This is a genomic window from Paraburkholderia unamae, assembly GCF_003268775.1.
GTDB lineage: Bacteria > Pseudomonadota > Gammaproteobacteria > Burkholderiales > Burkholderiaceae > Paraburkholderia > Paraburkholderia unamae.
In genome coordinates this window covers 56262-171604 of record NZ_QLSU01000017.1, presented here as the reverse complement: position 1 = coordinate 171604, position 115343 = coordinate 56262, and the positions used below count along the sequence as shown (strand labels likewise).

General features: G+C 66.8%; 101 protein-coding genes, 1 tRNA gene and 1 pseudogene (2 of these 103 cut by a window edge). 50 read left to right on the top strand and 53 right to left on the bottom strand.

All coding sequences use genetic code 11. The annotated features are described in order from the left end of the window. Together C7401_RS26405 and otsA are read left to right on the top strand one after the other, a co-directional pair. Positions 1-5, top strand: the 3' end of a protein-coding gene (locus C7401_RS26405; protein ID WP_112174363.1) for a hypothetical protein. It extends 217 nt beyond the left edge of the window; 5 of the gene's 222 nt are visible here — the last part of the coding sequence; its start codon lies off the left edge, out of view; it ends in the stop codon at positions 3-5. Positions 6-228: 223 nt separating this feature from the next. Continuing rightward, positions 229-1641 (top strand): annotated as a pseudogene (gene otsA / locus C7401_RS26400) (alpha,alpha-trehalose-phosphate synthase (UDP-forming)); the annotation flags it as partial. A gap of 231 nt (positions 1642-1872) precedes the next feature. On the opposite strand, the gene C7401_RS26395 reads toward otsA, so the two are convergent. The 9 genes from C7401_RS26395 to C7401_RS26355 form a co-directional block, all read right to left on the bottom strand. Next, positions 1873-2448, bottom strand: coding sequence for a hypothetical protein (locus C7401_RS26395; protein WP_112174361.1), 576 nt, complete (start codon positions 2446-2448; stop codon positions 1873-1875). 151 nt (positions 2449-2599) lie between these two features. Then, positions 2600-4012: an MFS transporter gene (locus C7401_RS26390; RefSeq protein WP_112174360.1), complete on the bottom strand. Its 1413-nt coding sequence runs from the start codon at positions 4010-4012 to the stop codon at positions 2600-2602. Between the two features lie 87 nt (positions 4013-4099). Continuing rightward, positions 4100-4603, bottom strand: a complete 504-nt coding sequence (locus C7401_RS26385; protein WP_112174359.1) for a YbhB/YbcL family Raf kinase inhibitor-like protein — start codon at positions 4601-4603, stop codon at positions 4100-4102. A 209-nt stretch (positions 4604-4812) separates the two neighbouring features. Beyond that, on the bottom strand, positions 4813-5262 hold the full coding sequence (locus tag C7401_RS26380) for a very short patch repair endonuclease (protein ID WP_112174358.1): 450 nt from the start codon (positions 5260-5262) through the stop codon (positions 4813-4815). 45 nt (positions 5263-5307) lie between these two features. Next, positions 5308-6633, bottom strand: coding sequence for a DNA (cytosine-5-)-methyltransferase (gene dcm, locus C7401_RS26375; RefSeq protein WP_112174357.1), 1326 nt, complete (start codon positions 6631-6633; stop codon positions 5308-5310). A 138-nt stretch (positions 6634-6771) separates the two neighbouring features. Then, a complete protein-coding gene (locus C7401_RS26370) occupies positions 6772-7080 on the bottom strand; it encodes a hypothetical protein (RefSeq protein ID WP_224042603.1) in 309 nt (102 codons plus the stop codon). A 70-nt stretch (positions 7081-7150) separates the two neighbouring features. Further along, positions 7151-7423 carry a hypothetical protein gene (locus C7401_RS26365; protein WP_112174356.1) on the bottom strand — a complete coding sequence of 91 codons (273 nt, stop codon included), beginning with the start codon at positions 7421-7423 and terminating at the stop codon, positions 7151-7153. A gap of 130 nt (positions 7424-7553) precedes the next feature. After that, positions 7554-7628 (bottom strand) — tRNA-Arg (locus tag C7401_RS26360). Positions 7629-7844: 216 nt separating this feature from the next. Next, a complete protein-coding gene (locus C7401_RS26355) occupies positions 7845-8027 on the bottom strand; it encodes a rubredoxin (protein ID WP_112174355.1) in 183 nt (60 codons plus the stop codon). 252 nt (positions 8028-8279) lie between these two features. Here C7401_RS26355 and C7401_RS45660 point away from each other — a divergent pair, with 252 nt between their 5' ends. Further along, positions 8280-8684 (top strand): DUF4399 domain-containing protein, encoded by a 405-nt coding sequence (locus C7401_RS45660; RefSeq protein ID WP_112174354.1) that lies wholly within the window; start codon positions 8280-8282, stop codon positions 8682-8684. A 117-nt stretch (positions 8685-8801) separates the two neighbouring features. Continuing rightward, entirely contained in the window at positions 8802-10730 is a 1929-nt protein-coding gene (locus C7401_RS26345; protein ID WP_112174353.1) for an ATP-binding cassette domain-containing protein, read from the top strand. A 51-nt stretch (positions 10731-10781) separates the two neighbouring features. On the opposite strand, the gene C7401_RS26340 is transcribed toward C7401_RS26345, so the two are convergent. Both C7401_RS26340 and C7401_RS26335 read right to left on the bottom strand, forming a co-directional pair. Beyond that, positions 10782-11135 carry a HepT-like ribonuclease domain-containing protein gene (locus C7401_RS26340; RefSeq protein ID WP_220092858.1) on the bottom strand — a complete coding sequence of 118 codons (354 nt, stop codon included), beginning with the start codon at positions 11133-11135 and terminating at the stop codon, positions 10782-10784. Further along, positions 11132-11422 carry a nucleotidyltransferase family protein gene (locus tag C7401_RS26335; protein ID WP_112174351.1) on the bottom strand — a complete coding sequence of 97 codons (291 nt, stop codon included), beginning with the start codon at positions 11420-11422 and terminating at the stop codon, positions 11132-11134. Before C7401_RS26335 ends, C7401_RS26340 begins: the two co-directional genes overlap by 4 nt. 342 nt (positions 11423-11764) lie before the next feature. Between C7401_RS26335 and C7401_RS26330 the strand changes: the two genes are divergently transcribed. The 3 genes from C7401_RS26330 to C7401_RS26320 all read left to right on the top strand — a co-directional run bounded on the left by C7401_RS26330 (position 11765) and on the right by C7401_RS26320 (position 16709). Beyond that, positions 11765-13756, top strand: coding sequence for a DNA topoisomerase IV subunit B (locus tag C7401_RS26330; RefSeq protein ID WP_112174382.1), 1992 nt, complete (start codon positions 11765-11767; stop codon positions 13754-13756). A gap of 42 nt (positions 13757-13798) precedes the next feature. Then, positions 13799-16126, top strand: a complete 2328-nt coding sequence (gene parC / locus C7401_RS26325; protein WP_112174350.1) for a DNA topoisomerase IV subunit A — start codon at positions 13799-13801, stop codon at positions 16124-16126. Between the two features lie 124 nt (positions 16127-16250). Further along, positions 16251-16709, top strand: coding sequence for a CopD family protein (locus C7401_RS26320; protein WP_112174349.1), 459 nt, complete (start codon positions 16251-16253; stop codon positions 16707-16709). A gap of 48 nt (positions 16710-16757) precedes the next feature. Here C7401_RS26320 and C7401_RS26315 read toward each other — a convergent pair whose 3' ends face one another. Then, positions 16758-17708 (bottom strand): LysR family transcriptional regulator, encoded by a 951-nt coding sequence (locus C7401_RS26315; protein ID WP_112174348.1) that lies wholly within the window; start codon positions 17706-17708, stop codon positions 16758-16760. Positions 17709-17870: 162 nt separating this feature from the next. On the opposite strand from C7401_RS26315, the gene C7401_RS26310 reads away from it, so the two are divergent. The 3 genes from C7401_RS26310 to C7401_RS26300 are packed head-to-tail and all read left to right on the top strand — an operon-like array spanning position 17871 to position 21554. Next, complete coding sequence (locus C7401_RS26310) at positions 17871-19199, top strand: MFS transporter (protein WP_112174347.1); 1329 nt, start codon at positions 17871-17873, stop codon at positions 19197-19199. Between the two features lie 43 nt (positions 19200-19242). Then, a complete protein-coding gene (locus C7401_RS26305) occupies positions 19243-20508 on the top strand; it encodes a Zn-dependent hydrolase (protein ID WP_112174381.1) in 1266 nt (421 codons plus the stop codon). A 23-nt stretch (positions 20509-20531) separates the two neighbouring features. Further along, the gene (locus tag C7401_RS26300) at positions 20532-21554 is read left to right on the top strand and encodes a histone deacetylase family protein (protein ID WP_112174346.1); all 1023 of its coding nucleotides are present in this window, start codon (positions 20532-20534) and stop codon (positions 21552-21554) included. Positions 21555-21574: 20 nt separating this feature from the next. Here C7401_RS26300 and C7401_RS26295 read toward each other — a convergent pair whose 3' ends face one another. From C7401_RS26295 to C7401_RS26265, 7 genes are all read right to left on the bottom strand, one after another. Continuing rightward, entirely contained in the window at positions 21575-22777 is a 1203-nt protein-coding gene (locus C7401_RS26295; RefSeq protein WP_112174345.1) for a chromate transporter, read from the bottom strand. Positions 22778-22876: 99 nt separating this feature from the next. After that, positions 22877-25249, bottom strand: a complete 2373-nt coding sequence (locus tag C7401_RS26290) for a bifunctional diguanylate cyclase/phosphodiesterase (RefSeq protein WP_112174380.1) — start codon at positions 25247-25249, stop codon at positions 22877-22879. A 396-nt stretch (positions 25250-25645) separates the two neighbouring features. Then, positions 25646-26524 (bottom strand): PhzF family phenazine biosynthesis protein, encoded by an 879-nt coding sequence (locus C7401_RS26285; protein WP_112174344.1) that lies wholly within the window; start codon positions 26522-26524, stop codon positions 25646-25648. Between the two features lie 126 nt (positions 26525-26650). Beyond that, positions 26651-27115: a RidA family protein gene (locus C7401_RS26280; RefSeq protein WP_112174343.1), complete on the bottom strand. Its 465-nt coding sequence runs from the start codon at positions 27113-27115 to the stop codon at positions 26651-26653. Between the two features lie 52 nt (positions 27116-27167). Then, on the bottom strand, positions 27168-28367 hold the full coding sequence (locus C7401_RS26275) for an aminotransferase-like domain-containing protein (protein WP_112174342.1): 1200 nt from the start codon (positions 28365-28367) through the stop codon (positions 27168-27170). Between the two features lie 112 nt (positions 28368-28479). Further along, a complete protein-coding gene (locus tag C7401_RS26270; protein WP_112174341.1) occupies positions 28480-29385 on the bottom strand; it encodes a DMT family transporter in 906 nt (301 codons plus the stop codon). A gap of 21 nt (positions 29386-29406) precedes the next feature. Next, positions 29407-30099, bottom strand: a complete 693-nt coding sequence (locus C7401_RS26265; RefSeq protein ID WP_112174340.1) for a VOC family protein — start codon at positions 30097-30099, stop codon at positions 29407-29409. Positions 30100-30286: 187 nt separating this feature from the next. Between C7401_RS26265 and C7401_RS26260 the strand changes: the two genes are divergently transcribed. The 8 genes from C7401_RS26260 (at position 30287) to C7401_RS26225 (ending at position 39754) form a co-directional block, all read left to right on the top strand. Then, positions 30287-31792 carry an aminotransferase-like domain-containing protein gene (locus C7401_RS26260; RefSeq protein ID WP_112174339.1) on the top strand — a complete coding sequence of 502 codons (1506 nt, stop codon included), beginning with the start codon at positions 30287-30289 and terminating at the stop codon, positions 31790-31792. Positions 31793-31946: 154 nt separating this feature from the next. Beyond that, a complete protein-coding gene (gene htpG, locus C7401_RS26255) occupies positions 31947-33860 on the top strand; it encodes a molecular chaperone HtpG (RefSeq protein ID WP_112174338.1) in 1914 nt (637 codons plus the stop codon). Positions 33861-33978: 118 nt separating this feature from the next. Next, positions 33979-34671: a chorismate--pyruvate lyase family protein gene (locus C7401_RS26250; RefSeq protein WP_112174379.1), complete on the top strand. Its 693-nt coding sequence runs from the start codon at positions 33979-33981 to the stop codon at positions 34669-34671. A gap of 28 nt (positions 34672-34699) precedes the next feature. Further along, positions 34700-35245, top strand: a complete 546-nt coding sequence (locus C7401_RS26245) for a DNA-deoxyinosine glycosylase (RefSeq protein ID WP_112174337.1) — start codon at positions 34700-34702, stop codon at positions 35243-35245. Between the two features lie 131 nt (positions 35246-35376). After that, on the top strand, positions 35377-36303 hold the full coding sequence (locus C7401_RS26240; RefSeq protein WP_112174336.1) for a class I SAM-dependent methyltransferase: 927 nt from the start codon (positions 35377-35379) through the stop codon (positions 36301-36303). 347 nt (positions 36304-36650) lie between these two features. Continuing rightward, complete coding sequence (locus C7401_RS26235; RefSeq protein WP_112174335.1) at positions 36651-36887, top strand: DUF3311 domain-containing protein; 237 nt, start codon at positions 36651-36653, stop codon at positions 36885-36887. After that, positions 36884-38434, top strand: a complete 1551-nt coding sequence (gene mctP, locus C7401_RS26230; RefSeq protein WP_112174334.1) for a monocarboxylate uptake permease MctP — start codon at positions 36884-36886, stop codon at positions 38432-38434. Before C7401_RS26235 ends, mctP begins: the two co-directional genes overlap by 4 nt. A gap of 219 nt (positions 38435-38653) precedes the next feature. Further along, entirely contained in the window at positions 38654-39754 is a 1101-nt protein-coding gene (locus C7401_RS26225; RefSeq protein WP_258397239.1) for an FUSC family protein, read from the top strand. Positions 39755-39796: 42 nt separating this feature from the next. On the opposite strand, the gene C7401_RS26220 is transcribed toward C7401_RS26225, so the two are convergent. The 5 genes from C7401_RS26220 to C7401_RS26200 all read right to left on the bottom strand — a co-directional run bounded on the left by C7401_RS26220 (position 39797) and on the right by C7401_RS26200 (position 45179). After that, the gene (locus tag C7401_RS26220) at positions 39797-40225 is read right to left on the bottom strand and encodes a VOC family protein (RefSeq protein ID WP_112174332.1); all 429 of its coding nucleotides are present in this window, start codon (positions 40223-40225) and stop codon (positions 39797-39799) included. Between the two features lie 278 nt (positions 40226-40503). Then, entirely contained in the window at positions 40504-41463 is a 960-nt protein-coding gene (tal, locus tag C7401_RS26215) for a transaldolase (protein ID WP_112174331.1), read from the bottom strand. Positions 41464-41783: 320 nt separating this feature from the next. Next, the gene (locus tag C7401_RS26210; protein WP_112174330.1) at positions 41784-43010 is read right to left on the bottom strand and encodes a benzoate/H(+) symporter BenE family transporter; all 1227 of its coding nucleotides are present in this window, start codon (positions 43008-43010) and stop codon (positions 41784-41786) included. A 110-nt stretch (positions 43011-43120) separates the two neighbouring features. Then, positions 43121-44293: a vWA domain-containing protein gene (locus C7401_RS26205; protein WP_112174329.1), complete on the bottom strand. Its 1173-nt coding sequence runs from the start codon at positions 44291-44293 to the stop codon at positions 43121-43123. Positions 44294-44327: 34 nt separating this feature from the next. Next, on the bottom strand, positions 44328-45179 hold the full coding sequence (locus tag C7401_RS26200; RefSeq protein ID WP_112174328.1) for an AAA family ATPase: 852 nt from the start codon (positions 45177-45179) through the stop codon (positions 44328-44330). Between the two features lie 450 nt (positions 45180-45629). Here C7401_RS26200 and C7401_RS26195 point away from each other — a divergent pair, with 450 nt between their 5' ends. Together C7401_RS26195 and C7401_RS26190 are read left to right on the top strand one after the other, a co-directional pair. Next, positions 45630-45995, top strand: coding sequence for a c-type cytochrome (locus tag C7401_RS26195; RefSeq protein ID WP_112174327.1), 366 nt, complete (start codon positions 45630-45632; stop codon positions 45993-45995). A 14-nt stretch (positions 45996-46009) separates the two neighbouring features. After that, entirely contained in the window at positions 46010-46417 is a 408-nt protein-coding gene (locus C7401_RS26190) for a c-type cytochrome (protein WP_112174326.1), read from the top strand. A 135-nt stretch (positions 46418-46552) separates the two neighbouring features. On the opposite strand, the gene C7401_RS26185 is transcribed toward C7401_RS26190, so the two are convergent. The 3 genes from C7401_RS26185 to rsxB all read right to left on the bottom strand — a co-directional run bounded on the left by C7401_RS26185 (position 46553) and on the right by rsxB (position 48574). Beyond that, positions 46553-46987, bottom strand: a complete 435-nt coding sequence (locus tag C7401_RS26185; protein WP_112174325.1) for a DUF1841 family protein — start codon at positions 46985-46987, stop codon at positions 46553-46555. A 93-nt stretch (positions 46988-47080) separates the two neighbouring features. Beyond that, a complete protein-coding gene (gene nth, locus C7401_RS26180; RefSeq protein ID WP_112174324.1) occupies positions 47081-47725 on the bottom strand; it encodes an endonuclease III in 645 nt (214 codons plus the stop codon). A gap of 12 nt (positions 47726-47737) precedes the next feature. Further along, the gene (gene rsxB / locus C7401_RS26175; protein ID WP_112174378.1) at positions 47738-48574 is read right to left on the bottom strand and encodes an electron transport complex subunit RsxB; all 837 of its coding nucleotides are present in this window, start codon (positions 48572-48574) and stop codon (positions 47738-47740) included. A 428-nt stretch (positions 48575-49002) separates the two neighbouring features. Between rsxB and C7401_RS26170 the strand changes: the two genes are divergently transcribed. Continuing rightward, complete coding sequence (locus C7401_RS26170) at positions 49003-49635, top strand: TetR/AcrR family transcriptional regulator (RefSeq protein WP_112174323.1); 633 nt, start codon at positions 49003-49005, stop codon at positions 49633-49635. Between the two features lie 99 nt (positions 49636-49734). Here C7401_RS26170 and C7401_RS26165 read toward each other — a convergent pair whose 3' ends face one another. From C7401_RS26165 to C7401_RS26155, 3 genes are all read right to left on the bottom strand, one after another. Next, complete coding sequence (locus C7401_RS26165; RefSeq protein WP_181565693.1) at positions 49735-51042, bottom strand: polyhydroxyalkanoate depolymerase; 1308 nt, start codon at positions 51040-51042, stop codon at positions 49735-49737. A gap of 307 nt (positions 51043-51349) precedes the next feature. Next, complete coding sequence (locus C7401_RS26160; RefSeq protein ID WP_112174322.1) at positions 51350-53212, bottom strand: glycoside hydrolase family 15 protein; 1863 nt, start codon at positions 53210-53212, stop codon at positions 51350-51352. Positions 53213-53365: 153 nt separating this feature from the next. Beyond that, on the bottom strand, positions 53366-53515 hold the full coding sequence (locus C7401_RS26155; protein ID WP_091998393.1) for a DUF3096 domain-containing protein: 150 nt from the start codon (positions 53513-53515) through the stop codon (positions 53366-53368). 217 nt (positions 53516-53732) lie between these two features. On the opposite strand from C7401_RS26155, the gene C7401_RS26150 reads away from it, so the two are divergent. Next, a complete protein-coding gene (locus C7401_RS26150) occupies positions 53733-55055 on the top strand; it encodes a lactonase family protein (RefSeq protein WP_181565692.1) in 1323 nt (440 codons plus the stop codon). Positions 55056-55119: 64 nt separating this feature from the next. Here C7401_RS26150 and C7401_RS26145 read toward each other — a convergent pair whose 3' ends face one another. Then, entirely contained in the window at positions 55120-59775 is a 4656-nt protein-coding gene (locus C7401_RS26145; protein ID WP_112174321.1) for an FtsK/SpoIIIE family DNA translocase, read from the bottom strand. Positions 59776-59986: 211 nt separating this feature from the next. Continuing rightward, the gene (locus C7401_RS26140) at positions 59987-60604 is read right to left on the bottom strand and encodes an META domain-containing protein (protein ID WP_112174376.1); all 618 of its coding nucleotides are present in this window, start codon (positions 60602-60604) and stop codon (positions 59987-59989) included. Positions 60605-60816: 212 nt separating this feature from the next. Between C7401_RS26140 and purT the strand changes: the two genes are divergently transcribed. The 6 genes from purT (at position 60817) to C7401_RS26110 (ending at position 68154) form a co-directional block, all read left to right on the top strand. Further along, positions 60817-62040 carry a formate-dependent phosphoribosylglycinamide formyltransferase gene (gene purT / locus C7401_RS26135; RefSeq protein ID WP_112174320.1) on the top strand — a complete coding sequence of 408 codons (1224 nt, stop codon included), beginning with the start codon at positions 60817-60819 and terminating at the stop codon, positions 62038-62040. A gap of 122 nt (positions 62041-62162) precedes the next feature. After that, on the top strand, positions 62163-62360 hold the full coding sequence (locus tag C7401_RS26130) for a DUF6726 family protein (protein WP_224038491.1): 198 nt from the start codon (positions 62163-62165) through the stop codon (positions 62358-62360). Positions 62361-62418: 58 nt separating this feature from the next. After that, the gene (locus tag C7401_RS26125) at positions 62419-62856 is read left to right on the top strand and encodes an MliC family protein (protein WP_112174319.1); all 438 of its coding nucleotides are present in this window, start codon (positions 62419-62421) and stop codon (positions 62854-62856) included. Between the two features lie 113 nt (positions 62857-62969). Continuing rightward, a complete protein-coding gene (locus tag C7401_RS26120; RefSeq protein WP_112174318.1) occupies positions 62970-64616 on the top strand; it encodes an acetolactate synthase large subunit in 1647 nt (548 codons plus the stop codon). Positions 64617-64640: 24 nt separating this feature from the next. Further along, complete coding sequence (locus tag C7401_RS26115; protein ID WP_112174317.1) at positions 64641-66077, top strand: aldehyde dehydrogenase family protein; 1437 nt, start codon at positions 64641-64643, stop codon at positions 66075-66077. Positions 66078-66657: 580 nt separating this feature from the next. Further along, positions 66658-68154 carry a DEAD/DEAH box helicase gene (locus C7401_RS26110; protein WP_112174374.1) on the top strand — a complete coding sequence of 499 codons (1497 nt, stop codon included), beginning with the start codon at positions 66658-66660 and terminating at the stop codon, positions 68152-68154. Between the two features lie 404 nt (positions 68155-68558). Here C7401_RS26110 and gluQRS read toward each other — a convergent pair whose 3' ends face one another. Next, the gene (gene gluQRS, locus C7401_RS26105; protein ID WP_112174316.1) at positions 68559-69485 is read right to left on the bottom strand and encodes a tRNA glutamyl-Q(34) synthetase GluQRS; all 927 of its coding nucleotides are present in this window, start codon (positions 69483-69485) and stop codon (positions 68559-68561) included. Positions 69486-69503: 18 nt separating this feature from the next. Beyond that, positions 69504-70388, bottom strand: coding sequence for a sulfurtransferase (locus C7401_RS26100; protein WP_112174315.1), 885 nt, complete (start codon positions 70386-70388; stop codon positions 69504-69506). 273 nt (positions 70389-70661) lie between these two features. Between C7401_RS26100 and dnaE the strand changes: the two genes are divergently transcribed. Continuing rightward, positions 70662-74219, top strand: coding sequence for a DNA polymerase III subunit alpha (gene dnaE, locus C7401_RS26095; RefSeq protein ID WP_112174314.1), 3558 nt, complete (start codon positions 70662-70664; stop codon positions 74217-74219). Here dnaE and C7401_RS26090 read toward each other — a convergent pair. Continuing rightward, positions 74213-75001: a glycosyltransferase family 2 protein gene (locus tag C7401_RS26090; RefSeq protein ID WP_112174313.1), complete on the bottom strand. Its 789-nt coding sequence runs from the start codon at positions 74999-75001 to the stop codon at positions 74213-74215. The two genes, dnaE and C7401_RS26090, sit on opposite strands and share 7 nt — an antisense overlap. A 204-nt stretch (positions 75002-75205) precedes the next feature. On the opposite strand from C7401_RS26090, the gene msbA reads away from it, so the two are divergent. Then, a complete protein-coding gene (gene msbA / locus C7401_RS26085) occupies positions 75206-76999 on the top strand; it encodes a lipid A export permease/ATP-binding protein MsbA (RefSeq protein WP_112174312.1) in 1794 nt (597 codons plus the stop codon). 76 nt (positions 77000-77075) lie between these two features. On the opposite strand, the gene C7401_RS26080 is transcribed toward msbA, so the two are convergent. Together C7401_RS26080 and C7401_RS26075 are read right to left on the bottom strand one after the other, a co-directional pair. After that, positions 77076-78368 carry an O-antigen ligase family protein gene (locus C7401_RS26080; protein ID WP_112174311.1) on the bottom strand — a complete coding sequence of 431 codons (1293 nt, stop codon included), beginning with the start codon at positions 78366-78368 and terminating at the stop codon, positions 77076-77078. Between the two features lie 177 nt (positions 78369-78545). Beyond that, positions 78546-79694, bottom strand: a complete 1149-nt coding sequence (locus C7401_RS26075) for a glycosyltransferase family 4 protein (protein WP_112174310.1) — start codon at positions 79692-79694, stop codon at positions 78546-78548. 277 nt (positions 79695-79971) lie between these two features. Between C7401_RS26075 and waaC the strand changes: the two genes are divergently transcribed. After that, a complete protein-coding gene (gene waaC, locus C7401_RS26070) occupies positions 79972-80973 on the top strand; it encodes a lipopolysaccharide heptosyltransferase I (RefSeq protein WP_112174309.1) in 1002 nt (333 codons plus the stop codon). A 303-nt stretch (positions 80974-81276) separates the two neighbouring features. Next, positions 81277-81594, top strand: coding sequence for a DUF4148 domain-containing protein (locus C7401_RS26065; RefSeq protein ID WP_112174308.1), 318 nt, complete (start codon positions 81277-81279; stop codon positions 81592-81594). Positions 81595-81694: 100 nt separating this feature from the next. Here the strand turns inward: C7401_RS26065 and mnmH are convergent, their stop codons facing one another. Together mnmH and C7401_RS46275 are read right to left on the bottom strand one after the other, a co-directional pair. Beyond that, positions 81695-82795: a tRNA 2-selenouridine(34) synthase MnmH gene (gene mnmH / locus C7401_RS26060; protein ID WP_112174307.1), complete on the bottom strand. Its 1101-nt coding sequence runs from the start codon at positions 82793-82795 to the stop codon at positions 81695-81697. Positions 82796-82918: 123 nt separating this feature from the next. Further along, positions 82919-83344: an HVO_A0114 family putative DNA-binding protein gene (locus C7401_RS46275; RefSeq protein ID WP_444980876.1), complete on the bottom strand. Its 426-nt coding sequence runs from the start codon at positions 83342-83344 to the stop codon at positions 82919-82921. A 434-nt stretch (positions 83345-83778) separates the two neighbouring features. Between C7401_RS46275 and C7401_RS45655 the strand changes: the two genes are divergently transcribed. Both C7401_RS45655 and C7401_RS26040 read left to right on the top strand, forming a co-directional pair. Continuing rightward, on the top strand, positions 83779-84756 hold the full coding sequence (locus tag C7401_RS45655) for a hypothetical protein (protein ID WP_258397233.1): 978 nt from the start codon (positions 83779-83781) through the stop codon (positions 84754-84756). Between the two features lie 17 nt (positions 84757-84773). Further along, positions 84774-85205 carry a hypothetical protein gene (locus tag C7401_RS26040; RefSeq protein WP_112174306.1) on the top strand — a complete coding sequence of 144 codons (432 nt, stop codon included), beginning with the start codon at positions 84774-84776 and terminating at the stop codon, positions 85203-85205. A gap of 277 nt (positions 85206-85482) precedes the next feature. Here C7401_RS26040 and rng read toward each other — a convergent pair whose 3' ends face one another. From rng to upp, 9 genes are all read right to left on the bottom strand, one after another. Next, on the bottom strand, positions 85483-86952 hold the full coding sequence (gene rng / locus C7401_RS26035; protein ID WP_112174305.1) for a ribonuclease G: 1470 nt from the start codon (positions 86950-86952) through the stop codon (positions 85483-85485). A gap of 8 nt (positions 86953-86960) precedes the next feature. Beyond that, positions 86961-87584 carry a Maf family protein gene (locus C7401_RS26030; RefSeq protein WP_112174304.1) on the bottom strand — a complete coding sequence of 208 codons (624 nt, stop codon included), beginning with the start codon at positions 87582-87584 and terminating at the stop codon, positions 86961-86963. Between the two features lie 148 nt (positions 87585-87732). Beyond that, positions 87733-88203 carry a 23S rRNA (pseudouridine(1915)-N(3))-methyltransferase RlmH gene (rlmH, locus tag C7401_RS26025; protein ID WP_112174303.1) on the bottom strand — a complete coding sequence of 157 codons (471 nt, stop codon included), beginning with the start codon at positions 88201-88203 and terminating at the stop codon, positions 87733-87735. A 36-nt stretch (positions 88204-88239) separates the two neighbouring features. After that, a complete protein-coding gene (rsfS, locus tag C7401_RS26020; protein ID WP_112174302.1) occupies positions 88240-88707 on the bottom strand; it encodes a ribosome silencing factor in 468 nt (155 codons plus the stop codon). A gap of 2 nt (positions 88708-88709) precedes the next feature. Continuing rightward, entirely contained in the window at positions 88710-89432 is a 723-nt protein-coding gene (locus C7401_RS26015; protein WP_258397232.1) for a nicotinate-nucleotide adenylyltransferase, read from the bottom strand. Continuing rightward, on the bottom strand, positions 89429-90364 hold the full coding sequence (gene hemF, locus C7401_RS26010) for an oxygen-dependent coproporphyrinogen oxidase (protein WP_112174301.1): 936 nt from the start codon (positions 90362-90364) through the stop codon (positions 89429-89431). The genes C7401_RS26015 and hemF overlap by 4 nt, the downstream gene beginning before the upstream one ends. 301 nt (positions 90365-90665) lie before the next feature. Continuing rightward, a complete protein-coding gene (purD, locus tag C7401_RS26005; protein WP_112174300.1) occupies positions 90666-91940 on the bottom strand; it encodes a phosphoribosylamine--glycine ligase in 1275 nt (424 codons plus the stop codon). Between the two features lie 114 nt (positions 91941-92054). Next, a complete protein-coding gene (locus C7401_RS26000; RefSeq protein WP_112174299.1) occupies positions 92055-92783 on the bottom strand; it encodes a YebC/PmpR family DNA-binding transcriptional regulator in 729 nt (242 codons plus the stop codon). 501 nt (positions 92784-93284) lie between these two features. After that, a complete protein-coding gene (gene upp, locus C7401_RS25995) occupies positions 93285-93935 on the bottom strand; it encodes a uracil phosphoribosyltransferase (RefSeq protein WP_112174298.1) in 651 nt (216 codons plus the stop codon). 382 nt (positions 93936-94317) lie between these two features. Between upp and C7401_RS25990 the strand changes: the two genes are divergently transcribed. The 16 genes from C7401_RS25990 (at position 94318) to C7401_RS25915 (ending at position 111512) form a co-directional block, all read left to right on the top strand. Further along, the gene (locus C7401_RS25990) at positions 94318-95097 is read left to right on the top strand and encodes an SDR family oxidoreductase (RefSeq protein WP_112174297.1); all 780 of its coding nucleotides are present in this window, start codon (positions 94318-94320) and stop codon (positions 95095-95097) included. Positions 95098-95246: 149 nt separating this feature from the next. Beyond that, the gene (locus tag C7401_RS25985) at positions 95247-95636 is read left to right on the top strand and encodes a methylglyoxal synthase (RefSeq protein ID WP_112174296.1); all 390 of its coding nucleotides are present in this window, start codon (positions 95247-95249) and stop codon (positions 95634-95636) included. Between the two features lie 48 nt (positions 95637-95684). Then, positions 95685-96659 carry a quinone oxidoreductase family protein gene (locus C7401_RS25980; protein WP_112174295.1) on the top strand — a complete coding sequence of 325 codons (975 nt, stop codon included), beginning with the start codon at positions 95685-95687 and terminating at the stop codon, positions 96657-96659. Between the two features lie 277 nt (positions 96660-96936). Further along, on the top strand, positions 96937-97062 hold the full coding sequence (locus C7401_RS25975) for a potassium ABC transporter ATPase (RefSeq protein ID WP_112174372.1): 126 nt from the start codon (positions 96937-96939) through the stop codon (positions 97060-97062). Then, positions 97059-97151, top strand: coding sequence for a K(+)-transporting ATPase subunit F (gene kdpF, locus C7401_RS25970; protein ID WP_027819619.1), 93 nt, complete (start codon positions 97059-97061; stop codon positions 97149-97151). Before C7401_RS25975 ends, kdpF begins: the two co-directional genes overlap by 4 nt. Continuing rightward, the gene (kdpA, locus tag C7401_RS25965) at positions 97148-98953 is read left to right on the top strand and encodes a potassium-transporting ATPase subunit KdpA (protein WP_112174294.1); all 1806 of its coding nucleotides are present in this window, start codon (positions 97148-97150) and stop codon (positions 98951-98953) included. The genes kdpF and kdpA overlap by 4 nt, the downstream gene beginning before the upstream one ends. A gap of 32 nt (positions 98954-98985) precedes the next feature. Then, on the top strand, positions 98986-101070 hold the full coding sequence (gene kdpB / locus C7401_RS25960; RefSeq protein WP_112174371.1) for a potassium-transporting ATPase subunit KdpB: 2085 nt from the start codon (positions 98986-98988) through the stop codon (positions 101068-101070). A 46-nt stretch (positions 101071-101116) separates the two neighbouring features. Further along, the gene (gene kdpC / locus C7401_RS25955) at positions 101117-101695 is read left to right on the top strand and encodes a potassium-transporting ATPase subunit KdpC (protein ID WP_112174293.1); all 579 of its coding nucleotides are present in this window, start codon (positions 101117-101119) and stop codon (positions 101693-101695) included. Between the two features lie 168 nt (positions 101696-101863). After that, a complete protein-coding gene (locus C7401_RS25950; RefSeq protein ID WP_112174292.1) occupies positions 101864-104824 on the top strand; it encodes a DUF4118 domain-containing protein in 2961 nt (986 codons plus the stop codon). Continuing rightward, on the top strand, positions 104817-105515 hold the full coding sequence (kdpE, locus tag C7401_RS25945; RefSeq protein WP_112174291.1) for a two-component system response regulator KdpE: 699 nt from the start codon (positions 104817-104819) through the stop codon (positions 105513-105515). Before C7401_RS25950 ends, kdpE begins: the two co-directional genes overlap by 8 nt. A gap of 113 nt (positions 105516-105628) precedes the next feature. Continuing rightward, positions 105629-105949, top strand: coding sequence for a quaternary ammonium compound efflux SMR transporter SugE (gene sugE / locus C7401_RS25940; protein WP_112174290.1), 321 nt, complete (start codon positions 105629-105631; stop codon positions 105947-105949). A 190-nt stretch (positions 105950-106139) separates the two neighbouring features. Then, positions 106140-106754 (top strand): DUF4126 domain-containing protein, encoded by a 615-nt coding sequence (locus tag C7401_RS25935; protein WP_112174289.1) that lies wholly within the window; start codon positions 106140-106142, stop codon positions 106752-106754. Between the two features lie 164 nt (positions 106755-106918). Then, positions 106919-109495 (top strand): ABC transporter permease, encoded by a 2577-nt coding sequence (locus C7401_RS25930; RefSeq protein ID WP_181565691.1) that lies wholly within the window; start codon positions 106919-106921, stop codon positions 109493-109495. A 117-nt stretch (positions 109496-109612) separates the two neighbouring features. Beyond that, positions 109613-110023 (top strand): group II truncated hemoglobin, encoded by a 411-nt coding sequence (locus C7401_RS25925; protein ID WP_112174288.1) that lies wholly within the window; start codon positions 109613-109615, stop codon positions 110021-110023. A 167-nt stretch (positions 110024-110190) separates the two neighbouring features. Then, positions 110191-110928 carry an alanyl-tRNA editing protein gene (locus tag C7401_RS25920; protein ID WP_112174287.1) on the top strand — a complete coding sequence of 246 codons (738 nt, stop codon included), beginning with the start codon at positions 110191-110193 and terminating at the stop codon, positions 110926-110928. After that, positions 110925-111512 (top strand): DUF924 family protein, encoded by a 588-nt coding sequence (locus C7401_RS25915; protein ID WP_112174286.1) that lies wholly within the window; start codon positions 110925-110927, stop codon positions 111510-111512. Before C7401_RS25920 ends, C7401_RS25915 begins: the two co-directional genes overlap by 4 nt. On the opposite strand, the gene C7401_RS25910 is transcribed toward C7401_RS25915, so the two are convergent. The 5 genes from C7401_RS25910 to C7401_RS25890 all read right to left on the bottom strand — a co-directional run. Beyond that, complete coding sequence (locus tag C7401_RS25910) at positions 111509-112255, bottom strand: SDR family oxidoreductase (protein WP_112174285.1); 747 nt, start codon at positions 112253-112255, stop codon at positions 111509-111511. The genes C7401_RS25915 and C7401_RS25910 overlap by 4 nt on opposite strands. A gap of 81 nt (positions 112256-112336) precedes the next feature. Beyond that, a complete protein-coding gene (locus tag C7401_RS25905; RefSeq protein ID WP_112174284.1) occupies positions 112337-112921 on the bottom strand; it encodes an LOG family protein in 585 nt (194 codons plus the stop codon). Between the two features lie 20 nt (positions 112922-112941). Continuing rightward, positions 112942-113658 (bottom strand): TetR/AcrR family transcriptional regulator, encoded by a 717-nt coding sequence (locus C7401_RS25900; RefSeq protein WP_112174283.1) that lies wholly within the window; start codon positions 113656-113658, stop codon positions 112942-112944. Positions 113659-113863: 205 nt separating this feature from the next. Next, positions 113864-114454 carry a diacylglycerol kinase gene (locus tag C7401_RS25895; protein WP_224038500.1) on the bottom strand — a complete coding sequence of 197 codons (591 nt, stop codon included), beginning with the start codon at positions 114452-114454 and terminating at the stop codon, positions 113864-113866. A 230-nt stretch (positions 114455-114684) separates the two neighbouring features. Next, on the bottom strand, positions 114685-115343 hold the 3' portion of the coding sequence (locus tag C7401_RS25890) for a glycosyltransferase family 4 protein (protein WP_112174281.1). The gene runs 373 nt beyond the window's last position; 659 of the gene's 1032 nt are visible here — the last part of the coding sequence; the start codon falls outside the window, past its right edge; its stop codon occupies positions 114685-114687.

Here is a 115343-nt window from a genome sequence, read left to right as displayed (position 1 = left end):
CCTGAGCGCGCCTGATCCCGCCATTGCCGCACGCTGCGCGCAGGCGGCTTGCATCGCCTGTCTGATCACCGGGCATTTCCGTTCATGCGTGCTTGCCGCGCGGAATTTGCTCGTCCTGACGGTTGCCGGAAAATTTTCTTGCTCCGGACCTTGCTGATCCGGCACGCATCTTGCGTTCGTCGTTTATGCATCGTCTTCGGACCCAACGAAACAGGAGGTATAGCCGCAATGGGCAGACTGATCGTGGTATCGAATCGCGTTGCGCCGACCCAGGAGGGACGGCCCGCAGCTGGCGGGCTGGCAGTCGGCGTACTCGACGCGCTCAAGGAAACCGGCGGTGTATGGTTCGGGTGGAGCGGCGAAACCGTCGCGGAACCGTCCGCACCGGTCATCGAGCAGCAGGGCAGCGTCACCTACGCGACGGTAGGTCTCACCCGGCGTGACTATGACCAGTATTACAAGGGCTTCTCCAATACGACGCTCTGGCCGACGTTCCACTACCGCAACGACCTCGCGCGCTACGAGCGCCAGGAATACGGCGGCTACCTGCGCGTGAACGTTTCGCTCGCGCGCCAGCTACAGCCGCTCATCGAGCCCGACGACATCATCTGGGTGCACGACTATCACCTGATTCCGTTCGCGCGCTGCCTGCGCGACCTCGGGGTGAAGAACCCGATCGGCTTCTTTCTGCATATCCCGCTGCCGGTGCCCGAAGTCATGCGCTCGGTGCCGCCGCACGAAGAGCTCATGAAGTTCATGTGCCACTACGACGTCGTGGGCTTCCAGACCGGCGCCGACCGCCAGGCCTTCCTCGATTACATCGAGCGTGGCGGCCACGGCACGGCGAGCGAGGACGGCATGGTCCACGCGTGGGACCGCATCCTGAAGGTGGGCGCTTACCCCATCGGCATCTATCCGGACGCGATCGCGAAGTCGGCCGGGCAGTTTGCCGACCGCAAGCCCGTGCGCAGCCTGCGCGACGCCATGCGCGGGCGCAAGCTCATCATGAGCGTCGACCGGCTCGACTACTCGAAGGGACTCGCCGAGCGCTTCCAGGCGTTCGAGCGCCTGCTGCAAAACGGGCCGGGCTGGCATGGCCGCGTGTCGCTCCTGCAAATCGCGCCGCCTACGCGCTCGGACGTGCAGACGTACCAGACGATCCGTCGCAACCTGGAAGGCGAGGCGGGCCGCATCAACGGCCGTTTCGCGCAGCTCGACTGGACGCCGATCCAGTACCTGAACCGCAAGTACGAGCGCAACCTGCTGATGGCGCTGTTCCGCGAAGCGCAGGTGGGCTATGTCGCGCCGCTGCGCGACGGCATGAACCTCGTGGCGAAGGAATACGTGGCTTCGCAGGATCCCGACGATCCCGGCGTGCTGGTGCTGTCGCAGTTCGCCGGCGCGGCGGAGCAATTGCCGGGCGCGCTGGTCGTGAATCCGTACGACCTGAACCAGACCGCCGAGGCGCTGGAGCGCGCGCTTTCGATGCCGCACGCGGAGCGCGTTTCGCGCTATCAGGACATGATGGCGTCGCTGCGCGAGAACAACCTCTCGGTGTGGCGCGACACGTTCCTCACGGACCTGCGCAGCGTCGCGACGGCGGCGTCGGTCACGGCGCGAGCGCGCCAGGCCGCGCCTGTGGACAAGGCGTCCGCACCGGCTGCACCGGCACCGGCATCTCCACCCGCGTCTACGGCGACGACTGTGCCGCGCGCGGCAACGCGCGCGCAATGAGGTTGGCGGCGGCGATGATGCCGCCGCACGGTTGATCGAACGCGAACTCGAACGCGCGGCGCACGTTCGACGCGCATCCACCCACGCGGCGGCCTAAGGGCCGCCGCGTTTTTTTACGCTCGCCGCCGTGCTTCTCGCTCAGGCCTGCTGGCGACTCGGTTCGGCGAACGGCATCGGCGCGCGAGTCGGATCGAAATCGGCCCAGTGACCGTCGTGCCACTGGCCCGAGGCGCGCTCGATATCGGTGGCGCCCGCGTCGCGCAGCAACTGTGCGGCGCAGTCCTGGTTCTCGTAGCAGACATGCACCGAGAGCAGCACGCCGGAGTTGCGCGTTTCGTGATGGACGATCTCGCGGTGCGCGAGCGTTGGCTGCGCGGCGGACTTCGCACCGACGCTCGCGCCGATGCGCGCCCCGATCCACGCGCCCACGCCCGCGGCGATCACGACCGAGGGCAGCGCCGCCGAGAAAGCGCTGAAAATCACCACGCCCACCACCGCGCCTGCCACGGCACCCGCGGTGATATTGCGTGTGTGATGCGGCGAAGCGGCGGGCGGCGCGCCAACGCTATGGACGCCGTGGCGCGCATGCTGGCCGCGCGGATTGACGAAGAACAGGTTGACGTCTTCTTCGACGAAGCCTTCCGCGTACAGCTTTTCCGCGGCGGCTTCGGCGATGGGGAAGGTCGTGAACCGACCAGCGACGATCAGTGACATGGGAATCCCCCCTTGCCGGCTTCGGCAGGTTGACTCGCCGGGAACGGAAACACCGGGCGTCGCCGCAAAAAGCGGCGCGCCTTAAACCCATGTTAGTGCTTGCGCGTGCGCAGGGTTAGGCCGCGCATGCGCGTGGCGCGAAGCCCTGCATTCAGCCCGGCGTTTGCGCCGCGTTGCCCGGTATCAGCCGCAACACGCTCACCACGGCCGCCACGGCGGCGAAACCCGTCGCTACATAAAGCGCGACGGTCGGCCCGTGTTGCGGCGCAATGCCGAAGATGAGCGCGACGAGCGCCGCGCCGAGCGTTTGCCCGGTGAGGCGCGCGGTGCCGAGCATGCCGCTCGCGCCGCCGCTGCGTTCGCGCGGCGCGGAGGAGAGGATCTGCCGGTTGTTGGGCGACTGGAAAACACCGAATCCCGCGCCGCACAAGGCCATACGCCAGCAGATATCGAACACCGTCGGGTGGGCGCCGAGCGTGGCGAGCGAGAGCAGGCCGAGCGCGAAAAGCGCGAGGCCGATGCCGCCGAGCATGCCCGCCGGATAGCGGTCGGACAGGGCGCCCGAGAGCGGCGCCGCGCCGATGATGATGAGCGGCCAGGGCGTCATGAGCAGGCCCGTGTCCACCTGCGAGAAGCCGAAGGTCTCCTGGAGCATGAAGGGCAGCGCGACGAACGCGAGCATCTGCGCGCAGAAGGAGCAGACGGACGTGCTGATCGACAGCGCGAACACGGGGTTGGCGAGCAGGTCGACGGGCAACAGCGGCGCGGGCTGCGTGAGCTGCCTTCGCACGAAGAACCAGCCGATCACGATCGCCAGCACGAATTCGAGCGCGACGAGCCGGTTGCTCTCGCCGTGGCCGAGACCGTCGACCGCGAAAATCAGCAGCCCGAACACGACGGCGTTGAGCAGGGCGCTCAGGTAATCGTAGGGCGCCGGGTGCCGCTCGTTCACGGGCAGCACGCGCATGCCCAGCACGAACGCGGCGATGCCGATCGGCACGTTGATCGCGAACAGCCAGGGCCACGACGCGATGGCCAGCACGCCCGAGGCGAGCGTGGGCCCGACCGCCGAGGCGATGGCGACCACCATCGCGTTGATGGCGACGCCGCGGCCGAGTTGCGTGCGCGGGTAGATCATGCGCACGAGCGCCGTGTTCACGCTCATGATGCCCGCGCCGCCTAAGCCCTGGACCATGCGCGCGAGCGCGAGCTGGGGGAGCGTGGTGGCGAGCGCGCAGCCGAGCGAGGCGACGGTGAACAGCATCATGCCGCACAGGTACACGCGCCGGTAGCCGATGCGGTCGCCGAGCGAGGCGAGCGGCAGGAGAGAGATGGTCACCGAAAGCTGGTAGGCGTTGACGATCCAGATCGAGCTTGCCGCGCTCGCATGGAGGTGCCGCGCGATGGTCGGCAGGGCGACGTTGGCGATCGCGCCGTCGAGCACGGCGAGCGTGATGCCGAGCGCGACCACGAGGATCGCGTAGTAACGCTGTGGAAAGGGCAAGCCGGTTTCGGCTTCGGCGGAAGAGTTGGCGGAGAGTTCGGAAAGCGTGGGCGTGGGCATCGACGGGAGAGGCGGCGCGCGCCCGATGTGATCGTCACGGAGCGCGCCGCCGGCAGCATGTTATGGGCTGTGGGCCTGGCTGTGGGCCTATTTCAGTTCGTAGAGCCCGACGTAGGTCGTCGAGTCCACTTCGTTCAGATGCGTCATGAAGCGCGCCACCGCGTTGGTCGTCTCAGGCGTCACGGGCAGTTGCGCGGCCTTGAGCGCATGCACGCGGAAGATGTAGCGGTGGGGCTTGTCGCCGCGCGGCGGCGCAGCGCCGCCGAAGCCCACCGTGCCGTAGTCGTTGCGCATCTGCACCGCGCCTTGCGGCAAGAGGCTCCCGTCGGCCTTGCCGGCGTTGCGCGCGAGCGAGCGTACGTCGGGGGGGATGTTCACCACGACCCAATGCCAGAAGCCGCTGCCCGTGGGCGCGTCCGGGTCGTAGACGGTGAGCGCGAAGCTCTGCGTGTCGGCGGGCGGCTCGTCCCATTGCAGCGCGGGCGAGACGTTGTCGCCGTCCACCCCGAAGGCCCGCTCGTCGAACTCCTGCGCCTTCGGCATGAAACCGTTGCTGGGAAAGTCATCGGACCATAGACGGAAATCAGCCATCGGTTGCCTCCTTCGCTTGGAATCCGTATTTGGGATCATTGGACGGGCGCGCTCACGCGCATGGCCGAATCTTCGCGGGCCGTGGCGCAAGCGTAGCCAGTCGATCGAGTTTATCACCGGGAGCCGGGCAGGCAGGGGGCGCTTGACAGTGTTGCATGCGGGTGCCGCATGCGTTGCGCACGGCGCGAGGTTGGCGCGAGGTTGGCTCGTCAGGCGCGCGCCTCGAACCACCCCGAGGTTTCGTCCTCGAGCCACGCGGCGAGGCGCTCGACCACCGCCTGCGGATCGTGCTGCGCGCCACGCAACGCGCATTCCCAGATCACCGCCACGCGCCAGCCCTGGGCCGCGAGCGCGGCGAGCGCCTTCGCGTCGTTCAGGCGGTTGCGCGCGATCTTCTCGCGCCAGAACTCGGGGCGCGTTTGCGGCCACTTGAAGAGCGCGCATTGATGGCCGTGCCAGAAGCAGCCGTGCACGAACACCACGGCGCGCCAGCGCGGCAGCACGATGTCGGGCCGCCCCGGCAGCTCGCGCACGTTCAGGCGAAAGCGAAAGCCGCGCCGGTGCAGCAGGCTGCGGACCAGCTTCTCGGGCTTCGTGTTGCGCCCGCGGATGCCGGACATCATCCGGCTGCGGGTTGCGGTATCGACGACGTCGACCATCGTCTGTCGCCTCGCTTTGGTTTGCCCTGGCGCGCGGCGCGGCGTTTAGCGGCCTGCGGCGGTGGCCATCGGCGCCGTGGTGGCCTGGGTTGCGGCCCGGGTTGCGCGCACAGCGCTCGCGCGGGCGGCGGCCGGCGCGGCCTCTCGCTGCGCGGCCAGCAGCGCGTCGAGATGCGGCATCATCGTGCGCGCGACCTCGCGCATCACCGGCATCACGACGCTGTTGCCGAACTGACGGTACGCCTGGGTATCGCTCACGGGAATGCGGAAGGTGTCGGGCAGGCCCATCAGCCGCGCGCACTCGCGCGGCGTGAGGCGGCGCGGGCGCAGTCCTTCGCCCTGGTGCACGAGGATCTCGCTGCCGTCCTTGTGATAGCGCGCCGAGAGCGTGCGCGTGACGCTCTCCGGAAAAGCGAGACCGTAGCCGAAGCCGTTGCCGGCCGCGCGGTGCTTCTCGGCGTATTGCTGCAAGTAGGCCCAAAGGCCCGGCGTGAGCGTGTACTTCGGTTGCACGCGGCGCGCACTGTGATCGAAGAAACGTTCGCCGTCCCACGGCAGGATCGGCTCGCGGCCGTCGGTGCGGTGCAGGATCGAGGCGAGGCGCGGTCCCTCCTCGGGCAGCGCGAGCGCGTCCCAGGAAAACGCGCTCGGCTCGCGAAAGCCGACGATGATGATGCGCTCGCGATGCTGCGGCGTGAAATGACGCCCGTCGATCACGCGGTAGTGCACGTCGTAGCCCAGCTCGTCGCGCAGCACCTGGAGGATCACGTCGAAGGTGCGGCCGCGGTCGTGCGAGACCAGGTTCTTGACGTTCTCGAGCAGGAAGGCGGCAGGCCGCTTCTCGGCGATGATGCGCGCGACGTCGAAGAACAGCGTGCCCTGCGTCGTGCACGCGAAGCCGTGCGGACGGCCGAGCGCGTTCTTCTTGCTCACGCCCGCGATGGAGAACGGCTGGCACGGAAAGCCCGCGAGCAGCACGTCGTGGTCGGGCACCTCGGGGGCGTCCACGGCCGTGATGTCGCCGATGAACGGATGATCCTCGCCGTAGTTTTCCAGGTAGGTCTTGCGCGAGAACGGATTCCACTCGCTCGTGAACACGCACTCGCCGCCGTGCGCCTCGAAGCCTTTGCGGATACCGCCGATGCCCGCGAACAGGTCGATGAAGCGAAAGCGCGCGTGCTGGCCGCTCGCCCGCTCGCCGCCGTGCAGCAGCTCGCGCAGCGCGGCTTCGAGCATCGCGGGGCAGGGGGTCTCGCCTTTTTCCCAGCGCCGCACGGTCTTCACGTCCCTGCCGACGTGCGTGGCGATTTGCTGCTGCGTGAAACGCTTGCGTGCCTGCTGGAGCAGGTCTCTCGGTTCGGCCGTGAGCACGGAGTCCTCGTTAGGGTATTTTTGCGGACATTATGACCGATGCTCGACCCGCGGCACCAGGAATTCCCGACGCGCGCGTGCGGAAAAGCGCTGCCCACGAGGGCGTGCGACGTCGAATCGATAGGTGGAGACGGCGAATCAGGAGCGTTGCGGCGTGGCGTTGGCCTGCTTGCCCGCTGCGGCGGCCGCGCTGGCGACGTTCAGGTCGTGCAGGTCGAGGATGAGCAGGAGGCTGTCGATTTCGCTCAACTGGCCTTTGTTCACGAGACCGGTGTCGAGCAGGCGGTGCAGGCGCTGGCGCCAGTAGCTCGCCGCGAGGATCGGGCCGCCAAAGTCGCCGGCCAGCGACAGGGGCATCACGCGCCGAATGTGCGCGATATCCTGGTCGATGAGATTCGACATCATGTAACCGGCGGGGAGGGGACGCGTGGTGTCCATAAGAGCCATTACGGCACTTTTTTCCCCGCCTTTAGCGCATTTTGGCTCGGTACTTACCCTAAATCAGCGAATGCGTGACTTACTCCGCGTCCGGCGCCGGGGCGCCCGGCGCCTGGGCCGCGCTTTCGAAGAAACGCCGCGTCGCTTCGAACGCGTTGAGCATCTGCTCGGGCCAGGGGGTTTGCAGCATCACGGCCTGATGGTTCTCGAACGCGGCGCTCAACTGGCGGGCGAGTTCGGGCGAATTGAGGTGACGCAGCAGCACGCTCACGGCGATGGCGGTGGCCTGGCTCGCGCCGGCGGTTTGCAGCTCGGAAGCGGTGAGGGCGGCGACTTGCTTGTTGATGTCCATGGAAAACCTGCTCGGGGAAGAGGGGGCAAGGTGCGCGCATGCACGGAGGGGAACGGGAGAGACAGGACCGGCGGCGCACGAACCGGTCATGCCAGTCACACCGGCTGACGGTCTGTCGTGTTCTCGCGGCTGGTCCCCCTGGCAGGAATCGAACCTGCATCTAGCGCTTAGGAGGCACTTGTTCTATCCATTGAACTACAGGGAGCGCGCTGGCAAACACGATTTACGCACGACGTGCTGGCTCCGCCTGACCGCCATGTTTCCCAAGTCACCCGTCATGGCGCGGAGCCGTCGCGACGCATATCGCGACGTAGGGCCAAGAGTATAGCAAAGGCGTTCGGGCGCGAAAATGACGCAGAAGCGTGACGCAGAAGCGTGACGCAAAAGCGTGACGCGGAACTATGACGCCGCAATAGCCGGATCAGAACTCGACGACGGTGAAATCGGCCTTGCCCACGTCGCACAGCGGGCAACGCCAGTCGTCGGGAATGTCGGCGAAGCGCGTGCCTGCGGCGATGCCATCGCCGGGCAGACCTTCTTCCTCGTTGTAGATCCAGCCGCAAATGAGGCAGACCCAGCTCTTGTATTCGATTACTTCGCTCACAGCGCGTCCTTCGTCAAGTCGATTCGATGCATGCCCGTTATCTGTCCCTTTGTATTGTTCAGGTTGGAGGCGGGCGACCCGCGATGTTACCGGAAAACGAGGGGAGCGCCGCCGCGCCCACGGGTGACGCCGGGCTCGTGCCGGGCCACACGCGGTTGCGTCAAGCACACCGCGAGCGTTCACGCGCCCGGTGTATGCTGGCCGCGAGCGCACACGGTGCGGATCGAATCGGCAACTTTCGAGGAGCGGACGATGAACGGAAAGAGAAGCGGCCTGGCGGCGGCGGTATTCGTGGCACTCGTTGCGGTAAGCGGCGCGGCGCGCGCCGATGGCGTGTATTTCGTCGAGCCGAAGGACGGCGCGACCGTGAGCAACCCGGTGCACGTGAAATTCGGCGTGGACGGCATGACGGTTGCGCCCGCGGGCTCGACCGCGCCGAAGACCGGCCACCACCATCTGCTGATCGATGGCCAGCCGCTGCCGCAAGGCGAAGTGGTGCCCGTGAGCGACAAGTCGCTGCACTACGGCAAAGGCCAGACTGAAACCGATGTGACACTGCCGCCGGGCGATCACACGCTCACCGCGCAGTTCGCGGACGGCGCGCACCGCTCGTATGGGCCCGAGTGGAGCAAGACGATCACGGTTCACGTGAAGTAGCGGGCAAGCCGGGGCCGCGTGCGGCACGGACCTGCGCGGCACGGACCTCCGCGGCCCGACCTCCGCGGCCCGGTACAATGCCCCCTTCAGGTCCACCGCACGCATCGCTTTCCATCCATGTCGCTTTACACCATCACAGGCGCGCAACTGGCGTTTGGCCACGTCGCGCTGCTCGATCACGCGGACTTTTCGCTCGAAGCCGGCGAGCGCGTCGGGCTGATCGGCCGCAACGGCGCGGGCAAGTCGTCGCTGCTCACCATCGTTGCCGATCTCGCGAAGCCCGACGACGGCCTCGTCACGCGCCAGCAGGAACTTTCGACCGTCTACGTGCCGCAGGAGCCCGACTTTGACGCCGACGCCTCGGTGTTCGACACCGTCGCCTCGGGCCTCGGCGAAGTGCGCGCATTGCTCGACGAATACGACGCTGTCGCGCACAAGCTCGCGGACACGCCCGAAGGCGCGGAGCACGACGCGCTGCTCGCGCGCATGAACACGCTGCAATCGTCGCTCGATCACGCCGACGCCTGGAACTGGCGCACGCGCGTGGCCACGACGCTCGCGCAAATCGGCCTGGAAGGCGACGCGCGCGTGGGCGCGCTCTCGGGCGGCATGCAAAAACGCGTGGCGCTTGCGCGTGCGCTCGTCGTGCAGCCCGATATCCTGCTGCTCGACGAGCCGACCAACCACCTCGACTTCGACGGCATCCGCTGGCTCGAAGAACTGCTCGTGACCCAGCGCTCGAGCCTGCTCTTCATCACCCACGACCGCGCGTTTCTCGACCGCGTGGCCACGCGCATCGTCGAACTCGATCGCGGCAAGCTGCTCTCGTATCCGGGCAACTTCTCGCAATATCAGGAGCGCAAGGCGCAGCAACTCGAAGTCGAGCGCGTGGAGAACGATAAGTTCGACAAGCTGCTCGCGCAGGAAGAAGTGTGGATCCGCAAGGGCGTGGAAGCGCGCCGCACGCGCAGCGTCGGACGCATCGCGCGGCTCGTGCAGATGCGCCATGACCGCGAGGAACGCCGCAACGTGCAGGGCAACGTGAAGCTCGACGTGGCGCAGGGTGAGAAGTCGGGCAAGATCGTCGCCGAACTCACGGATGTCGTGAAGCGCTACGGCGGCCGCACGATCGTCGACAACTTCTCGACGACGGTCATGCGTGGCGACAAGATCGGCTTCGTCGGTCCGAACGGCGCGGGCAAGACCACGCTGCTCAAACTGATTCTCGGCGAGCTGAAGCCCGACGCCGGTACGGTGCGCGTGGGCACGAATCTGCAAGTGGCGTACTTCGACCAGATGCGCGCGCAGCTCGACATGGAAAAGAGTCTCGCCGATACGATCAGCCCCGGCAGCGACTGGGTCGAGATCAACGGCGCGAAGAAGCACGTGATGAGCTATCTCGGCGACTTCCTGTTCGCGCCCGAGCGCGCGCGTTCGCCCGTGAAGTCGCTTTCGGGCGGCGAGCGCAATCGTCTGCTGCTCGCGCGCTTGTTCGCGCGGCCCGCGAACGTGCTGGTGCTCGACGAACCGACCAACGACCTCGACATTCCGACGCTCGAACTGCTCGAAGAATTGCTCACCGACTACGACGGCACCGTGTTGCTCGTGAGCCACGACCGCGCGTTTCTCGACAACGTGGTGACTTCGGTGATTGCCTCAGAGGGTGAAGGGCGCTGGCGCGAGTACGTGGGCGGCTTTACCGACTGGCAGACGCAGAGCACCCGCGCGCAGGAGATTGCCGAGGCGCGTGCGCCGAAGGAAGCGGCGCCCGTGGCGGCAGCGCCCAAGGACAGCGCAGCGGGGCGCAACGCCCAGCGCACGGTGAAGCTCTCGTTCAAGGAGCAGCGCGAGCTGGAGGAGCTGCCCAAGCGCATCGAGGCGCTGGAGACGGAGCAGAAGACCATCGGCGCGAAGATCGAGGACGGTTCGGTCTTCGCGAAGGATGCGCAGGAAGGCGCGCGCCTGACCGAGCGCTACGCGGCGATCGACGAGGAGTTGCTCCTTGCGCTGGAGCGGTGGGAGGAGTTGGAGAGCAAGCGCAAGTGATGACGTAGAGCGTTCGCGAAAGTGAAGGATGGCGGTCCAGGGGGCCGCCTTCTATGCAAGGTTCAGGCGCCGCAAGGCGTGTTCCAGTTCCGGGAGATCGTGCTGTACGGTTTTCCAGACCGTCTGCGCGTTGATTGCAAAATAGCCGTGCGAGATGCGGTTGCGCATATCGTAAGCGTCCTGCCACGGAATCTCGGGATGGTCGGCGGCGAAAGCGTGGTTGGCGAGCATTACGTTGTGTGCTGCTTCGCCGAGGATTTGCAGGTTCAGTACAACGGCGTCAATGACCACTTGTGTGGATTCAAACGTTTCCGATGTCAGTGGAGCGGTGTATTCGCGAATGCGCCCGATCGCCACAAGCATGTGCTCGACGTAATCGGGGATCCGTAGCTCCTTTTTCCTCACACCGGAACCGCCTCGATGATCACCTGTGCGCGCATGCGTTCCGGCAGATCCGTTGGGGTGCGCACATCGACAGGCACACCGAGCAGGGTTTCGAGCTGCCTTTGAATACGCGCGAGGTCGAACAGGGAAGTTTCCGGTGTCGGATCGACGAGCAGATCGAGGTCGCTATCCTCGTCGTCCTCGTTGCGCGCGGACGACCCGAACACGCGCGCATTGGTTGCGTGATGGCTCGCGACAATCGCGCGGATTTCGGCGCGGTGCGCGCGCAAGGCTTCCGATGGTCTCATGACGGGGCAACGCTCCCAAACGGTGCAACAGTCCGGTTGAAATGGTGGAGGCAAGCACCCTGCCACACGCGCCCATTCTACGCGACTCACCCCACGCTCCACCCCTCGGCCGAACGGCCAATCCTCGCGCAAATTGCCGTACGAGCCCAAATCAGTACAATACCTCGCGAATTCGAACAACTGCGTGACCGACCGCACCGCCGCGAGCGCATCTGCCACCGCGGCGTGCAGTCGGTTCACCGCATTGTTTCGTATCGGTTTTTTTGAACGCTCAACGCGTTTTCCCCGCAGATGTCCACAGGACCTGTGGACAAGCGCGCGGACAACCCCCTGTGGATCACCATGTCAACGAAGAAGTCCAACGCTGCGAACACTGGCTATAGCGAAGCGTCGATCAAGGTGCTCAAGGGCCTCGAGCCCGTCCGGCAGCGGCCGGGCATGTATACGCGCACCGAGAATCCGCTGCACATCATCCAGGAAGTCATCGACAACGCCTCGGACGAAGCGCTCGGCGGCTACGGTCGCCGCATCACCGTGACGCTGCACGCCGACCATTCCGTCTCCGTCGAGGACGACGGCCGCGGCATTCCGTTCGGTCTGCATCCTGAAGAAAAAGTGCCGGTCGTCGAGATCGTTTTCACGCGCCTGCACGCGGGCGGCAAGTTCGACAAGGCCGCCGGCGGCGCCTATACGTTCTCGGGCGGCCTGCACGGCGTGGGCGTCTCGGTCACCAATGCGCTGTCAACACGCCTCGATGTCACCGTGTGGCGCGACGGCAAGGTCGCCGAAATCGGTTTCTCGGACGGCAACGTCACGAGGCCGCTCGCCACGCGCAATGCCACGCGCGACGAAAAGAAAACCGGCACGCGCGTGACCGCGTGGGCCGATCCGAAGTATTTCGACTCGCCCAATCTGCCGCTCGGCGAGCTTCAGCGTCTGCTGCGCTCGAAGGCCGTGCTGCTGCCGGGCGTCGAAGTTACGCTCGTGATCGAGAAAACTGGTGAGCGCCAAAGCTGGAAGTACGAAGACGGCCTGCGCGGCTACCTGCTCGAAGGCATGGGCGGCGCCGACCTGCTGATCCCGCTCTTCGAAGGCGAGCGCTACGCCGACGCCCGCACCACCGACGACACCTTCGCCGAAGGCGAGGGCGCCACGTGGGTCGTGGCGTGGAGCGAGGAAGGCTCGCTCACGCGCGAGTCGTACGTGAACCTGATCCCGACGCCCGCGGGCGGCACGCACGAAAGCGGCCTGCGCGACGGTCTGTTCCAGGCTGTGAAAAGCTTTGTCGAGCTGCACAATCTTCAGCCGAAAGGCGTGAAGCTGCTGCCCGAAGACGTGTTTGCGCGCGTCTCGTTCGTGCTCTCGGCCAAGGTGCTCGATCCGCAGTTTCAGGGGCAGATCAAGGAGCGCCTGAACAGCCGCGACGCCGTGAAGCTCGTTTCGTCGTTCTCGCGTCCGGCTTTGGAGTTGTGGCTCAACCAGCACGTCGAGCACGGCAAGAAGCTCGCGGATCTCGTCATCAAGCAGGCCCAGGCGCGCACGCGCGCGGGCCAGAAGGTCGAGAAGCGCAAGAGCTCGGGCGTGGCCGTGCTGCCCGGCAAGCTCACCGACTGCGAATCGACCGACATCGCGCGCAACGAACTCTTCCTCGTTGAGGGCGATTCGGCCGGCGGCTCCGCGAAAATGGGCCGCGACAAGGAGTACCAGGCCATCCTGCCACTGCGCGGCAAGGTGCTCAACACGTGGGAGACCGAGCGCGACCGCTTGTTCGCGAACAATGAAGTGCACGACATTTCGGTGGCGATCGGCGTCGATCCGCACAGCCCCGACGAAACCGTCGATCTCTCGAACCTGCGTTACGGCAAGATCTGCATTCTCTCGGACGCGGACGTGGACGGCTCGCACATCCAGGTGCTGTTGCTCACGCTGTTCTTCAAGCATTTCCCGCAACTGATCGAGCGCGGCCACGTATGCGTGGCGCGCCCGCCGCTGTTCCGTGTGGACGCGCCCGCGCGCGGCAAGAAGCCCGCGCAGAAGCTCTACGCGCTCGACGAAGGCGAACTCGAAGCGATTCTCGACAAGCTGCGCAAGGACGGCGTGCGCGAAACGCAGTGGACCATCAGCCGCTTCAAGGGCCTTGGCGAAATGAGCGCCGAGCAGCTCTGGGACACGACGATGAACCCCGACACGCGGCGCCTTTCGCCCATCGCGCTCGGCGACCTCGACTACGAGGCGACGGTTGCGCGCATGACGATGCTCATGGGCAAGGGCGAAGCGGCTTCGCGCCGTTCGTGGCTCGAAGAGAAGGGCAACGAAGTCGAAGCGGACATCTAAGCAGACGTCTGAACGCGCACACGATTACGGATTGATTGAAACATGGACGATCTTTTTGCTGAAGTGACGGACGCCCCGAACGGCGACACGCTCACGCTCGGCCACTACGCGGAACGCGCGTACCTCGACTACGCCGTGAGCGTGGTGAAGGGCCGCGCGCTGCCCGATGTCTGCGACGGCCAGAAGCCGGTGCAGCGCCGCATTCTCTTCGCGATGAACGAAATGGGTCTCGGCGACAACGCCAAGCCCGTGAAGTCGGCGCGCGTGGTGGGCGACGTGCTCGGTAAATACCACCCGCACGGCGACCAGTCGGCATACGACGCGCTCGTGCGTCTTGCCCAGGACTTCTCGATGCGCTATCCGCTCATCGACGGCCAGGGCAATTTCGGCTCGCGCGACGGCGACGGCGCAGCGGCCATGCGCTACACCGAAGCGCGCTTGACGCCTATCGCCAAGCTGCTGCTCGACGAAATCGACATGGGTACCGTCGATTTCATGCCGAACTACGACGGCTCGTTCCAGGAGCCGAAGACGCTGCCCGCGCGCCTGCCCATGCTGCTGCTCAATGGCGCGTCGGGTATCGCGGTGGGTCTCGCGACCGAAATCCCTTCGCATAACCTGCGCGAAGTCGCGTCGGCAGCGGTGGCGATGATTCGGAACCCTAAGCTTTCGCACGCGGAGATCATGGAAAAGGTGCCGGGGCCCGATTTCCCCGGCGGCGGCCAGATCATTTCGAGCGACGCGGAAATCGCGGCGGCCTACGAGTCGGGCCGCGGCAGCCTCAAGGTGCGCGCGCGCTGGAAGATCGAGGAGCTCGCGCGCGGCCAGTGGCAACTGGTCGTGACCGAACTGCCGCCGAACACCTCGGGCCAGAAGGTGCTCGAAGAAATCGAGGAGCTCACGAATCCGAAGCTCAAGCTCGGCAAGAAGACGCTCACGCCCGAGCAGTTGCAGAGCAAGCAGACCATGCTCGCGCTCCTCGACGCCGTGCGCGACGAGTCGGGCAAGGACGCACCCGTGCGCCTCGTGTTCGAGCCGAAAACGAGCAAGATCGATCAGGCCGAGTTCGTCAACTCGCTGCTCGCCAACACGAGCCTCGAATCGAACGCGTCGCTGAACCTCGTGATGATCGGCGCCGACGGCCGTCCGCGCCAGAAGGGCATCAGCGAGATTCTGGGCGAGTGGATCGGCTTCCGCTTCGCGACGGTCACGCGCCGCACGCAGCATCGCCTGACCAAGGTCGACGACCGCATCCATATCCTCGAAGGACGGATGATCGTCTTCCTCAATATCGACGAGGTCATCCGCATCATCCGCGAGTCGGACGAGCCCAAGAGCGCGCTGATGAGCGCGTTCGGCCTCTCCGAGCGCCAGGCCGAGGACATTCTTGAAATCCGGCTGCGTCAGTTGGCGCGGCTGGAGAAGATCAAGATCGAGAAGGAACTCGCGGAACTGCGCGAGGAAAAGGCCAAGCTCGAAGAACTGCTCGCCAACGAGTCGTCGATGAAGCGGCTCATCGTGAAGGAAATCGAAGCCGACGCGAAGCAGTACGGCGACGATCGCCGCACGCTGATCCAGCAGGAAAAGCGCGCAAGCTTCGAAGCGCGCGTGGTGGACGAGCCGGTCACGGTGGTCGTCTCGCAGAAGGGCTGGGTGCGTGCGCTCAAGGGCCACGGGCTCGACACGCAAGGCTTCACGTTCAAGGCCGGAGACGGTCTCTATGCGGCGTTCCAGTGCCGCACGCCCGACACGCTCATCGCGTGGGGCAGCAACGGCCGCGTGTATTCGGTGTCGATCGCGAACCTGCCGGGCGGCCGCGGTGACGGCGTGCCGGTCACCTCGCTCATCGAACTCGAAGCGGGCACGCATCTGCTGCATTACTTCGCGGCGAACGCGGAACAGCCCTTGCTGCTGGCGTCGAGCAACGGCTTTGGCTTCATCGCGAAGATCGGCGACATGGTGAGCCGCGTGAAGGCGGGCAAGGCGTTCATGACGATCGACGAGGGCTGCGTGCCGCTCGCGCCGATGCCGATGCTGCCGGGCGCGCTCCACGTGGCGTGTCTTTCGTCGGGCGGACGTCTGCTGGTGTTCGGCCTCGACGAGATGAAGACGCTTTCGGGCGGCGGCCGCGGCGTGACGCTCATGCAACTCGATGATGACGGCAAGACGCGCGAAACGCTCGTGCAGGCGCTGGCGATCGGCGCGTCGGGTGTCGTGCTCGAAGGCACGGGCCGTGGCGGCAAGGCGGGCGAGGACCTGATGGCGGGCGCGGTGCTGGCGCCGCAAATCGGCAAGCGCGCGCGCAAGGGCCGCGCGCCGGACTCGAAGCTCAAGGTCATCACGGGCATGCGCCCGGTGCTGCCGCAGTAAAGAGGGCCGCAATAAAAGGGTGCAGATCCGGCGCGAATCGCGGCGCGGCATGGAATAATGCCGCGCAAAGCCGGTTTGCAGAGCGACACGCGCCGGATCACACACGTTACAAGGGAATTCAAGCATGGGCCACGCGATCGAAATCGCGCTCTTTCTGCATTTGCTGGGCGTCGCCGTCTGGGTGGGCGGCATGATCTTCGCGCATTTCTGCCTGCGCCCCGCGCTCGAGGACCTCTCGCCGCAACTGCGTTTGCCGCTCATCGAGTCGGTGTTCGGCCGCTTTTTCAACTGGGTGGGCGTCGCGATCATCGTGATCCTGCTCAGCGGCGGTTTCCTGCTCATGCAGTTCGGCGGCGGCCACGCCACCTGGCAACTCCACGCAATGGCGGGCCTGGGCGTGTTGATGATGCTGATCTTCGGCCACATCCGCTTTGCCGTGTTTCCGCGCATCCGCCGCGCCGTGCAGGCGCAGAAGTGGCCCGACGGCGCGCGCGCCGTGGGCACGGTGCGCCGGCTCGTCGTCATCAATCTCGTGCTCGGCATCGTGACGATCGGCGTCGCGGTGCTCGCGCGCGGGTTCTGATTTTTTCTTCCAGACCTTTCGCGCCGTTCGCGGCCCGCGCCTGACGTTCTACAGGCGCTCCGCGAGCGCATAGCGCTGCATGCAGCGCTCCATCGCGTCGAAGAACGCTTCTTCGGCCGCATTGCGCTTGCGTTCGCGATGCCACAGCAAGTGGATGTCGACGTCCACGAGCCCTTCCTCCGGCGGCAGCCGCCACAGGCGCTGCCGCGCCAGATCGTCCCGCACCGTATGCTCGGGCAGGCAGCCAATGCCGTAGCCCGCGTAGATCAGCCTGCGCACCTCGTCCAGACTCGGCGACGACGCCACGATGCGCCCCGTAAAGCCGCGTTGATCGCGAAACACCGTGAGCGGCGAGAGGCTGTCGCCGATCTGGTCGCTCGTGAACGAGACGAAATTCTCCGCGAGCAGGTCGTCCATCGTCAGTTGCGAAAGCCCGAAAAGCCGGTGATGCCGGCCGCAGAACATCGCGTAGCGTTGGCGCAGGAAGCAGCGCATGTCGAGCTTGTCGACGGGCGTGCGGCACAGACTCAAGCCTGCCGTCGCGGTCTTTTGCAGGAGTGACGAGATGATGTCCGACGAGCGCATCACTTCGATCTGCAAGTCGATGCGCGGGTAGGCCGTGTGGAACTCCGCGAGAAATTCGTCATACACGCGCGACTCGATGCGGCTCACCGTGAGCAGCCGGATCGAGCCCGTGATGTCGGCGGTGCGCTCGTCGAGCCCGGTTTCGAGCTGCGAGATCGTGCCGTAGATGTCGCTTGCGATCCGGTAGACCTCTTCGCCCGCTTCGGTCGGCACGAACTGCGCGCCACGCCGCTCGATGAGCTTGCGCCCGAGCGCATCCTCCAGGCGCTTGAGCGCCTGGCTCACGGCCGGCTGCGTGACGTACAGGCGCGCGGCGGCGCGGCTCAGGCTGCGCTCCTGCATGATCGCGAGATAGGTGCGCAGCAGGTTCCAGTCGAGACGGTCGTTGAGAAAGCGGGTGGTGTCGGCACGCATGATCGGTGTCCCGGCGTGTGGGTGCGCCTAGGGTATTAGTGAAATTTATGCGAAGAATAATAACGCGAAATTTGACTAATGTTTTGTGGCCAGCGATAAAGCCTGCATGCAACTTGCGCCACCCGGCGCACGACACGAACGCGCCTGAAGGAGACCCGACGCATGGCCACCCCGCAACCCACCGCCCCTGCTGCACGACAGCCGGTGCGCGCCGCCGCCGCGGCGTTCATCGGCACCATGATCGAGTGGTACGACTTTTACATCTACGCCACGGCCGCCGCGCTGGTGTTCGGCGAACTGTATTTCCCCTCCGAAGATCGCTTCGTGAGCACGATGGCGTCGTTCGCGACCTTCGCCGTGGGCTTCTTCGCGCGCCCGCTCGGCGGCCTGATCTTCGGCCACCTGGGCGACCGTATCGGCCGCAAGAAGGCGCTCATGACCACGCTGATGATGATGGGCGTCGCGACCGTCTGCGTCGGCCTGCTGCCGTCATATGCGAGCGTGGGCATGCTCGCGCCGGTGCTGCTCGTGCTGCTGCGCGTGGTGCAGGGCATCGCCGTGGGTGGCGAGTGGGGCGGCGCGGTGCTGATGGCGGGCGAGCACGCGCCCGAAGGCCGCCGCACGTTCTTCGCCTCGTTCGCGCAACTGGGTTCGCCGGCCGGGCTGATTCTTTCGCTGATCGCGTTCCGCGCGGTCACGTCGCTGGAGAAGGCCGACTTTCTTGCGTGGGGCTGGCGTTTGCCGTTCCTCGTTTCGGCCGTGCTGCTCGTGGTCGGCATCATGATTCGCCTGGGCGTGAACGAGTCGCCCGAGTTCGAGAAGCTCAAGGACGAGCGCCGCACGCTCAAGCTGCCCGTGGCCGAGGTGTTCCGATCGGCGTGGGGTCTCGTGCTGCTGTGCATCGGCGCGAACACCATCGGCATTGCGGGCGTGTACTTCACCAACACGTTCATGATCGCGTACACCACGCAGTACGTCGGCGTCACGCGCTCGCTCATTCTCGACTGCCTGTTCGCGGTCGCGATCATCCAGTTCCTCGTACAGCCCGTCGCCGCGTGGCTCGCCGAACGCATGGGCGGCGCGCGCTTCCTCAAGTGCGCGGCGCTCGCCGCCATGCTCTCGCCGTACCCGATGTTCGTGCTCGTGCAAAGCGGCAAGGTCGTGCCAATGGTGATCGGCATCGCGCTGGCCGTGGTCTGCATGGCGAGCTTCTACTCGGTGATCGCGGGCTTCGTTTCCGGCGTGTTCCCCACGCGCGTGCGCTACTCCGCCATTTCGCTCTCCTACCAGGTGTGCGGCGCGATCGCGGGCGGTCTCACGCCGCTCGTGGGCACCTGGCTCGCGCATCGCTATGTGGGGCAGTGGTGGCCGCTTGCCGTGTTCTATACGTGCCTTGCAGGCGTTTCGCTCCTGAGCATCGTCGCGCTCGACGCGCGCCGCCACGAGCATGCGCATGACGACGCCGCCGCCGAGGCGCTGGGCGCGCGTTGATGGCGTGCGTGCAATGAATTGTTCGACCGAAATGGAAGTCGCGATGAAAGACCTTTTGCAGATAGACGGCCCGCGCCTGTGGGCGAGCCTCATGGAAATGGCGCGCGTGGGCGCGACGGCGGGCGGCGGCGTGCGCCGTCTCGCGCTCACCGAAGAGGACCGGCGCGGGCGCGAACTGTTCGCGCGCTGGTGCCGCGAGGCGGGCATGACGGTGTGGACCGACGCAGTCGGCAACCTGTTCGCGCGCCGCGAGGGCGACGACGCGCAGGCCGCGCCCGTGCTGATGGGCAGCCACCTCGACACGCAGCCCGAAGGCGGGCGCTTTGACGGCGTGTACGGCGTGCTGGCCGCGCTCGAAGTCGTGCGTGCGCTCAACGACGCCGGCGCGCGTACGGTGAAACCCATCGAGATCTGCTCGTGGACCAACGAGGAGGGCGCGCGCTTCACGCCGGCGATGCTGGGCTCGGCGGTGTTCGCGGGCGCGATGACACTGGACGATGCGCTGTCGCGCACGGACGCCGACGGCGTGACGCTGGGCGCCGCGCTCGACGCTTGCGGCGCGCGCGGTACGCGGGCGGTGCAAGGCGTGGCCGTCGATGCCTATTTCGAAGCTCATATCGAGCAAGGCCCGATTCTGGAGGCGAACGGCACGACCATCGGCGTCGTGACGGGCGGCCAGGCGATTCGCTGGTTCGACGTGAACGTGACGGGCGTGGCCGCGCATGCGGGCACGACGCCCATGCGCTATCGCAAGGACGCGTGGTTCGGCGCCGCGCAGATGTCGCTCGACATCGAGCGCGTGATGGCGCGCTACGCGCCGCTCGGTCTCGTCACGATCGGCCAGGCGCAGATCGCGAATTCGTCGCGCAACACGATCGCGGCCAATCTCACGTTCACGGTCGATCTGCGGCATCCCGACGACGCCCGGATCGACGCGATGGAGCGCGACTTGCGCGAGGTCTGCGCGGCGGTGGGCGCGCAGCGTGGCCTGGGCGTGCAGATCGCGCATTGCTGGACGAGCCCGGCCACGCCGTTCGACGCGCAGTGCGTCGCGCTGGTCGCGCAGGCGACGCAGCGCTTCGGTTATCCGCACGAGCGTATCGTGAGCGGCGCGGGCCACGACGCGATCCACCTCGCGCGTTACTGCCCGACCGCGATGGTGTTCATCCCCTGCGTGGACGGGCTTTCGCACAACGAAGCCGAGGACGCCCTGCCGTCGGACGTCGCCGCCGGTGCGAACGTGCTGCTCAACGCCGTGGCCGCGCGCGCGGGCGTGCGCGTAGCCACTGCCGTGGACGCGGACGCGTGAGAAAAATAGAAGGAGAACTGAACATGAAAACCTGGTTTCACCCCGACCAACTGCTGCACCATCCGCGCGCCTATTTCTCTCGCGGCCAGTTGCGCGAGCCACAGGAAGTGCCGCAACGCGCCGAGCATCTCGTCGCCGCGGCGCATTCGCTCGGCTTCGACGTGCAGGCGCCCGCCGACTTCGGCACCGCGCCCATCGCCGCCGTGCACGACATGAACTATCTGCGTTTTCTCGAAGAGGCGCACGCCGAATGGAAGCGCGTGCCCGAGGACTGGGGCGAAGAGGTGATGTCGAACATCTACGTGCGCGAGCCGAATCCGCTGCGCGGCGTGCTCGCCCAGGCGGCGCGCTATCTCGCGGACGGCAGTTGCCCCGTGGGCGCCAACACCTGGCGCGCGGCGTACTGGTCGGCGCAGAGCGCGCTGGCGGCAGCCGCATGCGTGAACGACGGCGCGCGCGAGTCGTACGCGCTCTCGCGCCCGCCCGGCCACCACGCGCGCGCCGACGCGGCGGGCGGCTTCTGTTATCTCAACAACGCGGCCATCGCGGCGCAGTCGCTGCGCAGCCGCTTCAAGCGCGTGGCGATTCTCGACACCGACATGCACCACGGCCAGGGCGTGCAGGAAATCTTCTACGGCCGCGACGACGTGCTCTATATCTCGATCCACGGCGACCCGACCAACTTCTATCCCGTGGTCGCGGGTTACGAGGATGAGCGCGGCAATGGCGCGGGCGAGGGCTACAACGTCAATCTGCCGATGCCGCATGGCGCCTCCGAAGCGGTGTTCTTCGAGCGCGTGGAAGCGGCGCTGCGCGTGCTCAGGCGCTTCCAGCCAGATGCGCTCGTGCTTGCGCTCGGCTTCGACATCTACAAGGACGATCCGCAGTCGAAAGTCGCCGTGACGACCGAAGGCTTTGGCCGGCTCGGCTCGGCGATCGGCGCGCTCGGGCTGCCTTCGGTGATCGTGCAGGAGGGCGGCTATCACCTCGAAAGCCTCGAAGACAACGCGCGCGCGTTCTTCGGCGGCTTCGCGCGCTCGCGCTAGTCACCCAGGCGTTGGGCCGCTCAGGCCCATAGCAGCCACGCCCCGCACGCGAGTCCTACGGTCGCGTAGACCGCGTACGCGGGCAGCTTGAGCTTGCCGAAGCACATCGCCGCGAAAACAGCCGTCAGCAGATAGGGCGGATGCAGCGGCACGCGCCGCGCGATGTGCCACACGGCAATCGCGAGAAATGCGGTCGTGGCGGCCCGCAGCACGCGCATGGCGTGCTCGAAGCGCGGGTTCGCCTTCATGCCGTGCAAGTGGCGCTGCGCGAGCACGACGAGGCAACCCGAAGGCACGAACAGCGCAAGCGTGGCGACGAGCGCGCCCATCCAGCCATCCACGAGATAGCCGAAGAAGGGCACCACGTTCAGGAGCGGCCCAGGCGAGAGCGGGGAGAGCGTGAACGCCAGCGTGAAGTCGTCGTTGGTGATGCCCACCGTGGGCGTGACGAACAAGGTCTTGAGCACCGGCAGCGCCGAAAATCCGCCGCCGAACAGTGTCATGCCCGCGCCGGCGAGCCGTGGCCATAACAACGCGGCGTCGAGCCGATGCGGCAGCGGCAGCGCGAACACGACGATCAGCGCGGCAAGCGCGGCGAGCAACTGCAAGTCGCGCCGCGTCACGCGCAAGTCGGGACGCTTTGAAGGCACGGGGCTCGCGAGCCAGCCCGCGGCGAACGCGGCGACGAGAATCGCCACGTAAGCGCCCCCGCTAGCGGCAAGCGCGAGCGCCACGCAAGCCGCGATCGCCACACCCCATTCGAGCGGACCGCGCACGAGCGCGCGGGTCTGCCGGTACCACGTCACGCCGATCAGCATCGCCAGCACCACGCTGAAGTGATCGAGCAGCGTGCGCGAGGCGACCGCGTGCACGAGCGGCGTGCGGTAGAAGATGGCGAACAGCGTCATCAGCGCGAAGAAGGGCAGCACGCTCGCCACGCCCGCGATCCACGCACCCGCGCGTCCGCGCAGCGCGTGGCCGAGCTGCACGGCCACGTTGCAGCCCACCGGGCCCGGCACCATCCAGGCGAGCGCGACGAGATCGGAGAACGCGGTTTGCGTGAGCCGCTTCTCGCGCACGACGTAGTGCTGTTCGAGTTGCGCCATGAGTGCGAGGCCGCCCCACGAGAGCGCGGAGACGCCCAGCACGACGCGAAAGAGCGTCAGAAGCGGTTCGTCGTCGCGGGCGGGCGCGGCGCGCGCGTCGTCGGGGCGGGTTGGCATGGCAGGCTCATGCGGCAGAAGGCGCGTGCTCGGAGGGGAATCGGGGGAGGGCGCGTCGCGCTGCACTCGTTCGGAGCGTCACGCGAGGCGGCCGGCGCGTCAGCGCGATTGCGGCGCGTCGCTCAGGCGCTCGTTGTGGCGGTCGTCGCGCGTGGCATTCGTGCCCGGTTGCGCCGCGCTGCACACGCCGAAACGCTCGATCAGCGCGGCCACGCCTTCCACGGGCACGGGGCGCGAGAACAGGAAGCCCTGCGCCTCGATCGGCCCGAGCGCGGAGAGCCACGCGATCTGCTCTTCCGTTTCGGTGCCTTCCACGACCACCGTGAGCCCGAGCGAGCGCGCGAGGTTGACGATCGCCGAGACCATCACGCACACGCTGCGGTCGGCGGGAATGGCCTGCACGAACGAGCGGTCCACCTTGAGCGTGTCCACGGCGAAGCGGTTCAGGTAGGACAGCGAAGAATAGCCGGTGCCGAAGTCGTCGAGCGCGACGCGCACGCCCAGCCGCTTCAACGCGAAGATCTTCTCCGAAACCAGTTCCGGGTACTCCATCATCGCGGTTTCGGTGATCTCGAGTTCGAGCCGGTGCGCGGCAATGCCCGTTTCCTCGATGGCGTGCGCCACGGTCTCGTAGAGGTCGCCGCGCCAGAACTGCACCGCCGAGATATTGATGGCGAGCGTGAGCGATTCGTAGCCCTGCTGCTGCCAGACCGCGAGCTGCGCGCAAGCCGTGCGGATCACGAAGTCGCCCACGGGCACGATGAGGCCCGTGGACTCGGCCACCGGAATGAATTCGCCCGCCGGAATGAGACCGTACTGGGGATGGTTCCAGCGCACCAGCGCTTCGAATCCCGTGATGCAGCGGCGGCGCAAATCGATCTTCGGCTGGTACGCCAGAAAGAGCTGGTCTTCGGCGAGCGCGACGCGCAGTTGCTGCTCCCACTTCATCAGATGGTCGGCGCGGTGGGCGAGCTGCGGCGAGTAGAAGCGAAAGCAGTTGCGCCCGGCCTCCTTCGCGGCGTACATGGCGAGGTCGGCCTTCTTGAGCAGGTCGATCTCGCTTTCGTGCGCCACGGCGAAGAGCGCAATGCCCGTGCTCGCGTGCAGCACGAAGGCGCTGCCGCGCACGTCGAACGGATGCGTGAACGCGGCGTTGGTGGCCTCGGCCAGCGCGATGGCGCGCTTTTCGATGTCGTCGCCTTTCACGATCACCACGAACTCGTCGCCGCCGATGCGCGCGAGCGTGCCCGCGCCGCCCACGGCGTCGGCGAGGCGCGCGGCGCTCATCTGGAGCACGATGTCGCCCGCGTTGTGGCCGAGCGTGTCGTTGACGGTCTTGAAGTTGTCGAGGTCGATGAAAAGGATCGCGAGGTGCCCGAGGTTGCCCGGCTGCGAGACTTCGTGGCGCAGGCGTTGCAGCGTGGCGTAGCGGTTGGGCAGGCCCGTGAGCAGGTCGTACTGCACGAGTTGCGACATCTCGCGTTCGCGCCCGAGCAGCTTGCCGATCAACCCCGTGGCCACGGCGAAGAACGAGAGCATGGCGAGCGAGATGAACGTCGCCATCATCAGGTACACATCGCGCGTGTGGTTGTAGTCGGCGAACTCCTCGGTCTGCGAGAGGCCGACCAGCACGGCGAGCGGATAGCCGTCGATATGGCGGTACGAGACGATGCGCGTGACGTGATCGATCGGGTCGACATAGGTGCCCGACACATGCTCCGAGATCGGGTACACGCCGCTTGCCGAGAACGTGCCGCTCGCGCGTTCGGCGCTGCCCGTGCGGCGCGCGAGCACGGCGCCCGTGTCGGAAATCACGGCGATCACGCCGTCACGGCCGATCGCGGCGTTGTTGTAGAAGTCGCTGGTGAAGTAGCTCGGGTCTTCCGACACGACCACCACGCCCGCGAACGAGCCGTCGGGGTGATTGAGGCGGCGCGTCATCTGCAAGGTCCAGTGGCCGGACACGCGCCCGAGCACCGGCTTGCTGATGTAGAGCTGGTCGTCGTTCTCGTGCTCGTGCACCTTGAAGTGCTCGCGGTCCGAGAGGTCGATGGGCTTGGGATTGGGGTCGGCGGTATTGGCGATGAGCTTGCCGTGCTCGTCGATGAGCGACACCTGCACGAGCGAGTCGCTCTGCACCACGCCCTTTTCCACGGTGCTCGCGAGGTTGAAGTGCTCCGGCGACTTCTCGAACTCGTACTTCACGAAGCGCGTGATCTGGTCGACCTGATGGATCGCCTTGACGGTGTGCTGTTCGAGCGCCGCCGAAAGGATGGCCGCCGAGGCCGTGGCCTCGCGCAGAGTCGCTTCTTTTTCGACCGAGAGTCGCGTGAAGATGACCGCCCACAGCAGCACCAGCACGAGCACGCCCAGCAGCGGAATGGCGAGCAGCGTGCGCGGGCGCGTATAGGCGGGACCCGGCCCGCCGCGCAGGCTGGACTCGCGCGGGAACGGTCCCCGGGTCGTGCTCATCGCGGCCGCCGTACGCGCGTAACGCCACGCCGCGGATGCGGTAGCCAGGACGGCAACGGAGCGCTCGGATGGATCGGCGGCATGAATGTCGGGAAGACCGGGGAATACGCGCATTGCGCGCAAACGATGAACGCCGGACGCGCATTGCGTCCGATGTTTCGATATTAATGGTTGGGGAATGATTAAGGAAGCCATGCTCCCTCGGGTATACGCCAGTCTCGCACTCGCGGCGTGATCGCACCGATGTGCGGCGCATAGACGCGTGATGGCGCATACCCGCCGATTTGCGGCGCATTGTGGCGCATCGCGGCGCGGCGGGGCGCCGGCGATGCCGCATGCATCACGAAGGCAAGGGCGGCGCGCCCGGACGTCCGCGCGCCCACATGCCTCGTGCGCCTAGCGCAGCCGGAAGGTGCCGTCGACGACCGTCACCGCGTGGCCGCCCACCCAGATTTTGCCGGCGGCATCGTCGTATTCCACATGCACGCGCCCGTCACGGCCGAGCGCCGTGCCCTGGCGCACCGTATAGCGTGCGCCCGGGCGACGATTTTGCTGTTCGAGCAGCATGGCGATGGCCGCGTTCGCGCTGCCGGTCACGGGGTCTTCACCCTTGCCGAGGCCGGTCATCAGGCAGCGCACTTCGAAGGTTGCGGGGCCGTCGGCTTCGTGCGGGCCGTAGGCGGCCACGCCATGCGCGCCCACGCTCGCGGCGATGTCATCGATCGCCGCGTAATCGACGTCGAGCGCGAGCACCGCCTGCGCCGAAGCGAGCCGCACGACGAGCCACGGCGCGCCGTTGTTCACGCCGCAGGGCGCGGCCGTGAAGTCGATGGCGTCCGAGCGCAGCGCGGCGCGCAAGGCGTCGAACTGCGCGGCGGCGAGCGGCGTGACCGGCGCGGGCGGCGCGGCGAACGCCCACGCGCCGCCTTCCACCGCGGCCAGATCGATCAGTCCCGCGCCGCATTCCTGCACGAGGCGGCCGGGCGTCTTCGGCGTGCCGCCGCTTTCGCGGAATGCATGCGCCGTGCCAAGCGTCGGGTGGCCCGCGAAGGGCAATTCGCCCTTGGTCGTGAAGATGCGCACGCGGTAATCGGCGCGCGCGTCGGTGGGGGCGAGCAGGAAGCTGGTTTCCGAGAGGTTCGTCCAGCGCGCGATGGCCTGCATTTCGTCACTGCTCAGGTCTTCGGCGTCGAACACCACGGCGAGCGGGTTGCCCTTGAAGGGATGCGACGTGAAGACGTCGACCTGTTTGAAGCGGACGCTGTGCTGGCTCATGGCGGAGTGACAGAAGAAGGGGGAGGGGACGCGGGAGGGTGCGCCGGGTTGCACGAACGCGCAACCGGAAAGCACGCGGGCCCTGATCAGGGCCCGCGTCAATCGCTGAGTGTGGCCTGTGGCCGCTTACTCGACTTCGGCGATCAGTTCGATTTCGACGCACGCGCCAAGCGGAATCTGCGCGACGCCGAAGGCCGAGCGCGCATGCTTGCCCTTCTCGCCGAACACGTCGGCGATCAGCTCCGACGCGCCGTTCGTGACGATGTGCTGCTCGGTGAACGTAAGCGTCGAGTTCACGAGGCTCATGAGCTTGACCACGCGCTTGACCTTGTTGAGGTCGCCCGTGTGGGCGTGCAGCGTGGCGAGCAGGTCGATCGCGATCGAGCGCGCGGCGGCCTTGCCTTCTTCGGTCGTGAGCGTGTCGCCCAGCTTGCCGGCCCACACCTTGCCGTCCTTCTTCGCGATGTGACCGGACAGGTACACCGTGTTGCCGCTCTGGGCGCTCATCACGTAGGCCGCGGCGGGTGCGCCGGCCTGCGGCAGTTCGATGCCGAGCTGTTCGAGACGGTCGTAGATGTTGATGTCAGCCATAGTCAGGATTCCTCGTTCGGGTGTGATGAATCGAAAAGAGCCCGGGTTGCGCTCAGGCGTGCGCGCGGATCAGGGCCGCGAGCTTCGCGACGCCCTCTTCGATCTTCGCGGGCGGCACCGTGACGAACGACAGGCGCAGCTTGTTGTGTTGCGGCTCGTCGGCGAAGAACGGCGCGCCGGGCACGAAGGCCACGTTCTGCGCGACAGCTTCGGCCAGCAGCTTCATGGTGTCGATGTTCGCGGGCAGCGTCACCCAGATGAACATGCCGCCTTCGGGGCGGTTCCAGCTCACGCCTTCGGGCATGTTGCGCTTGAGCGAGTCGAGCATCGCCTCGCACTGGTCGCGATAGAGCGCGCGCACCTTAGGGATGTGCGTGTCGAGGAAGCCGTCCTTCACCACTTCGTAGACGATGCGCTGCGTGAAGGTCGGCGTGTGCAGGTCGGTGGCCTGCTTGGCCTGCACGAGCTTGAAGTGCAGGTCTTCGGGGGCAATGATGTAGCCGAGGCGCAGGCCCGGCGCGAGGATCTTCGAGAACGAGCCGAGATGCACGACATGCTCGGGAGCGAGCGAGTGCACCGTGGGCAGCGGCTCGCCGGCGTAGAGCAGCGCGCCGTAGGGGTCGTCTTCGATCACCGGGAAGGGCGAGTGCTTCGCGAATTCCGCGAGCGCCTGGCGGCGCGCGAGCGGCAGGCGGCGGCCCGTGGGGTTCTGGAAGTTAGGGATCGCGTAGAGCAGGCGTGCGCCGGCCGTGAGCTCCGGCGTCAAGCCCTCGGGCATCAGGCCCTTCTCGTCGGTCGGGACCTGCACGTATTTCGGCTCGTACATCGAGAACGATTGCAGCGCGCCGAGGTAGGTGGGCGTTTCCACGAGCACAGGGCTGTCGGGCGAGATCAGCACCTTGCCGAGCAGGTCGAGCGCCTGCTGCGAGCCGGTGGTGATGAGCACCTGCGAGGCGCGCACCTTCACGCCGCCCACCGAGTGGCGCGCGGCCAGCCATTCGCGCAGCGGCATGTAGCCTTCGGTCGCGCTGTACTGGAGCGCGCCCGCGGGATCGTCGCGCAGGATGCGGTCGGCGGCGGCGCGCATTTCCTCGGCCGGGAAGCTGGCCGGCGCGGGCAGGCCGCCCGCGAACGAAATGACTTCGGGACGCTCGGTGACCTTCAGGATTTCGCGAATTGCCGAGCTGGTCAGCTTGATTGCGCGCTCGGACAGTTGCCACGCGGGCGCGGCTTTGAGATCGCTCTGGTCCATGGGGTCTCCTTGTTGGGGTCGGGCGAGTGGATACACATTCAGGGGCGGCATGGGGCGCGATCACGCGCCGCCGAACGCCGCCGAAAACCTTCGATTATGACGCGAAACCCGCTCACGCGCGCGCCGGAGCCGGGGCCGTGCGAATCGTGGCGCGCCGGCCCAGCACCACCGTGGCGATCACGGCGGCCGCGTAGAGCCATGCGGAGGTCGCGACCTGCTCGCCGAACAGCAGCGCCGAGAAGGCCATCGTGAAGAAAATCTGGAGCAGCTGGACCTGGCCCACGCGCGCCGTGCCGCCCATGGCGAGTCCCGCGTACCACGCGAAAAAGCCGATGAACTGCGAAAACAGCGTGACGTAGCCAAAGGCAAGCCAGGTCTTGAGCGCGACGGGGCCGGGATGCGCCACGTGATGCGCCCACGCGAGCCAGCCCACCGGCAGCAGGAGGAACGGCGCGGAGAGCACGAGCGCCCAGCAGATCACCTGCCAGCCGCCGAGCTGGCGGGCGAGGCGCGCGCCTTCGGCGTAGCCGAGCGCGCCGATGCCCACGGCGATGAGCATCCACGCGTCGCCCGCGTGCAGCGCGCCGCCGCCCGCCTGGAGCGCGAACGCGACCACGAGCGCGCTGCCGATCAGCGCGCTGGCCCAGAACGCCTTCGAGGGCCGCTCATGCGAGAGCCACGCCGCGTAGATCGCCACGGCCAGCGGTTGCAGACCGTTGACGATGGCGCCGTGCGAGGCCGGCACGGTTTTCATCGCGAAGGCGGAAAACACCGGGAACGCGACGATCACGCCGAGCGACACCACGGCGAGGCTCTTGACCTGCGGCCAGGTGGGCCGCTTTTCGCGGCGGATGGCGAGCAGCAGCGCGGCGGGCACGGCGGCCACGAGCGCGCGGCCGAGGCCGTTCAGGAGCGGATGGAATTCGGCGACGACGATGCGCGTCATCGGCAGGGTCAGGCTGAAGATCATGACGCCGACGAGGCCGAGCAGCATGCCTTGGGTTTCGCGTGCTTTCATGCGGGGCTTGCGCTCGACGGATCAGCGTGCCGGCGCGCCGAGCGTGCGCGGTCCGGACGGGGTTTCGAACTGCGCGACGAGCGCGGGCGAGAGGGCTTCCTCCACGGCGATGAGCGCCGACGCGCCGAGCCATTGAAGCTGCTCGCGCACGGTCTCAGCCTGCGGATGGAAGCCGGTGAGCGACGTGAGCGCGATGCCGGTGTCTGCCAGCACCTGCGACGGGTGGTGCGCCGTGTCCCACTGGATCAGCGAGGGCAGAATGCCGTCGCCCGCGCCTTGCCACGACGGGAAAGCGCCGTCCTCGGGCACCGTGAGTTGCCACGAGAAGTCGCCGCGCGTCATCGGCACGAGTGCGGGAATGCGCTGCGGGTACTGCTCGCGCCAGCGCGCGAGATTTTTCGGCGGATCGACGCGTGCGACCCAGTGCGACAGGTACGGGCCTTGTTCCATGCGCGCCTGCACGGCGGCATCGTCGAGCGCGAACAGGCGCGCGCGCGCGTTGGCTGTGCCGCTTTTTGCCGCAGGATCGACGGCGATCACTTCCAGATACACGCCGCCCCACAACCCGAGCAGGCGGTTGTGCGTGCGCATGAGCGGGTGCGCGCCGCCGCCCGCGGGGGCGACGCCGAGCGCATCGCTCACGTACTGCACGCCTTCTTCCAGCGTGCGCGCGGCTACGACGAGGTGATCGAGGCTAAGCGGCGAAGCGTTCATGTGGGGACGCGGCGAGGAATAGTCTTGGGGCCGGAAGGCGGTGGACGAGGCCCGTCTGACAGTGCGTCGACGCCTCGACCGAATCCTTACCGGTACGCATGCAATGAAATGTACCGGTATGGCTGCGGACAGTAACGGTACAATCGGCCCGATAGTGCTCTGTACAGTTCGAGATCAGGGAGAAGTCATGTCGTCCGTTCCGCTCGACCAGATTCCCGCGCCCCACGACGCGGCCACGCTCACGCTCGTCGACCAGCTCGTGCAGTGGGGCCGCCGCCGCATCGAGGAGCGCGTGTTTCGCCCCGGCATGCGCATGCCGTCCATCCGCAAGCTCGCGCTCGACAAGGGCGTGTCGCGTTTCACCGTGGTCGAAGCCTACGAACGGCTGGTGGCGCAGGGCTACCTGGACTCGCGCCGCGGTTCCGGTTTCTACGTGCGCGAGCGCCTAGCGCTCGTGGCGGGCGGCGAGCGCGCGCCGGCGGGCGCGGGTTCGCCCGCGCGCACCGACGCCGCCGCCAAGGTTATCGCGCCCGCGCCGCCCACCCTCGACGTGGTCTGGCTGCTGCGCAACATGCTTCACACGTCCACGCGGCCCGAAAAAGGGCCGGGTCTGGGCTACCTGCCCGCGCGCTGGCTGGACGGCGAACTGCTGGCGGGCGCGATGCGCTCGCTCGGACGCCAGAGCGGCTCGCAACTGCTCGGTTTCGGCTCGCCGCAAGGCTTCCTGCCGCTGCGCCAGCAACTCCAGACGCGCATGGCCGAACTGGAGATCGGCGTGACGCCCGAGCAGATCGTGCTCGTCTCCGGGATCACCCAGGCGATCGACCTGCTTGCGCGCATCTACGTGCAGCCCGGCGACACGGTCGTGGTGGGCGACCCCGCCTGGTTCCAGATGTTCGGCCGCTTCGCCTCGCAGGGCGCGCGGCTCGTGGCCATGCCTTACACGCCCGAGGGGCCCGATCTCGATGCGCTCGAAGCGCTGGTCGAGACCTGGCGCCCGAAAATGCTCGTCATCAACTCGGTGCTGCAAAATCCCACGGGCACGTCGCTCACGGCCGCGCAGGCGTTTCGCATCCTGCGCCTCGCCGAGCAGTACGACTTCATCGTCGTCGAGGACGATATCTACGGCGACCTGTGCCCGGCGGGCTACCCGGCCACGCGTCTCGCGAGCCTCGACCAGTTGCGCCGCGTGATCTACCTCGGCAGTTTTTCGAAGACGCTCGCGCCGAACCTGCGCGTGGGCTATATCGCGAGCGCGCTCGACGTGGCGCAGGCGGTGGCCGACCAGAAAATGCTGGTCGGCATGACGAGTCCCGAACTGAACGAGCGCGTGCTCTATCGCGTGCTGACCGAAGGCCATTACCGCCGCCACGTGGAGCGCCTGCGCGCGCGTCTGGATGGCGTGCGCGACAAGGCCGCGCGCATGCTGGAGCGCGCCGGCTGCCGCCTTTTCACGGCGCCGGGGGCGGGCATGTTCCTGTGGACCGACACGGGCGTCGACGCGGACGCGCTCACGGCGGCGGGCCACGAAGCGGGTTTCCTGCTCACGCCGGGGAGCCTCTTTTCGCCGCACCAGTCGCCCACCACGTGGATGCGCTTCAACATCGCCAATTGCGGCGACCCGGCGCTGCCCGCGTTCCTGGCCGACTATCTCGAAGGCGTGGCCCGGCGCGGCGGCGGCACGCCAGCGTGAATTCGCGGGCGGCGACTCTTGAAAACGGCGGCGTCTGTCCCCAAGTGGGCGGGCGGCGCGCCGCGATGCGAGATTTCGCTTTGTCTTGTTTCGCCGAGAACTCGCGGCCACACATTTGTCAGACCAGAACTGCAACGAAAGAGGACTCTCGACCATGGCCCAAGAAACCATGAGCTTCCAGGCAGAAGTGAAACAGCTTCTGCACCTGATGATCCATTCGCTGTACAGCAACAAGGAAATCTTCCTGCGCGAGCTGATCTCGAACGCGTCGGACGCGGCGGACAAGCTGCGCTTCGAGGCGATCGAAAACAGCGCGCTGTATGAGAGCGATCCGAACCTGCGCATTCGCGTGGGCTTCGACAAGGACGCGCGCACCATCACGATCGACGACAACGGCATCGGCATGAGCCATGACGAAGCCGTGGCGAATCTCGGCACGATCGCGCGCTCGGGCACCAAGGAATTCTTCGGCAAGCTCTCGGGCGACCAGCAAAAGGATGCGGCGCTGATCGGCCAGTTCGGCGTGGGCTTCTATTCGGGCTTCATCGTCGCGGACAAGATCACGGTGGAAAGCCGCCGCGCGGGCCTGCCCGCAGCCGAAGGCGTGCGCTGGACGAGCGCGGGCGAAGGCGAGTTCGCCGTCGAGACGATCGAGCGCGCGCAGCGCGGCACGACCATCACGCTGCATCTGCGCGAAGGCGAAGAAGAACTGCTTTCCGCGTGGAAGCTCAAGTCGATCATCCAGAAGTACTCGGACCACGTCGGCCTGCCCATCGAGATGAAGAAGGAAGAATGGGACGCCGAAAAGAACGAGATGGTCACGAAGGACGACTACGAGACCATCAACCAGGCGAGCGCGCTGTGGACGCGTTCGAAGAGCGAGATCAGCGACGAGCAGTATCAGCAGTTCTATCAGCACCTCGCGCACGATCACCAGAACCCGCTCGCGTGGACGCATAACCGCGTGGAAGGCCGCAGCGAATACACGCAACTGCTGTACGTGCCGTCGCACGCGCCGTTCGACATGTGGAACCGCGACCACAAGAGCGGCCTGAAGCTGTACGTGAAGCGCGTGTTCATCATGGACGACGCCGAGCAACTGCTGCCGAACTACTTGCGCTTCGTGAAGGGCGTGGTCGATTCGAGCGATCTGCCGCTCAACGTCTCGCGCGAAATCCTCCAGGAAAGCCGCGACGTGAAGGCAATTCGCGACGGCGTGACCAAGCGCGTGCTCTCGATGCTCGAAGAGATGGCGAACGCCGTTACGGATACCGAAGCGAAGGAAGAAGACAAGGCGAAGTACGCCACGTTCTGGACCGAGTTCGGCCAGGTGCTCAAGGAAGGCATTGGCGAGGATCACGCCAATCGCGAACGCGTGGCGAAGCTCGCGCGCTTCGCGTCGACGCACAACGAGGCGAACGAGCAGAGCGTTTCGCTCGCCGACTATGTCTCGCGCATGAAGCCCGAGCAGACGAAGATCTACTACGTCACCGCCGATACGTGGCAAGCCGCGAAAAACAGCCCGCACCTCGAAGTGTTCCGCAAGAAGGGCGTGGAAGTGCTGCTGCTCACGGATCGTGTGGACGAATGGATGCTGTCGTTCCTGAACGAGTTCGATGGCAAGCCGCTCGCGAGCGTGGCGCGCGGCGACCTCGACCTCGGCGCGCTCAACGACGAGGAAAAGCAGCAGCAGGAGAAGGTGAGCGAAGAACTCAAGCCGCTCGTCGAGCACATGAAGGAAGCGCTCAAGGACAAGGCCAAGGACGTGCGCCTCACGTTCCGTCTCACGGACTCGCCCTCGTGCCTCGTGGCCGACGAAGGCGACATGAGCGGCTACCTGCAACGCATGCTGAAGGCGGCGGGCCAGCAGGCGCCGCAGATGCAGCCGATTCTCGAAGTGAACCCGGAGCACCCGCTCGTCAAGGCGCTGCATGCGGATAGCGCGGACTTTGGCGACTGGTGCCATCTGCTGTTCGATCAGGCGTTGCTGGCCGAAGGCGGCGCGCTGGAGGATCCGGCGAGCTTCGTGAAGCGCACGAATGCGTTGTTGATCGGGCGCGCCGGCTAAGGTCAAGCCTCACGCAGCCTTGTGTGATCGAAGCCCCTTGCGGTTGTCTGCCGTAAGGGGCTTTTTCTTTGGGCGGGCTCGCGGCGAACTGAAATCCTCGCGGCCTATAATGCGCGCCATGCCTCTCCGATTCGATGCCGCTGACGCGCACTGGCGCGTCACGCCCTTGCCCGCCCTGAGCGCCGACCAGAAAGACTGGCTCACGCGCGGTGGTTCGCTCACGGCGCACCTGCGCACGCTCGGAAGCGTCGAAGTGCGCGTGACGCGTGAAGCCGTGGCGATGCCCTGGTCCGACGAATGTGCGGCGCTCGGCCTCGCGCCCCGCGAGCGCGCCTGGGTGCGCGAGATCGCGCTTGTGGTCGACGGCGTGCCGTTCGTGGCCGCGCATAGCGTGACGCCGCTCGCGGCGAGTGACGGTGTATGGCAGGCCATGCGGCGCTTGCGCACGCGTCCGCTCGCGGAACTGCTCTACAGCGACAGCGGCGTGGCGCGCTCGGCGCTCGTGAGCCGTCGCGTGAGCGCGCGGCATCCGCTTTATGCGCTCGCCGTGCGCGAGATCGTGGCCGGGAGAACGCACGCGCCGCACGCGGCGCACGCACCGCACGCGCCGCATGCGTTCGTCGCGCGCCGCTCGGTGTTCGAGCGTGCGGGTGCGCCGCTGCTCGTGACCGAGTGCATGCTGCCCGCGCTGTGGTCGCGGCTTGAGAGCGGCCCCTTCGCGCACGCCATGCTTGAAACGGTGGTGCATCTCGGGCGCGAACGCGGCCCGCTCGATCACACCGCCTCGCGCGCGCATCACGCGCCGCGCTGAACGCTCTGCTCATGTTGATCACGTTGCCATGACGTTCAAGCGCTGCTTCGATCCCGTCGCCGATGCGCGCACGCGCGTGCTCATTCTCGGCAGCCTGCCGGGCGAGGCGTCGCTCGCGCATCAGCAGTATTACGCGCACAAGCAGAACAAGTTCTGGCATCTGGTGGGCGAGGTGATCGGCGAGGACCTCGTTGCGATGGAGTACGAAACACGGCTGCACACGCTGCGCGAGCATCGCGTTGGCCTGTGGGACGTCGTCGCGCAGGCGCGCCGCGAAGGCAGCCTCGACGGTGACATCCGCGATCACGAGGGCAACGATCTCGTGGCGCTCATCGAGCGTCTGCCCGCGCTCGAAGCGATCGCGTTCAACGGCGGCACGGCGGCGCGCATCGGCGAGCGCATTCTCGGCGCGCACGCACGGCACATGACGATCCTGCGGCTGCCCTCCAGCAGTCCTGCCTATGCGTCGATGAACTTCGCCGCGAAGCTCGTGCAATGGCGCGCATTGGACGAATTCGCAGGCGAACCCGATGATCGCAACGGTGCGCGCCTCGGCAAACGCGCGACGCGTTAGCCGAGGCGCCAGGCCCTCGCATCACGACGTATTGCCGTATAAACCCTGCTTGATGCGCGACGAATGCTATGCTCTCGGTCGCCCGAGCAGATGCACCTGCATTTGCGACCCCACAGCAAGCGATTTTTCACATGACGACTCTCATCAAGCGCGCCTCCGCCGAGGCCCGCGCATTCAAGAAAACCGGCGCCGCAGCCCAGGGCGACGAGACCACGAGCAAGACCGCAAAGGTCACGAAGCGTCCGCGCCGCGCGGCCGCCGACGATCTCGACAACGCCCCGGTCATCGAAGCGCCGCGCAAGCCGCGTTTCGCACCGGTCACGTTCTCGGAAGAGAGCGGCGTGCGCTATCTACACTTCGGCACCGAATGGGTGCAGGGCGCGATGCGTCTGTCGAAGCCGCAACACATCGAACTCGAATACGCACAGCAGATGATGGCCTGGCTGCTGTTCCTCGCCACGCCCGAGCGCATCGTGCAACTGGGTCTGGGCGCCGCCGCGCTCACCAAGTTCGCGCACCGCTATCTGCGTCCCGCGAAGGTCGAGGCGATCGAACTGAATCCGGCGGTCGTGGTGGCCGCGCGCACGATGTTCGAACTGCCGTACGACGACGCACGCCTCACCGTGCGCGAACTCGACGCATGGGACTTCGTGCAGGACCGCGCCAATCACGGCACGATCGGCGCGCTCCAGATCGACGTGTATGACGCGACCGCGCGCGGCCCGGTGCTCGACAGCGTGGCGTTCTACCGCGCGGTGCGCGCGTGCCTGACCGATGCGGGCGTCGCGACGATCAACCTGTTCGGCGACCACCCGAGCTTCGTGCGCAACATGAAGCGCCTGAACGAAGCCTTCGACGGCCGCGTGATCGCGCTGCCCGAAGTGCACGAGGGCAACCGCGTGGCGCTGGCGTTCTCGGGTCCGGCGCTCGAGGTGACGTGGGCGGCGCTCGAAAAGCGCGCGCGTTTGCTCGAAAGCAAGCTCGGCCTGCCGGCGCATCAGTGGGTGAAGGCGCTGCGCGAATCGAGCGGCCAGAACGGCGCGACGTTCTCGATCTGATCCGCCCAGGCGGCCGTTGCGCCGCTGCGGCGCCCGCCTGTAGCAAGGAGCCGGTCTGATGGCCGGCTTTTTTTCGTCCATACGTGGCGCATATCTGGGACATACACGGCACATACCCAACGAGTTCGGACGATTTACCCGACATGGCACAAGACGTTGGCTCTTGACAACGTCCTCGGAATTGGGGTCCGCCCTGCTTGACCGTGCCGCGCCGCCTCTATACTCTTTTCAGCGCTTTCGGGGACCTTGTGGGCTATCCGCCGGCAAGGCCAACGGTCGCCTCACGCCGGGCGGCGGACCGCAAACAAAGCAAGGCCGTATAACTACATAAGCAACGAGGAGACGTCATGGCTCACGACGCCGACGCCGGAAAATCAAGCAAGCATTGGCTATGGCTTTTGCTGCTGCCCTGGATCGCCATGATCTGGGTGCCGTCATACAACAAGATCGAGCCCACACTGTGGGACTTCCCGTTTTTCTACTGGTATCAGCTTCTCTGGGTGCTGATCAGCGCTGTCATTACCGCGCTCGTCTACTTCAAGACGAAGACCCGCAACAAGGCTAGTGCAGGAGGCGCGCAATGAACGTCACTGCAACTTTCGTCTTCGTCCTGCTCTTCATCGGCGTCACGATCATCGGCTTTCTCGCCGCGAACTGGCGCAAGGGCGATCTCGCGCATCTCGACGAATGGGGTCTCGGCGGCCGTCGCTTCGGCACGATCGTCACCTGGTTCCTGCTCGGCGGCGACCTGTACACCGCGTACACCTTCGTCGCCGTGCCGGCGCTCGTGTTCGGTGCGGGCGCAACGGGTTTCTTTGCGCTGCCGTACACGATCCTGATCTATCCGTTCGCGTTCGTCGTGTTCCCCAAGCTCTGGGCCATCGCGAAGCGCCACCACTACGTCACTTCGGCCGACTTCGTGAGCGCGCGCTATGGCAGCCGCATGCTCGCGCTCGCCATTGCCGTGACGGGCATCGTCGCGACCATGCCGTACATCGCGCTGCAACTGGTGGGGATCGAAGTGGTGATCGGCGCGCTCGGCTTCGACACGACGGGCTTCGTCGGCGACCTGCCGCTCATCATCGCCTTCGCGATTCTCGCCGCGTACACGTACACGTCGGGTCTGCGCGCGCCGGCCATGATCGCGGTGGTGAAGGACATTCTCATCTACATCACGATCATCGTCGCGATCATCGTGATTCCCGCGCAGATGGGCGGCTTCGGCCACATCTTCAGCGCGGTGCCGCCGGCCAAGCTGCTGCTCAAGTCGCCTGACGCCACGAGTTTGAACGGCTACAGCGCCTACGCGACGCTCGCGGTGGGTTCGGCGCTCGCACTGTTCCTGTACCCGCACTCGGTCACGGCGATCCTGTCGTCGTCGTCGGGCAACACCATTCGCCGCAACATGGCGATGCTGCCCGCGTACTCGCTCGTGCTCGGTCTGCTCGCGCTGCTCGGCTACATGGCGCTCGCCTCGGGCGTGAAGGACATGCCGGAATTCGCGCCGTACTTCAAGGCCTTCGGTCCGAACTTCGCGGTGCCGGCGCTGTTCCTGCACTTCTTCCCCTCGTGGTTCGTGGGCGTGGCGTTCGCGGCCATCGGCATCGGCGCGCTGGTGCCTGCTGCGATCATGTCGATCGCGGCGGCCAACCTCTACACGCGCAACATCCACAAGGAGTTCATCAACCGCAACATGAATCACGAGCAGGAGACCAACGTCGCCAAGCTGGTCTCGCTGATCGTGAAGGTCGGCGCGGTGGCGTTCATCCTGGGGCTGCCGCTCACGTACGCGATCCAGCTGCAACTGCTCGGCGGCATCTGGATCATCCAGACGCTGCCCGCCATCGTGCTCGGTCTCTACACGCGCGTGCTCGACTATCGCGGCCTGCTGGTCGGCTGGGCGGTCGGCATCGGCACCGGCACGTGGATGGCCATTTCGCTCAAGCTCGCAGGCTCGATCTTCACGATCCACCTGTTCGGCATGGCGATTCCGGGCTACGCCGCTGTGTGGTCGCTGATCGTGAACCTCGTGGTGTCGGTCGCCGTGTCGCTGCTCGTGCACCTGTTCGGCATGCAGAAGGGCGAGGACCGTACGCGTCCGGAAGACTATCTCGACGTCGTCGAGAGCTGATCGGCCAAGGGCCAGCGCGGCCCGGCGCACGGCGCCGGGTCGGCTCCCGCCTCGAATGCCCGCAACGAAAAGTTGCGGGCATTTGTTTTTCTGGTGCACGATGGCTGCTGAACCGGCTCCCGACCCGCGCATGCCATGGCCTCGTCCGAAACCGAATCGTCCCCGCGTTCCAGTGCGCCGCATGTGCGGCCGCCGCGCCGCCGCTCGCGCCTCGGGCGCATGTGGCGGGCGCTAGCCTCGCCTTACTACCGCTACCGCAACGCCAGGCTGATCCACAGCGTGCGCGTGGGCCTCGCGATGCTCGCGTCGATTCTCGCGACCTCGGGCATCGACATTCCGCACGGTATCTGGGCCTCGGTCACGCTGCTCGTCGTGATCGGCGGTCTTCAGCATCAGGGCAATATCCGCAAGAAGGCCGCCGAGCGCGCGCTCGGCACGCTGCTCGGCGCCGTGAGCGGCCTCGTGCTCATCGTCGTGCAGGCCGTGACGGGCTCGGCGCCGCTCACCTATGTGCTGATGTCGATCGTCGCCGCCGTGTGCGGCTATTACGCGATCGGCAAGCCCGGCTACGTTGCGCTGCTGGCTGCCATCACCATGTGCATCGTTGCGGGCCACGGCGACAATCTCATCGATACCGGTCTGTGGCGCACGCTCAACGTGATGATCGGCATTGTCATCGCGCTCGCGTTTTCGTTCGCGTTGCCGCTGCACGCCACGTATTCGTGGCGCTACCGCCTGGCCGACAATCTGCGCGAGTGCGCGCGCGTCTACGCGCAAGTGGCCAACGGCGAGCACGTCGACACCGACCAGCAGGTGCAGACCTTCATGCGCTTGAACGCGCGGCTCGTGCAGTTGCGCGGGCTCATGCCTTCGGTGGCCAAGGAGATCGACGTGCCGCTAGCGCGCCTCGAACAGGTGCAGCGCCTGCATCGAGCGATCCTGAGCGCGCTGGAAATGCTTTCGACGGGAACCGGCAGCTACGAGCAGGCGCTCGTGCGCGTGGCGTTCGCGCAGCGCGGCGAGCGGGTGCGGCGCGCGCTGCTCGCCACGGCGCGTGCGCTGCGCTTTGGCGGCGGGCGGCACCCCGAGGCGGCGGCGCAGGGGCTGCGCACGCCTTGCGCGAGCATGGCGGGTGAAACGGCAGGCGAAGCAGACGAAGCGGGCGAGCGAGACGCGAGCGCCGCGCTCGCGCCGCAGATGCAGGGACCGTACTGGCTCAGCCTGCGCGTGGAGGAGCAGGTGGAGTGCCTGCGCGCGCTGCTCCTCGAAACCGAGCCGCGCTGGAACATCGAGCGCGGCGCGACGCATCGCATGGTGTGACGCCGGGCGCGCCGCGCGTTCAGCGTGGCTTTGCGGCTGGCTTCAGGCCGGCGCCTGGAGCGGGGGCGCCGTGACCATCCACGGCACGCCGAATTTATCGTTGAGCATGCCGAAGCCCGGCGACCAGAAGGTTTTCTGGAACGGCATCGTCACGTTGCCGCCTTTGGAGAGCGCCGTGAAATAGCGCTCGGCCGTGGCGGCGTCGGGCGCGGTCAGCGAGATGCTGAAGCCGAGGAACTTGTCGTTCTGGGTCATGCAGCCGCCGTCGGACATCATGAGCTGCGCGTCGCCGACCTGGAGCGTCGCGTGCATGATCTTGTCGGCGAGGTCCGGCGGCAGGGGGCGTTCCGGATCGGGCGGCGCGTCCTTGAAGTGCATCTTGAACAGCTCCTGCGCACCGAGCGCTTCGTGATAGAACGCGATCGCTTCGGCGCAATTGCCGGGGTAGGAGAGATAGGGCTGGATTTGCATCGTCGGTTTCCTTGCGGACGGGACGTTGGCCGGCCCTGGGCGCGAGGGTATGCGCGGGGGCCGGATCGCGCGGCGGGTTGCGCCGCTGCCCTGATTCTAGGCGCGCGCGTGGGCCGCACGGAGCGCTCCGACGCCAGGGTTTGCGAGAGCGCAGACGGGAATGGACGTTGCAGAGTCTTTGCCAGCAAAAAGGGCCGCACATGCGGCATGCGCGGCCCTTCCTGGTCATCGATGCATTGAAGCGCGCCGGACGAACCCCCGGCGCGTGCGCTGGCGCATCACTTCGCGCGCAGTTCCTCGATCATCTTTTCGAGCTTGATCGCGTCGGCGGCGAACGCGCGGATGCCTTCCGCGAGCTTTTCCGTCGCCATGGCGTCGTCGTTGAGCTGGAAGCGGAACGACGACTCGTCCACGGCCACGCGCTCGATGTGTGCGTCCTTGAACGCTTCCGGCGAGAGCTTGCGCTCGACCTTCTCGTTGCTGTCGTGGAGCTTTTGCAGCAGGTCCGGGCTGATGGTGAGCAGGTCGCAGCCGGCCAGTTCGACGATCTGGCTCGTGTTGCGGAAGCTCGCGCCCATCACTTCGGTCTTGTAGCCGAACTTCTTGTAGTACGCGTAGATCTTGCGCACCGACTGCACGCCCGGGTCGTTGGCGCCGCCATCCTTGGCGTCGTCCCAGTCGGCGCCCTTGGCCTTCTTGTACCAGTCGTAGATGCGGCCGACGAACGGCGAGATGAGCTGTGCGCCCGCTTCGGCGCATGCGGCGGCCTGCGCGAGCGAGAACAGCAGCGTCATGTTGCAGTGGATGCCGTCCTTTTTCAGCGCTTCGGCGGCGCGAATGCCTTCCCAGGTGGAGGCGAGCTTGATGAGCACGCGCTCGCGGCCGATGCCGGCCTGCTTGTACAGGTCGATGATGTGGTGCGCCTTGTCGATCGACTTCTTCGTGTCGAACGAGAGGCGGGCATCGACTTCGGTCGAGACGCGGCCCGGAATGATCTTGAGGATTTCGGTGCCGAACGCGATCAGCAGATGGTCGATGATCGACTCGAGCGACTCGCTCGCGTGATCGCGCACGGTTTTTTCGAGCAGCGGCCGGTACTCGGCCTTCTGGACCGCCTTGAGGATCAGCGACGGGTTGGTGGTCGCATCCTGCGGCTTGTACTGCACGAATTGCTGGAAGTCGCCCGTATCGGCGACGACGGTGGTGTACTGCTTGAGCTGATCGAGTGCGGTAGTCATGTCAGGCCTTGTGGGCGCGTTTGCGCCAGCGTCGGTGAGAGTTGAACGGCCGGTGCGCGCGGGCCGGGAGGCTCGCTCGCGCCGGGCGGAACGCGAAAATGGCGAAAGAGCGCTGCGTGGCTGCCGGCCGGCTCGCAGGGATGGCGCGAAGCCGGGCGGTGCGCTTCGCCGCGCGGGTGGGCGCGGCTCACATCATCATTTTATGGCGGAAACGCACCGCGTTGCGTTTCGCGCGGGCAGGAGGGGCACGAAGGGGGCACGAACGGGGCCACGAAGGTCGCCGCACGCGTCGTGCCTTCGGTCGACCCTCGGTTCGCCTCTCACGCGCGGCGCGCGGTCAGCACGAACTGTGTGATGACCCCCGCCACGAGCCCCCAGAACGCCGCGCCGATGGACAGCAGCGTGAGCCCCGAGGCGGTCACCATGAACGTGACGAGCGCCGCTTCGCGCTCCTTCGGGTTCTGCATGGCGTTGGTGAGGCCGCTCATGATCGAGCCGAACAGCGCGAGCGCGGCGATCGAGACCACGAGCGCCTTCGGGAACGCCGCGAACAGCGCTGCGATGGTCGCGCCGAAAATGCCCGCGATCAGGTAGAAAATGCCGCACCACACGGCCGCCATATAGCGCTTCGTGCGGTCTTCGTGGGCGTGCGGGCCGGTGCAGATGGCGGCGGTGATGGCCGCGAGGTTCACGCCGTGCGAGCCGAACGGCGCGAGCACGAGCGAGGCAAGGCCCGTGGTGGCGATGAGGGGCGAGGAGGGCGCGGCCGTGTGGTCGTAGCCGTCGGCGCGCAGCACGGCGATGCCGGGCACGTTCTGCGAGGCCATCGCCACGACGAAAAGCGGAATGCCGATGCTCACCGCCGCCGTGAGCGAGAACGCCGGCATCGTGAACACGGGCTTGGCTACGGCCACGCGGAACTGGCTGAAGTCGAGCAGCCCGAGCGCGGCGGCGGCCGCGATGCCGATCACGAGCGTCGCCACGATGGCGTAGCGCGGCACGAAGCGCTTCACGATCAGATAGCCGAAGAACATCGTGAGCACGAGCGGGGTTTGCACCTGCGCCGCGTGAAAGATCTCGATGCCGATCTCGAACAGGATGCCCGCGAGCAGCGCCGCGGCGATGCCGCCGGGAATACGCTTCATGAGCGTGTCGAACCAGCCGGTGAGGCCGACGGCCGTGAGCAGCACGGCGCAGACGATATACGCGCCGATCGCCTCGGCATAGGGCACGTGCGGCAGCGAGCTGATGAGCAGCGCCGCGCCGGGCGTGGACCACGCGACCACGATGGGCGCGCGGAACCACAGCGACAGCCCGATGGTGGTCACGGCCATGCCGATGGAAAGCGCCCAGATCCACGAGGAAATCTGCGCGTCGGAAAGATGCGCGGCCTGGCCGGCCTGGAACATCAGCACGAGCGAGCTGGTGTAGCCCGTCATCATCGCGACGAAGCCGGCCACGATCGTCGCGACCGAGGTGTCGGCAAAGGGCCGCAGCGGTCCCGGCCTGAACGTCGCAGGCAGGTCGGGGGAAGAGGGGGAGGTCATGCGGGGTGTCTCCGGATTATGCGTCGATATAACGAGTTCGGGCGGCGCGGCCTGGTGTGACACCTAGGCACGCGCCGCCTCGAAAAAGCGGTCAGGGCGGGGGCTCGCGCCTATTTGCTCAGCACGCGCATGGCCGTTTCGAGCCCGGCGACGGTGAGCGGATACATGCGGTGGCCGAGAATCTCGCGGATCACCGACACCGACTGGCGGTATTCCCATAGTCGCTCGGGCTCGGGGTTGAGCCACGCGAAATGCGGGAACTGGTCGGCGAGACGGCGCAGCCACACGGCGCCCGCCTCCGGGTTGTTGTACTCGACCGAGCCGCCCGGTTGCAGCACCTCATACGGGCTCATCGTGGCGTCGCCGACGAAAATGAGCTTGTAGTCGGGCGTGAACTTGTGCAGCAGGTCCCACGTGGGCGTGCGCTCGGCGTGGCGGCGACGGTTGTTCTTCCACAGGTAGTCGTAGACGCAGTTGTGGAAGTAGTAGAACTCCAGATGCTTGAACTCGGCCTTGGCCGCCGAGAACAGTTCTTCGGTGCGCTTGATGTGATCGTCCATCGAGCCGCCCACGTCGAGCAGCATCAGCACTTTCACGTTGTTGTGGCGCTCCGGCACCATCTTGATGTCGAGCCAGCCCGCGTTCGCGGCGGTGCTGCGGATCGTGTCGCCGAGATCGAGTTCTTCGGCCGCGCCTTCGCGCGCGAAGCGGCGCAGGCGGCGCAAGGCCACCTTGATATTGCGCGTGCCGATTTCGACCTGGTCGTCGTAGTCGCGGTACGCGCGCGCGTCCCACACCTTCACGGCGCTGCGCTTGCCGCCTTCGCCGCCGATGCGGATGCCCTCGGGGTTATAGCCGCCGTGGCCGAAGGGCGAGGTGCCGCCCGTGCCGATCCACTTGCTGCCGCCTTCGTGGCGCTCCTTCTGTTCTTCGAACAGTTCCTTCAGCCGCTCCATGAGCTTGTCGAGCCCGCCCATCGCTTCGATCTGCGCGCGCTGCTCGGGCGTGAAGTCGCGCTCCAGACGCTTCTTGAGCCAGTCTTCGGGAATCTCGAAGGCAAGTTCGGACTTCTTTTCGATGCCGCGAAAGTACGCGCCGAACGCCTGGTCGAAGCGGTCGAAGTATTGCTCGTCCTTCACGAGCGTCATGCGCGCGAGGTAGTAGAAGTCGTCGAGCGAGGGCGCGATCACGCGCTCCTTGAGCGCTTCGACGAGCGTGAGGTACTCCTTCACGGAAACCGGCAGCTTCGCGTCGCGCAGCGTGTAGAAGAAGTCGATCAGCATGCGGTGTCTCCGGCTCTCGCGCGCGTGGTGCGTATCAACGGTTGTGGCGGTTCATGTAGATGAGGCGCTCGAACAGCGTCATGTCCTGCTCGTTCTTGAGCAGCGCGCCCGCGAGCGGCGGCATCGACTTCGAGCCGTCGGCCGCACGCAGCGCCGCAGGCGGAATTTCTTCGGCGAGCAGCAGCTTGAGCCAGTCGAGCAGCTCCGAGGTGGACGGCTTCTTCTTCAGGCCCGCCACGTTGCGCAGCTCGAAGAAGCTTTCCATGGCCGCGTTGAGCAATTCCTTGCGGATGCCCGGATAGTGGACCTCGACGATCTGCTGCATCGTGGCCGGGTCGGGAAAGCTGATGTAGTGGAAGAAGCAACGGCGCAGGAAGGCGTCGGGCAGCTCCTTCTCGTTGTTCGACGTGATGATGACGAGCGGACGCTGCTTCGCCTTGACGAGCTGACGCGTCTCGTACACGTAGAACTCCATGCGGTCGAGTTCGCGCAGCAAGTCGTTCGGGAACTCGATGTCGGCCTTGTCGATCTCGTCGATCAGCAGCACGCTCTGTTCCTCGGACTCGAACGCCTGCCACAGCACGCCTTTCACGATGTAGTTGGCGATGTCCTTCACGCGCTCGTCGCCGAGCTGCGAGTCGCGCAGGCGCGAGACCGCGTCGTACTCGTAAAGCCCCTGCTGCGCCTTCGTGGTGGACTTGATGTGCCATTGCATGAGCGGCATGTTCAGCGCCGCCGCGACTTCCTCGGCCAGCATGGTCTTGCCCGTGCCGGGTTCGCCCTTGATGAGCAGAGGGCGCTTCAGCGTGATCGCGGCGTTGACCGCGAGCTTGAGGTCGTCGGTGGCGACGTACTGCGATGAGCCTTCGAAACGCGTGGCGCGCATGGTGAATCCGCTCGCTGGAAAAAAATCCCAGTATAAGTCAGATGGGGTGTTGCGTCGGAGGCGCCTCGCGTATCGTTGGCTCCGCTCTTTGGGGCACGGTTGCCGGGGCAACGGAGCCGCGCCGCAGCCGCGTGTGAGCTGGCGGCAGGTCCGCGCGGCGCGCCAGGGTTGATCCGGACATTGCGGCGCAAAAGCGCGCGCAACCGGGCGGCGGGGCGCGCCAGACGTGCGCTCCGGGCCCACGCCAGGCCCGCCGCAAGGGCCTCCCAGGGCCGCCGAAGGCCGCCTGGGCGCGGGGCGGCCGGTGGACGGCCGGCGCGGCGTCGCGGTATACTCGGACCGATTTTTTTCGGCCTGCACGGCGACCCCAAAAGTAAAACAGCAGTAATGCGGCGCAGGCCGTGGCCTGCGGTTCGGGCGTTCGAATCCCCTCAAGCCAGGTTGGATGCTATGAAAAAAATTGTCGGCAAGCACGTCATCAGCGGTGCGATAACCATGCTGGCGTGCTTCGCGGTCACGGCCCACGCGGACATCGTGGGCAACGCGAAGGCGGGTCAGGACAAGGTGGCGATGTGTATCGGCTGTCATGGTATTCCCGACTACCGCACCGCTTATCCCGAGGTCTATCACGTGCCCATCCTGGGCGGCCAGAACGCGCAGTACATCATGAGCGCGCTGCACGGGTACAAGAAGGGCGACCGGCATTTCGCGACGATGCACGCGATCGCGTCCTCGCTCAGCGACCAGGATATCGCCGACATCGCGGCCTACTACTCGTCGCAAACGGCCGCGTCGAAGAACAATCCCGACAAATAACCGGCGGAGACCCCATGAACAAGCCCTACACGGCTGTGCCCTCGTCTGTGTCCGCCGGTTCCACCTTCAAGCTCGCAGGCGCGGTGCTGGCGCTGGCCCTGACCGCGGCGCTCGCGGCGCATCCGGCGCACGCGGCCGACGCCTCCAACGGCAAGGCGCTTGCCGACAGCCATAACTGCGCGGCCTGCCACGGCCCGGGCCTGAACAAGCCCGTGAGCCCCGAATATCCGAAGCTCGCCGGCCAGCACGCCGATTACATCTACTGGGCGCTGCGCCAGTACCAGATGGGCAACGGCAACCCGCATCTCGGCCGCAACAACCCGATCATGCAGGCGCAAGTGCAGAGCCTTTCGCAAAGCGACATGAAGGATCTCGCCGCGTACATCGAATCGCTCAAGGGCGATCTGATCGACAAGAAGTGAGCGTGAGGGCGGTGCGCGTCATGCGCGCCGCATCATGCGAAACACCCCGCGCGGGCCTCGTTTTCGACGAGGTTGCGCGGGGTGTTTTTTTGACCTGCGTATCAAGGCCCGAAGCCCGAAGCCCGAAGCCGGGCTTCAGTCGCGCGTGGCGCGGCGCTCGATGCGGGCGAGATAGGCGTCGGTGTCCGGCGGCGTGTTGGTGCGCTGCGCTTCCCAGATCGTTTCGCCCAGGCACTCCATGATCGCGTGCTGTGCGTCGTGCGTGGAGCCCATGCGCGCGGCGAGCCTGTCATGCGCGGCGCGAATGCCGGGCGGCTGGTCGATCGAGAGCTGCTCGCTGATCGCGAGATGCATCGACAGATGCAGGAAGGGATTGCTCTGGCCGCGCTCGGGGGAGTAGTCCTGCGCGGCGGCCGCTTCGGCGTCGGCGAGCTCGGCGTGATACTCCGGGTGCTCGACGATCCAGTCGGCGGCGATCGCCTCCAGCGGCGTGAGGATTTCGCCCGCGCGCTGCTTGCGCCAGGTCTCGGTAAAAAAGCGGCGGACTTCGTCGCGGCTGGGATTGAACATCGTGGGTCGTGTGTATCGGTGAGGCGGAATTCGCGCGGCATCGCTGATGCGACGCCTGAAGCGGTCATTTTACGCCCGCGGGCGCACGCTCGCTCAGAGCTCCGGCGGCGGCGTTTTCGGTTTGAATTCGCACAGCGGCTCGATCACGCAATGCCAGCATTCGGGGCGGCGCGCCTTGCACACATAGCGGCCGTGCAGAATGAGCCAGTGATGCGCGTCCTGGCGAAACTCGGGCGGCGTGAATTTTTCGAGCGCGGCTTCCACGGCGCGCACGTCCTTGCCGGGTGCGAGGCCGGTTCGATTCGCAACCCGAAAGATATGCGTGTCGACGGCGATGGTCGGCTGGCCGAACGCCGTGTTGAGCACGACGTTCGCGGTCTTGCGCCCAACCCCTGGCAGTCCTTCCAGCGCCTCGCGCGTTTGCGGCACTTCCCCCGCGTATTGCTCGATGAGAATGCGGCAGGTCGCGATGACGTTCTTCGCTTTCGTGCGATAGAGGCCGATCGTCTTGATGTAATCGGCCACGCCTTCCTCGCCGAGCGCAAGCACCGTTTCCGGCGTGTTGGCGACGGGAAACATCTTGCGCATGGCCTTGTTCACCGAAACGTCGGTGGCCTGCGCGGAGAGCATCACGGCAATCAGGAGTTCGAACGGCGTGCTGAACTCCAGCTCGGTGGTGGGATGCGGATTGAGGCTTTGCAGCGTTTCGTAGATGGCGCGGCGCTTGGTGGCGTTCATGCTCGTTGTGCGTTAGGGCGCGGATTCGTCGTCGTCCGAAGTGTTCGTGTCGATACCGATGCGCTTGCGTCGCGCCTCGGCCGCGTCGATCTGCGCCTGCACGTCGGCGCTCACGTGATCCGTATTGCGCGGGCCTTCGCCGCGCTCGGCGAGTTCGGCCTTCTTGCGGCGCGCGCGTTCGAGCGCCGCCTGGATGATCGCTTTCTTCTTCGCTTCGGCGTCGTCCGCGGCGGGGCTTGCCGGTTGCGCGGCAGGTGCTGCCATGGCCGTGTCGGTAGGCGCCTCCGCCTGCGCGCTCGCAGCGGCGCGGCGCGCGGCCGCGCGTGCTTCCGCTGCATTGCGCTCGGCGGTTTGGCGCGCGAGCCGGCGGTCATGGCGCACGCGTGCTTCGTCAGCCTGCTGCTGGGTCCATGCGTCCCAACCCGTGGCTTCACCCGTAACGGGAATCATTGCTATGCAATCGACGGGGCAAGGCGCGACACACAGATCGCAGCCCGTGCATTGATCCTTGACGATGGTGTGCATCTGCTTCGGTGCACCGACGATCGCGTCGACCGGGCAGGCCTGCATGCACAGCGTGCAGCCGATGCACAACTGTTCGTCGATGAAGGCGACCGGGCGCGCTCGCTCGATACCGTTGTCGGGATTGATCGCGATGACGGGTTTGCCGAGCAGTTGCGCGAGGCGCGCAACCCCCTCAGCACCGCCGGGCGGGCACTGGTTGTAGTTGGCGGCGCCGGAGGCGACGGCTTCGGCATAGGGCCGGCAGGCGTCGTAGCCGCACTTCGTGCATTGTGTCTGGGGCAGCAGATCTTCGATGCGATCTGCGAGTGTTCTGGAATCGTTCACGGTCGCAACTTCTGGGCGGGCCGGGCGGCGGCGCGACCATGCGCGCACATGGTCTGGCAGGGCGCGCACGCACAGCGCCAAAGCCTGCATTATCGCCGATTTCCCGCATTGCCATCGGCGGGCCATGTGCCATAATCAAAGCGCTTAATGCGAAAGCGCCTGGCAATCCAGGGGGAATCCATAGACGTAACGCAGTACACGTCACGCACGGCAGGCGAAGCGCCTCGCGATAAGCAACAGGGGAAGAACGATGTCGTCATCGAATGACATCAAACAAGAATGATCGCAAGACCGTAGGTCGGAGGGTGTCTGTCCATTAACCTGGCGCGCCCCGCACAACGCTGTCGATACCAGGGCGAGGAGAGGCCCGGTGCGGTATCGCCCGGCAGCGTGAACCGGACAACGCGGCTTACCGAGATCCTGCCACCATGAATCAGCCAAAAATCAAAAGAGATCCTGAAGGCACACGTCGTCGCATCCTGCTTGCCGCGGCGGAGGAATTCGCCAATGGCGGCCTGTTCGGCGCACGCGTCGACCAGATCGCGCGGCGCGCGGAAACCAATGAGCGCATGCTCTATTACTACTTCGGCAGCAAGGAGCAACTGTTCACTGCCGTGCTCGAGCACGCCTTCGGCGCGCTCAACGAAGCGGAGCGCGCGCTCGATCTCGCCGGGCTCGCACCGGTCGAGGCGATCACGCGGCTCGCGCATTTCGTCTGGGACTATTACCGCGACAACCCCGAGTTGCTGAGGCTCGTGAATAACGAGAATCTGCACGAGGCGCGATATATGCAGAAGTCCACACGAATTCGCGAGATGATCTCGCCGATCGTGGCAACACTCGGCTCGATTCTCACGCGCGGCGAGTCCGCCGGACTGTTCCGCCCGAGCATCGATCCGTTGCGGCTTTATGTGACGCTCTCGGGCATGGGCTACTACATCGTGTCGAACCGCTACACGCTCAACGCCACGCTCGGGCGCGACTTCAGTACGACGGCCGAGCGCGCGGAAATCATCCAGCTCAATACGGAAATGCTGCTTGCGTATCTGATGCGCAAGTGATGCCCGACTGACGCGCGAGCGTATTTCAAGCGCACAAATGCAACGCGCCGTCCTGGGACGGCGCGTTGTGCGGTGTTGCTGCGTATCTTGCGTGCGGCGTCAGGCGACCGCGCCCTCGGCCGAGCGCCCGCGTGCGGAAGGCTGCTTGCCCGCGTGGCCGGCGGCCTGCTCATGCTGGCGGATGAAGTCGCGCAGTTGCGGGTAGATGATCGTGCGCCAGCGGCGGCCCGAGAAAATGCCGTAGTGGCCGCACTTTTCCGCGGTCAGGTGATGCTTGTCGGCCTCGGGAATGCCCGTGCACAGATCGTGCGCGGCGCGCGTCTGACCGGAGCCGGAAATGTCGTCGAGCTCGCCTTCGATCGTGAACAGCGCCGTGTCGCGAATGTCCTGCGGGCGCACGCGCTCGCCGGCCACGTCCCACGTGCCTTCCGCGAGGCTGAAGTCCTGGAATACGGTGCGAATGGTTTCCAGGTAGTACTCGGCGGCCATGTCGAGCACCGCGTTGTATTCATCGTAGAACTGGCGATGTGCTTCGGCGTCCTCTTCGTCGCCGCGCAGCAGGCTCTTGTAGAAGTCCCAGTGCGCCGTGGTGTGGCGGCCCGGATTCATCGCGACGAAACCCGCGTGCTGGAGGAAGCCCGGATACACCTCGCGTCCTTCGCCCGGATAGTTGGCCGGCACCGTGTGGATCACGTTGTTCGCAAACCAGTCGAGCGAGTGCTCGGTGGCGAGCGAGTTGACGGCGGTGGGGCTGCGGCGCGCGTCGATCGGGCCGCCCATCATCGTCATCGTGAGCGGGGTGTCCTCGCCGCGGCTCGCGAGGAGCGAGATGGCCGCGAGCACGGGCACCGTGGGCTGGCAAACGGAGAGCACGTGCAGGTTCTTCGCGCCGATATGGCGGATGAATTCCTGGATGTACGCAACGTAGTCGTCGAGGTGGAACGCACCGGCTTCGAGCGGCACCATGCGCGCGTCGATCCAGTCGGTGATGTACACCTTGTGGTCTTGCAGCAGCGTGCGCACGGTGTCGCGCAGGAGCGTGGAGTGGTGGCCGGAAAGCGGCGCGCACACCAGCACGGCGGGCTCGTCCTTGAGCGCGGCCACGGCGCCGGTGTCGTCGGCGTAGCGCTTGAAGCGCAGCAGGCGGCAGAACGGCTTTTCGACGATGGTCTGCTCGACGATCGGAATGTTGAAGCCGTCCTTCACGATCTGGCGGATGTTGAACTCGGGCTTTTCGTAGTCCTTGCCGAGGCGATACAGCAGTTCATAACCTGCGGCGAGGCGCGTGGCGCCCGGCACGAGCGAAAACGGGCTCGACGGATTCGAGAACGATTTCGAGGCGGCCTGGGCCCAGGCGGTCAGCGGGCTCAGCAACGCGCGCTGGAATTCACGGATTTGGTAGAGCATGGGCGCTCCGGCATCTTCATGGGGCGGTTCGCACCCGGGTCGCGCGCGGATGAGGCGCGGAGCAGATGCGGGCCGGCAAGGTTGGTCGGTCAGTCAATCAGCTTGTTTATCGGCCGCCGCCACGGGGGCTTTAGCGCGAGCTGCTGAGCAGGCGTCCGGCGGCTCGTGGCTGCCGGCGCGCTGCAAGGCGGCACGCGCATGAAAGCGCCGCTAGGCGGCGCGGGCGGTCCTTTCCACCCGGTCGTTGTGCAACGCAACATGCCTAGTGTACCGCAGCTCGCGAAAACGTCCAGGCGGTTTCGAACAATTACGATGCGGATGCAACAGCCGGCTCGGCCGACGCGCCGTTGGCTACCGGGTGCCCCGTTGCCTTCGCCATTTCCTGTTCGTGCCGCATCAGATTCAGACCCGTGTGCACGAGCGCCACGTGCGAGAACGCCTGCGGGAAATTGCCCACCAGCCGGCCCGCGATGGGGTCATATTCCTCGGCGAGCAGCCCCACGTCGTTGGCGAGCGAGAGCAGGCGCTCGTACATGCGTCGCGCGTCGTCCATGCGGCCCTGTAGCGCGAGGTTGTCGACCATCCAGAAACTGCACGCAAGGAAGGTACCTTCGCCGGGGGGCAGACCGTCGTTGAAATCGGTGGTGCGGTAGCGCATCACAAAACCTTCACACATGAGGTCGCGCTCGATCGCCGCCACCGTGCCCGCGATGCGCGGGTCCGCCGCGGGCAGGAAGCCCACCAGCGGCATGAGCAGCAGGCTCGCGTCGAGGTCGGTGCCGCCGTAGATCTGCGTGAAGGAGTTCATCTCCTTGTTGAAGCTGCGCTCGCAGATGGTGGCGTGGATCGTGTCGCGCAATTCGCGCCAGTGGTCGATCGGCCCCGGCAGTTCGAACTTTTCCGCCGATTTCACCGCGCGGTCGAACGCGACCCACGCCATGACCTTCGAGAACGTGAAGTTCTGGCGGCCGCCGCGCGTTTCCCAGATGCCCTCGTCGGGCTTGGTCCAGATCGTCTCAAGGTGCTCGAGCATCGCGCACTGGATCGACCATGCGGTGTCGTCGGCTTGCAGGCCGCCCACGCGCGCCAGGTGCAGGGCGTTCATCACTTCGCCATACACGTCGAGCTGGAGCTGGCCGACCGCGTTGTTGCCCACGCGCACGGGCTTCGCGCCTTCGTAGCCGGGCAGCCAGTCGAGTTCGAACTCGGGCAGGCGGCGCTCGCCCGCGATGCCGTACATGATCTGCAACTGCGAGGGCGAGCCCGCCATCACACGGCCGAGCCACGCGCGCCAGGCGCGCGCTTCGTCGTAGTAGCCGCCGCGCATCATCGCGAGCAGCGTGATGGTGGCGTCGCGCAGCCAGCAGTAGCGGTAGTCCCAGTTGCGCGTGCCGCCCAGTTGCTCGGGCAGCGACGTGGTGGGCGCGGCGACGATGCCGCCCGTGGGCTCGTAGGCGAGCGCCTTGAGCGTGATGAGCGAGCGGCGGATCGGCTCGGCCCAGCGGCCTTCCACCGTGCTGCGCGAGGACCACTCGGTCCAGAAATTCTCGGTGCGCGCGAGCGCCGTAAACGGGTCGCGCGGCGGCGGCAGGCGCAGATGCGAGGCCGCGTAGGAGAGCGAAAACGGCACGCGTTCGCCTTCCTTGACGTCGAACTGCGCGACCGTGTGCATGTTCTCGCCCTGGAGATCGACGGGCGTGCGCAGCACGACCGTGTCGGGGCCAACCGTGGCCTTGATGCCGCTTTCGTAGGTGAGGCGGCTCACCCAGGGCACCGAGAAGCCGTAGTCGAAGCGCAGCACGAGCCGGCTCTCCATGCGCAAGGTGCCGCGCCGCCCGACGACGAGGCGCACGAGCTCCGACCAGCCATTGCCTGGCGGCATGAAGTCGATGAGCGTGACCGCGCCGTCCGGCGTTTCGAAATCGGTTTCGAGGATCAGCGTTTCGCCGCGATAACGGCGCGTGGTCTTGATCTCGACGGGCGTGCCGTCCTCGGGCTGTGCGGGGGCGATGAGCCAGCGGCCGTTCTCTTCGGTGCCGAGGAGGGCGGCGAAGCACGCGCCGGAGTCGAAGCGCGGCCAGCAGAGCCAGTCGATGGAGCCGGCGCGGGACACGAGCGCGGCCGTGTGGCCGTCGCCGATCAATGCATAGTCTTCAATGGGTGCGGGCATGGTAAGCAGAATGACAGCGTTGCTCGGTAGCGTAAGCCGCTTGCCGCAGTTTCGCGGCATGCACGCACAAGAGTAGTGGCAGCGAGGGGGGCCGCGCAACGCGTTTTGCGCGGCAACACGCGCAAATACTTGCTGCGCAGACGTCAACAAACATCAGAGATGGCCGCCGACGCCGAACAGGCCGATGATCCCGATGATGATGAGGTACAGCGCGACGATGTAGTTGAGCAGGCGCGGCACGGCGAGAATCAGAATGCCTGCGATGAGCGCGACGAGCGGCCCGATGGCGACGTGAATGTTCATGACGGCTCCGTGGTGTTGCTGCGTGTTGGTGTTCCGTATGCGTGTTCCGCGGGGTGCTGCGCGCGTGCGGGGCGGCGGCGCGCAAGCTCTCTTATACTGGGCCGGTCTTGCCCGGCGTCACACGACATGGGGCGGCTTCGCGCCGAGGGCCCGGCGCTCGCCGCCGTCGCGCGATGCCGATCCGCTCCATCGCATCGACAAGAAAAAGGAGGTCGAGATGTTGCTTCGCCGTGCCACCGCAATCGCCGTGCCCGCGCCCTCCCGCTCATCGGTTCGCTCATCGGCTCGCGCAAGTACGCGTGCGCGCCGCAGCGCGCGCGGGCCCGCGCAGCGCCTCACCCAGTTCATCAAAGGTTTCGTCATCATGGCTTCCGTCGCCGCGGCGCCTGCGTTCGCGCAATCGACCTCACAATCGACGTCGCAATCCGCTTCCGCGAGCGCGGGCGGGGTCTACAACCTCATCGTCGGCACCTATACGGGCGGCAAGAGCGAGGGGCTCTACGTCTACCGCTTCGACACGAAAACCGGCGACGCGCAACCGGTGAGCGTCGCGAAAACGGTGAACCCGTCCTATCTCGTGGTGAGCAAGGACAATCGCTACGTTTATGCGGTGAACGAGTTGCCCGGCGACAACGGTCCCGCGAGCCTGCGCGGCGACGTGAGCGCGTTCGGCTTCGACGCCGCGAGCGGCCAGCTCACGTTTCTCAACAAGGTGTCGGCGCAGGGCAACGATCCGTGCTACCTGAGCCTCTCGCCGGATGGACGCTATCTCTTCGTCGCCAACTATTCGGTCGCGGCCGACCCCGGCGGCAGCTTCGCGGTGTTGCCCGTGCAGCAGGACGGCAAGCTCGGTGAATCCGTGCTCACCGTGCATCACGAGGGCGGCGGTCCCGTGAAGGGGCGTCAGGACAACGCGCACGTGCATTCGACGGTGTTCTCGCCGGATGGCCACTACCTGTTCACGCAGGATCTCGGCACCGACAAGCTGTGGACCTATCTCTACACGCCGGACGGCAGCCGCGGTCTGGTGAGCCCGACTGAATGGCGCTATACGGATGTGAGGTCAGGCAGCGGTCCGCGTCACCTGATCTTCGGCAATGACGGTCGTCACGCGTATCTCACGAGCGAGCTGGCCGCCACCGTGACGGTGTTCGCCTATCACGACGGGCATATGAAGCTGGAGCAGGTGGAGAAGCTGGCGGAGCCGGGCTTCAAGGGCACGCAGGGCGCGGCGGCGCTGCACCTTTCGCCGGACGGCAAGTTCCTCTATGTCTCGAATCGCGGCGACGCCAACGACATCTCGATCTTCGCCGTCGATGGCGGCAGCGGGAAGCTCAAGCGCGTAGGGCGCCAGTCGAGCCTCGGCAAGTCGCCGCGCGAGTTCGCGATCGATCCGAGCGGTCAGTGGCTCATCGTCGGCAACCAGAACAGCGATACCGCCTACGTGTTCCGCCGCGATCAGCAGACCGGCTTGCTCGAGCCGAACCCGAAGCGCATCGATATCGGCTCGCCGGTCGATTTCAAGTTTGTCGCGCAGTGACGTCCGTCGTGACGTCCGCAGTGACGTCTTGAGTTGAGTAAAGAAGGCGCAAGGCGCGCCTTCTTTATTCGCCCTGGCCGCCGCCGGGCACGAGCACTTCGCGGCTGCCGTTGATGCCCATCGGCGAGACGAGACCCGCCGCTTCCATCTGTTCGACGAGGCGCGCGGCGCGGTTGTAGCCGATGCGCAACTGCCGCTGCACCGACGAGATCGACGCGCGCCGCGTGCGCACGACGAACGCGACCGCTTCGTCGTAGAGCGGGTCGGCTTCGGCCTCGGGCGACTCGCCGAACAGGTCTTGCGGCGCGCCTTCGCCGGCGGGGCCGTCGAGAATCCCTTCGACATACTCGGGCTCGCCGAACTGCTTCAGGTACTCCACGACGGCGTGAACTTCCTCGTCGGCGACGAACGCGCCGTGCACGCGCTGCGGGTAGCCCGTGCCCGGCGGCAGGAACAGCATGTCGCCCTGGCCGAGCAGCGACTCCGCGCCCATCTGGTCGAGAATCGTGCGCGAGTCGATCTTCGACGACACCTGGAACGCCACGCGCGTCGGAATGTTCGCCTTGATGAGGCCCGTGATGACGTCCACCGAAGGACGCTGCGTCGCAAGGATCAGGTGGATGCCGGCGGCGCGCGCCTTCTGCGCGAGACGCGCGATCAATTCTTCGATCTTCTTGCCCGCGACCATCATGAGGTCCGCGAGCTCGTCGATCACGACCACGATCATCGGCAGCGGCGAAAGCGGCTCGGGCGCTTCCGGCGTGAGCGAGAACGGGTTGCCGATCTTCTTCTCGTGCGCTTCGGCGTCGCGGATCTTCTGGTTGAAGCCCGCGAGATTGCGCACGCCCACGGCCGACATCAGCCGGTAGCGCTTTTCCATTTCGCCCACGCACCAGTTGAGCGCGTTGGCGGCGAGCTTCATGTCGGTCACGACCGGCGCGAGCAGATGCGGAATGCCCTCGTACACCGAAAGCTCCAGCATCTTCGGGTCGATCATGATGAGGCGCACGTCCTCGGGCGTCGCCTTGTAGAGGAGCGAGAGGATCATCGCGTTGATCGCCACCGACTTGCCCGAACCGGTCGTGCCGGCCACGAGCATGTGCGGCGCTTTAGCTAGGTCGGTCACGATCGGATGGCCGACGATGTCCTTGCCCATCGCGATCGTGAGCTTGGACTGCGAGCGGTGATACGGCGCCGATTCGAGGATCTCGGAGAGGCGGATCATCTGGCGGCGCGCGTTGGGCAATTCGAGGCCCATGCAGGTCTTGCCGGGAATCGTCTCGACCACGCGGATCGACGTGAGGCCAAGGCCGCGCGAGAGATCCTTCATGAGGCCTACGATCTGGCTGCCGCGCACGCCGAGCGCGGGCTCCACTTCGAAGCGGGTGATGACCGGGCCTGCCGAGGCGCCGACCACCGTCACGGGCACCTTGAATTCCTGGAGGCGCTGCTCGATGAGCTGGCTCGTTTCGGCGAGCCTTTGTTCGGAAACGGGCTCGATTTCGCTGGAGGCGCGATCGAGCAGGTCGATGCCCGGCAGTTCCACCGCCGATGCGCTGAGCGGCTGGAACACGAACGTCGTGGGCGCGTGGCCGCGCACGGGCGCGCGTTGGGCGGGCGGCTCGGGTGCTTCGGCTGGTTCGGGCGCGATGTTCGTTGCGTCGCCGGTCGCGGCAATGACGGCGGGGTAGGGTGCCATGGGTGCCAAGTGCGCCAAGGGTGCTACCGGGACTACGGGTGCTACGGGTGCATCTGGCGCGATGTTCGTCGCGTCGCCGGTCGCGGCAGTGACGGCGGCGGGGTGGGGTGCCACGGGCGTAAAGGGCGCGACCGGGACTACCGGTGCTATGGGCGCCGTGAACGCGCCAACGGCTGGCATGGGCTCGGGCGTGAACGTGGGTTCTGCCGGCGCGTGGCTTTCCGGTTGCGGCTCGGCCATCCACGGCGGCGTGGCGGTAGGCGCGGGAGCGTCGTCCGGAGCAACGGGCGCGGTGAGTGGCGCGTGGTGCGGCGGCTCGATGCGCGCTTCGGGCGCGTGGGTTAGCGGTGGCGCAATAGCTGGCGCGATTTCCGCCACGGCGTGCACAACAGCGGGCGCTTGATCGACCGTAGCGGTGGTCGTGCTGATGCTGCTCGCTTCGCTGCGCGCCACGTGAGCGAACGGTTCGTGGGCTGGTTGCTCAGGCTCATCCGCAGGCGCTGGCTCGAACGGCGCTGCCGGAACCGGATGCGTGTGCGTGGTCGCGACGTACGCGGGTGTCGCGCGGGAAGACGACTCGAACGCGTTGCCGTAGGTGCCATACGCCGACTCCATGGGCGCAGCCTCGTCGAGATCCGTCTTCGATTGCGTATCGGTATCGGCGGTGTCGATGCGGGCTGTCGCCTCGAGCATCGGTTCGCTGACGGACGCTGCCTGGCTCGCGGGCGCTTCGGCCGTCTCCGCGTCGAGGTGCGCTTCGCGCACGAAACGCGGGAAGCGCACGATATTCGACAGCTCGGGCGTGTCAGGCGCCGCGTGCGGCGCGGTCGTCGCAGGCTGCGTGACCGGTTCGCTCGCGGCAACCGGCGTGGGCGGCACTATGGGTTCGCGCGGGGCAATGGGCGTCGCGGCAGGTGCGGCACTGAGACTCGTGGCAGGAGTCGTAGCGGACACGAACGGTGCGACCGGCTCCGGCTCAGGCTCCGGCATGAACGTGAAGAAGGGTTCTTCGGCTTGCGCCTGTGCCGGGGTCTCGTCCGACGGTTCGTCGTCGAGCAGGATCCACGGCATGCCGTGATCCAGCGTCGGCCAAGGCGCGGGTTCCGCGGTTTGCTCGGGCGCGCTCCCCAGCGATGGCGGCAACGACACCGGCTGCGAAACGTGCGTTGCCTCGATCGGCGCGTTGTTCGCATCGTCAGCGGGCAAGGCGGGTGCGTCCATGCGCGGGCGTGCCGGTTGCCACGGCGTTGGTGCGTTCGCAAGCGCCTCGGGTGGCGCGAACGGTTGAGGCGCGACAGCAGGGGCCGCGATCGCTTCGTTGTGTGGCGTCGTCTCGTCCGGCTGCGGCACGAATTGTGTGTGCTCGATCGGCGCGCCCGTCGGCGGCTGGGCGGCTGGTGTTGCGATGGCCGTCGAGATTTGCGGCGCTACGGTCGGGAACTGCGCGAGCGGCTCCACGGGCGATGCTTCCGCTGGCGCGAACGCGGTGGCTTCGTCGAGATTGCGGCGCGCGAGGCTAGCGCCCGCGAGCGTCGTCCAGCGCGCGGCGTTTTCCTCGATGGAGCGCAGCGTTTCGAGCACGCTCATCGAGAGCGGGGCATCCGGCCGCGCCGTGCTGGCGGGCGCCGGGCGCGAGTAGGCGGGCGTTGCGGGCGGCGCGTCCATGAGCGGTGCGGTCGTCGGCGCGCGGGCGTCCACGCGCGCGGGCTGACCCTGCCACACGAAGGGGCGCGGCGGCTTCGCCACGCGGGGCGGCGCGGCGGCTGCGGCGCGCGCGGCCGTGCTGCCCGCCGCCGGCGGCGGCACATTGCGGCGCGGCGTGGCGGGTTGAGCAAACGGCGAGGTGAACTGCGAGGTGGGTTGTGACGCAGGTTGCGCAGTAGATTGTGCAGCGGGTTGCAAAGCGGGTTGCAAGCCGCCCAGGTCCGGCGGTGCGAGCGTGCCTGCACCCGACAATCCGCGCGCGGCCGCAGCCACGGCACCAGCAAGCGGCGCACCATGCACTGCGACAGACGCTGCGCGTGCGCCCGCCATCGCGGCGGACATGGCCGGCCGCGCGGGGCCCGGCTCCGCGCGCCATGGCGCATTGGGCTGCGCGGCGACGCCGGATGCGCCTTGTGCCGCCGTAGCGACGGGTGCCGCACGACGAACGTCGCCCAGCGGCGCGCCTTGTTGGAGCGGAGCGCGCGGCGGTTCCACGGGCGTACGCGTCATGCCGGCCGGCGGCGTTTGCAGCGGCGCACGCGTGGCGCGCAGCCAGTCGGTGGGTGCGCTCGGCTCGGTACGCGCCAAGGCGGCCGAGGGGTCGGCGGGAGCACGGAAGCCCGGCTCGACACGCCACGGCGTCGCACCCGGGGCCGCGCTCTGGCTCGCTGCGGCGGTCGTAGCCGTGCCGAACCCGGCCGCCATCGCGCCTGCCGCGCGCGTGCCATCACGACCGTCGCGGCTGTCGCGACCTTCGCGACTGTCTCTGCCTTCGCGACTCTCGCGCGCAGGCGGCTTCCAGATGGTCGGCCGTTTGCGCCGCGCGCCGTCTGCCGGCATCGACGGGTTCACGGTGGGCGCGCTGTGCGCCGGCAGACCGTCGTCGGTCGCGGCGCGTCGGCTGCGGCGCTCGCGGCGCGGGCTGTCGTCGTTCGCGCGCGAGGCGCGGATGTTCAGGCCGAGCCCGAGCGAGATGTCGGCCCAGGCGAGGAATTCGCGCCAATGGAAGTCGAGCAGCCACGGCAAGCTCACGATGAGAAGCGCCGTCATCGCGAGCGGCGCGGCCACGTGGCCGATGAGCTTGCCGAATCCGCCCGAAAGCGCATGGCCGAGCGCGTTGAAGCCGGCGATGTCGATGAGCGTCGCTTCGAGCGCGCAACTCGCCACGAGCACGCCAAGGAAGCCGAGCCAGAGCCGGATGGTGCCTGGGCCGCGCAGGCCCGCGCCGCCCGGCAGCACGGATTTAACGAGACGCCAGATCAGAGGGATGAACCAGACGGCCGATATGCCGAACCAGCCAGGAACTACCGTGTGCATGCCAAAGATGAACGTATAGAAGGTGTGCGACGTGTGGAGTGTAACCGCTCGACCGGCGCTCGCCGCGATCCGTCTTGATGCGGTGTTGCGCAAGCGCCGTGGTGCGCGGCGTGCCCGACACGTGAAAGACCCTGCGCGAGCCGGTTTCGTTCGCGCGCAACAAAAAAAGAGCCGCGCCGGGCGAGGGCGCGGCTGTTCGTGTGTGCGGCGCTCACTGCGCCGGTTTGGCGTCGGAGGCGGCGCCCGGCGTCGAGCCCGGCGCGGCTGCCGCTTCGGCGAAGCTCAGGCGGTCGCCGTTTTCCAGCACGAGGAACAGTGCCTGCGGTTGACGCATCTGCACGCCGGAGCGCGCGATGTGCGAGAGCGCCTGGAGATAGTCGCCCTCGATCTCGCCGCCCGCGCCCATGCAGGCCATGCGCGTGCCGCCGAGCTGGCTGAACGCAAGCAGGCCGTTCTTGAGCGTGTAGGCGCCGAAGTAGCGGTTGCAGCCCGAGAAGCCGCTGACGCGGCGCTGGCCGCTTTCGGTCGAGAGGTCGAGCGTGATGGGGCGGGCGTCGGGGCCCTCGGCATTGCCGGCATTGAGATCCGGGCTCGGCACGGCGCGCAGCGTGCCGTCGGTGCGCTTCCATTCCACGAGCTGCCAGTGCGTGTTGTCGAGGAGTTGCACGGTGGCGGGATTGAACGGGTCGGGCAGCGGCGCCGACGCGTCCGTGTGGACGGGCAGCTTGCATGCGCAAACCAGCAGGGCGGCGGCGAGCGGCGCGGCGCGCGAGGCGAGCAGTCGCGCGGAGATGCGCCGCGCGGGGCGCAATCTCTCGCGCAAGTTCATGCGCAAGTTCATGCAGATAGGCATCGCATCGTTCCTCGTAATCAGCGAAGGCGTAAGCGTAACGCACCACGCTGCGGCACGCGAGAGCAAACGTGTGCCCGGCCAATCCCTCGCGCCCGCACTCGCGCCGCGCAGCGCCTCGCGGCGGCGGGGCCGCGTGTTAACATCGGCGCTCTCGCGCATTCCCGCCGCACCGTCATTCTGGAGACATCATGCAAACCCGCCCCCGCATCGGCACGCCGCTTTCCGCCTCCGCCACCCGTGTCATGCTGCTCGGCGCGGGGGAGCTTGGCAAGGAAGTGATCATCGCGTTGCAGCGTCTCGGCGTCGAGGTGATCGCCGTCGACCGCTATGAGAACGCGCCCGGCCACCAGGTCGCGCATCGCGCGCATGTGATCGACATGACCGATCCCCAGGCGCTGCGCGCGCTGATCGATGCCGAGCGCCCGCATCTCGTCGTGCCCGAGATCGAGGCGATCGCGACCGACGCGCTCGCCGCCGTCGAAGCCGAGGGTGTCGCCGAGGTGATCCCCACCGCGCGCGCCGCGCAGCTCACGATGAATCGCGAGGGCATCCGCCGCCTCGCCGCCGAGGAACTCGGCCTCGCCACTTCGCCTTATGCGTTCGCCGATTCGCTCGACGAGCTCAAGGCCGGCATCGCCAAGGTGGGCTACCCGTGCGTGGTGAAGCCGGTGATGTCGTCGTCGGGCAAGGGGCAGTCGGTCGTGCGCAGCGAGGCCGACGTCGAACGCGCGTGGGAGTACGCGCTCGCGGGCGGCCGCGTGAATCGCGGGCGCGTGATCGTCGAGGGCTTCATCAACTTCGACTATGAGATCACGCAGCTCACCGTGCGCGCGATCGATCCGGCAAGCGGCCAGGTGCAAACGTACTTCTGCGATCCGATCGGCCATCTCCAGGTGGACGGCGACTACGTCGAATCGTGGCAGCCGCAGCCGATGAGCGCCAAGGCGCTCGAGCGCTCGCGCGAGATTTCGCACAAGGTGACCGAGGCGCTGGGCGGCCGCGGTCTTTTCGGCGTCGAGCTGTTCGTGCGCGGCGACGAAGTGTGGTTCTCGGAAGTGAGCCCGCGTCCGCACGACACGGGCCTCGTCACGCTCGCCTCGCAGCGCTTCTCCGAGTTCGAGTTGCATGCGCGCGCGATCCTCGGCCTGCCCGTCGATACGACGGCGCGCGCCCCGGGCGCATCGGCCGTGATCTATGGCGGCATGGACGCGCGCGGCATCGCCTTCGAGGGCGTGGCGCAGGCGCTTGCCGTACCGGGCGCGGACCTGCGTCTGTTCGGCAAGCCCGAGAGTTTCGTGAAGCGCCGCATGGGCGTCGCGCTCGCGACGGGCGCCGACACCGACGAGGCCCGCACGCGCGCCCGCGCGGCGGCCGCGGCCGTGCGTCCGGTGGCGGGCGACGCTTCGCAGTGAGAATCTGGCCGGCGCGTTGCGTTGTAGAGAGCGGCGGGGGCCAAGCCGGCCGGGTAAGACGTGTATGAGGGCGCCGTCGCGCGTCCCGGGTTATCGTGTCAGCCAACAGTGAAAAGATGGGAATGAAAAAGCTGAAAGTGTTGCAACGGGTGCGTTCGGTCACTGTCGTATTGGGGGTGTTGGGCGTGTCGGGGCTCGGGGGCTGCGGGCTTGCGGCCGCGCCGTGCCGCGTGGTGTCGGCGGGGCTCAAGATCGTGCCGCTGGTCGGCCATGCGGCCGCCACGCCCACCGACGCCTGCGCGGCCGCCATCGATCCCTGAGCGTTGCGCGCGAGTGGAGTGCGGCAAGCGGTGCCCTGGCAACTCACGGAGGACGTAGATGATCGATGGTCGAAGCGGTGCTGACGAGCTTGGTTCAACCGGCGGGCGGTTCTCAACCGGCGCACTGCGCGCCTGTGCCGCGCTCGCGCTCACATGCGGCCTTGCCGTCGCGCTTCCTGCGAGCGCGGCCGGCACCGGCGGCCTGGAAGTGCGTGACATCCAGGTGCAGGCGCGTCACACGTTCGGCTACACCTGCGCGAGCGGCAAGACCTTCAAGGTCACCTATCTCAATGCGGCCAACGGCCAGAGCTTCGCACTCGTGCCGGTTGAGGGCCGCAAGCTCCTTTTCGTCGGCGTGATCGCTGCCTCAGGCGTCAAGTACGTCGCCGATCGCTACACGTGGTGGACCAAGGGACCGGGCGCCGACCTCTACGACACCATGTCCGGCGAAAGCCCGAAGCCGGTGCTTTCCGGCTGCGCGACGATCATGCGCTGACGCGCCGCGCCCGCTTCCCGACGCAATCCGCCTTGCGGGAGTAACCTGTCGGCCTACGCGAAGGCCGGCTGCCGCCCGCGCCGCTGGTCACGCTCATGCCAACGAGGTGGTCGATGAAAGCATCGGATCTGTTCGTGAAGGCGCTCGAAGCCGAAGGCGTCGAGTATGTGTTCGGTATTCCCGGGGAAGAGAACCTCGATCTGCTCGAATCGCTGCGTCGCTCGAAGATTCGTCTGATCGTCACGCGCCACGAGCAGGCCGCGGGCTTCATGGCCGCCACTTACGGACGGCTGACGGGGCGCACCGGCGTGTGCCTTTCCACGCTCGGCCCAGGCGCCACCAATTTTGTGACCGCCGCCGCCTACGCGCAGCTGGGCGGCATGCCCATGCTGATGGTCACGGGCCAGAAGCCCATCAAGTCGAGCAAGCAGGGCCACTTCCAGATTGTCGACGTGGTGCGCATGATGGAGCCGCTCACCAAGTACGCGCGCCAGATCGTCTCCATCGGCAATATTCCGGCGCTCGTGCGCGAGGCGTTTCGCCAGGCCGAGCAGGAGCGCCCAGGCGCCGTGCATCTCGAACTGCCCGAGGACGTGGCCGACGAAGAGGGCGACGGCAAGCCTATTCCCAAGAGTTTCAGCCGCCGCCCCGTGGCCGAGGAAAAGGCGGTCGCGCATGCGGTCGCTGCGATCTGCAAGGCGAAGCATCCGCTGCTCATGATCGGCGCGGGGGGCAATCGCAAGACCACGCGCAACGTGCTGCGCGAGTTCGTCGACGAAACCGGCATCCCGTTCTTCACCACGCAGATGGGCAAGGGCGTGATCGACGAATCGCACCCGCTGTGGCTCGGCAACGCCACGCTTTCGGACGGCGACTTCGTGCACCGCGCGATCGAGCACGCCGACTGCATCATCAACGTCGGCCACGACGTGATCGAAAAGCCGCCTTTCTTCATGCGCAGCGCCGAGGAAAAGACCGTCATCCACGTGAATTTTCTCGGCGCGGAAGTCGACCCGGTGTATTTCCCGCAGATCGAGGTGGTGGGCGATATCGCCAACGCCGTGTGGCAACTCAAGCAGAGTCTCAAGTCGCGCGAGCACGTGTGGGACTTCGCGCGCTTCGAGGAGATCAAGCGCCATTTCGAGGCGCATCTCGCCAAAGGCCAGCACGACGCGCGCTTTCCGATGTACCCGGTGCGGCTCGTGCACGACGTGTACGCCGCCATGCCCGAGGACGGCATGCTCTGCCTCGACAACGGCATGTACAAGATCTGGTTCGCGCGCTACTACCGCGCCCGCGAGCCCAATTCGATCCTGCTCGACAACGCGCTCGCCTCGATGGGCGCGGGGCTGCCCTCGGCCATCGCCACGAAGATCGTGCATCCGGAGCGCCAGGTCGTGGCCGTATGCGGCGACGGCGGCTTCATGATGAATTCGCAGGAGATCGAGACGGCCGTGCGCCTGAAGCTCGATCTCGTCGTGCTGCTCTTGCGCGACGACGCGTTCGGCATGATCCGCTGGAAGCAGGAGAACATGAATTTCCCCGACTACGGCATGACGCTGCAAAACCCCGATTTCGTCGATTATGCGCAGAGCTACGGCGCGCATGGACATCGCGTGGGCGCGGCGGACGAACTCAAGCCGCTCATCGAGCAGTGCTTCGCGCAGCCGGGCGTGCATCTGATCGACGTGCCTATCGACTACTCGGACAACGAGCGCGTGCTCAATCGCGAGATCAAGCGCCTGAGCGCGCAGCTTTGATGCCGCACCCACGGAGAACCCGTCATGCTCAAACCGACTTATCCGTACTACTTGGCCAATGAGGCCGTCGCCGCCAACACCGACCTCGAAGTCACCGATAAATACAGCGGCGAAGTCGCCACGCGCGTCGCGCTTGCCGATGCGAAAGCGATCGATCAGGCTATCGCCGCCGCGGAAGCCGCCATGCCCGCCATGCGTGCATTCCCGCCGTTCAAGCGCCAGGCCGTGATCGACCATTGTGTCGCGCGCTTTCGCGAGCGCTTCGACGAACTAGCGATGGCGCTGTGCATCGAAGCGGGCAAGCCGATCAACGATTCGCGCGGCGAGGTCACGCGCCTGATCGATACGTTCCGCGTGGCCGCCGAAGAAAGCGTGCGGATCAACGGCGATATCGTGAATCTGGAAATTTCGGCGCGCGCGAAGGGCTATCACGGCTATGTGAAGCGCGTGCCGATCGGGCCGTGCTCGTTCATTTCGCCGTTCAATTTCCCGCTCAACCTGGCCGCGCACAAGGTCGCGCCGGCGCTGGCGGCGGGCGTGCCGTTCGTGCTCAAGCCCGCGAGCCGCACGCCGGTGGGCGCGCTCATCATCGGCGAGGTGCTGGCGGAAACCGACTTGCCCAAGGGCGCGTTCTCGATCCTGCCCGCGCACCGCGACGGCGCCGATCTCTTCACCACCGACGAGCGCTTCAAGCTGCTCTCGTTCACGGGCTCGCCCGCGGTGGGCTGGGACCTCAAGAAGAAGGCGGGCAAGAAGAAAGTGGTGCTGGAGCTGGGCGGCAACGCGGCGGCCGTGGTGGACGGCGACCAGGGCGGCAAGCTCGATTACGTCGTGGACCGGCTCGCGTTTGGCGCGTATTACCAGTCGGGGCAGAGCTGTATCGGCGTGCAGCGCATACTGGTGCACGCGTCGCTCTACGACACGCTGCGCGAGAAGCTCATCGCCAAGGTCAAGACGCTGAAGATGGGCGACCCGAAGGACGAGACAACCTTTGTCGGGCCGATGATCTCCGGATCCGAGTCGAAGCGCCTGGCGGGCTGGATGGAGAGCGCGGTGCTGGCGGGCGCGAAGATCATCGCGGGCGGCAAGGTGGACGGCGCGATGTTCGAAGCGACGCTGCTCGAAAACGTGGGCCGCGACACCGACCTCTACCGCAAGGAGGCGTTCGGACCGGTGGCGATCCTGGAGCGTTTCGACGACTTCGGCCAGGCGCTGGAAATCGTCAACGACAGCGACTTCGGCTTGCAGGCGGGCGTGTTCACGGATTCGCTCGCCAATGCGCACCGCGCCTGGGACGGGCTCGACGTGGGCGGCGTGGTGATCAACGATATTCCGTCATTTCGCGTGGATAACATGCCGTATGGCGGCGTGAAGGATTCGGGACTCGGGCGCGAGGGCGTGCGCTACGCGCTCGAGGACATGACCGAACTGCGCCTGATGGTGATGCGCGAGACGTGGTGAGCGGCGTGGCTGAAAAAAGGGTGCTATCGCCCGGCGCGGCGCGCGGGAATCCTCCGTGCGCCGTGTTGCAGAACGCATGACCCGCTGCCATAGGGATTTATGCCAAGGTGCTACAATACCGGCCTTTCAGCCGATTGTGCCTGCTTGTGTTTGCTTCGCGTTTGCCCGGCGTTAGTGTGTTTGCCGTGAGCGGCGGGTGAAACTTCGGCAGCCGCTGGCGTGATCCGCCGGCGCGAGGCCGATCGAGCCATTTTGACCAACGGGCCAGCGGGCCCGCCGGAACCATCCGGGATCGAGCGAGACTGGCCGGGTTGAGCCCGAGCGTGCGCGGCAATGGAGCCAGCGCCCCGTCACCGGCAGACCGTCTCCTCGGGCCAGGCGCATGGCGGGCGGCCCGCGCGAGCGAGCGTTTCGCCCGTCGCCGCGGGGTGCAGCGCCCCATGCGTGGCGCGGCCCGGCATCGATGTGCAATGCGCGGCATGCCCGGGCATTGTCCGGCAGTAACCCTGCATCGACTTGCAGTGAACATTTGAGGCGCTCCCGCGCCTTGCGCGAAAAGCGCCTTTATAGCGAAGACACCATGTCCGACACAGCCGTCAAGCCCAGCACTGCGACCTTCGACCAGTTTGGCCTTGCACCCGAAATTCTCCGGGCCATCCAGGACCAGGGCTACACGACGCCCACGCCGATCCAGGCGGAGGCGATCCCCGTCGTGCTCACGGGCCGCGACGTGATGGGCGCGGCGCAGACCGGCACCGGCAAGACGGCGAGCTTTTCGCTGCCGATCCTCCAGCGCCTGTTGCCGATGGCGAACACGAGCGCGTCGCCCGCGCGCCATCCGGTGCGCGCGCTGATCCTCACGCCCACGCGCGAGTTGGCCGACCAGGTCGCCAACAACGTGCGCTCCTACGCGGTGCACACGCCGCTGCGCAGCGCGGTGGTGTTCGGCGGCGTGGACATGAATCCGCAGTCGGACGAGCTGCGCCGCGGCGTGGAAATCCTGATCGCGACGCCGGGCCGCCTGCTCGACCACGTTCAGCAGAAGAATGCGAACCTCGGTCAGGTGCAGATGCTCGTGCTCGACGAAGCCGACCGCATGCTCGACATGGGCTTCCTGCCCGACCTGCAACGCATCCTGAACCTGCTGCCGAAGGAGCGTCAGACGCTGCTGTTCTCGGCCACGTTCTCGGGCGAAATCAAGAAGCTTGCCGCGACCTATCTGCGCACGCCGCAGACCATCGAGGTCGCGCGCAGCAACTCCACGGCCACCAACGTCACCCAGGTGGTGTACGAAGTCGCCGAGGGCGACAAGACCGGTGCGGTCGTGCAACTGATCCGCGACCGGGGCCTGAAGCAGGTGATCGTGTTCTGCAACAGCAAGATCGGCGCGAGCCGCCTGGCGCGCCAGATCGAGAAGCAGGGCATCGTGGCGGCCGCGATCCATGGCGACCGCACGCAAAGCGAGCGCATGCAAGCGCTCGACGCCTTCAAGCGCGGCGAAATCGAAGCGCTGGTGGCCACCGACGTGGCCGCGCGCGGCCTCGACATCGCCGAACTGCCTGCCGTCATCAACTTCGACCTGCCGTTCAACGCCGAAGACTACGTGCACCGCATCGGCCGCACGGGCCGCGCGGGCGCTTCGGGCGACGCGCTGTCGCTGTGCAGCCCCAACGAGAAGAAGCAGCTCGCCGATATCGAGAAGCTGATCAAGCGTCCCCTGACGGTGGAGCGCCTCGTGGTCGACGTGCCGGTGGCGCATCACGAGGGCGGCGGCCGCCGCCGCGAGCGTGACGGCTACGAAAGCCGCGAAAGCCGCGAGGGACGTGACGGCCGCAGCGAGCGCGGCGCACACCGCCGTGCGCCGTCGTTCGAGCGCGCGCATCATCATCGCGCGCAGCCCGTCGACGATTTCTTCCTGAAGCCCTACGAGCCTTCGCCGGCCGCGCGCAGCAAGGCCGAAGACAAGCCCGCGCCGGCCGCGCCTCAAAAGCAGCAGTCGAAGCAGCCGCTCGCCGCGTTGCTGGGCGGTCTCGGGGCGGGGTGGCGCAACAAGCCGACTTCGTCTTCGTCGAATTGAGGTTAGGCCAAAGCGCAGCGTGATGCTGCGCTTTTCGGCGCGACACGGCATGGCGTTGAGCCAACGCCGAGATGTTCAATCCCTCGCGATTCGACGAGGAGTGAGATACGCGCTGGGCCTTGAAGACTTGCCCGTCCCTCAGAGAGAGGAATTGCTGGCCTGGCGCAAACGTGAGGCATTAGAAGTCTTGATATAGCTGGCTCGTGCCTCGCAAGAGGTACCTCCGAGACTTCTTCCGCTGCGGCGTCGAAGAAGCCAGTGCGGCAACACGGCGATGACAAGCCAGCCGCGCTGCGAAATGACAATGGGCGCTTCGGCGCCCTTTGTCATTTCTGCGGCGACTTCTCGCCGTTATTCCCGGATTTCGTACCCTGCGCAACGTCCGCGTCAGACAGGCGTTGCGCTCAAGCCGGTGCGTGCAACTGCGCGAGCCGCCGCTTCCACGCATCGATCGCGTCGGCCTGGAATGCTGCGAGCGTCGCGGGCGCCGGATCGTGCAGGTCGAGGCCCAGATGGCGCGCGCCGGCCGTCAGCGCTTCGAGCGGGCGTGAGGCATCGAGCGCCTGCGCGCCCGTCTGCTTCGACAGCTTTTCCCCGTCCTCGTTGGTCACGACCGGCACGTGCATGTACGCAGGCGTCGGCGCGCCGAGGCACTGCTGGAGCCAGATCTGTCGCGCCGTCGAATCGAGCAGGTCCGCACCGCGCACCACGTGCGTGATGCCTTGCGCGGCGTCGTCCACGACCACCGCGAGCTGGTATGCCCACTGGCCGTCCGCGCGCAGCAGCACGAAGTCGCCGACATCGGTCGCGAGGTCTTGTTGCTGCGGGCCTTGCCAGCGGTCGTTGAAGCGGATCAGCGCGGGATTTTCCGCGCTCGCGGGAGCATCGTCGGGCACGCGCAGGCGCCAGGCGCGCGCGGGCTTGCCGTGCAAACCGTCGCGGCAGGTGCCCGGATAGATCAGCGTGGTGTTGCGCCGGTGCGCATGGAGTTGCGAGTCGGCAATTTCCTTGCGCGTGCAGCCGCAAGGGTAGACGTGGCCCGAGGCGATCAGGCGGTCGAGCGCCGCACGATACACGTCGATGCGACGGCTCTGCCATGCGGGCGGCTCGTCGGCGTGAAAGCCGAAGGCCGCAAGCGTCGCGAAAATATCCTCGGCTGCGCCCGGCACGGTGCGCGGCCCGTCGATGTCTTCCATACGTACGAGCCACGCGCCGTCGTGCGCGCGCGCGTCGAGCCAGCTCGCGAGCGCCGAGACGAGCGAGCCGAAATGCAGCGGTCCGGTAGGCGAGGGCGCAAAGCGCCCGCGATACGCGGCAGACGTTGCGCTCAAGCGTGCCTCACGCGTGCTTTACGCCGCCTGCGCCGGAGCGGCAGCCGCCGTCGTGCCCGCGCGCTCGGGATGACACGCCGGGCAGCTCTTGCCCACGACGTAGAGCGGCGAAGCCTGCTCGGCGGGCGTGACCACGGCGCGGCATGCGAAGCACTGCACGGTGTCGGTCGGTTCGAGTTGCGGGTTCAACGCGGTGCGCTGGTCGAACACGAAGCAGTCGCCGTTGTAGTGCGCGCCGCCCACTTCCTCGAAATACTTGAGAATGCCGCCTTCGAGCTGGTAGACGTGCTCGATGCCCACTTCCTTCATGTGGATCGCGGCCTTTTCGCAGCGAATGCCGCCCGTGCAGAACGACACGACCGTCTTGCCTTCGAGATCGGCGCGGTTCGCTTCGATCACGCCGGGGAATTCGCTGAACTTGGTGATGCGGTAATCGAGCGCCTTGTCGAACGTGCCGACGTCCACTTCGAACGTGTTGCGCGTGTCGAGCATCACAACGGGGCGGCCCGCGTCGTCGAAGCCGCGGTCGAGCCATTCCTTGAGCACGACCGGCGCGACCGACGGCGCGCGGCCTTCCTCGGGGCGGATCGCGGGCTTCTTCATCGTGATGATCTCGCGCTTCAGGCGCACGAGCATACGGTTGAAGGGCCGCGTTTCGGAAAAGCTTTCCTTGAACGGCAGCGTCGCGAACTTGCCCTCGAAGAGCGGATCGGTGCGCATGTATTCCATGAACTCGCGCACGTTCGGTTCGTCGCCGGCGACGAACAGATTGATGCCTTCCGGCGCGAGCAGGATCGTGCCCCGCAAGTCGAGCGCCTGGCAGCGCTCGAGCACGTGCGGGCGCCACTCGGCGGTCTTGTCGAGCGTGGCGAACTGGTAGGTGGAGAGATTGAGGATACGCATGGTGCAACTGATAAAACGCGCTGAACGCGCGTGAAAACCGGAGCCGGGCGTGCCGGCTGCCGGTTCCCCGAAAGCGGGAATGGGGGCAGGGCGCGCGACGGGCGCAATCCGCTATTATCCCTCAATCGCGCCAGCGCCCCCTGCGGCGAAGTTGCCGCACCTCGTGGCGCCCCTGCGCGTGCACAATCGTTGCCCAGATCGGTCAGGCCGCCCCGGCCAACGTCGCGCCTCGCTGCCGGCGTGCGCCGAAAATCGCGTGGTCCTGGAGGTACAATGACGCCCATGTCAGATCCCCGCTTCGTCCATCTCCGCGTCCACTCCGAATTCTCGATTGCCGACGGCATCGTGCGCCTCGACGACCTCGTCAAGGCGGCCGCCAAAGACGGCCAGGGCGCGCTCGCACTCACCGACCTCGGCAACGCGTTCGGCCTCGTTCGTTTCTACACGGAAGCCCGTGGCAAAGGGGTCAAACCCATTGCCGGTTGCGACGTCTGGATCATGAATCCCGACGACCGCGACAAGCCTTCGCGTCTTTTGCTGCTCGTGAAAGACAAGCGTGGCTACCTGAATCTGTGCGAGCTGCTGTCCAAGGCGTGGCTCACGAACCAGTATCGCGGTCGCGCGGAAGTGGACGTCGCATGGCTCGAAGCCGGGCTCGCCGAGGGCCTGCTCGCGATCTCGGGCGCGCAGCAAGGCGACGTGGGCCTCGCGCTCGCGGCGGGCAATGCCGAAAGCGCGAAGCGTCATGCGCAGCGCTGGACGAAGCTATTCCCGAACGCTTACTACATCGAGCTGCAACGCTGCGGCCAGCCCGGCGGCGAACCGTATGTCGAGCAGGCGGTGGCGCTCGCGTCGGAGCTGAAGCTGCCCGTGGTCGCCACGCACCCCATGCAGTTCATGACCGACGAGGAATACACCGCGCACGAAGCGCGCGTGTGTATCTCGGAGGGCGATATCCTCGCGAATCCGCGTCGCCAGAAGCGCTTCACGACCGATCAGCGTTTTCGCACCCAGGCGGAAATGGCCGCGCTTTTCGCGGACATTCCCTCGGCGATCACGAACACCATCGAAATCGCCAAGCGTTGCAACCTCACGCTCGAACTCGGCAAGCCCAAGCTGCCGCTCTTTCCGACGCCCGACGGCATGTCGCTCGACGACTACCTCGTGCAGCTTTCGAAGGAAGGCCTCGAAAAGCGCCTCGTGCAGTTGTATCCGGAAGAAGCCGAACGCGAGCAGGAGCGCGCGCGCTACAACGAGCGTCTGGATTTCGAGTGCGGGACCATCATCAAGATGGGCTTCCCCGGCTACTTCCTGATCGTTGCGGACTTCATCAACTGGGCGAAAAACAATGGTGTGCCGGTGGGACCGGGCCGGGGTTCGGGCGCGGGGTCGCTGGTCGCGTACGCGCTCGGCATTACCGACCTCGATCCGCTGCGCTACAACCTGCTGTTCGAGCGCTTCCTGAATCCGGAACGCGTCTCGATGCCCGACTTCGACATCGACTTCTGCCAGCACGGGCGCGACCGCGTCATTCAGTACGTGAAGGAGAAGTACGGCGCCGACGCGGTTTCGCAGATCGCCACCTTCGGCACGATGGCCGCGAAGGCGGCCGTGCGCGACATCGGCCGCGTGCTCGATCTCGGCTACAACTTTACCGACGGCGTGGCGAAGCTCATTCCGTTCAAGCCGGGCAAGCACGTCACCATCGCCGACGCGATGAAGGAAGAGCCGCTCCTGCAAGAGCGTTACGACAACGAAGACGAAGTGCACCAGTTGCTCGACCTCGCGCAGCTCGTGGAAGGTCTCACGCGAAACGTGGGCATGCACGCGGGCGGGGTGCTGATCGCGCCGGGCAAGCTCACCGACTTCTGTCCTCTCTACACGCAGGGCGACGAAAGCGGCGTCGTGAGCCAGTACGACAAGGACGACGTGGAAGCCGTCGGCCTCGTTAAGTTCGACTTTCTGGGCCTGACCACGCTCACGATTCTCGACTGGGCCGAGCGCTATATCCGCATGCTCGATCCGTCGAAGAAGGACTGGTCGCTTGCCGAGGTGCCGCTCGACGACGCGCCGTCGTTCCAGATCCTCAAGAAAGCGAATACGGTCGCCGTGTTCCAGCTGGAAAGCCGCGGCATGCAAGGCATGCTCAAGGACGCGCAGCCCGACCGCTTCGAGGACATCATCGCGCTCGTGGCGTTGTATCGTCCGGGCCCGATGGACCTGATTCCGAGCTTCTGCGCGCGTAAGCACGGCCGCGAAGTGGTGGAGTACCCCGATCCGCGCGTCGAACCTGTTCTGAAAGAGACCTACGGCATCATGGTCTATCAGGAGCAGGTGATGCAGATGGCGCAGATCATCGGCGGCTATTCGCTCGGCGGCGCCGACTTGCTGCGCCGCGCGATGGGCAAGAAGAAGCCCGAGGAAATGGCCAAGCACCGCGAGATTTTCGCGGAAGGTGCGGCGAAGAACGGCCTCACGCGCGAGAAGGCCGACGAAACCTTCGACTTGATGGAAAAGTTCGCGGGCTACGGCTTCAACAAGTCGCACGCGGCCGCGTATGCCTTGCTCGCGTATCACACGGCGTGGCTCAAGGCGCACCATCCGGCCGAATTCATGGCGGCGAATATGTCGCTCGCCATGGACGACACCGACAAGGTGAAGATCCTCTTCGAGGACTGCCTGACCAACAAGATGGTCGTGCTGCCGCCGGACGTGAACGCTTCGGCGTACCGCTTCGAGCCGGTCGCCGACGCCCATGTGGCCGAAGGCAAGCGCTCGCGCACGATCCGTTATGGTCTGGGCGCGATCAAGGGCAGCGGCCAGAACGCCATCGAAGAAATCTTGCGCGCGCGTGAAGAGGGCGGCCTGTTCAAGGACCTGTTCGACTTCTGCGAGCGCATCGATCGTCGTCTCGTGAACCGCCGCACGATCGAAGCGATGATCCGCGCCGGTGCGTTCGACACGATTCACGCGAACCGCGCGCAGTTGCTCGCTTCGGTGCCCATGGCGATGGAAGCCGCCGACCAGGCGAGCGCCAACGCCATGCAAGCCGGTCTCTTCGACATGGGCGACGCACCGCTCGCCGCGCACGAAATGGTGGACGAACCCGCGTGGGGCGAGAAGCGCAAGCTCCAGGAGGAGAAAGGCGCGCTCGGCTTCTATCTCTCGGGCCATCTGTTCGACGCGTACAAGGACGAAGTGCGCCGCTTCGTGCGCCAGAAGATCGGCGAGCTGAAGGAAGGGCGCGACAAGCTGGTCGCGGGTGTGATTGCTTCGTTGCGCACGCAAATGACCCAGCGCGGCAAGATGCTGATCGCGCTGCTCGACGACGGCACCGGCCAGTGCGAAGTCACGGTGTTCAACGAGCAGTACGAGGCGCACAAGGCGCTCTTCAAGGAAGACGAGCTGCTCGTCGTGCAGGGCGGGGCGCGCAATGACGCGTTCACGGGCGGCATCCGCTTTACCGTCGATACCGTGATGGATCTGGAGCGTGCGCGCAGCCGCTACGCGCAGGCCGTGAAGGTGCAGATGAACGGCAACGCCAACGCGAGCGCGCTGCGTACGGTGCTCGAAGCGTACCGCGCGAAGCCCGACGACTCGCTGCCGGCACCGGCCACGGAAACGCGCGGTCGCGGCGGTTTCGGGCGCGAGCGTGGCGAGCGCACGCAAGCCGTGATTCCCAACGGTCTCGCGGTTCAGATCGCCTATCGCAACGATCGCGCGGAAGGCGAAGTGCGTCTGGGCGACGCCTGGCGCGTCAAGCCCACCGACGATCTGCTCGCCGCGCTGCGCGGCGAGTTCGCCGGCAGCGAGATCGAAATCGTCTACTGATCGCCCACCGGGCGTCTCGCGCTGCCTTCGTCTTTTCCGTTGAGCAGCGCGAGTTTCAGGAAGCGGTAGTACACCGTCTCCGCGTTGAACACCGCAATCTGGAAGCCCGCGCGGCCGTCGAGAAAGCCGGCGCGCAGCACATAGGTGCGCACGAACGCCCACGCGCCGCGCACCACTGCCTTGCCGAAGCTGCCGCTCTTGCCGTTTGCCGCGCGTTGCCGGGCGCCCGCGCCCGAATAGGCATCGAGCTTGCGCAGCACCGCGTCGAAGTCCTCATAGGAGTAGTGCAGCAGCTTGCCGGTGAGGCGCTGCGCGCTGGCGTCGAACACGAGGCGCTCGTGGACGAGGTCGTCGGAAAAGCGCGCGCGGCCGCGCTTGAAGAGACGCGGAATCCAGTCGGGGTACCAGCCGCTGTGACGAATCCATGTGCCGCAGAAGCTCGACAGACGGTCCACGGCGTAGACGTCGGCTTGCGGCGCGGCGATCGCGGCGCGGATCGATGCGGCCAGTTCGGGCGAGACGACTTCGTCGGCGTCGATCGAGAGCACCCAGTCGGTGGCGAGCGCGTCGAGCGCGCGGTTCTTCTGCGGCCCGAAGCCGGGCCATGCGGTTTCTTCGATGACGCGCGCGCCGTGTGCGCGGGCGATGTCGGCGGTGCCGTCCGTGCTGCCGCCGTCGATCACGACGATGTCGTCGGCGAAGGCCACGGCGTCGAGGCATTGGGCGAGCCGCAACGCGGCGTTTTTCGTGATGATGGCGACGCCGAGCGTGGTGTTTTTCATGCGCCTTTGATAGGGAAAGAGGGGCGCGTTGCGCCGCGCCCGGCAAGAAGTATACACAGCGCACAGCGCCGCATGCCCCGGAACCCGGCGAGCGGCGGCGCCGACCATATACAATGCGGTACCCCACCGGCAGGCGGCGCGCCGCCTGATCGAGTCCGCATTTCCCGATTGTTGCAGCAACAACGCGTTATTCCAGAGGATGCCTTGAGCGAGAAGCCCCTCCAGTCCACTCTTAGCAAGCCGATCGGCTCCGAGACGACGTCGAGTGCGACGTCGGTCCTGCGGCGTCTCTGGCCGTATCTGAAGCCGCTCCTGGGGGTGTCGATCGGAGCCATCCTCACGCTGGCGCTCGTGGCCGCGACCGAGGCCGGCATTCCGGCGCTCCTCAAGCCGCTGCTCGATCACGGCTTCGGCACCCAGGGCAGTCCGTCCGCCAAATGGATCGTGCCGGCCGCCGTGATCGGCCTCTCGCTCGTGCGCGGCCTTGCGCAGTACGCGTCCGGCTACCTGTTGCAGTACGTGTCGAACCGCATCCTGCTGGAACTGCGTCTCAAGATGTTCGAGCGCATGATCCACGCGAGCGTCGGCTTCTTCCAGCGCGAGACGGCGAGCACGGTCATCAACGCGATCGTGTTCGAGGTCAACCAGATCCTGAACGTGCTGCTCGGCGTGCTCGTCACCGCCGTGCGCGATTCGCTCACGGTGGTCTTCCTGCTCGGCTACCTGTTCATCCTGAACTGGCGCCTCACGCTGATCGTCGCCGTGCTGCTGCCGGGCATCGGCTGGCTCGTCAGCAAGATCAACCGGCGGCTGCGGCGCCTGAACCGCGAGCACCAGATCCTCACCAACGACCTGTCGTACATCGTCGAGGAGGCCGTGGGCGGCTACAAGGTCGTCAAGGTGCACAACGGCGAGCAGTACGAGATGGACCGCTTCACGGCGCTCAGCAAGCGTCTGCGCGGCTATCAGATGCGCATGACGATCTCGGGCGGTCTCGCCCAGCCGCTCACGCAGTTTCTCGCGTCGATCGCGCTCGCCATTGTCGTGACGATCGCCGTCGTGCAGGCTTCGCACGACCAGACGACGGTGGGCGGCTTCGTCGCCTTCGTCACTTCCATGCTGCTCATCATCTCGCCGCTCAAGCATCTGATCGACGTGAACCAGCCGCTGCAACGCGGCGTGACGGCGGCAGAGCTGATCTTCGGCCTGATCGACGAGCCCTCCGAACCCGCTGGCGGCGGCGTGCCGCTGGAGCGCGCGCGCGGCGAGATCGAGTTCCGTGGCGTGTCGTTCGGTTATGGCGAAAGCGCGCGCAAGATTCTGGACAGCGTGACATTGCGCGTGGCGCCGGGCGAGATGGTCGCGCTCGCGGGCCCCTCGGGCAGCGGCAAGACGACGCTCGTGAACCTGTTGCCGCGCTTTTTCGATCCCACGAACGGCCAGGTGCTGGTGGACGGCGTGCCGCTCGCGGACTACGGCATTCACGCGCTGCGCAGCCAGATCGCGATGGTGAGCCAGGACGTCGTGCTCTTTAACGACACCGTCGCGAACAACGTCGCATACGGCGAGACGGCCGACCACACCCGCGTGGAGAACGCGCTGCGCGCGGCGAACCTGTGGGACACCATCTCGGCGCTGCCGGAGGGCATGGATACGCTGGTGGGCGACAACGGCATGAAGCTCTCGGGCGGCCAGCGTCAGCGTCTGGCCATCGCGCGCGCGATCTACAAGGACGCGCCGATCCTGATTCTCGACGAAGCCACTTCCGCGCTCGACTCCGAGTCGGAGCGCCACGTGCAGGCCGCGCTGGAGACGTTGATGAAGGGCCGCACGACGCTCGTGATCGCGCACCGGCTCTCGACCATCGAGCGGGCCGACCGCATTCTCGTGATGGAAGCGGGGCGCATTGTCGAGCGCGGCACCCATCGCGAACTGCTCGCGCAGCAGGGGCTTTATGCGCACCTGCATCGCATCCAGTATCAGCAAGGCGAGGCTTGAGCGTGAGCTGAAGCCGCATGGCGTAAAAAAAGGCGGGCCGCGTGCCCGCCTTTTTCATGTCCGCTGCGCCGTCGCTTCAGCGCGCGAGCGGGTTGTCATCCACGCGCCGGCTGTACAGCAGGATGCCGCTCAGCAGGATGAACAGATTGCCTTCGGTGAAGTTGAGCAGCAGCGAGTTCGCGGCGCAGCCGACCACGAAGGCGAGCAGGTAGCCGTAGATCACGCTGCGCGTAAGCGGGTCCACCCGGCGGCATTCGCGGTACAGCGCGACGAGCAGCCAGACGAAGAGCGCGATGCCGATCACGCCGAGCTGCACGGCCATCAGCAGGAACTCGTTGTGCGGGTTGCCGATCATCACGGCGCGCCCGCCGGTCTGGTTTTTCGCGAGACGCTCGAACTCGGGCAGCACACTCCCCACGCCATAGCCCGCAATCGGACGATGGGCGAACAGCTCGACGCTGCGCCGATAGAACTCGAGGCGCACGCCCGCCGAGGTGACCTGGTTCTTGTTCTCGTAGCTCGTGATTTCCTGGCCCGTGTCGGCAAGACGCGAGTCCTTGGCCGTGAACGCGTAATACACGAGCCCCATGCACGCGACGATGCAGGCAAGCGTCGCAACGAGACGAATGCGCCCGGCGCGCGCGGAACGCAGGTGCACGAGCTGCCACACGACGAACACGGCGATATAGATCAGCGCGACGACCTGGCCTGTGCGGCCTTGCAGCACGAACAGCACGTTCACGAGCGCGAGGAGCGCGTTGAGGTGGAGCAGCCAGCGCCACACGGGCTTCGTCACGGGCTTGGCGAGCGCCATGGAGAGCCAGACGAGGAACGCCATCATCAGGCCGCCGGAAATGTGATCCTTGAACACCCACGGCTTGCTCACCGGCCCTTGCGTGCCGTGCATCGGGCCCACGGCGGTCCAGCCGAACGCGTTGGTGTAGGTGAGGACCATGGCGAACGTGAGCGCGGCGAACAGCGCCCAGATCGCGGCGCCTCCCCACTTCGCGCCGCCTTCGCCGCGCAGCACGACGAACAGAACCGGGAGCAGCAGCAGCTTGCGGTACTTGAGCAGGAAGTTGACCGCTTCGTTCATCGTCGCGGTCGTATAGAGCAGGCTCAGCGAGAGCGCGACGAAGAGCACGATGGCGGCCACGCTCGTGGGCGTCGCGCGGATCTTGCGCAGGCCGCGCCAGGCTTCGGGCGAGCAGGCGGCGAAGAGCAGCACGAGCCCGCTCGCGAGATTCACGCCCGCGGTGGAAAGAGGCACGGCCGCGAGCGCGAGCACCGCCGAAAACCGTGCAAGCAGCAGGGGCCAGGATTGCGCCCGCATGGGCTGGCTGCTTTGTCCGGAGAGCGTCGATTGCATGGGTGTCGGTTCCTTTATGCCGTCGCTAGCGCCAACTCGTGGCCAGGGTGGAACGGCGCGTGGCCGCCATGCGGCTTCGGAAAACCGTTGAGAAGAAGAATGACCCGATTCGCCATGTTCAAAATAATAGTAGTTGGGCCCTCGAAACGCAGCGCGCGCGGGGCCGGGTGCGTGCGTTTATGACGCCGCGGGTGGCGACTTCGGCAGTTGTTGCAGATACACCTGTTCCGTCTGATCGATGAAGTCCCTCAGCGAGAATTCGCGTTCGGCCTTCGCGCGGGCGCGCCGGCCCATCGCGCCGAGCGCGTCGCGCTGAGCGAGGATCTGCGCGAGCGCTGTTGCGAGCGCGGACGGATCGTGCGGCGGCACGATCCAGCCGTCCGTGCCCTCGTCGATGTTCTCGGGCAGGCCCGCGTAGCGCGTGACGATCACGGGCTTGCCCATGGCCATCATCTCGCGGCAGGCGAACGAGACCGTCTCGATCGCGTACGACACCACGAAGCCGATATCGAAGGCCCGGATATACGACTTCACGTCCTCGACGAAGCCCGCCACGCGCACCTGCTCGCGCATGCCGAGCGCGTCGATCTCGCGCCACTGGTCCTCGTTCGGCTCGACGCCGACCACGAGGACCACGAACTGCTCGCGCTGGGCGGCGGGCAGGGCGGCGACGGCGGCGACCATGTCCATGGTGCCCTTGTACCAGTCGAAGCCCGTGACCGTGCCGACCACCAGCTTGCCGGCCTGCGACTCGCCGAGCAGCGCGGCGCGCGCCTGGGCGACGTCGGCGGCGCTGGCGGGCTGGAAGGCGTCGATGTCCACGCCGTTCTTGACCACGGCGACGGGTTTGGCCCCGTAGACGGAGTCATTGACGAAATCCGCCGTCGAATCCGACACGGCGATGACGACGTCGGTCGCGCGCGTGGCCCGCACCCGCGTGAGGAAGTCGTGCTTGATCGCGATCGAATTGTGCTTGGTCCACACCACGCGCGGACGCGGACCCTTCATCCCCATCATGCTGAACATCAGGAGCCGGTGATCGGGCGAGCCGTTCACGTGCACGATGTCGAAGCGCTCGCGCTCGAGCAGATCGCGCAGCGCCCGCCAGGCCGGCACCATGCGGCGCACGTCCTTGAGCTTGGCGGGAAATTCGAGCGCGAGGGCGCTCACGTTCGGGATCGCCATCGCGTGGGCGTAAAGGCGACTCGTCGCGGGCGCGGCGACGAAAACCTGATGGCGGCTCGCGAGGCCCCGCGCAATGACGCCGATATAGGTGTCATGGCCGCCGCCGCGGCCGTAGTGAAAATTGGTCAGCAGGATTTTCAAACAGGGGGCTCCTGCCCGGAATTTTGCCTTGGAAGGCTATAGTGGGGCCAGATTGGCGCGATGTCGATCCGGGCGATCTACGGCCACTGATTTTAACGCATGGGCCCTCGCGCAAGCCGATTGGCGAGGGCGCGCGCGAGAAGGCCGCCTGGCCCCGCCAATCGCTCTTGCGCGCGGGGCGCTGACGTATAATCGCGGGTCCGGCGAGCCCGTTGCTCGCTCCCGGCCATGCGCAGGCTGCCTCCAGTTGCGCGTGGCCCCGTCAGTCTTCCGTGTCATGGACCGCATTCTCATAGTCAAAGTCACCTCGATGGGCGACATCGTCCATGGTCAACCTGTCGTCGCGGACCTGCACCGAGCCTTTCCGGGCGTGAAGGTGGACTGGGCGGCCGACGGCGCGTTTGCCGATATCCTCAGCTGGAATCCCGGTATCGACCGCGTGCTCTGCGCGCCGCTGCGTCGCTTCAAGCGCGCGCGCAGCCTGGCCGACCTGAAGGCCATCGCCGCTTCGATCGGCGAGCTGCGCGCCGTGAAGTACGACGCGATTCTCGACCTGCATGGTGTGTACAAGAGCGCGATCATCGCGTTCCTCGCTCGCGGCCGCCTGCGCTACGGCTACCGTCGCGAAAGTCTCGGCGAGACCGGTGCGGCGTTCGCCTACAACCGGCGTTATCCCCCGCGCGAGGATCTGCTCGCCTGGGAGGGCCTTCGCAAGACGGTGGGCGACACCTTCGGCTACTCGATCGACAGCGCGCCCGACTTCGGCCTCGTGGTGCCCAAGCCCGCCACGCCGCTGGCCGGCGCCGCGCATGCACCCTATGCGATGCTGTTTCACGCGACCTCCAGCGACGAGAAGAAGTGGCCTGTCACGCACTGGCATCGCGTTGGCGCGCACCTGCGCGAACGGGGCCTGACCGCGCTGCTGCCGTGGGGCTCCGAGGCCGAGCGCCGTGAAGGCGAGGCGATCGCGGCGGGCATTCCGGGCGCAGTCGTGCTGCCGAAGCTCAGCGTGACCGAGGTGGCGCAATACATCGACGCCGCCGCGCTCGTGGTCGGCACCGACACGGGCTTCGTGCACCTCGCGAGCGCCGTGGGGCGCCCGACGGTGATGATCTTCACGGCGACTTCGGTGCGTCACTTCGGCATTGGCGTGCCGGGCCGCTCGATCTCGCTCGGCGACGCCGGCCGGCCCGCCGAAATCGCCGAGGTTTGCGAGGCGATCTCCACCGTGTTGCCCGCGGCAGGCGCCGCCGCGTCCAAGGTTCCGGCCGCGCGCTGACCGCTTCAGCCCCGCGCGCACCGTGCGCACCGTGCGCACCGTGCGTCGCTCGGCGGCGGGGCGCCATCTCCTCCCGATCTATTTCGCTCCGGATCATTTGCCCACCGGCGAGCAGGCCCATGCCCTCGCCGACGCCCGCGCACGCCCGTGCGCCAAGGCTTGCGGCGATTCTGCGACACGCTGGAACAATCCTTTAGATCATTAGGGGTTAACCCTGAACTTCCCGAAGCCTAGACTGCGTTCATCGGTCACATGCGCATACCGCCGCACACAGACCGCAAAAAATCCGATGGAGGTCGTACCATGAAGTCCCTGATCCAAGCCGTTGCCGCTGCCGCCGCTCTTGCCGCTCTCGTTGCTCCCGCTGCTTCGTTCGCGCAGTCGCAGTCGACCATCACCCGCGCCCAGGTGCGCGCCGAACTCGTGCAACTCCAGCAGGTGGGTTACCGCGTCGGCGATGGCGACAACGCACACTATCCCGAAGCGATCCAGGCCGCGCAGGCCAAGGTCGCCGCGCTGAACGGCGCGAACAGCGCCTACGGCGGCGTCGCGAACGCATCGCAATCGGGTGACCGCCCCGCAGTGTCGGCGCAAGACTGGAACGCGATGTACTCGCGCTAAGCCTTCGCCAGTGATGCAAAAGACCGGGCCGCAGAGATTCTGCGGCCCGGTTGTTTTTTGTGGGGCTCGCGCAAGCTGTTGCGCGCACGCGGGGGACGTGTCAGAGGGGGCGGGGCGCTTCGGCTTCGCTGTCCTGCGCCTCGCCGGTGTCGGGCATGTCCCGCAACTGGCCGAGCAGCGTTTGCGCCTGAGCGGTCGTGTCGCCTGTCATCGGCTGGAATGCGAAGTGCAGCGATTTCGCGAGCTTCGGATAGTGGCGTCGCGTGCTGCGCGTATAGGCGGGGTCGTAGTGCTCGGCGATGAGCGCTTCGGACAACTCGGCGCGGCCGCCCTCGTCGAGCAGCCGGCACCAGTTCTGGATGCGCTCGCGCCCGTGCAGCGGCGTGAGCTTCACCAGCTGCTCGCGGAAGTACTCGTGATCGGCGAGCAGATGCCCGTACTCCTCCAGCAAGAGCGCCACGCGCTCCTCGCGCGCCACTTCGACCACGATGCAAGGCGCGTCGTGAATCTGCTCGACGAGCGCGACCGGCAGCGTGATCGCGCCGATGCGCCGGCTTTCCGCTTCGACGAATACGGGCTGCGCGGGGTCGAAGGCGCGCAGCGTTTGCACGAGCGCCGTGTCGAACGACTTCTGCGCGGGCTGTGCGCGCGTGGGCAGCGCGCCGAGCAGCGAGCCGCGATGGGCGGCGAGCCCTTCGAGATCGAGAATCTGCGCGCCGGCCGCGCCCAGCGCCTTCAAAAGCCGCGTTTTGCCGCTGCCCGTGGGGCCGGCGAGCACGAGATAGCGGAACGCGGCGGGGAGGCTGCCGAGCGCCTCGACCACCGTATGGCGATAAGCCTTGTAGCCGCCTTCGAGCTGGCGCGCGCGCCAGCCAATCATGTTGAACATCGCCGTCATCGAGCCCGAGCGCTTGCCGCCGCGCCAGCAGTAGATGAGCGGGCGCCAGTTGCGCGGGCGGTCGGCGAAGATCGTGTCCAGATGCTTCGCGATGTTGCGCGCGGCAAGCGCCGCGCCGACGCGCGTGGCGTCGAAGGGCGATTCCTTGTACATCGTCCCCACGATCACGCGCTCCTCGTTGCTGAGGACGGGCGCATTGATCGCGCCGGGGACGTGATCCTCGGCGAATTCGAGCGGCGTTCTCACGTCGATGATCTCGTCGAATTCGCCGATCTGTTCAATGGTGACGCGCTGGTGATTCAACTGCGATGCTCCGGTGATGCGCCTGGCGATGTCGCACTGTTCGTGTCTGCCTGAAGATTTGATTTTCAGTCAAACCGATCGAGTGGGAATTATCGAAATATCTTCGTTCGGCTAGCCAACTGGTCAGCCATTTGAGGCGCGATGAGGCGATACCGGATGATACACACTGCCACACGGATATCGCTCACGCGTAGTTTGCAGCGCTCGACCGGGCGCGTCACGTTCACCCGTGGCCTGCCCAAGGGATTGGAGCGTGAGTTCGGCCGCGAGCGTGTCCCACGGTGCGCGCAGCTGCCCGTCTTCGCGCACGATGAGCCCGGCCGCCACTAGCGTCGCTACGTCCTCATGCACGCGCTTGAAGTCGCGTCCGAGTGCCCGCGCGATCGCTATCACGCTGTCTGCCTCGCGGTGCAGATAGCACAGCAGTTCGATGCGCCGGGGCGTCAGGGCGGCGCCCTTGCCGCGTTCGTTGTCGTAACCAGGATCCGCCTGCCGTTGCGGCCCTGGAACAGGCCGTATTTCAGGCCGTGGCGGCGTTCGGCGCTGCACTCCGGCAAGCGTCAGATGGGCATTTCAAGGATGCCCCATCGGAGTACGCCACCCGATCTTAGAACAGAAGGGGCGCTTTCTACTTCATGTGCCGCATCGTGCCATCTCGTGTGCTATGGCACGAAACGCCATATTTTGACGGAAAGCAAAGAGGCCGCGTGGCCGCCTTTGTGAGAGGCGCGGCTCGCAGTTTTGCGGTGGACGGAACGCGGATCGCGTCGATGGTTTGTTCCGTCACCGAATTGGGCGCGGCGGCTCGTGGATCGTCAAATGCTTTCCTCGCAGGTGTGTTTGCGTGGCACTGGGAAGTCATACCCCGAAAGGCCCACCGGCTGCATTCGTTCCGCATCAAGTCACAGGAGTCTTACTTGCCGCAAAGTCCGCCGCTTTGCGGCGTGCTAGGTATACCGAACTCAGATCGATGCGGAGGGGACATGTCACTTCCTGAATGGGGGCACTCGTACAACGCGCTGTTTGTGCCACTGACGAGTGATTGGCAATGCTCGCTCGTGCCGGCTCGTGAGATGGAGGACGTTGATCGCGGCTGGAAGCTCTCTTATGAGGAGCGCCTGAAAGCGTGCAAAGTGCGCGAGGCACAGATCGAACAGGACCAGCGTGACTTCGATCGGCGCTTCCGGGTTAGCATCAGCCGGCGTGCCGCGCGCGCCTGCGGTGATTTCAGCGCCTATATCGCGTTCATCAGTGAGCACCTGGGGATCTCGGGGCTGTCAGCGCCAGTCGATGGCGAAGGCGTGACGCGCGTTCTTCGCGACGCGGTACGCGCTGGGCGGCTTATGCCGGCGATTGACCGGGCATGGCGGGGCAGTCGGCGCGTGGGCCGGTCCTACGCACCGCAAAGCTGGCCGAAGCGCGCGCCGGATCCGAAGCCGATCGTCTACGGGGTGCTGAATGGCGAGTTCGTACCACTTGACGACTACGGGCGCACCATCGATCGCACGCCATACGTGCCGATTAAAGCAAGGACTGTCGCAGCGGCGAGTAACGCCTCCAGCTCCGGCACTGACGGCGGGTTTGAGTGGCTGGGGACGGAGGAGGCTGCTGCAAGCGCTGTGCTCGGTGGCAATGCCGCGGCGGATGACGGTGGCGCACTCGACGACGAATTAGTGAGCGACGCGGACGACGATTCCATGCTGCTCGGTGATGCGCAGGCATTCGACTATCGGCCTGATGTACCGGATGGCGTTGCCTTTGATATTGCCAAGACTCCGAACGAAGGCGATCCTGGTACGTGGTACACGAACCCCGGAAGCGGTCAGATGCGGATGTACGGCTACGATGGTCTGCCGGTCGTAGATTTCGACTTCGACCATGACCACGGGCAGGGGATCCCTCACGCCCACAATTGGGACGACGGAGTGCGCGGACCAGGCGTTTCCTTTTCTCCGTTATGAATTTTACTGGAGCTTATATGGCCACCGGCACATGCACCGATCTTCGAAATCTTTCAGAGTTTCCCAGCTTTCACGACGCAGAGCTGACCGGAATCGAACACGATCCCGAGGTGCGCTCTCTTGAGCTTCGTTTTCGACGGGTTGGTGGCGAAGTCGAGGTACTCCGATTTTCTGGCGTAATCCGTCTACGCCTGATTGATTTCGCTGGCCAGAATGTCGCTTCGAGGCTCCTGATTTCGCCACGCTATGCGTTTTCACCGGCCGAAGTTCGCACCTGGCTCCAGTGGATGAATAGTCGGGACGATTCAAAAGGAGCGGCAATCAGTGAGCAGAACGGTGAGGACTGCGTCCGTGATCTGGCAGCAGGCCATAGCGTGCTGTTCGTTTTGGAGCCATCGTGCGGCGCAGAAATGGCCGTACTCTGCGAGTCGCTTTCACTGAAGGTATGAGCCCTGAGCGGGAGCGTCAAAATGGCGAGCTTGGCTGTATCGCCTGGAAATACGCGCGAAAGGCGCGCGCTGGCCACGATCCGAACAACCGCCGCTATGGCATTCGATACTCGGAAGCGTGAGAATCAGCATGGTCTGCCCCGGTGTTTCTGACGTGCCGAACCCTCTCCTCCGGGGGCACTTGATTCCGGGAGCAAGGGTCCTCCGGTTTTTCGAAAAGCCCCGGCTTGCGGGGCTTTCGGATTGGTCAATGATCTGGGGTGATCCGGCACGGTCCTTACATCAAAACGATGTCGTACTGCTCCTGACTCAGATTCGACTCCACCTGCAACGACACCGGCTTGCCGATGAAGTCGATCAGCATGGCGAGATGCTGCGACTCTTCTTCGAGAAAGAGATCGATGACCTGCTGCGAAGCCACCACGCGAAACTCGCGCGGATTGAACTGGCGCGACTCGCGCAGGATCTCGCGCAGCACGTCGTAGCAAACCGTGCGCGCGGTCTTCACCTGCCCCTTGCCGAGGCAAATCGGGCACGGCTCGCACAGCACATGCGCGAGCGATTCACGCGTGCGCTTGCGCGTCATCTCCACGAGCCCCAGCTGCGAGAAGCCGTTCACGGTCACGCGCGTGCGATCGCGCGAAAGCGCCTTCTTCAGCTCACCCAGCACCTGGTCGCGATGCTCGACGTTCTCCATGTCGATGAAGTCGATGATGATCACGCCGCCCAGATTACGCAGACGCAATTGCCGCGCGATCGTGTGCGCCGCTTCGAGATTCGTCTTGAAGATCGTGTCGTCGAAGTTGCGTGCGCCCACATAGCCGCCCGTGTTCACGTCGATGGTCGTCATCGCCTCGGTCTGGTCGATCACGAGGTAGCCGCCCGACTTGAGGTCCACGCGCCGCGAGAGCGCGCGCTGGATCTCGGCCTCGATGTTGTAGAGGTCGAAGAGGGGCCGCTCGCCCGTGTAGTGATGCAGCTTCGGCAACACGGCGGGTGTGAATTCGCCGGCGAACTCGGTGAGCTTCTGGAACGTTTCGCGCGAATCGACCTGAATGCGCGAGGTCTCGTCGTTCACGAAGTCGCGCAGCACGCGCTGCGCGAGATTCAGATCCTGATAAAGCAGGCTCGTGGCGGGCAGCCGCTGCGCCTGCGCAATGATGGTCGCCCACGTCTTGCGCAGATACGCGACGTCGGCGGCGAGTTCTTCGCTCGTGGCGTCCTCGGCGATCGTGCGCACGATATAGCCGCCTTTTTCATCGGCGGGCAGCACGGCCGTGAGGCGCGCGCGCACCGCTTCGCGCTCGGCCTCGCTCTCGATCTTCTGCGAAATGCCGATGTGCGGTTCCTGCGGCAAATAGACCAGCGTGCGCCCCGCGATGCTCACCTGCGTGGAAAGCCGCGCGCCCTTCGTGCCGATCGGGTCTTTCACGACCTGCACCATGAGCGTTTGCCCTTCGAACACGGTCTTTTCGATCGGTTGATGATGCGCGCTCGTGTGCGCTTCGCCGGCAATGCGCGGGTGCCAGATATCGGCCACATGGAGGAACGCGGCGCGTTCCAGTCCGATGTCGATGAACGCGGACTGCATGCCCGGCAACACGCGCACGACCTTGCCGAGATAGACGTTGCCGACGCGCCCGCGTGACAGCGTGCGCTCGACGTGAAGCTCCTGTACTGCGCCTTGCTGGACCAATGCGACGCGCGTCTCCTGGGGCGTGACGTTGATCAGGATTTCTTCGTTCATGATTTGTTCTAGAAGTCGATGCCCGCGGCGCGCAGGAGGGCGGCCGTTTCGAATAGTGGCAAACCCATGATACCCGAATAGGACCCGTCGATTCGCTCGACGAATTCCGCAGCGCGGCCCTGGATGCCGTACGCGCCGGCCTTGCCGAACGGCTCGCCGCTCGCCACGTACCGCGCGATCGCGGCGGGCAGCGCGGGTGCGAAGCGCACGTGCGAGCGCGAGACCGCAACGGGCAGGCACACGCCTTCGGCGTTCACCACGGCGACAGCGGTCAGCACTTCGTGCTCGCGGCCCATGAGCCGTTCGAGCATCGCATAGGCATCGGCCGCGTCGTGCGGCTTGCCGAGGATATGGCCGTCGATGGAAACCGTGGTGTCGGCCGTGAGAATCGGCGCATGCGGGTGCGCGCCGGCGACGAGGCGCGCGCGGGCGGCGTCGGCCTTGGCGGCGCACACGCGCTCGACGTAGACGGCGGCTTGCTCGCCGGGCAGCACGGCTTCGAGCGCTTCGGCGTCTTCGTCGGGACGCGGCAGCAGCAGTTCGAAGCGCACGCCGAGCTGCTGGAGCAGCTCCTGGCGCCGCGGGCTTTGCGAGGCGAGATAGACGAACGGATAGGGCGCGTTGGTGGGCATCGGAGCGTCTTGGACGTTACGGACTTCGGGTTGACGTGCGCGCCTCGCGCGAGGCGAGAGCGCGCCGAAACCGGCTCAAGCGGGCTGCGGCTGGCTTGAGCGGGCACGGGCGGGCTCGGGCGAAGCTCTGGCGCGCTTTATGCACGCCTCACACGCGATGATAGGGGTGATTCTGCGTGATGGTCCACGCGCGGTAAAGCTGCTCGGCGAGCAGCACGCGCACCATCGCATGCGGCAGCGTGAGGGAGGACAGGCGCAGGAGCGTATCGGCGCGCGCCTTGAGCTCGGGGTCGAGCCCGTCGGCGCCGCCGATCAGGAACGCCACGTCGCGCCCGTCCTGCTGCCAGAGCGGCAGTGCCTTGGCGAGCTGCATCGTGGTCCAGTCCTTGCCGCGTTCGTCGAGCGCGACGATGCGCGCGTTCTTCGGCAGCGCGGCCTCGATGCGCGTGCGCTCGGCGGCCATCACGCTCTCGGCGGAGCGGCCCGACGAGCGCTGCTCGGGCTTCACCTCGCGCAGCTCGATGCGCAGCTCCGGCGGCATGCGCTTCGTATATTCCTCGAAGCCCTCGGCGATCCAGTCCGGCATCTTGTGGCCGACGGCGACGATATGCAGTTTCATCGTGCTAAACGAATGCGGTTGGCGAGCGTGCCGCGCTTACTTCGCGGTTTTACGCGCAGCGGTCTTGCGTGCGGGCTTTTTCACGGCCGGCGCGACTTCCCCGTCTTCGTCCTCGTCGTCCATCGGCTCGCTCGGGCGCGCGCCCGCGAAGCCCGTGTTGTTGGCAAGCTTCAGGCGCACCGGCTTGTCGCCCCAGATTTCTTCGAGGTTGTAGTACTGGCGCAGCGCGGGCTGAAGGATGTGGACGACTGCGTCGCCGCAATCCACGAGCACCCATTCGCCGATGTCCTCGCCTTCCGTGCTGACGATGTCGCCGCCGGCTTCCTTGACCTTCTCGCGCACGCTGTTGGCGAGCGCCTTGGTCTGGCGGTTCGAGGTGCCGCTCGCGACGACCACGCGGTCGAACAGCTCGGTCAGATGGCTCGTGTTGAAGACGCGAATGTCCTGTGCCTTGACGTCTTCCAGACCGTCGACGATGGCGCGTTGAAGTTTGCGGATGTCCATAGTTACCCGTGTTGCGAATAGAGATGATGTTGAAGGATATAGTCCCACACGGCTGCGGGAAGCTTGTCGGCGGCGGTGCCGCGACGTTGCCCGCTCGCCACGCAGGCCGGCAGGTCGCGCCGGATTTCGGTCGCCGAAACGTCGAGTGCGAGCGTTTCGTCGACGATCAGGCGGCCGTGCGGCGTTGCCGCAAGGGCGGCGGGGCTCGCGCGGCGCGCAGCGACTTCCTGAGCGACCGCTGGCGGCAGCGTCCCGAAGTCGAAGCCCGGCCGGCTCGCCACGCCCAGATGCGCGAGCGCGAAAAGCTCGCGCCATGCGTGCCACGAATCGAGGTGCAGCAGTTGATCGGCGCCCATTAGCAACGTCAGCGCCGCTTGCGCGTTGCTTTCGCTCTTTGCGCGCCAGCGGCGCAGGGTGTCGACCGTGTAAGTCGGGCCGTCGTGCTCGATTTCGTCGGCGTCGACGCTCACCGTCACGCCCGGCAGCGCAAGCGAGGCGGCGGCGGCGCGCGTCATGGCGAGCCGATGTGGCGCCGCCGTGACGCCGGGCTTTTGCCACGGCTGGCCGGCGGGCAGCAGGATCAGCTCGTTCAGGTCCAGCGCGCGCGCGAAATGGCGCGCGAGCGCGAGGTGGCCCTCGTGGATCGGATCGAATGTGCCGCCGAGCAGCCCGACGCGCCGTGCGAGTGCGTCAGGGGGAGCGGTGAAGGCTTGTGTCACGGTCAAACCCAGTCGCGTACCGGCAGGAAGTCGGTATAAAGGCGCGCTTCCGGCGTGCCCGGCTGCGGCTGCCAGTCGTAGCGCCAGGTCGCGCCCGGCGGCATCGACATGAGGATCGATTCCGTGCGCCCGCCGCTTTGCAGCCCGAAATGCGTGCCGCGGTCCCAGACCAGGTTGAATTCGACATAGCGGCCGCGCCGGTACGCCTGGAATTCGCGCTCGGCTTCGCCGTAGGGCGTTGCGCGGCGCTGTTCGATGATCGGCAGATACGCCTTCAGGAAGCCGTCGCCCACGCTCTTGAGCATGGCGAACGCCTGGTCGAAGCCGCCTTCGGCGTAATCGTCGAAGAAGATGCCGCCCACGCCGCGCGCCTCGTTGCGGTGCTTCAGGAAGAAGTACTCGTCGCACCAGCGCTTGAAGCGCGGGTAGAGGTCCGCGCCATAGGGCGCGAGCGCGTCGCGGCACACCCGGTGGAAATGCTGCGCGTCTTCCTCGAAGCCGTAGTACGGCGTGAGGTCCATGCCGCCGCCGAACCAGAACACGGGCGCTTCGCCCGGCCTCGTGGCGAGCAGCATGCGCACGTTCATGTGCACGGTCGGGCAGTACGGATTGCGCGGATGCAGCACGAGCGAAACGCCCATCGCCTCGAAACCGCGGCCGTTCAGTTCGGGGCGCGCGGCCGTGGCCGAGGGCGGCAGGGCGTCGCCGGCAACGTCGGAAAAGCCGATACCGCCGCGCTCGAAGAACTGTCCCCCTTCGATGATGCGCGTGCAGCCGCCGCCGCGCAGCTTTTCGCCCGGCGCGCGTTGCCAGTTGTCGGTGGCGAGCGGCGTGCCGTCGAAGGCGCCGAGCGCGTCGGCGATCTGCGTCTGCAAGTTGGCCAGCCAGGCGCGCACGGTGGCGCTGTCCGGGGAGGCGCTGCTAGGGGTATCGGTCATCGATGAAATGGGGACGGCGGCGCGCCGGCGCCGGAATCGGGTTATTCAAAAAGGCTGACGGGGGCGGCCCGACAGCGGCAGTGTAGCGCCGATTGGCGCGGCGCCCGGCGCAGACGGCGGCTGGGCCGCAGGCGCAAAGGCGGCACGCGGAACACGCGTCCGATGTGCTCGTGGCGGTGTGGTCCGCTTTGACGGCGAGGCGCTTAAGCGCCATAGCACGCCGCGCCCGGTGTGCGCCGTTGCGCGGCGGCCACAGTGCGCGGCGGGACAGCGCTGGCGCGCCCCGCCGGTTACTTGGCGATTACTGCTTGCGGCCCGCGGCGCGATAGCCGATGTCGTTGCGATACTGCATGCCGTCGAACGAGATGCGGTTCACGGTTTCGTACGCCACGTTTTGCGCGCTGCGCACCGAATCGGCGAGACCGACCACGCACAGCACGCGGCCGCCCGAGGTCACGAGCTTGCCGTCGACGATCTGCGTGCCCGCATGGAACGTGACCGAATCGGCGGTTTCGGCGGGGATGTCGCTGATGCGGTCGCCCTTGCGCGGCGTGTCCGGATAGTTGTGCGCGGCGAGCACGACGCCGAGCGCCGTGCGGCGGTCCCATTCCAGCTCGACCTGGTTGAGCGTGCCGGCAATGGCGTGCTCCACGACCTTCGAGAAGTCGCCCTTCAGGCGCGCCATGATCGGCTGCGTTTCCGGGTCGCCCATGCGGCAGTTGAATTCGAGCGTCTTCGGGGTGCCTTGCGCGTCGATCATCAGGCCGGCGTAGAGGAAGCCCGTGTAGCGGATGCCTTCCTTTTCCATGCCCGCCACGGTCGGCAGGATGATTTCGCGCATCACGCGCGCGTGCAGCTGCGGCGTGACGATGGGCGCGGGCGAGTAGGCGCCCATGCCGCCCGTGTTCGGGCCCTGATCGCCGTCTTGCAGACGCTTGTGGTCCTGGCTCGATGCGAGCGCGAGCACGTGCTTGCCGTCCACCATGACGATGAAGCTCGCTTCCTCGCCCGCGAGGAATTCCTCGATCACCACGCGCGCGCCGGCGTCGCCGAGCTTGTTGTCGGCGAGCATCATGTCGATGGCCTGGTGCGCTTCTTCCAGCGTCATCGCCACGACCACGCCCTTGCCGGCAGCGAGGCCGTCGGCCTTGATCACGATCGGCGCGCCGTTCTTGTCGACGTAGGCGTGCGCGGCCGCGGCGTCCGAGAAGGTCTCGTAGGCCGCGGTCGGGATGTTGTGGCGCTTCATGAACGCCTTGGCGAAGTCCTTCGAGCTTTCGAGCTGCGCGGCTTCCTTCGACGGGCCGAACACCTTCAGGCCGCGCTGGCGGAACACGTTGACGATGCCCGCCGCGAGCGGCGCTTCCGGGCCGACCACGGTGAGGGCGACGCCTTCGCGCTCGGCGAAGTCGGCGAGCTCGTGGATGTCCGTGATGTCGACGTTGGCGAGCCGCTCGTCCTGCGCGGTGCCGCCGTTACCGGGTGCGACGTAGACGAGCTGCACGCGCGGCGCCTGCGCGAGCTTCCACGCCAGCGCATGTTCGCGGCCGCCAGAACCGACGACGAGTAACTTCATGAGAATCCCCGAAAGACCAAGACCAGAAACAGTTGCGGCCGGCGCACAGTGCGCCGGCCGTGAAAATCGCATGCGGGAGGCGGGGCCAAAGCGGGGCCTCCCGGGCCGAACGCCTTATTCCTCGGCGATCGACGCGTTGGTGTACACGTCCTGGACGTCGTCCAGGTTCTCGAGCGCGTCGAGCAGCTTTTGCATCTTCACGGCGTCGTCGCCCGTGAATTCGACCTCGTTCTGCGGCTTCATGGTGACTTCGGCCATTTCCGCCTTGAAGCCCGCGGCTTCGAGCGCGGTCTTCACCTTCGTGAAGTCGAACGGCGGGCAGACCACTTCGATCGAGCCGTCTTCGTTCGTCACGACGTCGTCGGCGCCGGCTTCGAGCGCGGCGTTCATGAGTTCGTCCTCGGGCGTGCCCGGTGCGAACACGAACTGGCCGACGTGATCGAACATGAACGCCACCGAGCCGTCCGTGCCCATGTTGCCGCCGAACTTCGAGAATGCGTGGCGCACTTCCGCGACCGTGCGGGTGCGGTTGTCGGTCATCGTGTCGACGATGACGGCCGCGCCGCCGATGCCGTAGCCCTCGTAGCGGATTTCCTCGTAGTTCGCGCCATCGACGCCGCCCACGCCGCGCTGGATGGCGCGGTTGATGTTGTCCTTGGGCATGTTGGCGTCGTACGCCTTGTCCACCGCCAGACGCAGGCGCGGGTTCGTATCGGCGTCGCCCCCGCCCATGCGCGCCGCGACCTGGATTTCCTTGATGAGCCGCGTCCAGACCTTGCCGCGCTTCGCGTCAGCAGCAGCCTTCTTGTGCTTGATGTTGGCCCATTTCGAATGACCCGCCATACCTTTCTCCGTCGCACGCGCCATGCGCGCGCAGTGTGCAATGTGCTGTTGTCGTTGCGTTTTCCCGGGGGCGCATGCGTGTGCGCGCCGTCATGTCGCGCCGTGTTGCGTGACGACCGGCGCGCGAACCGGCGCTCCTTGAGCGTGCCGCTCGCCCGCGCGTTGCCGCTTGCTGCCGCTTGCCGCCATTCGCTGCCGTTCGCGCTTGCCCGCGTGGCGGGCCGGCGGCGCATCAGTGCGAAAGCGCCGGTGCGCGCGGCCCGGACTGCCGGCGCGGCGGCTCCGGCCGCTCGCGCGACGCCCGTGCCCGGCTTGCGCCCGGCCTGTGCCGGGACGCGCCCCTTCAGGTGGATCTGAATTTTATCACGCCGGGACCGCCTGGCTTCGCCCGCCTACGTGACGACGCGCAGGGCGTTGGCCGATCGCAGCCGCCGGGGGGCGAGGCCGTCCGGGAAGGCGAGGGTGACGCGGGCGGCATGCGCCGCCGCCCGCGCGCGGTCGTCAGTTCTTCGTGCCGAACAGCCGGTCGCCGGCGTCGCCGAGTCCCGGAATGATGTAGGCGTGATCGTCGAGGTGCGAGTCGAGCGAAGCCACGTAGAGCTTGACGTCCGGATGCGCCTTCTGGAACACCTCCACGCCTTCGGGCGCGGCCACCAGCGCGAGGAACAGGATGCGCTCGCCGGGCACGCCGCGGCGCTTGAGCACGTCGATGGCGTGCGCGGCCGAGTAGCCCGTCGCGACCATCGGATCGCAAAGAATGAACGTGCGGTCCTCGAGGTCGGGCAGACGCACGAGATATTCGACCGGGCGATGGTCGTCGGCGCGGTACACGCCGATATGACCCACGCGCGCCGACGGGATCAGCTCCAGCAGCCCGTCGGACATGCCCACGCCCGCGCGCAGCACGGGCACGATGGCGAGCTTCTTGCCCGCGATCACGGGCGCGTCGATCTCGACGAGCGGCGTTTGCACGCGGCGCGTCGTGACGGGAAGCTGACGCGTGATTTCATAGCCCATCAGCAGCGTGATCTCGCGCAGCAACTCGCGGAACGTGCGCGTGGACGTGTCCTTGTCGCGCATATGCGTGAGCTTGTGCTGGATCAGCGGGTGATCGAGGATGAAGAGATTCGGAAAACGGCTGTCCTGTTTCATGGCGGGGCGCACAAGGCTGCAAGGGAATCGGGGAAAACGGTCGTGCCGCGGCCGCGCGAGCCCGAAGCAGACGCCCGGGTTGCGCGGTGGCGGCGAGCACGGCCCGCCGCGCGCGGCAAGCCGGCAGGGCTTGCGAAGGCGCCGGGCCGCGCTACAGGCGCAAGTATACGGGAACTGCGCGCGAACCAAGAGGGAAGTGAGCGTGGGCAGCAGAGGCGGGAAGCGGGCGTGCGTTTGGCGGCGCCTGGCCGCCGTGGGCCTTCCACGCGCCGCGGCCGATTCTTCTAGAATCCCAAAAAGGTGGCAGGGCGGCGCGGCGCAAGGCCTGGCCGCGCCCGCGCTGTCACAGGACGGTCATCCACGCAAAAAGGACACAAACACGATGGACATGGGCATCGCAGGACGCACCGCGCTGGTGTGCGCGGCCAGCAAGGGACTCGGGCGCGGCTGCGCCGAGGCGCTCGCCGCCGAAGGCGTCAACGTGACGATCGTCGCGCGCACCGCGCAGACGCTGGAGGAAACCGCCGCGCGGATCCGCGCGAGCACGGGCGTGGACGTGCAGGCGGTGGCCTGCGACATCACCACCGAGGCGGGCCGCGCCGCCGCGCTCGCCGCGTGTCCGTCGCCGGACATCCTCGTGAACAACGCGGGCGGGCCGCCGCCGGGCGACTTCCGCAAGTACACGCACGAAGCGTGGATCGCCGCGCTCGAAGCGAACATGCTCACGCCGATCGCGCTGATCCAGTCCACCATCGACGCCATGATCGCGCGCGGCTTCGGGCGCATCGTCAATATCACGAGTTCCTCGGTGAAGGCGCCGATCGACGTGCTCGGCCTCTCGAACGGCGCGCGCTCGGGTCTCACGGGCTTCGTCGCGGGCGTGGCGCGCCAGGTCGCGGCCACGGGCGTCACGATCAACAGCCTGCTGCCGGGCGCATTCGACACCGACCGCATCCAGGCGACCATCGTCGCACAGGCGAAGGCGGGCAGCATTTCGGAAGAGGAAGCGCGTGCGCGCCGCGTCAAGGCGATTCCGGCCGGGCGCTTCGGCACCCCCGAGGAGTTCGGTCGCGCCTGCGCGTTCCTGTGCAGCGTCCACGCGGGCTATATCACCGGGCAGAACTGGCTGATCGACGGCGGGGCCTATCCGGGCACTTACTAAAACTCAAGCCCGGCGAACATTTGCCGGGCCGGTATTTCCAGGCTGTGCGTGAGCCGGTCGTCGTTCGCCCGAACCGACGCCCGGCTCACGCAGGCCTTCGCGACGCACTGCAACACGCAAGCCACTCTCACCTCAAGGAGCCTCACGCCATGCCAACCCGCGTCGCACTGATCGCGCACGACCACAAGAAGGAAGACATCGTCAAGCTGGCAAGCGAATACGTCGACACGCTGCGTCACTGCGAGATCATCGCCACCGGCACGACCGGTACGCGCATCGAGGCCGCGACCGGCCTGAACGTCGAGCGCATGCTTTCCGGCCCGCATGGCGGCGACCTGCAAATCGGCGCGCGTCTGGCCGAAGGCAACGTCGACATCGTGATTTTCCTGCGCGACCCGATGACCCCGCAGCCGCACGAACCCGACATCAACGCGCTGGTGCGCGCGTGCGATGTGCACGACGTGCCGTGCGCCACCAACATCTCGACGGCGCGCATGCTGCTCGACGTGCTGACGCTGCGCCAGAAGGAAGCTATCTGAAGCGAGCGCACACGGCGTGCGCCATGTAGCCAACAGCAAGGAGACGTGATGAGCAAGGCAATCCGTTACGACAAGACCGGCGGCCCCGAAGTGATGAAGTGGGTGGACGTCGAGGTGGGCGAGCCGGGCGAGGGCGAGGTGCGGCTGCGCCAGAGCGCGTGCGGCCTCAATTACATCGATGTGTATTTCCGCACCGGCCTCTACCCGCAGCCGCTGCCCGCCGGGCTCGGCATGGAGGCGGCCGGCGAGGTGACCGCCGTGGGCAGCGGCGTGAGCACGCTGAAGGTGGGCGACCGCGTGGCCTATGTCGGGCGTCCGCCGGGCGCATACGCGCAGGAGCGCGTGCTGCGCGCCGAACAGTTGATCAAGCTGCCCGACGCGATCAGCGACGAAGCGGCGGCCTCGATCATGCTGCAAGGCCTCACCGCCCAGTACCTGCTGCGCCGCACGTACCGCGTGAAGGCCGGCGACACGATCCTGATCCAGGCGGCCGCCGGCGGCGTGGGCCTGCTCGTATGCCAGTGGGCGAAGGCGCTGGGCGCGACGGTGATCGGCACCGTGGGTTCGGACGAGAAAGCGGCGATTGCGAAGGCGCACGGCTGCGACCATCCGATCGTCTACACGCGCGAGGACTTCACCGCCCGCGTGCGCGAGATCACGAATGGCGCGGGCGTGCCCGTGGTGTATGACTCGATCGGCAAGGATACCTACACGAAATCGCTGGACTGCCTTGCGCCGCTCGGCATGTTCGTGAGCTTCGGCAATGCGTCGGGGCCGCTGCCGCCGATCGATTCCTCGGAGTTCGCGGGACGCGGCTCGCTCTTTTTCACGCGCCCGACGCTGTTCAGCTACATCGCGAAGCGCGCCGACTATGAGGCGATGGCCGCCGAGTTGTTCGAGGTGGTGGCCTCGGGCAAGGTGAAGACGTCGATCAATCAGCGCTATGCGCTCAAGGACGTCGGTCAGGCGCACGCCGATCTCGAAGGGCGCAAGACCACGGGGTCGACGGTGCTGCTGCCGTGAGATGAATTGATGCACCGCCGCGCCGCACGCATCGTGCCAACGGCGCCCGGGTATTGACTCGACCTTTTCGATCTTTACCTGCTGACGCCCAGGCAAAACCCAAGGCGCGCAACGCCCGTGTTGCGCGCCTTTTTCTTTTCCGTTCCGGTGATGAGCCGGCGTGACGCCCCGCCGCGTTTACGCGATTTTTATACGCGCGCCAAAACCTTTGACCCGGATTTAATGCGATAGGAGGTACCTTCCAGCCATCCGTAATCCGTGAATGGAGAACACGAAAATGGATGTGCTGTATATCGGGGGGCTGGCGGTTTTCGCCGCGCTCACATACGCGTTGATCGCCGGCTGCGAGAAGCTCACGCAGTATCGCCGCGCCGATCAAGGCGGCAAGGGAGCGCGCTCATGACCTGGATTTTCTGGCTATCGGGCGCGGCTACGCTGTTGCTGTTCGTTTATCTGGTCCATGCGCTCCTGCGCGCGGAGGATATCGAATGAACGCCAACACTCTGCTCCAGGCGGGGCTTTTCATCGTCATCCTGCTTGCGCTCGCGGTGCCCGTTGCGGGCTATATCACGCGTGTGCTCGACGGGCGCTCGCGCGTCGTGAGGCTGTTTGCGCCGCTCGAAAACCTGCTCTATCGCGTGGCCGGCGTCGATCCGCAGTCCGAGATGAGCTGGAAGCGCTATGCGCTCGCCACCATCTCGTTCAACGTGCTCGGCGTGGGCTTTCTGTACGTGCTGCTGCGCATTCAAGGCTGGCTGCCCGGCAATCCGCAGCAGTTCGGCCCGATGACCGTGGACGGCGCGTTCAACACGGCCGTGAGCTTCGTCACCAACACCAACTGGCAGGACTACACGCCCGAGCAGACCGTGAGCTATCTCACGCAGATGCTCGGCCTCACCGTGCAGAACTTCCTTTCGGCGGCGACGGGCATCGTCGTGGTCATGGCGTTGATTCGCGGTTTCGCGCGTCATACGGCGCAGACCATCGGCAACTTCTGGGTCGACCTCACGCGCACGACGCTCTACATCCTCGTGCCGATGTCGGCGATCGTCGCCGCGCTCCTCATGAGCCAGGGCATGATCCAGAACTTCAAGGCGTATCAGGACGTGCCAGTGCTGCAAACCACGACCTACGCCGCGCCGAAGCTCGACGCCCAGGGCAACCCCGTGAAGGACGCGAAGGGCAATCCCGAAACGGTGGATACGAAGGTCACGTCGCAAACGCTCGCCATGGGCCCGGTCGCCTCGCAGGTCGCGATCAAGATGCTCGGCACCAACGGCGGCGGTTTCTTCAACGCGAATTCTGCGCATCCGTTCGAAAATCCCACGCCGGTCTCGAACGTCGTGGAAATGTTGGCGATCCTGATCATTCCCGCGGCGTTGTGTCTCGTGTTCGGCAACGTGGTGGGCGACCGCAGGCAAGGCGTCGCCGTGCTCGCGGTGATGACAATCGCGTTCGCCGTGGCCGTGGGCTGCGCGCTGTCGGCCGAACAGGCGGGCAATCCGGTATTCACGTCGCTCAACGTCGACCAGCACGCCAGCGCGTTACAGGCGGGCGGCAACATGGAAGGCAAGGAAACGCGCTTCGGCATCGCGCAAACGGGCATCTTCGTCGTCGCCACCACGGCGGCTTCGTGCGGCGCCGTGAACGCGGCGCACGACTCGCTCACGCCGCTCGGCGGCCTCGTCCCGATGCTCTTCATCCAGCTCGGCGAGGTGATCTTCGGCGGTGTCGGCTCGGGTCTCTACGGCATGCTCGTGTTCGCGTTGCTCGCAGTGTTCGTGGCTGGGCTCATGATCGGCCGCACGCCCGAATACGTCGGCAAGAAGATCGAGTCGTTCGAGATGAAGATGGTCTCGATCGTCGTGCTGCTTACGCCGTTGCTCGTGCTGCTGGGCACCTCGATCGCGGTGCTATCCGACGCGGGCAAGGCCGGCATTTCCAATCCGGGCGCACACGGCTTCTCCGAGATCCTGTACGCGTTCAGTTCCGCCGCCAACAACAACGGCAGCGCGTTCGCCGGTCTGTCCGTGAATACGCCGTTCTATAACTGGCTGCTCGCCATTGCCATGTGGTTCGGCCGCTTCGGCACGATCATTCCGGTGCTGGCCATCGCGGGTTCGCTCGCGAGCAAGAAGCGCATTGCGGTGACGGGCGGCACGTTGCCCACGCATGGCCCGCTCTTCGTCGTGCTGCTGCTCGGCACGGTGCTGCTGGTTGGTGCGCTCACGTATGTGCCCGCGCTCGCGCTCGGTCCCGGCGTGGAGCATCTGATCATGATGGGCGTGCATTGAACGGGGGCCTTCGCAACATGAGCGAAACGAAAATGAATCAGCATAGTGCAACGCGGTCCATGTTCGATCCGGCGCTGGTGCGTCCGGCTATCGTGGACTCGTTTAGAAAACTCAAACCGCGCACCCAGTTGCGCAACCCCGTGATGTTCTGCGTCTACGTGGGCAGCGTGCTCACGACGATCCTCTGGATCGCGGCGCTCATGGGCCAGGCCGAAGCGCCCGCGGGTTTCATCCTCGCGGTCGCGCTCTGGCTGTGGTTCACGGTGCTGTTCGCGAACTTCGCGGAAGCGCTCGCGGAAGGGCGCTCGAAGGCGCAGGCCGCGTCGCTGCGCCAGGCCAAGAAAGACGTCATGGCCAAGAAGCTCAACGAGCCGCATCCGAAAGCGCCGATCCGCATCATGACGGCGTCCGACCTGCGCCGCGGCGACGTGGTGCTGGTCGAGACCGGCGACACGATTCCGGCGGACGGCGAAGTGATCGAAGGCGTGGCGTCGGTGGACGAGTCGGCCATCACGGGTGAATCGGCGCCGGTGATCCGTGAGTCGGGCGGCGACTTTTCTTCGGTGACGGGCGGCACGCGCGTGCTCTCCGACTGGATTGTCGTGCGTGTGACGGCGAATCCTGGTGAAGCGTTCCTCGACCGCATGATCGCGATGGTCGAAGGCGCGAAGCGCCAGAAGACGCCGAACGAAATCGCGCTCACTATCTTGCTCGTCGCGCTGAGCATCGTGCTGCTGATGGCCACTGCCACGCTGCTGCCGTTCTCGATGTTCTCGGTCGAAGCCGCGAAGATGGGGCACGTAGTCACGATCACGGCGCTCGTCGCGCTGCTCGTCTGCCTGATTCCGACGACCATCGGCGGTCTGCTTTCGGCGATTGGCGTGGCCGGCATGAGCCGCATGATGCAGGCCAATGTGATCGCGACTTCGGGCCGCGCCGTGGAAGCCGCCGGCGACGTGGACGTGCTGCTGCTCGACAAGACCGGCACGATCACGCTCGGCAATCGTCAGGCGTCGATGTTCGTGCCGGCGCCCGGAGTGACCGAAGAAGTGCTGGCAGACGCCGCGCAACTCTCGTCGCTCGCTGACGAAACGCCGGAAGGCCGCAGCATCGTCGTGCTCGCGAAGCAGCGCTTCAATATTCGCCAGCGCGACATGCACTCGCTGCACGCCGTGTTCCTCGCCTTCAGTGCCCAAACGCGCATGAGCGGCGTGGACATGCCCGGCCGCGAAATCCGCAAGGGTGCCGCCGACGCCGTGAAGCATTACGTCGAAGCGCATGGCGGTCGTTTCCCCGGCGAAGTCGATAACGCCGTGGACGACGTGGCCCGCCGCGGCAGCACGCCGCTCGTGGTGGCTGAAATGCATGATGGCGCGGCACGCGTGCTCGGTGTGATCGAACTGAAGGACGTGGTGAAGGGCGGCATCAAGGAGCGTTTCGCCGAGCTGCGCAAGATGGGCATCAAGACCGTGATGGTGACGGGCGACAACCGCCTGACCGCTGCCGCGATCGCCGCCGAAGCCGGTGTGGACGACTTCCTCGCGCAAGCGACGCCCGAAACCAAGCTCGCGACCATCCGCGAACATCAGGCGCAGGGCAAGCTCGTGGCGATGACGGGCGACGGCACCAACGACGCCCCGGCGCTCGCGCAGGCCGACGTGGCCGTGGCGATGAACACGGGCACCCAGGCCGCGAAGGAAGCGGGCAACATGGTCGACCTCGACTCGAACCCGACCAAGCTCATCGAGATCGTCGAGATCGGCAAGCAGATGCTCATGACGCGCGGCTCGCTCACGACGTTCTCGATCGCCAACGACGTCGCGAAGTACTTCGCGATCATTCCGGCCGCGTTCGCTTCGACGTATCCGCAACTGCGCGTGCTCGACGTGATGCATTTGACCTCGCCGTCGTCGGCCATCCTCTCGGCGGTGATCTTCAACGCGCTCATCATCGTGATGCTGATTCCGCTCGCGCTCAAGGGCGTGAAGTACCGGCCGCTCGGCGCCGCGACGCTGCTGCGCCGCAATCTGCTGGTCTATGGCCTCGGCGGCATCCTCCTGCCGTTCCCGTGCATCAAGCTGATCGACATGGTGCTTGCCGCGTTCGGCTGGGTTTGAGCCGCCTGGACAGAGACACACACGGATAGATACATAGGAAGCCAAAATGAAATCGCAGTTTCGCCCTCTGATCGTGATCTTCGCCGTGCTGGCGGTCGTGACCGGCCTCGTGTATCCGGCCGTGATGACCGCGTTCGGCCAGGCCGCGTTCCACCGCCAGACCAACGGCAGCCTCATCGAAGTGAATGGCAAGGTGGTGGGCAGCGCGCTCATCGGCCAACAGTTCGATGCGCCCCAGTACTTCTGGGGCCGTCTCTCGGCCACGTCGCCCATGCCGTATAACGCGCAGGGCTCGGGCGCCTCGAACCTCGGTCCGACCAACCCGGCGCTCGCCGACGAGGTCAAAGGCCGTATCGATGCGCTGAAGGCCGCGGGCACCGACGTGTCGCAGCCCATTCCGGCCGATCTCGTGACGTCCTCGGGCAGCGGACTCGATCCCGAGATCTCGCCCGCCGCCGCCGCGTACCAGGTGGCCCGCGTCGCGCAGGCGCGACACCTGAGCGCAAACGACGTGCAGGCGCTCGTGGACCGCTACACGAAGGGCCGTCAGTTCGGCGTGTTCGGCGAGTCGCGCGTGAATGTGCTTGAACTCAATCTCGCGCTCGACGGTAAAGAGGCGAGCTGAGCCCGAAGACCTGGGCGCTGTTGAACCGCACCGCACGCACGGCGCTTCGAGCGGCGTGCGTGCGGTTCATTGCGTTTGCCGTTTATGCCGCATTTGCCATATCGGCGCCACGGTGAGACGATCTTTCGTGGTGCGTGACACCTGCGCGCAACCCCATCCATTTTCCGCATGAACCGCCCCGATCCCGACGAACTGCTCGACCGCCTGCAACGCGACGAAGAGAAACGCCGCCGCGGCAAGCTCAAGATCTTTTTCGGCGCCTCCGCGGGCGTCGGCAAGACCTATGCGATGCTGCAAGCCGCGCGCCGCCGCGCGGAGGAAGGCGTCGATGTCGTCGTCGGCATTGTCGAGACGCACGGGCGCAGCGAAACCGCCGCGCTGACCGATGGTCTCGACGTGATGCCGCGCCAGCGCATTGCCTACCGTGGGCGTCTGCTGGAGGAGTTCGATCTCGACGCCGCACTCGCGCGCAAGCCGCAACTCGTGCTCGTCGACGAACTCGCGCATTCGAACGTGGCCGGCGCACGGCACATGAAACGCTGGCAGGACGTCTACGAACTGCTCGACGCGGGTATCGACGTCTACACGACCGTCAACGTCCAGCACCTCGAAAGCCTCAACGACGTGGTGGGGCAGATCACGGGCATCCGCGTGTGGGAGACCGTGCCCGACCGCGTGTTCGACCGCGCCGACGAAGTCACGCTCGTCGACTTGCCCGCCGAGGAACTGCTCGACCGCATGCGCGACGGCAAGGTCTACATGCCCGCGCAGGCCGAGCGCGCGGTGCGCAACTTCTTTCGCAAGGGCAACCTGATCGCGCTGCGTGAACTGGCGCTGCGCCGCACGGCCGATCGCGTGGACGCGCAGATGCGCGAGTATCGCGCCGACCGCTCGATCCAGCATGTATGGCAGGCGCGCGAGCGTTTGCTCGTGTGCGTGGGGCCGGGGCCCGAGGCGAATGCCCTCGTGCGCGCCGCCGCGCGCCTCGCGGCGAGCCTCAAGGCGGACTGGATTGCCGTGTATGTGGAGACGCCGAAGCTTCAGCGCCTGCCCGACGCGGTTCGCGAGCGCACCCTAGGCGCGCTCAAGCTCGCCTCCGAACTGGGCGCCGAAACGGCGACGCTGGCAGGCGAGGACGCCGCCACCACGCTCGTCGGCTATGCGCGGCTGCGCAACGTCTCGAAGCTCGTGGCGGGCGGCTCGCTGCGCACGGGCTTTTCGCGCTGGCTCAAGCGCCCGTTCGGCGAGCGTCTGGCCGAAAAGGCCGGCGACGTGGATCTCACGCTCGTGCGCGCGAGCGCGGGCGAGGCGGTGCACGCGGGCGGCGAGCCCGGCGCTGCGAGCGCCGCTACGCGCGCCGCCAATGCATGGCGCGAGGCGCTCGCGGCGGGCGGCGCCGAGCGCTCGCCACCGCGCGCCTATGCGGCCGCGCTCGTGATCTGCGCGTGCGTGACGCTCATCGCGAGCCAGTTGATCGACCGTATCGACCTCGCGAATCTCGTGATGCTGTATCTGCTCGGCGTGATCTTCGCGGCGACGAAGCTCGGCCGGGGCCCCGGCGTCATGCTCTCGTTCGCGAGCGTCGCGGCGTACGACTTTTTCTTCGTGCCGCCGAGGATGTCGTTCTCGGTCACCGATACGCAATACCTGCTGACCTTCGTCGGCATGCTGCTCACCTCGCTCGTCATCAGCCATCTCACGTCCAGCCTGCGCCGCGAGGCGAGCGTCGCGCAGCGGCGCGAGCAGCGCACGGGCGCGATGTACGCCATGGCGCGCGAACTGGCCGCCGCGCTCACCACCGAGCAGATCGTGGCGATCGGCAGCCGTCACGTGAGCGAGGTGTTCGGCGCGCGCGTGGCGCTCCTGTTGCCGGACAGCGCGGACAAGGTGCAGCAGAAGATCGAGGACCCCGATCCGCAGATCATGCTCGACGCCGAAAGCCTCGATATCGACGTCGGCCAGTGGGTGTACGACCAGCAAAAGCCCGCGGGCAACGGCACCGACACGCTGCCCGCCGCCGTCGCGCGCTATCTGCCGCTCAAGGCGCCGATGCGCACGCGCGGCGTGCTCGCCGTCGTGACGCGCGACGCCCGCGAGCTACAGGTGCCCGAGCAGCAACGCATGCTCGACGCATTCGCGGCGCAGATCGCGCTTGCGCTCGAGCGCGTGCACTACGTGGACATCGCCCGCGACGCGCTCGTCAACATGGAGTCGGAGCGCTTGCGCAATTCGTTGCTCTCGGCCATTTCGCACGACCTGCGCACGCCGCTCACGGCGATCGTCGGCTTTTCGTCGATGCTCGCACAAACGCATGAGCCGCACGAGGCGCCCGACGCGCGCTCGGGCGAGCTGATCGAGGCGATCCACGACGAGGCGCTGCGCATGACCGGCATCGTCACGAACCTGCTCGACATGGCGCGGTTGCAGGCGGGCAGCCTGAAACTCAACCGCCAGTGGACGCTGCTGGAGGAAACCGTGGGCGCGGCGCTCGCCGCGTGCCGCCGGGTGCTCGCGCGTCACCCGGTGCAGGTGAAGCTCGAAGCAGGTTTGCCCCTGCTCCAGCTCGACGCGGTGCTCATGGAGCGGCTCTTTTCGAACCTGCTGGAAAACGCCGCCAAGTACACCCCGGCGCATACGCCGCTCACCATCGCCGCGCGGCGCGTGGAGGAGGGCGGTCAGCCGTTCGTGCGCGTGTCGATCGAGGACAACGGGCCGGGCCTGCCGCCCGCCATGGGCGAGCGTGTGTTCGAGAAGTTCACGCGCGGCGAGAAAGAGTCGGCCAAGCCCGGCATCGGGCTCGGCCTCGCGATCTGCCGGGCGATCGTCGAGGCGCATGGCGGTACAATCGGCGCGGCCAATCGCGTTGCCGCGGACGGCCATGTGGAAGGCGCGACGTTCTGGTTCGCGCTGCCCGTGGAGTCGCCGCCGCCGCTGCCCGCCGACGTGACGGACAGCGCGGACGACACCGACGACACGGATGCCGCCGACGCGCCCGAAGTCCCCGCATTACCCGCATTACCCGCAGCGCCTGAAACGCCTGAAACGCCCGCAGCGCTCACGCCGTCCGGCGAGGCGCAGCGCGCACCCGCCCCCGAGCAACCCTTCGATCCCAAACCCACCCATGAGTGACCCGAGCATCGCCGTTGTCCTGATCGAAGACGAAAAGCAGATTCGACGTTTCGTGCGCGCCACGCTGGAGGGCGAGGGCTTCGTCGTGCACGACGCCGAAACCGGCAAGCAGGGTCTCGTCGAGGCGGCCACGCGCAAGCCCGACCTCGTGATCGTCGACCTGGGCCTGCCCGACACCGACGGCCTCGACGTGATCCGCGAGCTGCGCGGCTGGAGCGACCTGCCCGTGATCGTGCTTTCGGCGCGCACCCAGGAAAGCGAGAAAGTGGCCGCGCTCGACGCGGGCGCCGACGACTACCTCACGAAGCCGTTCGGCGTTTCCGAGCTGCTCGCGCGCATTCGGGCGCAGTTGCGCCGTCGCAACCGTGGCGGGGCCAACGAAGCGCCGCAGGTGAGCTTCGGCGCCGTGAACGTCGATCTGGCGCTGCGCCAGGTCACGCGCGAGGGCGCGCCGGTCCATCTCACGCCTATCGAATACCGGCTGCTCGCCACGCTGGTGCGCGACGCGGGGCGCGTGCTCACGCACCGACAACTGCTGCGCGAGGTCTGGGGGCCGTCGCACGTGGAGAGCAGCCACTACCTGCGCATCTACATGGCGCATCTGCGCCAGAAGCTGGAGCGCGATCCCGCGCAGCCCGAGCACATCATCACCGAGACGGGCGTGGGCTATCGGCTCGTGGGCGTGCAGTGACGCCTGACGGCGCGATGCACCGTGATGGTGCTATAATTACAGAATCGTAAGGACGGCCTTGCGACTCTTCGTTTTCATCGGGGACGGCCCCATTTTTCAATGGAGCGTTCCCCATGTCCTGGTTTCTTCTTCTGATCGCCGGCGTGCTCGAAGTCGCCTGGGCCGCCGGTCTCAAGTCTTCCGACGGTTTCACGCGGCTTTGGCCCTCGGTGTTCACCGTGGTCACGGCGCTCGGCAGCTTCGTCTTGCTCGCCATGGCCATGCGCCAGTTGCCGCTCGGCACCGCCTACGCGGTCTGGACCGGCATTGGCGCGGTGGGCGCGTTCGTGTTCGGCATCGTGATGATGGGCGAGGCCGTGAGCGCGGCGCGCGTGGCGAGCGCCGCGCTGATCGTGCTCGGGCTCATCGGCCTGAAGCTCTCTTCGGCCGCCTGATCCAGTCCATGCGTCTGCCGCGCCTGCGCAACACCACTGCGGCGGCGCAGCGAGCATGGCTATAATGGAACGGTCATAACCCGATAACACTCCGCGCCGCTTGTGCGGCGAGCGTGTGCGCGCAGCGCCAGCGCTCCCGCCTTCAAGCGCGGAGCACCGGCGCCCGGCCGCGCCGCGTGAGGAGGCAGCCATGCTGGAACCACTTTCGCTAGCAGCGGGCCTGTCCTGGGGCAGCGGCCTGCGCCTCTATCTCACGGTGCTGATGGCCGGCGTGTTGCAGCGCCTCGGCCTCATTCATCTGCCCGACACGCTATCCGTGCTCGCTTCGCCTTGGGTGATCGGCATCGCCGCCGCGCTCACGGTGCTTGAATTCCTCGCCGACAAGGTGCCCGCGTTCGATTCGCTCTGGGACGCCGTGCACACCTTCATCCGCATTCCGGCCGGCGCCGTGCTGGCGGCCGGCGCGCTCGGCCATGCCGATCCGGCCGTGCTGACGGTCGCCGCGCTCGCGGGCGGCACGCTCGCGGGCACCGCGCATCTGGCCAAGGCGGGCACGCGCGCGCTCATTAATCTGTCGCCCGAGCCGGTCTCGAACGTCGTCACGTCGAGCGCCGAGGACGGCATGACCTTCGTGGGCGTGCTACTCGCGCTCTTTGTACCGCTGCTCTTTCTTGTCATGCTCGTGGCGTTCCTCGTGCTGGCCGCCTGGGCGCTGCCGCGCCTGTGGCGCGGTGTGCAGGGCGGCTTTCGCGGCATGGCGACGCATATGGTCTCGCGTCTTTCGCTGCGAGGTCGCCACGATTGAGCGGCGGCGCGCCTTCCTCTTCTTCCAACCCGAAGCCCCCGCGCAGCGAGGGCGGACCGGGGTTCGCGCAAGCTGAGCCGCCGGGGGCCACGGGCGGCGCAGGTGGACCGGGTGGACCGTCGCGGCCCGCAGCCGCGCGCGCGACGCCTGGCTGGTCCGATCTCATGCAGCTTGCCGCGCGCATGACCGCGCGCGACTGGCGCGCCGGCGAACTCACGATGCTGCTGTTCGCGCTCGTGCTCGCCGTGGCTGCGCTCGCTAGCGTGGGCTTTCTCGCCGATCGCCTCCAGCGCGGGCTCGAACGCGATGCGCGGCGCATGATCGCCGCGGACTTTATCGTGCGCGCCGACCATCCCGTCGATCCGATGTTTGCGCGCGAGGCGAAATCGCTCGCGCTGCGCACGGCGACGACGGCGATTTTTCCGAGCATGGTGAGTTCGGGCATGGCCCCGTCCGCAGCGGTTGCGGCCGCATCGGGTCCATCGGGCGCTGTCGTTTCCACGGCCACGCGCCTTGCCGCCATCAAGGCCGTGTCGGCGGACTACCCGTTGCGCGGGGCGCTGCGCCTTGCCGCCGCGCCCGGCGCGCCCGATCACGCGGCGCAGGGTATTCCGCCACCCGGCACTGTCTGGGTGGACGACGAGCTGCTCGACGCGCTCAAGCTGCATGTGGGCGACACCGTGAAGGTCGGCACGCGCACCTTCACCGTGAACGCGCTCATCACGAAGGAGCTCGATCGCGGCTTTTCGTTCGTGAACTTCTCGCCGCGCCTCATGCTGCGCGCCGATGAGCTCGCGTCCACCGGCTTGATCGGCTATGGCAGCCGCGTGACCTACCGCCTGCTCGTGGCGGGCGCCGACCCGGCAGTCGCGCAGTTCGCCGCCTGGGCGCGCGAGCGCGTGGATGGCGGCAAGATGCGTGGCGTCGCGCTCGAATCGCTTCAGGACGGCCAGCCGCAGGTGCGCCAGACGCTCGATCGCGCACGCCACTTCCTCACGCTCGTTTCGCTGCTTACGGCGCTGCTCGCGGCCGTGGCGATCGCGATGGCCGCGCATCGCTACACGCGCCGCCATCTCGACGCCTGCGCCACGATGCGCTGCCTTGGCGCAAGCCAGCGCACGTTGCGCACACTCTTCGTGCTGGAGTTCGCGGGTCTCGGGCTGCTGGGCGGCGCGATCGGCGTTGCGCTCGGCTACGCGGGGCATCTCGCGCTGCTGGCGTGGCTCGGCAATCTCATCGACGTCGTGCTGCCGCAACCGGGGCCGATGCCGGTGATCGAAGGCATCGCCGCCGGCCTCGTGCTGCTGCTCGGCTTCGCGCTGCCGCCGCTGTTGCCGCTCACGCGCGTGCCGCCCGTGCGCGTGCTGCGCCGCGAGTGGGGCGACGAAGGGCGCGCCGCATGGGCCGCGTACGGCGTCGGCATCGCGCTGTTCGCGGGACTGCTCGTGATCGCGGCGGGCGAGCTCAAGCTGGGCGGCATCGTTGCCGGCGGCTTTGCGATCGGGCTGCTCGTATTCGCGGGCGTGGCGCGCGTGGCGCTTTGGTGCGCGGCGCGTATCGCGCGCAGCGGGCGCTTCGGCGGCCAGGTGCGCGCGGGCGTGGGCTGGCGCTATGCGCTCGCGTCGCTCGAACGGCGGCCGGGCGCGAGTGCGTTGCAGATCACGGCGCTCGCCATCGGCCTCATGTGCCTGCTGCTCATTGCGATGACGCGCAACGATCTCGTCGAAGGCTGGCGCAAATCCACGCCGCCCGACGCGCCCAACGAATTCCTCATCGACATCCAGCCCGACCAGCGCGACGCCGTGGCCGCCTGGCTGCGCACGCATGGCATTGCGGGGGACGCCGACAGCGATCTCCAGCCGATGGTGCGCGGACGCCTCATCTCGATCAACGGCAAGCCCGTGAATCCCGATTCGTACAAGAGCGAGGACGCGCGGCGTCTCGTCGATCGCGAATTCAATCTCTCGTACACGACGAAGCTGCCCGACGACAACCGCATCGAAGCGGGCGAGTGGTATGGCGATTCGAGCGCGCCGCAGCTTTCCATCGAGCAGGGGCTCGCGAAGCTCATCAACGTGAAGCCCGGCGACGTGCTCAAGTTCGACGTGACCGGCCTCGAAGTGAGCGCGCCCGTCACGAGCGTGCGCAAGCTCGACTGGGGCTCGTTCAAGGTGAACTTCTTCGTGCTGATGCCGCCCCCGCTGCTGCGCGATTTCCCGGCAACCTACATCACGAGTTTTCATCTGCCGCCTGCGCAGCGCGGGGTCGTGGACGGCCTCGTGGCGCGTTATCCGAACGTCACCGCCATCGACATCGCGCCGATCCTCGCGCAGATCGAGCGCGTGCTGGAGCAGGTGATCGGCGCCGTGCAGTTCCTCTTCATCTTCACGCTCGCCGCGGGCGTGCTCGTGCTCTATGCGGCGCTCGCGGGCACGCGCGACGAGCGCATGCGCGAGTCGGCGCTGCTGCGCGCGCTGGGAGCGTCGCACCAGCAGGTGCGCGCGGTGCAGGTGGCCGAGTTCGTCTCGGTCGGGGCGCTCGCGGGCCTCATGGCGGCGATCGGCGCGCAAGTCGTGGGCTCGGTGCTCGCCACGCGCGTGTTTCAGTTCTATCTCGCTTTCGATCCGTGGCTCGTGCCGGCCGGCATTGCCGCGGGCGTGCTGTGCGCGGGCGTGGGGGGCTGGATCAGCTTGCGTCACGTGCTCGCGCGGCCGGCGTTGCAGTCGCTGCGCGACGCGTAGGGCGCGCAGGGTACTCAGGGCGCCAGCGCCGGTTCCACGCCGCTATGCGAAAATCGTTGGTTTACGGCTGCGCCTTCATTCGCATGGCCGTCCCTCATTTCGTACTCTTTTGACCGTATGACCGATCCAGCCGACGAAGCGCCGCAGAAACCCACGGCCTTCGAACTCGTCGGCGGCGAGGCGCGCGTGCGCGAACTCGTCGACCGTTTCTATGACCTGATGGACCTCGAAGCCGAGTTCGCGGGCATCCGCGCGATGCACCCGCAAACGCTCGACGGCTCGCGCGACAAGCTGTTCTGGTTCCTGTGCGGCTGGCTCGGCGGCCCGGACCACTACATCGAGCGCTTCGGCCATCCGCGCCTGCGCGCGCGCCATCTGCCGTTCGCGATCGCCTCCTCCGAGCGCGACCAGTGGCTGCGCTGCATGGCCTGGGCGATGGAAGACGTCGGCCTGCCCGAGCCGCTGCGCGAGCGTCTGCTGCACTCGTTCTTCGACACCGCCGACTGGATGCGCAACCGTCCGGGTTGAGTCCGCGCGCCGGATCGCGCTGGATTGTGCCGGTCCGTGCGCCGGTACAGTCCGGTGACCGCGCGTTCCGGTCGTGTGACAGGGTCTTTGGCCGTGCGCCCATAATGGTCTTTTGGCCGAAGCGCAGCCGCGCCGTCCGCCGCACGCAAAACAAGGAGACACCCACGATGACGACCACCCGCGCGCTCTTTCGCGAAGACGCCTATCTCACGCACTGCGAAGCGACCGTGCTCGCCGTGGGCGAAGACGGCGTGCGCCTCGACCAGACCGTGTTCTATCCGCTCGGCGGCGGCCAGGCCGGCGATGCCGGCGCGCTGGTGCTCGCCGACGGCACGCGCATCGAGATCGCCGACACGCGCAAGGCAAAGTTCGAAGGCGCGACGCCCGACGACGCGCTGCACGTTCCCGCGCCCGGCCAGGAAGCGCTCATCGCGCGCCTCGCCGCGGGCGAGCGCGTGCGCGCGGAGATCGACTGGGCGCGCCGCCATCGCCACATGCGCCTGCACACGGCGAGTCATTTGATGTGCGCGGTGCTGCCGTACGCGGTGGACGGTTGCAGCATCACGACCGACTACGCGCGCCTCGACTTCGCAACGGTCGAGCCGATCGAGCGTGAGACCGTGGAGGCGCGGCTCGCCGCACTCGTGGCCGGCGCGCATCCCGTCGCGACCGAATGGATCACTGACGAGGAAATGGCGCAGCGTCCCGAACTCGTGCGCACGATGAGCGTGAAGCCGCCCATGGGTCTTGGCCGCGTGCGCCTGTTGCGTATCGAGAACGTCGATCTACAGCCTTGCGGCGGCACGCATGTGCGCAACACGCAGGAAATCGGCGCGCTGCGCGTGGCGAAGCTCGAAAAGAAGAGTGCGCGCACGCGGCGTCTCGTGCTGGAACTGGCCGGATGAGTCTCGATCCTCGCGCGCGCGACGTGCTCGACTTCTGGTTCGGCGCGCCGGATTCGGAGGAGTTCGGGCGTGAGCGCAAGATGTGGTTCCGCAAGCGCGCGGCGTTCGACGCCCAGTTGCGCGAACGCTTCGGTGCGCTGCTCGAAGCCGCCGCCGCGGGCGAGCTCGACGCGTGGCGCGCGACGCCCGAAGGGGCGCTCGCGCTCGTAATCGTGCTCGACCAGTTTTCGCGCAACTGCCATCGCGGCACGCCGCACGCGTTTGCCACCGACGAGCAGGCGCTCGCGGTCGCGCGCGAGATGGTGGCGAGCGGCGCCGACTTGCGTTTGCCGACCTTGCAGCATCGCTCGTTCGCGTATCTGCCGTTCGAGCACGCCGAAAGCGCCGAAGCGCAGCGCGAGTCGCTGCGGCTTTTCGGCGAACTGGCGAAAGAGCCGGAAGGTCAGGGCTACTACGATTACGCGCTGCGCCACGCCAAGGTCATCGAACGCTTCGGGCGCTTTCCGCACCGCAACGCCCAACTCGCGCGCCCCTCCACCGACGACGAAGCCGCGTTCCTGCGCGAACCCGGTTCGTCGTTCTAGCGTCCGCCGCTCACGTCGAGCAGGGCGCCCGTGACGTACGAAGCGGCGTCGCTCAGCAGCCACACGATCGTTTGCGCGACTTCTTCCGCGCTGCCGGGCCGCCCGAGCGGCGTTTGCGCGCCGAGCACGGCGGCGCGGTCGGGCCGGCCGCCGCTGGCGTGGATCTCGGTGTCGATGAGGCCCGGGCGCACCGCGTTCACGCGCACGCCCTGCGGGCCAAGCTCCTTGGCGAGGCCGATCGTCATCGTGTCGACCGCGCCCTTGGACGACGCGTAATCCACGTACTCGTTGGGGGAGCCGAGGCGCGCCGCCGCGGACGACACGTTGACGATCGCGCCGCCGTCGCCGCCGCGATCCTTTGACATGCGCCGCGCGGCTTCGCGCGCGCACAGGAACGCGCCGTAGACGTTCACGTCGAACATGCGCTTCAGGCGCTCGGCGCTCATGTCGGCGACCTGGCTGCCGGGCGCGACGATGCCCGCATTGTTCACGAGCGCGTCGATACGGCCGTAGGCCGATTCGAGCGCGTCGAACATCGCGACCACGTCCGCCTCGTTCGCCACGTCGCCGCGCAGCACGCGCGCGTGGCCGCCCGCGCGGCCCACCTCGGCGGCGGTTTCGTCGGCGGCCGGTTCGTTGTGCAGATAATTCACGCCCACGGTCCAGCCGTGGGCGCCGAGCAGACGCGCCGTCGCGCGCCCAATGCCGCGGCTCGCGCCGGTGATCAGGACAACCTTGCTCATTGCGATGCACTCATCGTAGTGACTCCAGTGTGTCTTGGGGCAACGGGGGGCCAACAGCGGGCGCAACGGCGCGCGTTCGGATCAGACGTTCTCGCGCAGATCCGCCCACTTGTCCTTCGCGGGCGCGTGATAGCGCTGGAGCTTCGCGATCAGCGCGACCGGATCGCTGTCGGTTTGCAGCATGTCGAGGTAGGTCTCGCGCATGAAGCCTTCGCGCACCGTGTGGTCGAGCAGCGCCATGAGCGGGTCGTAAAAACCGCCGATGTTGAGCACGCCCACGGGCTTGCGGTGATAGCCGAGCTGGGCCCACGTGTAGACCTCGAACAGTTCTTCGAGCGTGCCCGCGCCGCCCGGCAGCGCGACGAATGCGTCGGAGAGATCGGCCATCATCTTCTTGCGATGATGCATGTCGGGCACCACGTGCAGCTCGGTGAGGCCCGCGTGGCCCACTTCCTTGTCGACGAGCAGCTCGGGGATCACGCCAATGGCGCGGCCGCCGCCGGCCATCACGGTGTCGGCAATTACGCCCATCAGGCCCACCTTGCCGCCGCCGTAGACGAGCGCAAGGTTCGAGGCGAGCAGCGCGCGGCCGAATGCCTGGGCCGCTTCGGTGTAAATGGGGCTGGCTCCGAGCGAGGAGCCGCAATATACGCAGACTGCTTTCATTCGTTTCTGACCTTGGGTGTTCAGTCCCGGTTGTCTTTCGCCGCACCGTCGCGCGGCGGCAGATAGTCGTAGAACTCGCGCTTGGGCAGCTTGCCCGAAACGAGGTCGTCGAACAGCTCGCGCGCGCGGCCGCGCAGGTACGGCGCCATCAGCGAGACGATCTGCACGCTCACCTGGTGCAGCTCGTCGCGAATCGCTTCCTGGTCGTTGTACTTGCGCGGATTCATCACGAACTGGTACGAGAGCCAGTAGGTGGCGATCACGCCGATATTCGTGGAGATCACGTGAATCTCGGCGGGCGTGGCCACCATCTCGCCGTCTTCCACGAGTTGCTCGCAGAACTGCTTCGCGAAGTGCACCTTGTGGCTGATGATCTGCTTGAAGTGCATCTCCAGCGTGCGGTTGCGCGCGAGCAGATCGTTCAGGTCGCGATAGAGAAAGCGGTAGCGCCACGTGAAGTCGACCATGTACTGGAGGTAGGCCCACATCTCGTCGATGGTGGCGCGATGGTCTTCGGGAAAGCGCAGACGCTTTTCGATCTCCTGCTCGAACTGGCTGAAGATGCTGTTGATGATGTCGTCTTTGTTGCGGAAGTGGTAGTACAGGTTGCCTGGACTGATCTCCATTTCCTCGGCAATGGTCGTCGTCGTGACGTTCGGCTCGCCGATCTCGTTGAACAGCTTCAACGACAGTTCAAGAATCCGTTCGCGTGTACGGCGGGGAGGTTTGGCTTCCATGTCGTCCGGCCCTGAAAATGCTGTGCCGGGCCCAGGCGCCCGCTTCGATGTTGCGGTGCGCGCGGCCCGGACGCGGTTGGTCGTTATAAGACTGTCGTTCGATTATAAACCGACGGCCCGCGCGTACAGGCACCTTGAAGTCGCTTGCTCCGGCAGGCAATGGGCGGGGCAGGCGCGGCCGCTGCCCGGTGGCCGCCGTCTTGCGCTAGAGCGCGCCGAGCCAGCGCAGCAGCGGCGGCCCGAAACGGGGCACGAGAATGAGCCCCCAGGTCATCACGCAGAGCAGCAAGGCGACCGTCACGGCCGCGCTGCCGAGGTCCTTGGCGCGGCCCGAAAGCTCGTTGCGTTCAAGGCCGATGCGGTCCACGGCGTTTTCGATGCTCGAATTGAGCAACTCGACGATCAGCACGAGCATGATCGAGCCGAGCAGCAGCACGCGCTCGACCGGCTCGACCGGAATGAACACGCCGATCGGCACGAGGATGGCCGCGAGCGTGAGCTCCTGGCGAAACGCGCTTTCCTCGCGGATCGCGGCGCGAAAGCCCTTGATCGAGTATTTGAGCGCTTTCCACGCGCGCGTGATGCCGCGGTTGCCCTTGTACGGATTGAAGGGCAGCGGCGCGAGCGGATCGTCGGGGCCGAGCGGTTCATGCAGATGCGGGGGCTCGGGCGGTTCCGGGGCGACGGCCGGTGCGGCCGGAACCGGTTGAGCCGCTTGCCCCGCTTGAACCGGCGCGGAAGCGGCCTGTGGCGCATTGCCGGGCGCGGGCACAGGGGCAGGCGCGCGCGGATCCAGCGCTTCGGCGGCCCGCGCCGCACGCGCGGCGGCGCCGGCGCCGGTGCGGCCCGGCGGGCTCGCACTGTGGGCGCCGTGGGCACTTTGCGGCGGTGACGGTGGACGTGACGTCATGGTGGTGCGTGAGAGCACCCCAGTATCGCACGCATGGGGGGCGGTTGCGCCGGGGGCGTCAGTCTCCCCGGCGCGCTTGCGGACAGTCGTGGTGCGGACCATGGAGGGCGTTGCGCTCAGGCCGCGGCGCTCGAAGGCTCCATGCTCGCGCGCGAGCGCGGCTTGAGGTGCGAAGCGAACTGCTCCGAAGCCGCGCGCCATGAGAAGCGCTCGGCCCACGCGCGCGCTTCGCCGCGGTCGATCTTGAGCGCTTCGAGGCAGGCTTCGCGCAGGTCCTCGTTCATGGCGCCCGCGCCGCCCGTGCCGAGCACGTCGATCGGGCCCGTGACCGGGTAGGCGGCCACCGGCGTGCCGCAGGCGAGCGCTTCGAGCAGCACGAGGCCGAAAGTGTCGGTGCGGCTCGGGAACACGAACACATCGGCGGCGGCATAGACCTTCGCGAGTTCGGGCTGGTTCAGGACACCCAGGTAATTCGCCTGGGGATAGCGCGACTTCAGCTCGGCGAGCGCCGGACCTTCGCCGCAGACCCATTTCGAGCCGGGCAGGTCGAGCTTGAGGAAGGCTTCGACGTTCTTCTCCACGGCTACGCGCCCCACATAGAGGAAGATCGGGCGCGCCGTGTTGAGCACCTTCGACTCCATCGGCCGGAAGATGTTGAGGTCCACGCCGCGCGTCCACAGCACGACGTTCGTAAAGCCGAACTTCTCGAGGTCGGTCTTGACGACCGGCGTGGGCGCCATCACCGCGAGCGAGGGCTTGTGAAACCAGCGCAGGA

Coding starts and splice junctions, on each gene's coding strand:
- C7401_RS26395 (WP_112174361.1), bottom strand. CDS start 2,448: ATGTCACTGATCGTCGCTGGTCGGTTCACGACCTTCCCCATCGCCGAA.
- C7401_RS26390 (WP_112174360.1), bottom strand. CDS start 4,012: ATGCCCACGCCCACGCTTTCCGAACTCTCCGCCAACTCTTCCGCCGAA.
- C7401_RS26385 (WP_112174359.1), bottom strand. CDS start 4,603: ATGGCTGATTTCCGTCTATGGTCCGATGACTTTCCCAGCAACGGTTTC.
- C7401_RS26380 (WP_112174358.1), bottom strand. CDS start 5,262: ATGGTCGACGTCGTCGATACCGCAACCCGCAGCCGGATGATGTCCGGC.
- C7401_RS26370 (WP_224042603.1), bottom strand. CDS start 7,080: ATGGCTCTTATGGACACCACGCGTCCCCTCCCCGCCGGTTACATGATG.
- C7401_RS26365 (WP_112174356.1), bottom strand. CDS start 7,423: ATGGACATCAACAAGCAAGTCGCCGCCCTCACCGCTTCCGAGCTGCAA.
- C7401_RS45660 (WP_112174354.1), top strand. CDS start 8,280: ATGAACGGAAAGAGAAGCGGCCTGGCGGCGGCGGTATTCGTGGCACTC.
- C7401_RS26345 (WP_112174353.1), top strand. CDS start 8,802: ATGTCGCTTTACACCATCACAGGCGCGCAACTGGCGTTTGGCCACGTC.
- C7401_RS26335 (WP_112174351.1), bottom strand. CDS start 11,422: ATGAGACCATCGGAAGCCTTGCGCGCGCACCGCGCCGAAATCCGCGCG.
- C7401_RS26330 (WP_112174382.1), top strand. CDS start 11,765: ATGTCAACGAAGAAGTCCAACGCTGCGAACACTGGCTATAGCGAAGCG.
- parC (WP_112174350.1), top strand. CDS start 13,799: ATGGACGATCTTTTTGCTGAAGTGACGGACGCCCCGAACGGCGACACG.
- C7401_RS26320 (WP_112174349.1), top strand. CDS start 16,251: ATGGGCCACGCGATCGAAATCGCGCTCTTTCTGCATTTGCTGGGCGTC.
- C7401_RS26315 (WP_112174348.1), bottom strand. CDS start 17,708: ATGCGTGCCGACACCACCCGCTTTCTCAACGACCGTCTCGACTGGAAC.
- C7401_RS26310 (WP_112174347.1), top strand. CDS start 17,871: ATGGCCACCCCGCAACCCACCGCCCCTGCTGCACGACAGCCGGTGCGC.
- C7401_RS26305 (WP_112174381.1), top strand. CDS start 19,243: ATGAAAGACCTTTTGCAGATAGACGGCCCGCGCCTGTGGGCGAGCCTC.
- C7401_RS26300 (WP_112174346.1), top strand. CDS start 20,532: ATGAAAACCTGGTTTCACCCCGACCAACTGCTGCACCATCCGCGCGCC.
- C7401_RS26295 (WP_112174345.1), bottom strand. CDS start 22,777: ATGCCAACCCGCCCCGACGACGCGCGCGCCGCGCCCGCCCGCGACGAC.
- C7401_RS26290 (WP_112174380.1), bottom strand. CDS start 25,249: ATGAGCACGACCCGGGGACCGTTCCCGCGCGAGTCCAGCCTGCGCGGC.
- C7401_RS26285 (WP_112174344.1), bottom strand. CDS start 26,524: ATGAGCCAGCACAGCGTCCGCTTCAAACAGGTCGACGTCTTCACGTCG.
- C7401_RS26280 (WP_112174343.1), bottom strand. CDS start 27,115: ATGGCTGACATCAACATCTACGACCGTCTCGAACAGCTCGGCATCGAA.
- C7401_RS26275 (WP_112174342.1), bottom strand. CDS start 28,367: ATGGACCAGAGCGATCTCAAAGCCGCGCCCGCGTGGCAACTGTCCGAG.
- C7401_RS26270 (WP_112174341.1), bottom strand. CDS start 29,385: ATGAAAGCACGCGAAACCCAAGGCATGCTGCTCGGCCTCGTCGGCGTC.
- C7401_RS26265 (WP_112174340.1), bottom strand. CDS start 30,099: ATGAACGCTTCGCCGCTTAGCCTCGATCACCTCGTCGTAGCCGCGCGC.
- C7401_RS26260 (WP_112174339.1), top strand. CDS start 30,287: ATGTCGTCCGTTCCGCTCGACCAGATTCCCGCGCCCCACGACGCGGCC.
- htpG (WP_112174338.1), top strand. CDS start 31,947: ATGGCCCAAGAAACCATGAGCTTCCAGGCAGAAGTGAAACAGCTTCTG.
- C7401_RS26250 (WP_112174379.1), top strand. CDS start 33,979: ATGCCTCTCCGATTCGATGCCGCTGACGCGCACTGGCGCGTCACGCCC.
- C7401_RS26245 (WP_112174337.1), top strand. CDS start 34,700: ATGACGTTCAAGCGCTGCTTCGATCCCGTCGCCGATGCGCGCACGCGC.
- C7401_RS26240 (WP_112174336.1), top strand. CDS start 35,377: ATGACGACTCTCATCAAGCGCGCCTCCGCCGAGGCCCGCGCATTCAAG.
- C7401_RS26235 (WP_112174335.1), top strand. CDS start 36,651: ATGGCTCACGACGCCGACGCCGGAAAATCAAGCAAGCATTGGCTATGG.
- mctP (WP_112174334.1), top strand. CDS start 36,884: ATGAACGTCACTGCAACTTTCGTCTTCGTCCTGCTCTTCATCGGCGTC.
- C7401_RS26225 (WP_258397239.1), top strand. CDS start 38,654: ATGTGGCGGGCGCTAGCCTCGCCTTACTACCGCTACCGCAACGCCAGG.
- C7401_RS26220 (WP_112174332.1), bottom strand. CDS start 40,225: ATGCAAATCCAGCCCTATCTCTCCTACCCCGGCAATTGCGCCGAAGCG.
- tal (WP_112174331.1), bottom strand. CDS start 41,463: ATGACTACCGCACTCGATCAGCTCAAGCAGTACACCACCGTCGTCGCC.
- C7401_RS26210 (WP_112174330.1), bottom strand. CDS start 43,010: ATGACCTCCCCCTCTTCCCCCGACCTGCCTGCGACGTTCAGGCCGGGA.
- C7401_RS26205 (WP_112174329.1), bottom strand. CDS start 44,293: ATGCTGATCGACTTCTTCTACACGCTGCGCGACGCGAAGCTGCCGGTT.
- C7401_RS26200 (WP_112174328.1), bottom strand. CDS start 45,179: ATGCGCGCCACGCGTTTCGAAGGCTCATCGCAGTACGTCGCCACCGAC.
- C7401_RS26195 (WP_112174327.1), top strand. CDS start 45,630: ATGAAAAAAATTGTCGGCAAGCACGTCATCAGCGGTGCGATAACCATG.
- C7401_RS26190 (WP_112174326.1), top strand. CDS start 46,010: ATGAACAAGCCCTACACGGCTGTGCCCTCGTCTGTGTCCGCCGGTTCC.
- C7401_RS26185 (WP_112174325.1), bottom strand. CDS start 46,987: ATGTTCAATCCCAGCCGCGACGAAGTCCGCCGCTTTTTTACCGAGACC.
- nth (WP_112174324.1), bottom strand. CDS start 47,725: ATGAACGCCACCAAGCGCCGCGCCATCTACGAAACGCTGCAAAGCCTC.
- C7401_RS26170 (WP_112174323.1), top strand. CDS start 49,003: ATGAATCAGCCAAAAATCAAAAGAGATCCTGAAGGCACACGTCGTCGC.
- C7401_RS26165 (WP_181565693.1), bottom strand. CDS start 51,042: ATGCTCTACCAAATCCGTGAATTCCAGCGCGCGTTGCTGAGCCCGCTG.
- C7401_RS26160 (WP_112174322.1), bottom strand. CDS start 53,212: ATGCCCGCACCCATTGAAGACTATGCATTGATCGGCGACGGCCACACG.
- C7401_RS26155 (WP_091998393.1), bottom strand. CDS start 53,515: ATGAACATTCACGTCGCCATCGGGCCGCTCGTCGCGCTCATCGCAGGC.
- C7401_RS26150 (WP_181565692.1), top strand. CDS start 53,733: ATGTTGCTTCGCCGTGCCACCGCAATCGCCGTGCCCGCGCCCTCCCGC.
- C7401_RS26145 (WP_112174321.1), bottom strand. CDS start 59,775: ATGCACACGGTAGTTCCTGGCTGGTTCGGCATATCGGCCGTCTGGTTC.
- C7401_RS26140 (WP_112174376.1), bottom strand. CDS start 60,604: ATGAACTTGCGCGAGAGATTGCGCCCCGCGCGGCGCATCTCCGCGCGA.
- purT (WP_112174320.1), top strand. CDS start 60,817: ATGCAAACCCGCCCCCGCATCGGCACGCCGCTTTCCGCCTCCGCCACC.
- C7401_RS26130 (WP_224038491.1), top strand. CDS start 62,163: ATGAAAAAGCTGAAAGTGTTGCAACGGGTGCGTTCGGTCACTGTCGTA.
- C7401_RS26125 (WP_112174319.1), top strand. CDS start 62,419: ATGATCGATGGTCGAAGCGGTGCTGACGAGCTTGGTTCAACCGGCGGG.
- C7401_RS26120 (WP_112174318.1), top strand. CDS start 62,970: ATGAAAGCATCGGATCTGTTCGTGAAGGCGCTCGAAGCCGAAGGCGTC.
- C7401_RS26115 (WP_112174317.1), top strand. CDS start 64,641: ATGCTCAAACCGACTTATCCGTACTACTTGGCCAATGAGGCCGTCGCC.
- C7401_RS26110 (WP_112174374.1), top strand. CDS start 66,658: ATGTCCGACACAGCCGTCAAGCCCAGCACTGCGACCTTCGACCAGTTT.
- C7401_RS26100 (WP_112174315.1), bottom strand. CDS start 70,388: ATGCGTATCCTCAATCTCTCCACCTACCAGTTCGCCACGCTCGACAAG.
- dnaE (WP_112174314.1), top strand. CDS start 70,662: ATGACGCCCATGTCAGATCCCCGCTTCGTCCATCTCCGCGTCCACTCC.
- C7401_RS26090 (WP_112174313.1), bottom strand. CDS start 75,001: ATGAAAAACACCACGCTCGGCGTCGCCATCATCACGAAAAACGCCGCG.
- C7401_RS26080 (WP_112174311.1), bottom strand. CDS start 78,368: ATGCAATCGACGCTCTCCGGACAAAGCAGCCAGCCCATGCGGGCGCAA.
- waaC (WP_112174309.1), top strand. CDS start 79,972: ATGGACCGCATTCTCATAGTCAAAGTCACCTCGATGGGCGACATCGTC.
- C7401_RS26065 (WP_112174308.1), top strand. CDS start 81,277: ATGAAGTCCCTGATCCAAGCCGTTGCCGCTGCCGCCGCTCTTGCCGCT.
- C7401_RS45655 (WP_258397233.1), top strand. CDS start 83,779: ATGTCACTTCCTGAATGGGGGCACTCGTACAACGCGCTGTTTGTGCCA.
- C7401_RS26040 (WP_112174306.1), top strand. CDS start 84,774: ATGGCCACCGGCACATGCACCGATCTTCGAAATCTTTCAGAGTTTCCC.
- rng (WP_112174305.1), bottom strand. CDS start 86,952: ATGAACGAAGAAATCCTGATCAACGTCACGCCCCAGGAGACGCGCGTC.
- C7401_RS26030 (WP_112174304.1), bottom strand. CDS start 87,584: ATGCCCACCAACGCGCCCTATCCGTTCGTCTATCTCGCCTCGCAAAGC.
- rlmH (WP_112174303.1), bottom strand. CDS start 88,203: ATGAAACTGCATATCGTCGCCGTCGGCCACAAGATGCCGGACTGGATC.
- rsfS (WP_112174302.1), bottom strand. CDS start 88,707: ATGGACATCCGCAAACTTCAACGCGCCATCGTCGACGGTCTGGAAGAC.
- hemF (WP_112174301.1), bottom strand. CDS start 90,364: ATGACCGATACCCCTAGCAGCGCCTCCCCGGACAGCGCCACCGTGCGC.
- purD (WP_112174300.1), bottom strand. CDS start 91,940: ATGAAGTTACTCGTCGTCGGTTCTGGCGGCCGCGAACATGCGCTGGCG.
- C7401_RS26000 (WP_112174299.1), bottom strand. CDS start 92,783: ATGGCGGGTCATTCGAAATGGGCCAACATCAAGCACAAGAAGGCTGCT.
- upp (WP_112174298.1), bottom strand. CDS start 93,935: ATGAAACAGGACAGCCGTTTTCCGAATCTCTTCATCCTCGATCACCCG.
- C7401_RS25990 (WP_112174297.1), top strand. CDS start 94,318: ATGGACATGGGCATCGCAGGACGCACCGCGCTGGTGTGCGCGGCCAGC.
- C7401_RS25985 (WP_112174296.1), top strand. CDS start 95,247: ATGCCAACCCGCGTCGCACTGATCGCGCACGACCACAAGAAGGAAGAC.
- C7401_RS25980 (WP_112174295.1), top strand. CDS start 95,685: ATGAGCAAGGCAATCCGTTACGACAAGACCGGCGGCCCCGAAGTGATG.
- C7401_RS25975 (WP_112174372.1), top strand. CDS start 96,937: ATGGATGTGCTGTATATCGGGGGGCTGGCGGTTTTCGCCGCGCTCACA.
- kdpF (WP_027819619.1), top strand. CDS start 97,059: ATGACCTGGATTTTCTGGCTATCGGGCGCGGCTACGCTGTTGCTGTTC.
- kdpA (WP_112174294.1), top strand. CDS start 97,148: ATGAACGCCAACACTCTGCTCCAGGCGGGGCTTTTCATCGTCATCCTG.
- kdpB (WP_112174371.1), top strand. CDS start 98,986: ATGAATCAGCATAGTGCAACGCGGTCCATGTTCGATCCGGCGCTGGTG.
- kdpC (WP_112174293.1), top strand. CDS start 101,117: ATGAAATCGCAGTTTCGCCCTCTGATCGTGATCTTCGCCGTGCTGGCG.
- C7401_RS25950 (WP_112174292.1), top strand. CDS start 101,864: ATGAACCGCCCCGATCCCGACGAACTGCTCGACCGCCTGCAACGCGAC.
- kdpE (WP_112174291.1), top strand. CDS start 104,817: ATGAGTGACCCGAGCATCGCCGTTGTCCTGATCGAAGACGAAAAGCAG.
- sugE (WP_112174290.1), top strand. CDS start 105,629: ATGTCCTGGTTTCTTCTTCTGATCGCCGGCGTGCTCGAAGTCGCCTGG.
- C7401_RS25935 (WP_112174289.1), top strand. CDS start 106,140: ATGCTGGAACCACTTTCGCTAGCAGCGGGCCTGTCCTGGGGCAGCGGC.
- C7401_RS25930 (WP_181565691.1), top strand. CDS start 106,919: ATGCAGCTTGCCGCGCGCATGACCGCGCGCGACTGGCGCGCCGGCGAA.
- C7401_RS25925 (WP_112174288.1), top strand. CDS start 109,613: ATGACCGATCCAGCCGACGAAGCGCCGCAGAAACCCACGGCCTTCGAA.
- C7401_RS25920 (WP_112174287.1), top strand. CDS start 110,191: ATGACGACCACCCGCGCGCTCTTTCGCGAAGACGCCTATCTCACGCAC.
- C7401_RS25915 (WP_112174286.1), top strand. CDS start 110,925: ATGAGTCTCGATCCTCGCGCGCGCGACGTGCTCGACTTCTGGTTCGGC.
- C7401_RS25910 (WP_112174285.1), bottom strand. CDS start 112,255: ATGAGCAAGGTTGTCCTGATCACCGGCGCGAGCCGCGGCATTGGGCGC.
- C7401_RS25905 (WP_112174284.1), bottom strand. CDS start 112,921: ATGAAAGCAGTCTGCGTATATTGCGGCTCCTCGCTCGGAGCCAGCCCC.
- C7401_RS25900 (WP_112174283.1), bottom strand. CDS start 113,658: ATGGAAGCCAAACCTCCCCGCCGTACACGCGAACGGATTCTTGAACTG.